At 66.7% G+C, this 110161-nt stretch carries 112 protein-coding genes and 5 tRNA genes (2 of these 117 running past the window's edge); 57 read left to right on the forward strand and 60 right to left on the reverse strand.

What is annotated here, in order from left to right; all coding sequences use genetic code 11:
* A protein-coding gene (locus NWF24_RS03560) for a sulfite exporter TauE/SafE family protein (protein WP_093057601.1) crosses the window boundary here: on the forward strand, positions 1-379 show its final stretch. Its footprint begins 380 nt before the window's first position; the window shows 379 of its 759 coding nt (coding positions 381-759); its start codon lies beyond the left edge, outside the window; the stop codon is at positions 377-379.
* Between the two features lie 19 nt (positions 380-398).
* On the opposite strand, the gene NWF24_RS03565 is transcribed toward NWF24_RS03560, so the two are convergent.
* The 5 genes from NWF24_RS03565 to NWF24_RS03585 form a co-directional block, all read right to left on the reverse strand.
* The gene (locus tag NWF24_RS03565) at positions 399-758 is read right to left on the reverse strand and encodes a DUF1428 domain-containing protein (RefSeq protein ID WP_093057602.1); all 360 of its coding nucleotides are present in this window, start codon (positions 756-758) and stop codon (positions 399-401) included.
* 70 nt (positions 759-828) lie between these two features.
* Positions 829-2301, reverse strand: a complete 1473-nt coding sequence (locus NWF24_RS03570) for a DHA2 family efflux MFS transporter permease subunit (RefSeq protein WP_258353020.1) — start codon at positions 2299-2301, stop codon at positions 829-831.
* Between the two features lie 37 nt (positions 2302-2338).
* Positions 2339-2758 carry a VOC family protein gene (locus tag NWF24_RS03575; protein ID WP_258353021.1) on the reverse strand — a complete coding sequence of 140 codons (420 nt, stop codon included), beginning with the start codon at positions 2756-2758 and terminating at the stop codon, positions 2339-2341.
* 17 nt (positions 2759-2775) lie between these two features.
* The gene (locus tag NWF24_RS03580) at positions 2776-3303 is read right to left on the reverse strand and encodes an SRPBCC family protein (protein ID WP_258353022.1); all 528 of its coding nucleotides are present in this window, start codon (positions 3301-3303) and stop codon (positions 2776-2778) included.
* Positions 3304-3343: 40 nt separating this feature from the next.
* On the reverse strand, positions 3344-3781 hold the full coding sequence (locus NWF24_RS03585; protein ID WP_258353023.1) for a VOC family protein: 438 nt from the start codon (positions 3779-3781) through the stop codon (positions 3344-3346).
* Between the two features lie 131 nt (positions 3782-3912).
* Here NWF24_RS03585 and NWF24_RS03590 point away from each other — a divergent pair, with 131 nt between their 5' ends.
* The gene (locus NWF24_RS03590) at positions 3913-4566 is read left to right on the forward strand and encodes a TetR/AcrR family transcriptional regulator (protein WP_258353024.1); all 654 of its coding nucleotides are present in this window, start codon (positions 3913-3915) and stop codon (positions 4564-4566) included.
* A gap of 15 nt (positions 4567-4581) precedes the next feature.
* Here the strand turns inward: NWF24_RS03590 and NWF24_RS03595 are convergent, their stop codons facing one another.
* Genes NWF24_RS03595 through NWF24_RS03640 form a run of 10 tightly spaced genes read right to left on the reverse strand, consistent with a single transcriptional unit; the run spans position 4582 to position 16905 of the window.
* Complete coding sequence (locus tag NWF24_RS03595; RefSeq protein ID WP_258353025.1) at positions 4582-5073, reverse strand: MarR family winged helix-turn-helix transcriptional regulator; 492 nt, start codon at positions 5071-5073, stop codon at positions 4582-4584.
* A gap of 46 nt (positions 5074-5119) precedes the next feature.
* Positions 5120-6877, reverse strand: a complete 1758-nt coding sequence (locus NWF24_RS03600) for an acyl-CoA dehydrogenase family protein (protein ID WP_258353026.1) — start codon at positions 6875-6877, stop codon at positions 5120-5122.
* 21 nt (positions 6878-6898) lie between these two features.
* Positions 6899-8644: a tannase/feruloyl esterase family alpha/beta hydrolase gene (locus tag NWF24_RS03605; RefSeq protein WP_258353027.1), complete on the reverse strand. Its 1746-nt coding sequence runs from the start codon at positions 8642-8644 to the stop codon at positions 6899-6901.
* Between the two features lie 41 nt (positions 8645-8685).
* Complete coding sequence (locus NWF24_RS03610) at positions 8686-9420, reverse strand: ABC transporter ATP-binding protein (RefSeq protein ID WP_093057611.1); 735 nt, start codon at positions 9418-9420, stop codon at positions 8686-8688.
* Position 9421: 1 nt separating this feature from the next.
* Positions 9422-11233, reverse strand: a complete 1812-nt coding sequence (locus NWF24_RS03615) for a branched-chain amino acid ABC transporter ATP-binding protein/permease (RefSeq protein WP_258353028.1) — start codon at positions 11231-11233, stop codon at positions 9422-9424.
* A gap of 1 nt (position 11234) precedes the next feature.
* Positions 11235-12275, reverse strand: a complete 1041-nt coding sequence (locus tag NWF24_RS03620) for a branched-chain amino acid ABC transporter permease (RefSeq protein WP_258353029.1) — start codon at positions 12273-12275, stop codon at positions 11235-11237.
* Positions 12276-12297: 22 nt separating this feature from the next.
* Positions 12298-13443, reverse strand: coding sequence for an ABC transporter substrate-binding protein (locus NWF24_RS03625; RefSeq protein WP_258353030.1), 1146 nt, complete (start codon positions 13441-13443; stop codon positions 12298-12300).
* 53 nt (positions 13444-13496) lie between these two features.
* Positions 13497-14261, reverse strand: coding sequence for an SDR family NAD(P)-dependent oxidoreductase (locus NWF24_RS03630; RefSeq protein ID WP_258353031.1), 765 nt, complete (start codon positions 14259-14261; stop codon positions 13497-13499).
* Between the two features lie 20 nt (positions 14262-14281).
* Entirely contained in the window at positions 14282-16135 is a 1854-nt protein-coding gene (locus tag NWF24_RS03635) for a feruloyl-CoA synthase (protein ID WP_258353032.1), read from the reverse strand.
* The gene (locus NWF24_RS03640) at positions 16132-16905 is read right to left on the reverse strand and encodes a crotonase/enoyl-CoA hydratase family protein (protein WP_258353033.1); all 774 of its coding nucleotides are present in this window, start codon (positions 16903-16905) and stop codon (positions 16132-16134) included. The genes NWF24_RS03635 and NWF24_RS03640 overlap by 4 nt, the downstream gene beginning before the upstream one ends.
* Positions 16906-17009: 104 nt before the next feature.
* On the opposite strand from NWF24_RS03640, the gene NWF24_RS03645 reads away from it, so the two are divergent.
* Positions 17010-17876 (forward strand): amidohydrolase family protein, encoded by an 867-nt coding sequence (locus NWF24_RS03645; protein WP_093177541.1) that lies wholly within the window; start codon positions 17010-17012, stop codon positions 17874-17876.
* A gap of 15 nt (positions 17877-17891) precedes the next feature.
* Here the strand turns inward: NWF24_RS03645 and kefC are convergent, their stop codons facing one another.
* Positions 17892-19757, reverse strand: a complete 1866-nt coding sequence (gene kefC, locus NWF24_RS03650; RefSeq protein ID WP_258353034.1) for a glutathione-regulated potassium-efflux system protein KefC — start codon at positions 19755-19757, stop codon at positions 17892-17894.
* A gap of 2 nt (positions 19758-19759) precedes the next feature.
* Positions 19760-20509, reverse strand: a complete 750-nt coding sequence (gene kefF, locus NWF24_RS03655) for a glutathione-regulated potassium-efflux system oxidoreductase KefF (RefSeq protein WP_258353035.1) — start codon at positions 20507-20509, stop codon at positions 19760-19762.
* A 92-nt stretch (positions 20510-20601) separates the two neighbouring features.
* On the opposite strand from kefF, the gene NWF24_RS03660 reads away from it, so the two are divergent.
* Together NWF24_RS03660 and NWF24_RS03665 are read left to right on the forward strand one after the other, a co-directional pair.
* Complete coding sequence (locus tag NWF24_RS03660) at positions 20602-21222, forward strand: ParA family protein (protein WP_258353036.1); 621 nt, start codon at positions 20602-20604, stop codon at positions 21220-21222.
* A gap of 82 nt (positions 21223-21304) precedes the next feature.
* Complete coding sequence (locus NWF24_RS03665; protein WP_093057622.1) at positions 21305-21775, forward strand: MaoC family dehydratase; 471 nt, start codon at positions 21305-21307, stop codon at positions 21773-21775.
* Between the two features lie 27 nt (positions 21776-21802).
* On the opposite strand, the gene NWF24_RS03670 is transcribed toward NWF24_RS03665, so the two are convergent.
* The 3 genes from NWF24_RS03670 to NWF24_RS03680 form a co-directional block, all read right to left on the reverse strand.
* Positions 21803-22099, reverse strand: coding sequence for a DUF4148 domain-containing protein (locus NWF24_RS03670; protein ID WP_258353037.1), 297 nt, complete (start codon positions 22097-22099; stop codon positions 21803-21805).
* A 139-nt stretch (positions 22100-22238) separates the two neighbouring features.
* On the reverse strand, positions 22239-22700 hold the full coding sequence (trmL, locus tag NWF24_RS03675; protein ID WP_258353038.1) for a tRNA (uridine(34)/cytosine(34)/5-carboxymethylaminomethyluridine(34)-2'-O)-methyltransferase TrmL: 462 nt from the start codon (positions 22698-22700) through the stop codon (positions 22239-22241).
* Between the two features lie 18 nt (positions 22701-22718).
* A complete protein-coding gene (locus tag NWF24_RS03680) occupies positions 22719-23462 on the reverse strand; it encodes a ComF family protein (protein WP_258353039.1) in 744 nt (247 codons plus the stop codon).
* A 23-nt stretch (positions 23463-23485) separates the two neighbouring features.
* On the opposite strand from NWF24_RS03680, the gene NWF24_RS03685 reads away from it, so the two are divergent.
* From NWF24_RS03685 to NWF24_RS03720, 8 genes are all read left to right on the forward strand, one after another.
* A complete protein-coding gene (locus tag NWF24_RS03685) occupies positions 23486-24400 on the forward strand; it encodes a class I SAM-dependent methyltransferase (protein WP_258353040.1) in 915 nt (304 codons plus the stop codon).
* Between the two features lie 236 nt (positions 24401-24636).
* The gene (locus tag NWF24_RS03690) at positions 24637-25113 is read left to right on the forward strand and encodes a DUF2244 domain-containing protein (protein ID WP_258355231.1); all 477 of its coding nucleotides are present in this window, start codon (positions 24637-24639) and stop codon (positions 25111-25113) included.
* A 61-nt stretch (positions 25114-25174) separates the two neighbouring features.
* The gene (gene coxB, locus NWF24_RS03695) at positions 25175-26353 is read left to right on the forward strand and encodes a cytochrome c oxidase subunit II (protein ID WP_093079525.1); all 1179 of its coding nucleotides are present in this window, start codon (positions 25175-25177) and stop codon (positions 26351-26353) included.
* A gap of 46 nt (positions 26354-26399) precedes the next feature.
* Positions 26400-28040 carry a cytochrome c oxidase subunit I gene (gene ctaD / locus NWF24_RS03700; protein WP_093057627.1) on the forward strand — a complete coding sequence of 547 codons (1641 nt, stop codon included), beginning with the start codon at positions 26400-26402 and terminating at the stop codon, positions 28038-28040.
* Between the two features lie 27 nt (positions 28041-28067).
* Positions 28068-28181 (forward strand): cytochrome oxidase small assembly protein, encoded by a 114-nt coding sequence (locus tag NWF24_RS03705; RefSeq protein ID WP_019656111.1) that lies wholly within the window; start codon positions 28068-28070, stop codon positions 28179-28181.
* A gap of 34 nt (positions 28182-28215) precedes the next feature.
* Complete coding sequence (locus tag NWF24_RS03710; RefSeq protein WP_093057628.1) at positions 28216-28842, forward strand: cytochrome c oxidase assembly protein; 627 nt, start codon at positions 28216-28218, stop codon at positions 28840-28842.
* Entirely contained in the window at positions 28839-29069 is a 231-nt protein-coding gene (locus tag NWF24_RS03715; protein ID WP_258353041.1) for a DUF2970 domain-containing protein, read from the forward strand. Before NWF24_RS03710 ends, NWF24_RS03715 begins: the two co-directional genes overlap by 4 nt.
* A 73-nt stretch (positions 29070-29142) precedes the next feature.
* Complete coding sequence (locus tag NWF24_RS03720) at positions 29143-30024, forward strand: cytochrome c oxidase subunit 3 (protein ID WP_258353042.1); 882 nt, start codon at positions 29143-29145, stop codon at positions 30022-30024.
* Positions 30025-30101: 77 nt separating this feature from the next.
* Here NWF24_RS03720 and NWF24_RS03725 read toward each other — a convergent pair whose 3' ends face one another.
* Positions 30102-30332, reverse strand: a complete 231-nt coding sequence (locus NWF24_RS03725) for a twin transmembrane helix small protein (RefSeq protein ID WP_093057631.1) — start codon at positions 30330-30332, stop codon at positions 30102-30104.
* Positions 30333-30359: 27 nt separating this feature from the next.
* Here NWF24_RS03725 and NWF24_RS03730 point away from each other — a divergent pair, with 27 nt between their 5' ends.
* The 6 genes from NWF24_RS03730 to NWF24_RS03755 are packed head-to-tail and all read left to right on the forward strand — an operon-like array spanning position 30360 to position 35494.
* On the forward strand, positions 30360-31211 hold the full coding sequence (locus NWF24_RS03730) for an SURF1 family protein (RefSeq protein WP_258353043.1): 852 nt from the start codon (positions 30360-30362) through the stop codon (positions 31209-31211).
* Entirely contained in the window at positions 31198-31878 is a 681-nt protein-coding gene (locus NWF24_RS03735; protein ID WP_258353044.1) for a hypothetical protein, read from the forward strand. The genes NWF24_RS03730 and NWF24_RS03735 overlap by 14 nt, the downstream gene beginning before the upstream one ends.
* Before the next feature lie 6 nt (positions 31879-31884).
* Positions 31885-33117 (forward strand): COX15/CtaA family protein, encoded by a 1233-nt coding sequence (locus tag NWF24_RS03740; RefSeq protein WP_258353045.1) that lies wholly within the window; start codon positions 31885-31887, stop codon positions 33115-33117.
* Positions 33114-34019: a heme o synthase gene (gene cyoE / locus NWF24_RS03745; RefSeq protein ID WP_258353046.1), complete on the forward strand. Its 906-nt coding sequence runs from the start codon at positions 33114-33116 to the stop codon at positions 34017-34019. Before NWF24_RS03740 ends, cyoE begins: the two co-directional genes overlap by 4 nt.
* A 10-nt stretch (positions 34020-34029) precedes the next feature.
* Positions 34030-34647, forward strand: a complete 618-nt coding sequence (locus NWF24_RS03750) for an SCO family protein (protein ID WP_258353047.1) — start codon at positions 34030-34032, stop codon at positions 34645-34647.
* A gap of 16 nt (positions 34648-34663) precedes the next feature.
* Positions 34664-35494, forward strand: a complete 831-nt coding sequence (locus NWF24_RS03755; protein ID WP_258353048.1) for a DNA alkylation repair protein — start codon at positions 34664-34666, stop codon at positions 35492-35494.
* A 45-nt stretch (positions 35495-35539) separates the two neighbouring features.
* Here NWF24_RS03755 and rpoH read toward each other — a convergent pair whose 3' ends face one another.
* Both rpoH and NWF24_RS03765 read right to left on the reverse strand, forming a co-directional pair.
* Complete coding sequence (gene rpoH, locus NWF24_RS03760) at positions 35540-36481, reverse strand: RNA polymerase sigma factor RpoH (RefSeq protein WP_093059932.1); 942 nt, start codon at positions 36479-36481, stop codon at positions 35540-35542.
* A 98-nt stretch (positions 36482-36579) separates the two neighbouring features.
* On the reverse strand, positions 36580-37044 hold the full coding sequence (locus NWF24_RS03765; protein ID WP_258353049.1) for an Mpo1 family 2-hydroxy fatty acid dioxygenase: 465 nt from the start codon (positions 37042-37044) through the stop codon (positions 36580-36582).
* Between the two features lie 185 nt (positions 37045-37229).
* On the opposite strand from NWF24_RS03765, the gene NWF24_RS03770 reads away from it, so the two are divergent.
* Positions 37230-37940, forward strand: coding sequence for a response regulator transcription factor (locus NWF24_RS03770; RefSeq protein ID WP_258353050.1), 711 nt, complete (start codon positions 37230-37232; stop codon positions 37938-37940).
* A gap of 2 nt (positions 37941-37942) precedes the next feature.
* Positions 37943-39745, forward strand: coding sequence for an ATP-binding response regulator (locus NWF24_RS03775; protein ID WP_258355232.1), 1803 nt, complete (start codon positions 37943-37945; stop codon positions 39743-39745).
* Between the two features lie 132 nt (positions 39746-39877).
* Here the strand turns inward: NWF24_RS03775 and ftsY are convergent, their stop codons facing one another.
* Complete coding sequence (ftsY, locus tag NWF24_RS03780) at positions 39878-41107, reverse strand: signal recognition particle-docking protein FtsY (RefSeq protein ID WP_258353051.1); 1230 nt, start codon at positions 41105-41107, stop codon at positions 39878-39880.
* A 77-nt stretch (positions 41108-41184) separates the two neighbouring features.
* Here ftsY and NWF24_RS03785 point away from each other — a divergent pair, with 77 nt between their 5' ends.
* Complete coding sequence (locus NWF24_RS03785) at positions 41185-42576, forward strand: M16 family metallopeptidase (protein WP_375338465.1); 1392 nt, start codon at positions 41185-41187, stop codon at positions 42574-42576.
* Positions 42577-42593: 17 nt separating this feature from the next.
* Positions 42594-43970, forward strand: coding sequence for a M16 family metallopeptidase (locus NWF24_RS03790; protein ID WP_258353053.1), 1377 nt, complete (start codon positions 42594-42596; stop codon positions 43968-43970).
* A gap of 7 nt (positions 43971-43977) precedes the next feature.
* On the opposite strand, the gene NWF24_RS03795 is transcribed toward NWF24_RS03790, so the two are convergent.
* Positions 43978-44895, reverse strand: coding sequence for a LysR family transcriptional regulator ArgP (locus NWF24_RS03795; protein WP_258353054.1), 918 nt, complete (start codon positions 44893-44895; stop codon positions 43978-43980).
* Between the two features lie 75 nt (positions 44896-44970).
* Between NWF24_RS03795 and NWF24_RS03800 the strand changes: the two genes are divergently transcribed.
* From NWF24_RS03800 to pcp, 7 genes are read left to right on the forward strand one after another with little or no spacing between them, the layout of a single operon-like run.
* Positions 44971-45606, forward strand: a complete 636-nt coding sequence (locus NWF24_RS03800; protein ID WP_258353055.1) for a LysE/ArgO family amino acid transporter — start codon at positions 44971-44973, stop codon at positions 45604-45606.
* A 32-nt stretch (positions 45607-45638) separates the two neighbouring features.
* Entirely contained in the window at positions 45639-46289 is a 651-nt protein-coding gene (locus tag NWF24_RS03805) for an RsmD family RNA methyltransferase (protein ID WP_258353056.1), read from the forward strand.
* 43 nt (positions 46290-46332) lie between these two features.
* On the forward strand, positions 46333-46836 hold the full coding sequence (gene coaD / locus NWF24_RS03810; protein ID WP_081269908.1) for a pantetheine-phosphate adenylyltransferase: 504 nt from the start codon (positions 46333-46335) through the stop codon (positions 46834-46836).
* A gap of 6 nt (positions 46837-46842) precedes the next feature.
* Positions 46843-47505: a 5-oxoprolinase subunit PxpB gene (pxpB, locus tag NWF24_RS03815; RefSeq protein WP_258353057.1), complete on the forward strand. Its 663-nt coding sequence runs from the start codon at positions 46843-46845 to the stop codon at positions 47503-47505.
* The gene (locus NWF24_RS03820; RefSeq protein WP_258353058.1) at positions 47502-48500 is read left to right on the forward strand and encodes a 5-oxoprolinase subunit C family protein; all 999 of its coding nucleotides are present in this window, start codon (positions 47502-47504) and stop codon (positions 48498-48500) included. Before pxpB ends, NWF24_RS03820 begins: the two co-directional genes overlap by 4 nt.
* A gap of 34 nt (positions 48501-48534) precedes the next feature.
* Positions 48535-49275 (forward strand): 5-oxoprolinase subunit PxpA, encoded by a 741-nt coding sequence (gene pxpA / locus NWF24_RS03825; protein WP_258353059.1) that lies wholly within the window; start codon positions 48535-48537, stop codon positions 49273-49275.
* Positions 49276-49306: 31 nt separating this feature from the next.
* On the forward strand, positions 49307-49969 hold the full coding sequence (gene pcp, locus NWF24_RS03830) for a pyroglutamyl-peptidase I (protein ID WP_258353060.1): 663 nt from the start codon (positions 49307-49309) through the stop codon (positions 49967-49969).
* 24 nt (positions 49970-49993) lie between these two features.
* Here pcp and NWF24_RS03835 read toward each other — a convergent pair whose 3' ends face one another.
* A complete protein-coding gene (locus NWF24_RS03835) occupies positions 49994-50707 on the reverse strand; it encodes an alpha/beta fold hydrolase (RefSeq protein WP_258353061.1) in 714 nt (237 codons plus the stop codon).
* Positions 50708-50832: 125 nt separating this feature from the next.
* Between NWF24_RS03835 and NWF24_RS03840 the strand changes: the two genes are divergently transcribed.
* Positions 50833-51414 carry a Yip1 family protein gene (locus tag NWF24_RS03840; RefSeq protein ID WP_258353062.1) on the forward strand — a complete coding sequence of 194 codons (582 nt, stop codon included), beginning with the start codon at positions 50833-50835 and terminating at the stop codon, positions 51412-51414.
* Between the two features lie 76 nt (positions 51415-51490).
* Positions 51491-52189 carry a histidine phosphatase family protein gene (locus tag NWF24_RS03845; protein WP_258353063.1) on the forward strand — a complete coding sequence of 233 codons (699 nt, stop codon included), beginning with the start codon at positions 51491-51493 and terminating at the stop codon, positions 52187-52189.
* Positions 52190-52205: 16 nt separating this feature from the next.
* Here NWF24_RS03845 and NWF24_RS03850 read toward each other — a convergent pair whose 3' ends face one another.
* From NWF24_RS03850 to NWF24_RS03860, 3 genes are all read right to left on the reverse strand, one after another.
* Entirely contained in the window at positions 52206-53801 is a 1596-nt protein-coding gene (locus NWF24_RS03850) for an N-acyl-D-amino-acid deacylase family protein (RefSeq protein ID WP_258353064.1), read from the reverse strand.
* Between the two features lie 138 nt (positions 53802-53939).
* Positions 53940-55298: a tetratricopeptide repeat protein gene (locus NWF24_RS03855; protein WP_258353065.1), complete on the reverse strand. Its 1359-nt coding sequence runs from the start codon at positions 55296-55298 to the stop codon at positions 53940-53942.
* 39 nt (positions 55299-55337) lie between these two features.
* Entirely contained in the window at positions 55338-55736 is a 399-nt protein-coding gene (locus NWF24_RS03860; protein WP_258353066.1) for a tautomerase family protein, read from the reverse strand.
* A 111-nt stretch (positions 55737-55847) separates the two neighbouring features.
* Here NWF24_RS03860 and NWF24_RS03865 point away from each other — a divergent pair, with 111 nt between their 5' ends.
* Positions 55848-56708: a LysR family transcriptional regulator gene (locus tag NWF24_RS03865; protein WP_258353067.1), complete on the forward strand. Its 861-nt coding sequence runs from the start codon at positions 55848-55850 to the stop codon at positions 56706-56708.
* Positions 56709-56749: 41 nt separating this feature from the next.
* Complete coding sequence (locus NWF24_RS03870) at positions 56750-57376, forward strand: YitT family protein (RefSeq protein WP_093059890.1); 627 nt, start codon at positions 56750-56752, stop codon at positions 57374-57376.
* A gap of 277 nt (positions 57377-57653) precedes the next feature.
* Here the strand turns inward: NWF24_RS03870 and NWF24_RS03875 are convergent, their stop codons facing one another.
* From NWF24_RS03875 to NWF24_RS03905, 7 genes are all read right to left on the reverse strand, one after another.
* Positions 57654-59048 (reverse strand): amidase, encoded by a 1395-nt coding sequence (locus NWF24_RS03875; RefSeq protein WP_258353068.1) that lies wholly within the window; start codon positions 59046-59048, stop codon positions 57654-57656.
* Positions 59039-60526 carry an ABC transporter substrate-binding protein gene (locus NWF24_RS03880; protein ID WP_258353069.1) on the reverse strand — a complete coding sequence of 496 codons (1488 nt, stop codon included), beginning with the start codon at positions 60524-60526 and terminating at the stop codon, positions 59039-59041. Before NWF24_RS03880 ends, NWF24_RS03875 begins: the two co-directional genes overlap by 10 nt.
* A gap of 228 nt (positions 60527-60754) precedes the next feature.
* Entirely contained in the window at positions 60755-62248 is a 1494-nt protein-coding gene (locus tag NWF24_RS03885; RefSeq protein ID WP_258353070.1) for an ABC transporter substrate-binding protein, read from the reverse strand.
* Between the two features lie 115 nt (positions 62249-62363).
* Complete coding sequence (locus tag NWF24_RS03890) at positions 62364-63191, reverse strand: ATP-binding cassette domain-containing protein (RefSeq protein ID WP_258353071.1); 828 nt, start codon at positions 63189-63191, stop codon at positions 62364-62366.
* On the reverse strand, positions 63188-64177 hold the full coding sequence (locus NWF24_RS03895) for an ABC transporter ATP-binding protein (RefSeq protein ID WP_258353072.1): 990 nt from the start codon (positions 64175-64177) through the stop codon (positions 63188-63190). Before NWF24_RS03895 ends, NWF24_RS03890 begins: the two co-directional genes overlap by 4 nt.
* Positions 64178-64182: 5 nt before the next feature.
* Positions 64183-65058 carry an ABC transporter permease gene (locus tag NWF24_RS03900; protein ID WP_258353073.1) on the reverse strand — a complete coding sequence of 292 codons (876 nt, stop codon included), beginning with the start codon at positions 65056-65058 and terminating at the stop codon, positions 64183-64185.
* The gene (locus tag NWF24_RS03905; RefSeq protein WP_258353074.1) at positions 65055-66005 is read right to left on the reverse strand and encodes an ABC transporter permease; all 951 of its coding nucleotides are present in this window, start codon (positions 66003-66005) and stop codon (positions 65055-65057) included. Before NWF24_RS03905 ends, NWF24_RS03900 begins: the two co-directional genes overlap by 4 nt.
* Positions 66006-66108: 103 nt before the next feature.
* On the opposite strand from NWF24_RS03905, the gene NWF24_RS03910 reads away from it, so the two are divergent.
* Positions 66109-66384: a YfhL family 4Fe-4S dicluster ferredoxin gene (locus NWF24_RS03910; protein WP_093059717.1), complete on the forward strand. Its 276-nt coding sequence runs from the start codon at positions 66109-66111 to the stop codon at positions 66382-66384.
* Here NWF24_RS03910 and NWF24_RS03915 read toward each other — a convergent pair.
* Positions 66381-66875: a hypothetical protein gene (locus tag NWF24_RS03915; protein WP_258353075.1), complete on the reverse strand. Its 495-nt coding sequence runs from the start codon at positions 66873-66875 to the stop codon at positions 66381-66383. The two genes, NWF24_RS03910 and NWF24_RS03915, sit on opposite strands and share 4 nt — an antisense overlap.
* A 36-nt stretch (positions 66876-66911) precedes the next feature.
* The gene (pth, locus tag NWF24_RS03920; protein WP_258353076.1) at positions 66912-67544 is read right to left on the reverse strand and encodes an aminoacyl-tRNA hydrolase; all 633 of its coding nucleotides are present in this window, start codon (positions 67542-67544) and stop codon (positions 66912-66914) included.
* A 35-nt stretch (positions 67545-67579) separates the two neighbouring features.
* Here pth and NWF24_RS03925 point away from each other — a divergent pair, with 35 nt between their 5' ends.
* Both NWF24_RS03925 and NWF24_RS03930 read left to right on the forward strand, forming a co-directional pair.
* Positions 67580-68320, forward strand: coding sequence for a YgdI/YgdR family lipoprotein (locus tag NWF24_RS03925; protein WP_258353077.1), 741 nt, complete (start codon positions 67580-67582; stop codon positions 68318-68320).
* Positions 68321-68325: 5 nt separating this feature from the next.
* Positions 68326-68925 carry a hypothetical protein gene (locus NWF24_RS03930; RefSeq protein WP_258353078.1) on the forward strand — a complete coding sequence of 200 codons (600 nt, stop codon included), beginning with the start codon at positions 68326-68328 and terminating at the stop codon, positions 68923-68925.
* A gap of 87 nt (positions 68926-69012) precedes the next feature.
* Here the strand turns inward: NWF24_RS03930 and NWF24_RS03935 are convergent, their stop codons facing one another.
* The 6 genes from NWF24_RS03935 to NWF24_RS03960 all read right to left on the reverse strand — a co-directional run bounded on the left by NWF24_RS03935 (position 69013) and on the right by NWF24_RS03960 (position 74328).
* Complete coding sequence (locus NWF24_RS03935) at positions 69013-69699, reverse strand: 50S ribosomal protein L25/general stress protein Ctc (protein ID WP_093059712.1); 687 nt, start codon at positions 69697-69699, stop codon at positions 69013-69015.
* A gap of 85 nt (positions 69700-69784) precedes the next feature.
* Positions 69785-70759: a ribose-phosphate pyrophosphokinase gene (locus NWF24_RS03940; protein ID WP_081269883.1), complete on the reverse strand. Its 975-nt coding sequence runs from the start codon at positions 70757-70759 to the stop codon at positions 69785-69787.
* A gap of 140 nt (positions 70760-70899) precedes the next feature.
* Positions 70900-70976 (reverse strand) — tRNA-Gln (locus NWF24_RS03945).
* 70 nt (positions 70977-71046) lie between these two features.
* Positions 71047-71928: a 4-(cytidine 5'-diphospho)-2-C-methyl-D-erythritol kinase gene (gene ispE / locus NWF24_RS03950; RefSeq protein ID WP_258353079.1), complete on the reverse strand. Its 882-nt coding sequence runs from the start codon at positions 71926-71928 to the stop codon at positions 71047-71049.
* Positions 71925-72461: a lipoprotein insertase outer membrane protein LolB gene (locus tag NWF24_RS03955; protein WP_258353080.1), complete on the reverse strand. Its 537-nt coding sequence runs from the start codon at positions 72459-72461 to the stop codon at positions 71925-71927. The genes ispE and NWF24_RS03955 overlap by 4 nt, the downstream gene beginning before the upstream one ends.
* A 1-nt stretch (position 72462) precedes the next feature.
* Positions 72463-74328: a tetratricopeptide repeat protein gene (locus NWF24_RS03960; protein WP_258353081.1), complete on the reverse strand. Its 1866-nt coding sequence runs from the start codon at positions 74326-74328 to the stop codon at positions 72463-72465.
* Positions 74329-74408: 80 nt separating this feature from the next.
* Between NWF24_RS03960 and mutM the strand changes: the two genes are divergently transcribed.
* The 3 genes from mutM (at position 74409) to mutY (ending at position 78364) form a co-directional block, all read left to right on the forward strand.
* Complete coding sequence (gene mutM, locus NWF24_RS03965) at positions 74409-75221, forward strand: bifunctional DNA-formamidopyrimidine glycosylase/DNA-(apurinic or apyrimidinic site) lyase (RefSeq protein WP_258353082.1); 813 nt, start codon at positions 74409-74411, stop codon at positions 75219-75221.
* 112 nt (positions 75222-75333) lie between these two features.
* On the forward strand, positions 75334-77295 hold the full coding sequence (locus NWF24_RS03970) for a dynamin family protein (RefSeq protein WP_258353083.1): 1962 nt from the start codon (positions 75334-75336) through the stop codon (positions 77293-77295).
* Between the two features lie 34 nt (positions 77296-77329).
* Positions 77330-78364 (forward strand): A/G-specific adenine glycosylase, encoded by a 1035-nt coding sequence (gene mutY / locus NWF24_RS03975; RefSeq protein ID WP_258355233.1) that lies wholly within the window; start codon positions 77330-77332, stop codon positions 78362-78364.
* Between the two features lie 7 nt (positions 78365-78371).
* Here mutY and rapZ read toward each other — a convergent pair whose 3' ends face one another.
* From rapZ to NWF24_RS03990, 3 genes are read right to left on the reverse strand one after another with little or no spacing between them, the layout of a single operon-like run.
* Positions 78372-79250, reverse strand: coding sequence for an RNase adapter RapZ (rapZ, locus tag NWF24_RS03980; protein ID WP_258353084.1), 879 nt, complete (start codon positions 79248-79250; stop codon positions 78372-78374).
* A complete protein-coding gene (gene recN, locus NWF24_RS03985) occupies positions 79247-80929 on the reverse strand; it encodes a DNA repair protein RecN (RefSeq protein ID WP_258353085.1) in 1683 nt (560 codons plus the stop codon). The genes rapZ and recN overlap by 4 nt, the downstream gene beginning before the upstream one ends.
* 1 nt (position 80930) lies before the next feature.
* Positions 80931-81842 carry an NAD kinase gene (locus NWF24_RS03990; protein ID WP_093059696.1) on the reverse strand — a complete coding sequence of 304 codons (912 nt, stop codon included), beginning with the start codon at positions 81840-81842 and terminating at the stop codon, positions 80931-80933.
* 31 nt (positions 81843-81873) lie between these two features.
* On the opposite strand from NWF24_RS03990, the gene hrcA reads away from it, so the two are divergent.
* The 5 genes from hrcA to greB all read left to right on the forward strand — a co-directional run bounded on the left by hrcA (position 81874) and on the right by greB (position 83955).
* Complete coding sequence (hrcA, locus tag NWF24_RS03995) at positions 81874-82881, forward strand: heat-inducible transcriptional repressor HrcA (protein WP_093059694.1); 1008 nt, start codon at positions 81874-81876, stop codon at positions 82879-82881.
* A gap of 31 nt (positions 82882-82912) precedes the next feature.
* Positions 82913-82989 (forward strand) — tRNA-Ile (locus tag NWF24_RS04000).
* A gap of 62 nt (positions 82990-83051) precedes the next feature.
* Positions 83052-83128: transfer RNA gene (locus NWF24_RS04005), tRNA-Arg, on the forward strand.
* Between the two features lie 117 nt (positions 83129-83245).
* A tRNA-Arg gene (locus NWF24_RS04010) sits at positions 83246-83322 on the forward strand.
* A 57-nt stretch (positions 83323-83379) separates the two neighbouring features.
* Entirely contained in the window at positions 83380-83955 is a 576-nt protein-coding gene (gene greB, locus NWF24_RS04015; RefSeq protein ID WP_258353086.1) for a transcription elongation factor GreB, read from the forward strand.
* A gap of 7 nt (positions 83956-83962) precedes the next feature.
* Here the strand turns inward: greB and NWF24_RS04020 are convergent, their stop codons facing one another.
* The 4 genes from NWF24_RS04020 to NWF24_RS04035 all read right to left on the reverse strand — a co-directional run bounded on the left by NWF24_RS04020 (position 83963) and on the right by NWF24_RS04035 (position 88114).
* Positions 83963-86218, reverse strand: coding sequence for a RelA/SpoT family protein (locus NWF24_RS04020; protein ID WP_093081838.1), 2256 nt, complete (start codon positions 86216-86218; stop codon positions 83963-83965).
* 93 nt (positions 86219-86311) lie between these two features.
* On the reverse strand, positions 86312-86515 hold the full coding sequence (gene rpoZ / locus NWF24_RS04025) for a DNA-directed RNA polymerase subunit omega (RefSeq protein ID WP_007835875.1): 204 nt from the start codon (positions 86513-86515) through the stop codon (positions 86312-86314).
* A gap of 40 nt (positions 86516-86555) precedes the next feature.
* Complete coding sequence (gene gmk / locus NWF24_RS04030; protein WP_093059689.1) at positions 86556-87176, reverse strand: guanylate kinase; 621 nt, start codon at positions 87174-87176, stop codon at positions 86556-86558.
* 14 nt (positions 87177-87190) lie between these two features.
* Entirely contained in the window at positions 87191-88114 is a 924-nt protein-coding gene (locus NWF24_RS04035) for a YicC/YloC family endoribonuclease (RefSeq protein ID WP_258353087.1), read from the reverse strand.
* A gap of 91 nt (positions 88115-88205) precedes the next feature.
* On the opposite strand from NWF24_RS04035, the gene NWF24_RS04040 reads away from it, so the two are divergent.
* The 12 genes from NWF24_RS04040 to NWF24_RS04095 all read left to right on the forward strand — a co-directional run bounded on the left by NWF24_RS04040 (position 88206) and on the right by NWF24_RS04095 (position 99872).
* Positions 88206-89213 (forward strand): serine/threonine protein kinase, encoded by a 1008-nt coding sequence (locus NWF24_RS04040; RefSeq protein ID WP_042673779.1) that lies wholly within the window; start codon positions 88206-88208, stop codon positions 89211-89213.
* 4 nt (positions 89214-89217) lie between these two features.
* Positions 89218-90126: a PP2C family protein-serine/threonine phosphatase gene (locus NWF24_RS04045; protein ID WP_093059685.1), complete on the forward strand. Its 909-nt coding sequence runs from the start codon at positions 89218-89220 to the stop codon at positions 90124-90126.
* 38 nt (positions 90127-90164) lie between these two features.
* Positions 90165-90899, forward strand: coding sequence for a ribonuclease PH (rph, locus tag NWF24_RS04050; protein ID WP_258353088.1), 735 nt, complete (start codon positions 90165-90167; stop codon positions 90897-90899).
* A 53-nt stretch (positions 90900-90952) separates the two neighbouring features.
* Positions 90953-91552, forward strand: coding sequence for a non-canonical purine NTP pyrophosphatase (locus NWF24_RS04055; protein WP_258353089.1), 600 nt, complete (start codon positions 90953-90955; stop codon positions 91550-91552).
* Positions 91552-92814 carry a radical SAM family heme chaperone HemW gene (gene hemW, locus NWF24_RS04060; protein WP_258353090.1) on the forward strand — a complete coding sequence of 421 codons (1263 nt, stop codon included), beginning with the start codon at positions 91552-91554 and terminating at the stop codon, positions 92812-92814. Before NWF24_RS04055 ends, hemW begins: the two co-directional genes overlap by 1 nt.
* Positions 92815-92846: 32 nt before the next feature.
* A tRNA-Ser gene (locus NWF24_RS04065) sits at positions 92847-92934 on the forward strand.
* A gap of 344 nt (positions 92935-93278) precedes the next feature.
* A complete protein-coding gene (locus NWF24_RS04070) occupies positions 93279-94778 on the forward strand; it encodes a diguanylate cyclase domain-containing protein (RefSeq protein ID WP_258353091.1) in 1500 nt (499 codons plus the stop codon).
* 133 nt (positions 94779-94911) lie between these two features.
* Positions 94912-95271 carry a hypothetical protein gene (locus NWF24_RS04075; RefSeq protein ID WP_258353092.1) on the forward strand — a complete coding sequence of 120 codons (360 nt, stop codon included), beginning with the start codon at positions 94912-94914 and terminating at the stop codon, positions 95269-95271.
* Positions 95272-95305: 34 nt separating this feature from the next.
* Positions 95306-95659 carry a LysR substrate-binding domain-containing protein gene (locus NWF24_RS04080; RefSeq protein WP_258353093.1) on the forward strand — a complete coding sequence of 118 codons (354 nt, stop codon included), beginning with the start codon at positions 95306-95308 and terminating at the stop codon, positions 95657-95659.
* On the forward strand, positions 95656-98028 hold the full coding sequence (locus NWF24_RS04085; RefSeq protein ID WP_258353094.1) for a DNA polymerase II: 2373 nt from the start codon (positions 95656-95658) through the stop codon (positions 98026-98028). The genes NWF24_RS04080 and NWF24_RS04085 overlap by 4 nt, the downstream gene beginning before the upstream one ends.
* 156 nt (positions 98029-98184) lie before the next feature.
* Complete coding sequence (locus NWF24_RS04090; RefSeq protein ID WP_258355234.1) at positions 98185-99114, forward strand: ABC transporter ATP-binding protein; 930 nt, start codon at positions 98185-98187, stop codon at positions 99112-99114.
* Positions 99111-99872 (forward strand): ABC transporter permease, encoded by a 762-nt coding sequence (locus NWF24_RS04095; protein WP_258353095.1) that lies wholly within the window; start codon positions 99111-99113, stop codon positions 99870-99872. The genes NWF24_RS04090 and NWF24_RS04095 overlap by 4 nt, the downstream gene beginning before the upstream one ends.
* Before the next feature lie 12 nt (positions 99873-99884).
* On the opposite strand, the gene NWF24_RS04100 is transcribed toward NWF24_RS04095, so the two are convergent.
* The 9 genes from NWF24_RS04100 to deoC form a co-directional block, all read right to left on the reverse strand.
* Positions 99885-100154 carry a hypothetical protein gene (locus NWF24_RS04100; RefSeq protein ID WP_258353096.1) on the reverse strand — a complete coding sequence of 90 codons (270 nt, stop codon included), beginning with the start codon at positions 100152-100154 and terminating at the stop codon, positions 99885-99887.
* 518 nt (positions 100155-100672) lie between these two features.
* Positions 100673-101716 (reverse strand): ABC transporter permease, encoded by a 1044-nt coding sequence (locus NWF24_RS04105; RefSeq protein WP_258353097.1) that lies wholly within the window; start codon positions 101714-101716, stop codon positions 100673-100675.
* On the reverse strand, positions 101713-103302 hold the full coding sequence (locus NWF24_RS04110; protein ID WP_375338438.1) for a sugar ABC transporter ATP-binding protein: 1590 nt from the start codon (positions 103300-103302) through the stop codon (positions 101713-101715). Before NWF24_RS04110 ends, NWF24_RS04105 begins: the two co-directional genes overlap by 4 nt.
* Positions 103303-103313: 11 nt before the next feature.
* The gene (locus NWF24_RS04115) at positions 103314-104318 is read right to left on the reverse strand and encodes a substrate-binding domain-containing protein (protein WP_258353098.1); all 1005 of its coding nucleotides are present in this window, start codon (positions 104316-104318) and stop codon (positions 103314-103316) included.
* An 8-nt stretch (positions 104319-104326) separates the two neighbouring features.
* A complete protein-coding gene (locus tag NWF24_RS04120) occupies positions 104327-105379 on the reverse strand; it encodes an ABC transporter permease (RefSeq protein WP_258353099.1) in 1053 nt (350 codons plus the stop codon).
* A 13-nt stretch (positions 105380-105392) separates the two neighbouring features.
* Positions 105393-106337, reverse strand: a complete 945-nt coding sequence (gene rbsK, locus NWF24_RS04125) for a ribokinase (protein WP_258353100.1) — start codon at positions 106335-106337, stop codon at positions 105393-105395.
* A 4-nt stretch (positions 106338-106341) separates the two neighbouring features.
* Positions 106342-106794, reverse strand: coding sequence for an RbsD/FucU family protein (locus tag NWF24_RS04130; RefSeq protein ID WP_258353101.1), 453 nt, complete (start codon positions 106792-106794; stop codon positions 106342-106344).
* Between the two features lie 123 nt (positions 106795-106917).
* Positions 106918-109326, reverse strand: coding sequence for an aldehyde dehydrogenase family protein (locus NWF24_RS04135; RefSeq protein ID WP_258353102.1), 2409 nt, complete (start codon positions 109324-109326; stop codon positions 106918-106920).
* Positions 109327-109330: 4 nt separating this feature from the next.
* Positions 109331-110161 carry the 3' portion of a deoxyribose-phosphate aldolase gene (gene deoC, locus NWF24_RS04140; RefSeq protein WP_258353103.1) on the reverse strand. It continues 240 nt past the right edge of the window, so only the last 831 of its 1071 coding nucleotides appear in the window; the start codon falls outside the window, past its right edge; the stop codon is at positions 109331-109333.

A 110161-nucleotide genomic window follows, 5' to 3' on the forward strand; every position in this document is an offset into this window, starting at 1 on the left:
TGACCCATTGCCTTCGCGCGGCGTGGGCGCAGTGTTGACCACGGTGTCGGGCTTCACCAGCTTCATCGCGCATGCGGGCGGGCCGCCGATCAATGCCTATGTGATTCCGTTGCGGCTCACGCCTGTGGTCTTCACGGCCACCATGGCCTACTTCTTCTTCGTGGTGAATCTCAGCAAGTGGATTCCCTACGCGTGGCTCGGCCTGCTCGACTTTCGCACGCTGGCCACGTCGCTGGTGCTGATGCCGCTCGCGCCTCTTGGCGTGTGGGTCGGCATCCGCATCGCGCGGCGCATCGATGCGACCTGGTTCTATCGCTTCGTGTATCTGGGCATGTTGCTCACGGGCCTGAAGCTCGTCTACGACGGCTTCCTGGCCTGAGCAGTCGTCCCGGGCGAGATCAGAGCTCGACGATGCTCTTGAACCCGCCGAAGATCATCCGCTTCGCATCGAACGGCATGGTCTTCGGGTCCATCGCCGCGATGCGCGGGTCGGCCATGACCTTCGCGTTCACCGTGTCGCGGTGCTTGCGCGACTTGTAGACGATCCACGAGAAGGCCACTGTCTCGTCGGTCTTCAGCTTCACGCTCTGCGGAAACGAGGTCAGCTTGCCGGGCTTGACGTCGTCGGCGATGCACTCCACGTATTCGATCGCGCCGTATTCCATCCAGACCTTGCCGGCCTTGCGCGCCAGCTTGCGGTAGGCCTCGACGTTGGCGGTGGGAATGGCGACGATGAATCCGTCTACATAACGAGCCATGGGTGTTCTCCTGAATAAGTTGTGGAAACGCTGAAGAAAGAAAACCGGCGGTTGCATGGCGTGTTGCCGCTCACGATGCCGCCGTCCCCCGGGGTGCTCCTTTTTCGTCAGCCTTTTCGTTGTTCTCCATTTGCCCAGGCATGACGGTGCGAAGCAGCAAGGCCCCGATCAAACCCGCCGCCGCCGCGAACACGGCGCCGACGAGAAACGCAAGGTTGTAGCCACCGGTGAGGGCCAACGGCATCTGTGCACCTGCCGCTTCCATCGATGCGCTGCGCGCGGCCGCGGCGCTGGCCAGCACGGCCAGGCCCAGCGCGCCGCCCATCATGAAAGAGGTGTTGACCACGCCCGAGGCCAGGCCCGAATCGGACGGGCTCACCTCGCTCATCGCAGCCAGCAGCACCGGGTTGAAGGCCATGCCCGCGCCGAGGCCGAGCAGCATCATTCCGGGCAGCACGTCGGTCACGAAGCTGCCGTTGACCGGCGCGCGCGCGAACAGCGCCAGCCCGATGGCCGCGAGCCAGAGCCCGACGGCCAGCGGCTTGCGAATGCCGAAGCGCATCACGATCTTTGCGGAGAGGCCGAGCGAGAACACCGCCATGATCACGTTGGCCGGCAGGAAGGCCAGGCCGATCTGCATGGGCGTGTAGTTCAGCACCAGCTGCATATACAGCGCCGAGATGAAGAACCACGCGAACATTGCCGCGGCCCACAGCACGCCGACCACGTTGGCGACCGACACGCTGCGCAGCTTGAACAGGCCCAGCGGCATCAGCGGATGCTGCACGCGCGACTCGATGCCGATGAAGACAGCCAGCAGCACCACCGCCGCGCCGAGCAGGCTCACCGTTTGCGTGGAGCCCCAGCCGGCTTCGTTGCCGTTGACCACGCCGTACACCGCGAGCATCAGCGACAGCGTGACGGTGATTGCGCCGGCCACGTCGAGCTTCTCGCCATGCGCATGGCCGCGCGCGCTGGGCAGCAGCGCCACGCACAGCGCGTACACAGCCACGCCGATCGGCAGGTTCACCAGAAAAATCCAGTGCCAGCTCAGCGTGCTCGTGAGCAGGCCGCCCAGCAGCACGCCGATGCTGCCGCCGCCTGCGCACACGAAGCCGTACACGCCCATCGCCTTCGCGCGGTCGGCCGGTTCGGTGAAGAGATTCATGATGAGCGAGAGCGACACGGCCGAGACCACCGCGCCGCCAAGGCCCTGCACCGCGCGCGCTGCCACCAGCAGGCCCTGCGAGGTCGAGACCCCGCAGGCCAGCGATGCCAGCGTGAACAGCACCAGGCCCGCGAGGAACACGCGGCGGTGGCCGTACAGGTCGCCGAGCCGGCCACCCAGCAGCAGGAAGCCGCCGAAGGTCAGCATGTAGGCGTTCACCACCCAGACCAGCGAGGTCTCGGTGAAGCCCAGGTCGGTACGGATCGAGGGCAGCGCCACATTCACGATGGTGGTGTCGAGCACGATCATCAGAACGCCGAGGCACAGCACCATCAATGCGAGCCAGCGCTTTCGGCTGTCGAGTTGGTTGGTCATGGGAAGTGCAATTCCTGTAGAGCGATGGGAGGAAGGGTCAGACCAGCGGCTTCCCGCCGTTGATCAGCCACGGCGTGCCGAAGCGGTCGGTCACCATGCCGAAGCCTTCGACCCAGAAGGTCTTCTCGAAGGGCATGGAAACCTTGCCGCCGTTGGCAAAGGCATCGAACACGCGGCGCGCTTCGGCGACGGTATCGAGGGTCAGCGCAACGCCGAAGCCCTTCATGCCTTCGTACGGCTGGCCGGGCATGGAGTCGGAGGCCATGAGCAGTCCGTCGCCGTAGGCCAAGGAGGCATGCATGATGCGCTTCTTCGCTTCGGGCGGAAACTGCTCGGTGTCGGGCGCTTCGCCGATGGTCATCATCATCTGCATGGTGCCGCCGAGCGTCTTCTCGTAGAAGCGCATGGCCTCTGCTGCGTTGCCGTCGAACGTGAGGTAGGCGTGGATGGGGGACATGAGGTTTCCTTGTGGGGTTACTTTTCGGTGGCCGTCTTGAGATTGGCAAGGCCTGCTTCGAAGTCCTTGCCGATCATCTGGTCCATGTTGAAGAAGATGCCCATGAGCTTTGCAACGTAAGGGCTGGGGCCATACATGGCCCAGGTGACCTGCGTTGCGTTGCCCTGGGGCTGCAGCGTGAATTCGGCCGTGTTGTGGCCTTCGAAGGGCTTGATGAAGTCGAGCTTGATCGCGACCTTCGATGAAGGCGTCGACTCCACGATCTCCATGCTCCCGGCGCCCGCCTTGTCGTTGCCCTCCCAGGCGTAGGTTGCGCCCTTGCCGCTTGCTGTGCCGCCGAAGGTGCGCTTCATGGCGGGGTCGAGCTTCTCGTAGGGCGACCATGCGCTCCAGCGGTGGAAGTCGTCGATCAGCGGAAAGATCTTGTCGGCGGGTGCTTCGATGCGCGCGGTGCGTTCGACGCGGAAGGTGTCGGGCCGGGTGGCGGCGAAGATCAGCAGTGCGGCGATCGCGAGCACGATGACGAGGGCGATTTTCTTGAGCATGTCGGGAGCTTTCTCGGGAGATGGATGGAGCGTGCGGGAATCAGGTGGGGTGCGCGACGACCAGCAGCCAGCCCACGCCGAAGCGGTCGGTCAGCATGCCGAAGTTCGAGGTGAAGAAGGTAGGCATCAGCGGCTGAATGACCTGGCCGCCTTCGGCCAGCGCGTTGAACCACTTGACGACTTCGGTGTCGGTGTCGGCGGTGAGCGCGAGCATGATGCCCTCGAACTTCGCCTGGCCCGAGCAGCGGCCGTCGGAGGCCATCAGCTCGGTGTCGCCGATGCGGAACACGGCGTGCATCACCTTGTTTGCATCTGGCGTGCCACCGGCGCAACCGGCTTCGGCATTCTCCGAAGGGGCTCCTGCAGGCGCTTCGCTGTAGCGCATGAGCTGCACGACCTCGGCGCCGAGCGCCTTCTTGTAGAAGCCGAGCGCTTCGTCGCAGCGGCCTTCGAACGAGAGGTAAGACTGGACTTTCATTGCGATTCCTTTGGATTGGAGAGGTGACTCGGAGGCCCCCGGTGTCATGGGCCGCAAACAATCGGATTACTTTGTGTACACCGTCCACAAAGAATAACAGGGATAATGGACAGTGTCCACATGGAATTGCAATGAAGCTCAACAACGTCCCCGACACCCTGCCGCCCGCCCGCAGCACTTATCGCCACGGCGACCTGCGCCGGGCGCTGCTGGACGCGGGCATTGAACTGGCGCGCGACGGCGGCCCCGGCGCGGTGGTGCTGCGCGAGGCCACGCGACGCGCGGGCGTGGTGCCCAATGCGGCGTACCGGCACTTCGGCAGCCGGCAGGAGCTTTTGTTGGCGGTGCGCGAGGCGGCCCTGGCCGCGGCGGCGACCGCGATGGAAAAAGAGCTGGCGGTCCTGCCCTGCGACCAGCCACCCGCAGACTTCGCGCGGGCGCAAGTGCGCGCCGTCGGCACCGCCTATCTACGCTTCGCGCAGGCCGAGCCCGGCTTGTTCCGAACGGCCTTCGTGATCTCCGACGAGGGCAGCGGCGAACTCGGCCCGGGCAAGGCGGGCGCCAGCGGGCTGGACCCGTTCCAGCTGCTGGGCAAGGCCATCGACCGGCTGGTGGACGCGGGCGTGCTCGACCCGGCGCGGCGCCCGAATGCCGAATATCTCGCGTGGAGCGCAGTGCACGGGCTGGCGCTGCTCATCATCGACGGGCCGCTGCGCGAGCTGCCGGCCGAGGCTGCGCACAGCCTAGGTCAGCAGCTGATCGACATGGTCGAGCGAGGTCTCTGAGGCCCCTTCAAAACGCTAGAAATAGATTTTTTGCAGCAGCCGGATCAGCGTCTCGCGCTCCCGCGCAGTCAGCTTGGCACTGGCATCGGCTTCGAGCTGGATCACGGTCTGCTCGGCCTCACGGACCAGCGTTTCACCAGCCGCCGTGAGATGCAGCCCGACGGCACGGCCATCGTGCGGGTGGGGGCGGCGTTCGATCAGGCCCCGGCTGTCCAGCGTGGCCACCAGGCTCACGAGGTTCGGCGGCAGGATGTCCAGCGCGTTGCACAGCTGCCGTGAGGTGGCCCCCGGGTTGTGCGCCAGCAGCGACAGCACTGAAAAGTCGATCTGCTTCAGCCCGTAGGGCGCCATGCGCTCCGCGAAGAAGGCGCTGACGATCAACCACGCTCGGCGCGCGTTGTAGCCGACCAGGGTTTCGAGCATGCGTGCGTCGAGCCGGTCCTGCTTGCCTTGCGGCACTGCGGCCTGCTCGCCTCTCGCGGGGGCGGGTTTCGGGGAGGGTGGCATGGTCCGAGCGTAACCGCGAGTGGAGGCATGCGAGCGCTTCGAGTGGCTAGTTGGCGACACCCGGGGGCGTCGCGGCATGATGGCTCAGGGCCACCGTCTCGCAAGCCCGCTTGACGATGCCCAGCCGCATTTCGAACTCGGGCAGCACCCAGCGGCGAAAGGCGGCCGCCGCCCGGGCCTTGTCAGCGTCTTGAGGCGCCACTGCCTCGATGCGTGCCCAGGCCCACGCCATCAGCGTGAGCATCGTCACGCGCAGGTAGTCGTCGGCCACCTCGTAGGGCAGCACCGGGTTGGCATGCGCCGCCATCGCGACGGTGGTGCCCAGGTAGCGCAGCTGCGCCAGCCGGCGCTGCACGTCGGCATCGGCTTCGCGCGAGGCGTCGAGCGTGTCGCGCAGCTCGAGCAGCACGGCCGACATGCCCACGCCGCCATCGGGCAGCACCTTGCGCACCAGCAGGTCGATGGCCTGGATCTCGTTGGTGCCCTCGTAGATCATGGTCACGCGCGCGTCGCGCACGATCTGCTCGATGCCCCATTCGCGCACGTAGCCGTGGCCGCCGAACACCTGCAGGCATTCGCTCGCGCCATGAAAGGCCTGGTGCGTGCACGCGGCCTTGAGCACCGGCGTGACGAACGAACACCAGCGCTGCGCGCGCTCGCGCGCCTTGGGGTCGGCGTCGTGCGCGGCGACGTCGAGCATCAGCGCGCTGCGGTAGGCGAGGGTGCGCGCGCCGTCGATCCACGCGCGCTGCGTGTCGAGAATGCGGCGCACGGCCGGGTGTTCGGCGATCAGGTCGGCCGGCTCGCTGCCGCGGCTGGCGGGCACGGCGCCGGGGGCGCGCATCTGGCGGCGCTCGGCGGCATAGGCGTCGGCCTTCTGCCAGGCGGCGTCGAGCAGGCCGATGCCTTGCAGCGCCACGTGCAGGCGCGCCGAATTCATCATCACGAACATCGCGGCCAGTCCGCGGCCGGGCTCGCCGACCAGCCAGCCGGTGGCATCGTCGAAGCGCATCGTGCAGGTGGGGCTGCCGTGCAGGCCCATCTTTTCCTCGATGCGCTCGCAGTGCACCGCGTTGCGTGTGCCGTCGGGCAGCAGCTTGGGCACGAGCACCAGCGACAGGCCCTTGGGACCAGCCGGCGAATCGGGCAGGCGGCACAGCACGAGGTGCACGATGTTCGGCGTCAGGTCATGTTCGCCGCCGGAAATGAAGATCTTGCCGCCGCTCACCCGCAAGCTGCCGTCGGCCTGCCCCATCTGCGGTGTGGCGCGCGTGCGCACCTGCCCCAGGTCGCTGCCCGCATGGGCTTCGGTGAGGCACATGGTGGCAAGCCACTCGCCGGTCGCGATCTTCGACAGGTAGCGCTGCTTCAGCTCCTCGCTGCCATGGTGCTTGAGGCAGGCATACGCGCCGTGCAGCAGGCCGGGCGCCATCGTGAGGCCATGGTTGGCTGCGGCCAGCCATTCGTAGAGCACCGTTTCGAGCACTGCGGGCAGGCCCTGGCCGCCGTCTTCCGTCGCGGCCGACAGCGCGGGCCAGCCACCGTCGACGAAGGCCTGGTACGCCTCGCGAAAGCCCGGTGGCGAGACGACTGCGCCATCGGCAAAGCGGCAGCCGATTTCGTCGCCGCCACGGTTGATGGGCGCCACCACCTCGCCGACGAAGCGGCCTGCCTCTTCGAGCACTTGCGATTGCAGGGCCTCGTCGACTTCGGCAAAAGGCGCGAGCGCAGCCAGGCGCGCGGGCGCGTCGAGCACGGCATTGAGCAGGAAGCTGACGTCTTCGGGGCGGGGCTGGTAATCCATCGGAGGTTCGGTAACTCGGTATCAGGGCGTCGGGAGCTTGCAGGCGAAGCTGCTCGCGCGTTCGGTGTCGCCGCCGGTGTAGGTTGCGACTTGCGGGTAGGGGCACAGCGGCCGCGTGCGTTGCGCCGACCAGTTGGCCGGCACCTCGGCGTTGGGCATCGGCGTGCCCGCGCCGCGCGCGGAAGCGGTGACCGATGCGGGCGCCTTGCCCTGCTCGACCCAGTCGACCAACGCGCTCAGCATGTCGAACTGGTCGGTGGCCGGGCCGCCCGCGCAGTGGTTCATGCCGGGCACCGGGAAGTAGCGTGCGAACGACGAGGCATCGCCGCCATTCGCGGCCTGCACACGGTCGTACCAGGCCTGCGTGTCGTCGGACGAGAACACCGGGTCGCTGGTGCCGTGATAGACGATCATCCGGCCTCCGCGGTCGCGCAACGCGCCCAGGTTGGCCGCGTCGGGCGGCGTCATGAACGACAGGGCCGATTCGCGGAACACGCCATCGGTGGCCGCGATGCGCGGTGCGTCGCGGTCCATGTCGAAGCCCAGCGCAAAGGGCAGGCCCTGCGGCCGGTCGGCCAGTGGCGGCGTGCTGAAGATGAAGCCCACGGCACCCGCGTCGCGCGTCGGCGGGCTCGCGAACTTCCACTCACGCCAGTTGGCGCCGCTGACGCCCGCGTCGAACGGGAAGCTGCTGTAGATCGGCTGGCCCGCGTTGTTGCGCGCGCCCTTGAACACGTCGGCGAGCGCCTTCTTCTGCGGCGCGCTGAGGCACATGCCGTCACGCGTACCCGCCGCGCAGGTGGGCACCGCCGTCTGGATGTCGAAGCGCGTCTTGCAGGCATTGACGTTCGACACGATGCCGTCGGCCAGGCCGTCGAGCGCGTCGCAGCGCTGCAGCACCTTGTCGGCCACCAGCTTCAGCTCGGCTGGCGTGAACGCGCTCTGCAGGTCCGGTTGGCCGACGGGTGTCTTCGCGCTGGCCACCGCCGCGTACTGCTGCGCGCCGTAGAGCTGCGCGACTGCCGCCTTCGGCAGGTTGAAACCGGGGTCGCCCGCGAGGATGCCGTCGTACTGGTCGGCCGAGCGCACGGCGGCCACCATTGCATGCCGCCCGCCGTTGGAGCAGCCACCGAAGTAAGAGCGGTCGGGCCCGCGGCCGTAGGCCTTGGCGATCAGGTTCTTGGCCATCGGCGTGAGCTGCGCGACGGCGTTGTAGCCGTAGTCGAGCCGCGCCTGCGGGTCAAGCCCGAAGCGCGGGCCCATCGAGCCCGCATGGCCGGCGTCGGAGCTGATGACGGCAAAGCCCATCTGCAGCGCGCTGCTGCGCGGCCCGCCACCGCCGATGCCGCCGAGCGCAGGCACCACGACGCCGTCGAGCCCGCCGTTGGCCTGGTAGAAGAAGCGGCCGTTCCATGCAACAGGCAGCCGCATCTCGAAGCCGATGGCATAGCGCTGGTTGTCGACGGGGCTCGTGCGTTCGTTCATGCGGCCCTGCACGAGGCAGTGCGCGGGCGCGCTCATGGCCACGCCGCCGACCGTGACGCTGCCGGCCGGTACGTCGGTGACCGAGGTGTAGACCGTGCCCGGCAGAGCGGCGCGGGCGGCAAGGTCGGTGCAGGCCTGGAGCGTGCCGGGCCGCGCGGCGGCCAGCGGCGCATGCGGTGCCGTATTCGGTGCCGCGGGCCGGCCCGCGCAGGCCGCGAGCAAGGCGGCAACGCCGAGCGCGGTTGCGCACAGGCCGAGGTGGATGTGGCTCTGTCGGGTCATCAAGTTGTCTCCTTGCCGCGCATGCCGCGGCGTTCTTCTCGTCAGGCGGCTTTTCTTGCCGCGCCCAGGTAGGTGTCGATCACGCGCGAATCGACCGCGAGTTCTTGCGCCTTGCCTTCCAGGCTCACGCTGCCCATTTCGAGCACGTAGCCGTGGTCCGCCACTTCAAGCGCGGCGCGTGCGTTCTGCTCCACCAGCAGGATCGTCACGCCCGTGGCGCGCAGCGCATCGACCGTGCGGAAGATCTCCTGCACCACCAGCGGCGCCAGGCCCAGGCTGGGCTCGTCGAGCATCAGCAGCGTGGGGCGCGACATCAGCGCGCGGCCCACTGCCAGCATCTGCCGCTCGCCGCCCGACAGCGTGCCAGCCAGCTGAGCGCGGCGCTCCTTCAGGCGCGGGAACAGCGTGTAGACCTCGTCGATGCGGTCGCGCCACTGCCTGTTGCGCAGCCGCACCTGGCGGAACGCGCCGAGCACGAGGTTGTCTTCCACCGGCATGGTGCCGAACAGCTCGCGCTTCTCGGGCACCAGCGCGATGCCGAGCATCACGCGTTCCTCGAGCGACAGCGCCGAGATCGGCTGGCCCTTGAACTCGATGACGCCCTTGGCGGGCAGCACGCCCATCAGTGCATTGAGAAGCGTGGACTTGCCGGCCCCGTTCGGGCCGATCACGGTGACGACGCTGCCCTGGTCGGCCTGCAGGTCGATGCCGTGCAGCACTTCGGCGCGGCCGTAGCCGGCGTGCAGGTCGCGGATGCGGAGCAAGGGTGTCGTCATGTCAATGCTCCGTGCCCAGGTACGCGGCGCGCACCTTGTCGCTGTTCTGCACCTCGGCGGGCGTGCCCTCCATCAGGTGTGTGCCGAATTCCATCACCACGATGTGGTCGCAGATGTCCATCACCAGTCCCATGTCGTGCTCGACCAGCAGGATGCTCATGCCCTCGCCGCGCAGTTGCCGCAGCACCTTGCCCAGCGCTTCCTTTTCTTTGTGGCGCAGGCCGGCCGCCGGCTCGTCGAGCAGCAGCAGGGCCGGGTCGGCGCACAGTGCGCGTGCAATCTCCAGCAAGCGCTGCTGGCCCATCGCGAGGTTGCCCGCGAGTTCGTGCAGCAAGGCGCCCATGCCCACGCGCTGCAGCTGGCGCTCGGCCTCGCGGAACAGCGCGCGCTCTTCGGCGCGGTCGATGCGCAGCATGGCTGCAATGGCGCCCTTGCGCCCGCGCAGGTGCGCGCCCAGCGCCACGTTTTCCAGCACCGTCATGTCTGCCACCATCTTCACGTGCTGGAAGGTGCGCGACACGCCGCGCTGCGCGATCTGTCGTGCGCCGAGCCCGCCGATGGCCTCACCACGGAAGCGCACCGCGCCGCCCGAGAGACCGAGCACGCCGGTCACCAGGTTGAAGGTGGTCGACTTGCCCGCGCCGTTCGGCCCGATGAGGCCGACGATCTGGCCGGCGCGCGTCTGGAAGCTGATGTCGTTCACCGCCACCAGCCCGCCGAAGGTCTTGCGGATGGCCTGCACGTCGAGCACCACCTCGCCAGAAGCAGGCTTGGTGCGCGCGGGCAGGTCTTTCGCGCCCTGCCAGTCGACGCTGCGGCGCGGACGCGGCAGGCGGCGGTCGACAAAAGCCCAGAGCCCCTCGGGCAGGTACTTGAGCACCAGCACGATCATGATGCCGAACACGATCAGCTCGTAGCTGCCGGCCGTTCCGATCAGCTTGGGCAGCAACACCTGCAGCTGGTCTTCGAGCAGCTTGACCACGCCCGAGCCCGCGATGGCGCCCCACACATGGGCCGCGCCGCCGAGCACCGCCATGAACAGGTACTCGATGCCCATCTTCAGCCCGAAGGGCGAGGGGTTCACCGTGCGCTGGAAGTGAGCGAACAGCCAGCCCGAGATCGACGCGAGCATGGCCGCCAGCACGAAGATGCCGATCTTGAAGCGCAGCGTGTTCACGCCCATGGCCTCGGCCATCTGCGAGCCGCCCGCCAGCGAACGGATGGCGCGACCGCTGCGCGAGTCGAGCAGGCGGATCACCGCGAACGCCGCGAGGATCGCAAAGGCCCAGACCACGCCGTAGAACAGCCGCTGCTGGCCGAACTCGAAGCCGAACAACGACAAACCCTTCACGCCCAGGATGCCGTCGTACTTGCCGAGCGCGTCGAGGTTGCCCATGAGGTAGTACAGCGACAGCGCCCACGCGATGGTGGCCAGCGGCAGGTAGTGGCCCGACATGCGCAGCGTGATGGCGCCGATGATCGCGGCGCTGAGGCCAGTGAGCGCCAGCCCGATGAACAGCGTGACCCACGGCGAGAGGCCGGTGTTCACCGTGAGATAGGCGGTGGTGTACGCCCCGATGCCCACGAAGGCAGCCTGCCCGAAGGAGGTGAGGCCGCCCACGCCGGTGAGCAGCACCAGGCCGAGCACGGGCAGCGTGTAAATGCCGATGTAATTGAGCTGGATGATCCAGAAGTCGGGCAGCGGCAACAGTGGCAGCGCGATCAGCACCAGGATCAGCGCGAGCGGGCCCCAGGTGCGCAGCGCGCTCTTGTCGGGCACGCGGGTCGAAGAAGGGTTCAGGAGCGCGTCCATCTCAATGCTCCTCGTCCGAATGGCCGCTGGTCAGCGAGCGCCACAGCAATACCGGCAGGATGATGGTGAACACGATCACTTCCTTGAACGAGCTGGCCCAGAACGAGCCGAAGGCCTCGATTACGCCTACAGCCAGTGCACCAAGCAACGCCCCTGGGTAGCTGGCGAGACCGCCGATCACACCAGCCACGAAGCCCTTCAGCCCGATGAGAAAACCCGAGTCGTAGAACACCGTGGTGGTCGGCCCGATCAGCAGGCCCGAGAGCGCACCGATCAGCGCCGCCATCGCGAAGGTGAGCTGCCCGGCCGCCTGCGTCGAGATGCCCATCAGCCGAGCGCCCAGCCGGTTCACCGCTGTGGCCCGCAGCGCCTTGCCGTACAGGCTGCGCTCGAAGAACAGCCACAGCAGCACGATCAACGCGCCCGACATGCCGAAGATGATCAGCGCCTGTCCGCTCACGTTGAGCGGCCCGAGCGCCATGCGCTCGTCCCAGAACGGCGGGTTGCGAAAGCCCTCCGCGCCGAAGAACAGCAGGCCCAGCCCGGTCATCGCAAAGTGCACGCCCACTGAGACGATCAGCAGCACCAGCGAACTCGCGCCTGCTAGCGACTGATACGCCACGCGATACACCAGTGGCCCGAAGGCCGTGACGATGAACACCGTGAGTAGCGCCTGCACGCCGATCGGCAGGTTGCGCGGCCCGGCCCAGGCCGACACCGCGCAGATGATGGCCGGCGCTGCGAATGTGCGCAGCGCTGCCTTCAGACCGCTCGCCGCGCTGCCGCTGTGGCGCCAGGTGGTGACCAGGTCCATCAGCGCGGCGACACCGGCCAATATGAGCAGCAGCCACACCGTGCCCGGCGTCTTGCCGGTCTGGAAGATCGCCAGCGTCAGCGCGCCGTACGCCACGAATTCGCCCTGCGGGATGAAGATGACGCGGGTCACCGTGAAGACGAGCACGATGCCCATGCCCAGCAGGGCATAGATCGCGCCATTGGTGAGGCCGTCCAGCGTCAGGATGCTGGCGATTGAAAGGTCCATGGCGTGCGGTCGTGGCGAAGAATTACTGTTCGACCTTGAAGGCGCCGTTCACCACCTTGAGCATCACGCCGGTCTCGGTCGTGTAGCCCCAGTGGTCCTGCGCCGTCCAGTTGAGCACGCCGTGCGCGAGCACCGTGCGGCCCATGCTTTCGAGCGCGTCGCGCAGCGCGGCGCGGAATTCGGGCGTGCCGGGCTTGGCCTTCTTGAGCGCGACGGGCACGGCCTTCTCGAGCACTGTGAGCGCGTCGGCCGAGTGGCCGGCGAACTGGTTGCGCGAGCCGGGGCCATAAACCTTTTCGTAGCCCTGCACGAAAGCGACCGCGGCGGCCTTCGACGGGTGGCTGTCGGGCAGTTGCTCGGCCACGGTGGCGGGGCCCGACACCACGAAGGTGCCTTCGGCGTCCTTGCCGGCGGTGCGCATCAGGTCTTGCGTGGCGGCGGCATGCGTCTGGTAGACCTTGCCCTTGAAGCCGCGCTCCATCACCGCTTTTTGCGGCATGCCGGCGCCGCTGCCCGAGGCCACGATCAGGATCGCATCCGGGTTGGCGGACGTGAGCTTCAGCACCTGGCCGGTCACGCTGGTGTCGGCGCGTGCGAAGCGCTCGGTGGCGACGATCTTGATGCCGTTCTTCGCGGCTTCTGCGGTCAGCGCCTTCAGCCACAGCTCGCCGTACGCGTCGGTGTAGCCGAGGAAGCCGACCGTCTTCACGTTCTGCTTCTTCATGTGCGCGACCACCGCGAAGGCCATCACGTCGTTCGACTGCGGCAGGCGGAAGAACCACTTGTCCTTGCCCGGCGGCAGGCCGGCGGGTGCGGTGGAGATCTGCGGCGTGCCCGCTTCGGCCGTCACGTCGGCCATCGGGATGGCGACCGGCGTGGCGCTGGAGCCGACGATGACGTCGGCCTTGTCTTCGGTGACCAGGCGCTGTGCGTCCTTCACGCCTGTGGTCGGGTCGGTGGCATCGTCGAGCACCACTACCTTGAGTGTTTCGCCCGCGATGGTCTTGGGCCAGATCATGATGCCGTTCTTCACCGGAATGCCCAGGCCTGAGGCGGGGCCCGTGAGCGGCTGCACCACGCCGATGGTGATGTCGGCATGGGCCATGCCGACCATGCCGGTGGCCATGAGCGCCAGCACGGCGGCGAGGGTGGTCTTCCTGAAGGTCATTGGTGTCTCCTGATACGTTGTAAGGGCGGGAACTTGGGAACGCAGAAAGGGGCTCAGCGCGGCGCCATGCGCAGGGCGCCGTCGAGGCGGATTACCTCGCCGTTGAGGTGGCCGTTGGTGACGACGTGGCAGGCCAGCTCGGCGAATTCCGATGGCTTGCCCAGGCGCGGCGGAAAGGGAATGGACGCGGCCAGCGAGTGCTGCACCGCCTCGGGCAGCTCCAGCAGCAGCGGCGTGGCGAACAGGCCCGGCGCCACGGTGCACACGCGGATGGCGTGTTGCGCAAGGTCGCGCGCCATCGGCAGCGTCATGCCGACCAGGCCGCCCTTGGAGGCGCTGTAGGCCTGCTGGCCCACCTGGCCGTCGAAGGCGGCGACCGAGGCGGTGAAGAGCATCACGCCTTTTTCGCCGTTGTCGAGCGCGTCGAGCTTGGCGCAGCGAGCGGCGAACAGGCGCGCCATGTTGTAGCCACCGATCAGGTTGATGTTGACCACGCGCACGAAGTCTTCGAGCGGTGCGGGGTTGCCGTCCTTGCCGACGATGCGCTTGGCGCTGCCGATGCCGGCCACGTTCATCAGGATGCGGGCGGTGCCGTGTGCGGCCTCGGCCTTGTCGAGCGCAGCGTTCACGCTGTCGGTGTCGGTGATGTCGCAGACGCAGGCGACGCCGCCAATCTCCGCTGCCACCTTTTCAGCGAGCGCGGCATTGCGGTCGAGCACTGCGACCTTGGCGCCCAGGCGTGCGAGTTCGCGCGCGGTGGCTTCGCCGAGGCCCGATGCGCCGCCGGTGACGAGGGCGGCTTGTCCTTCGATCTTCATTCTTGTGTCTCCTGGATGGGTTAGCGGGGCTTGACGGTGAAGGGCAGGGTGCCGTCGTGCATTGCATCGGCCAGCGCGGCGCGGTGCTTGAGCACGGAGCGCTGGTTGATGGAGCCCTTGTCGGTCACTTCGCCCTTGTCGATGGATGGCGGATCGGCCATCAGGTGCAGCCGCGCGATGCGGTTGGCGCTGCCTGTGGCATTCGCGGCCAGTGTGTCTGCGACCTGCTGGAAGTGCGCCTGCACCGGTGCGCTTTCGAGCACCTGCTGCATGGTGGCGTCGGGGGCCAGGCCGGCGAGCTGCCGCACCTTCTGCGTCGGGAAGATCAGCGCGCCGACTTCCTTCAGGTTGATGCCGGTCAGCACCGCGTCCTGCACGTAGGGCGCGCCGGCCGCGATGATCTTCGCGCGCATCGGGCCCACGCTCACGAAGGTGCCGGTGGCGAGCTTGAAGTCTTCTGCGATGCGGCCGTCGAAGCGCAGGCCGCGGTGGATGTTGTCGTCGTCTATCCACTTGACGGCATCGCCGGTGGAGAAGAAGCCTTCGTCGTCGAAGGCCTCGGCCGTGGCATCGGGTGCGCGCCAGTAGCCGGGCGTGATGTTGGGGCCGCGGTAGCGCACCTCGGTCTTGCCGTCGACGTCGATCAGCTTGAGCTCGATGCCGGGAGCGGGCAGGCCCACGTCGCCTGACTTCACGTCGGGGCCGGTCACGTAGAGCGCGAAGGGGCCCGATTCGGTCATGCCGAGGCCGGTGCCCATGACGATGCGCTCGCCGACTTCAGACTCCTGCGTCTTGTGCAGGCTGTCCCACACGGGCTGCGACAGTGCGGCGCCCGAGTAGAAAAACATCTTCACGCGCGACAGCAGGTTGCGGCGCAGCACCGCGTCGGTTTCCATGGCGTGCGCGATGGCCTCGAAGCCGGTGGGCACGTTGAAGTAGATGGTGGGCGCGATCTCGCGCAGGTTGCGCAGCGTCTCGGCCATGCCGCCGGGCGTGGGCTTGCCGTCGTCGACGTAGAGCGTGCCGCCGTTGTCCAGCACGATGCCCACGTTGTGGTTGCCGCCGAAGGTGTGGTTCCAGGGCAGCCAGTCGACCAGCACGGGCGGCTCTTCGCCCAGCGCGGGAATCGACTGGCGCAGCTGCTGCTGGTTGGCGCACCACATGCGATGCGTGTTGATCACCGCCTTGGGCATCTTGGTGGAGCCCGAGGTGAAGAGGAACTTGGTGATGGTGTCGGGGCCGGTCGACTGCATGGCCGCGTCGATGGCCGGCGTGGCGGGTGTCGAGGCCAGTGCGTCGAGCGAGGTGGTGGCGCGGCCTTCGAGCTGGCCTTCTGCAATGACGACTTCGGTCTCGGCCGGAACGACCGCCGCAATGGCGCGGCCGTAGCGTGCGGCATCGGTGGCGAACACGAGGCCAGGGGTCAGCGTGTCGAACACGTGGCGCAGCTTCTCGAAGTCCTGGCTCACGAGCGAGTAGGGCGGCGACACGGGGCAGTAGGGCACGCCGGCGTAGAGGCAGCCCAGCGCGAGCAGCGCGTGATCGATGCCGTTCTCGCTGAGGATGGCCACGGGGCGCTCGGCGCTCAGGCCGCGGTTCAACAGGGCTTGTCCGATACCGCGGGCCTTCTGCAGCGCCTCGGCGTAGCTCACGCGGATCCAGTCGCCGGTGCTGCCGTCGGCCAGCCGTTCGCGGCGGGCGATGAAGGTGCGATCGGGTGTGGTCTCGGCCCAGTGCGCGAGGCGGTCGGTCATGCGCTCGCGGTAGGTTTCGAGCTGCGTCTCGGCGGTGAGGTACTGCGTGCCCGGTGCGCCGTCGCGCAGCACGGCGCGGGTGACGCCGAAGGCCAGGGGACGGTATCGGATGGCAGTCATGTCTTGCTCACCTTGGCGCCGCGGCCTTCGAGGAAATCGCGCACGCGTTCCTTGGCTTCCGGGGCGGCCTGTGCGATGCCGGCCATCAGCGCTTCGGTGAAGAAGCCGTGGTCGGCCGACTGCTCGGCGATGCGCGGCAGTGCGTGCATCAGCGCGTAGTTGGTCAGCGGCGCGTTGGTGGCGATGCGCTTGGCGAGTTCGACGGCCTTGTCGAAGGCCGTGCCTTCGTCGACCAGGTACTGCGCGAAGTTGGCGCGCTCGCCGTCCTCGGCGTTGTAGACGCGGCCGGTCATCATCATGTCGGTCATGCGGGCCACGCCGATCAGCTTGGGAATGCGCACCGAGCCGCCGCCGCCCACGAAGATGCCACGCGAGCCTTCAGGCAGCGCGTAGAAGGTGGAGCGATCGGCCACACGGATGTGGCAGGCGCTGGCCAGCTCGAGCCCGCCGCCGACCACCGCGCCGTGCAGCGCCGCTACCACCGGCACCGGGCCGTGCTGGATGAGGTCGAGCGCCGCGTGCCACATGCGCGAGTGCTGCAGGCCCTGGCCGGCGTCGCGCTCTTTCAGCTCGCTCAGGTCGAGGCCGGCGCAGAAATGCGGGCCTTCGCCGTCGATCACCGCGGCGCGCACGGTGGAGGGCAGTTTCTCGAAGGTGTCGCGCAGCGCGAGGATCAGGCCGTCGGACAACGCGTTGCGCTTGGTGCCGCGCGTCAGGCGGACGATGGCGACTTCGTCGCGGAGCTCGATGTGAAGGTCTGGATTGGTCATGATGGTGTTCGGGGTTGCGTTGGATTATGGTTATGAGAAATAATCAATTCAAGGCATTTGGACCTGCCCGGGCCTAGGGACTTACCCGTACTGGAGACAAACACATGGACCACCAGAACCTGATTGCGATCGACATCCACACCCACGCCGAAGTGAGCTGCTGGAACCCCTTCGACAACTACGGCGAGGAATACGACCGCGCCGCCGACAAGTACTTCGGCTCCAGCGGCCGGCCCACCATTGCGGAGAGCGTGGCGTACTACCGTGAAAGAAAGATCGGCCTGGTGATGTTCATGGTCGACGCCGAATCGAACATGGGCCGCCGCCGTATCCCGAACGAGGAAATTGCCGAGGCCGCGCAGAAGAACAGCGACATCATGATCGCCTTCGGCAGCATCGATCCGCACAAGGGAAAGATGGGCGCACGCGAGGCGCGCCGGCTCATCGAGGAGCACGGCGTGAAGGGCTTCAAGTTTCACCCGACGGTGCAGGGCTACCACCCCTACGACAAGATGGCCTGGCCCATCTACGAAGTGATTGCCGAATACGGCCTGCCAGCCATCTTCCACACCGGCCACAGCGGTATCGGCTCTGGCATGCGTTGCGGCGGCGGGCTGCGGCTGGAGTACAGCAACCCGATGCACCTGGACGACGTGGCCATCGACTTCCCCGACATGCAGATCGTGATGGCACACCCCAGCTTCCCCTGGCAGGACGAGGCGCTGAGCGTGGCCACGCACAAGCCCAACGTGTGGATCGACCTGTCGGGCTGGAGCCCCAAGTACTTTCCGAAGCAGCTGGTGCAGTACGCCAACACACTGCTGAAGGACCGCATCCTGTTCGGCAGCGACTACCCGCTGATCACGCCCGACCGCTGGATGCGCGACTTCGAGGCGGCAGGGTTCAAGCCCGAGGTGATGCCGGGCATCCTGAAGGGCAATGCGGTCAGGCTGCTGAAGCTGGCGGCCTGACCGGTGGCGCGGGCGCTACGCGTCCGCTTCTTCCTTCGGCGCGGTTTCCTCGCCGTCCAGCCGCTCCCAGTCGCGCCCCGAGCGCCGCTGCCGCTCCTCGCGCTCGCGGGCCATCTGTTCCTCGAACTGCTGCCGGCCCGCCTTGTTGGCGGCGATCAGCTTGGCGCGGTCTTTGTAGTGCGGATAGATCTCGTCGCTGAGCTTGATGTTCCGGCGTCGAAAGCGCATGGTCGATTCGCGCGCCTCATGCGCCGGCCAGCCCAGCGCCTCCAGCGTCGCGCGGGCGCTGCGTAGCGACGATTCGAACACCTCGCGCTCGACCTCTGTCACGCCGCGATCACGCAGCTGGAACAGGTGCGTCACGTTGCGTGCCCGCGCGATGATGCGTGCCTGCGGAAAGTTCTCCTTCACGAGGTCGACGATTTCGAGCGACTGCTCGATGTCGTCCACCGCCACCACGATGGCCTTGGCCGTGCCCGCGCCCGCGGTGCGCAGCAGGTCGAGCCGGGTAGCGTCGCCGTAGAACACGCGAAAGCCGAACTGCCGCAGGCCTTCGACGGTGTCGGCGTCGTGGTCGAGCACCGTCACGCGCAGGCCCTGCGACATCAGCATGCGCCCGACGATCTGGCCGTAGCGGCCGAAGCCGCAGATCAGCACCTTGGCGTCCTGCTGCTCCGAGATTTCTTCGAGCTGCGGGCCCTGATTGCGGCTGTAGCGCGGCAGCACGAACTTGTCGAGCAGCACCAGCAGCAGCGGCGACAGCAGCATCGACAGCGCCACCGCGCCGATCAGCAGCGAGGTGATCTCGGGCGGCAGCACGTCGGGCCCCGCGGCCTGGAACACCACGAAGGCGAACTCGCCGCCCTGCGCGAGCAGCAGCGTGAACACGGGCCGCTCCTGGTAGGCGATGCCCATTGCCTTGGCGAGCGAATAGATCACCACCAGCTTGATGACCATGAAGCCGACCACCAGCATCGCCATGACCCACGGGCTCGCGATCAACACGCCGAAGTTGATCGACATGCCCACGGCGATGAAGAACAGGCCCAGCAGCAGGCCCTTGAAGGGCTCGATGTCGGTTTCGAGCTCGCGCCGGTATTCGCTTTCTGCCAGCAGCACGCCGGCAAGGAATGCGCCGAGCGCCATCGACAGGCCCACCAGCTGCATCAGCGCCGCGATGGCCACCACCAGCAAGAGAGCGGCGGCGGTGAAGATCTCGGGCGTGTCGCTGCGCGCGATCCAGCGCAGGATGGGGCGCAGCAGCAGCCGGCCGCCGAGGATGATGCCGCCGATCACGCCGAGGATTTTTGCGGCTTCGAGCGCGCGCTCCAGCCCGGTAATGGATTGCTCGGCCGCGGTGGCGCCCGCAAGCAGCGGCAGCAGCGCGAGGATGGGGATGGCCGCCACGTCCTGGAACAGCAGGATCGAGAAGCCGGCCTGCCCGCTGGGCGTCTTCAGCAGGTTGCGTTCGCCGAACACCTGCAGCGCGATGGCGGTGGACGACAGCGCCAGGCCCAGCGCGGCCACCAGCGCCACGCGCCATTCGGCGCCCACGGCCCAGCCCACGGCGAACAGCACCACGGCGCAGCTCAGCACCTGCGCGGCGCCCCAGCCGAAGATGGGTCGGCGCAGGCTCCACAGGCGCTTGGGTTCGAGTTCGAGGCCCACGAGAAACAGCATCAGCACCACGCCGAACTCGGCGAAATGCAGCACGTCCTCGACGCTGGACACGAGCCCCAGCCCCCAGGGGCCGATGGCGATGCCGGCCACGAGGTAGCCGATGATCGAGCCGAGGCCCAGGGCCTTCGAAAGCGGCACCACCAGCACGGCGGCGCCAAGATAGATAAGGCTGTTGGTCAGCCAGGCGGGTGCGTGTTCCATGCTCAGGCCGCCTTCTTGGCGTGGTTGTCTGCGGAGGCGTTCGCAAGGCCGTGGGTCACGGCGGCATGGAAGGCGCTGGCGGCCGCCTTGTCGAGCTCATCGACCTCGGCCGGCCGATCGCTCTCGGGTACCGGACAGGCCACGCAGGCGTCGATCTCCTCGATCTCTGGCCAATCGGGGTAGCTGCCCAGTCGCTGGGCGAAGGTTTCGACATGCGACTTCACATCCGCCTCGCTGGCGCTGCGCGCGCCGTAGAAGATCAGCGGCGGCAGAAAGCGCATGCCGCACAGCGCGGCGGTCTGCTCGTAGGGCGGCAGGAAGGCGTCGAAGAAATAGCGGTGGTAGTTCTGCGGGTGGTAGCTCGCCTCGGGGCTGCCCGTGGTGGCGACCAGCCACAAGTCCTTGCCCTGCAGGGCCGTGCCGCCGGGACCATAGGCCCAGCCGTAGCTGAGCACGTCGTCGACCCAGAGCTTCTGCAGCGCGGGCATCGAGTACCACTGGATCGGGTGCACCAGCACCACGAGGCTGGCCTGGGCGAGCCGGGCCTGCTCGGCCTCGATGTCGATGGCGAAGTCGGGGTAGCTGCCGTAGAGGTCGTTCACGTCGACGCCGGGCACGGCGCGCGCGGCGGCGAGCATGCGGCGGTTGACGCGGGAGTCGCGCCAGTGCGGGTGCGCCGCCAGCACGTAGATGCCGCCGGAATTGCCGCCGGAGCTGTCGGCGGAAGTTCCCATGGATGTTGTTGTCGTCATCCCGCGAACATATCTCAGTCAGGGCCGGTGCGTCGGGCAAAAGCGCGCCAGCGACTACCATTCCGGCTGTCCCAGTTCTGGAGGAGAGCTTTATGCCGGTGGTTCTGGTCGCCAATCCCAAGGGTGGGGTCGGCAAGTCGACGATCGCGACGAATGTCGCGGGTTACTTCGCAAGCCGTGGTCATGCCGTGATGCTGGGCGACGTGGATCGCCAGCAGTCTTCGCGGCTCTGGCTGGGCCTGCGCCCGCCGCTGGCCCGGCCCATCGCCACCTGGGAGGCCACGGGCGAGAGCACGGTGGTGCGGCCGCCGCGCGGCACCACGCACGCGGTGCTCGACACGCCGGCCGGCCTGCACGGCTGGCGCTTCAAGGAGGTGCTGGCGTTGGCCGACCGGGTGATCGTGCCGCTGCAGCCGAGCATCTTCGACATCTACGCGACGCGCGATTTCCTCGACCGGCTGATGGAGCAGCGCCGCGCCGAGAAAACGAAGATCGGCCTCGTCGGCATGCGCGTGAACGCCCGCACGCTGGCGGCCGACCGGCTCCACGAGTTCATCGCCGGACTCGGCGTGCCGGTGATCGGCGAGCTGCGCGACACGCAGAACTACGTGCAACTCGCGGCGCGCGGGCTCACGCTGTTCGACATCGCGCCCGGCCGCGTGCAGCGAGACCTGGAGCAGTGGCAGCCGATCTGCGAATGGCTCGACGCCTGAGCTGCTTGGCCGTCTTCTCCCGGTTTTCCCTGAGCCCGGTTGTCGCAAGCCCGACAGCCGCGCGAGCGCCCCGGACGCCAGAATGCCCCGCATGACCAAAAAGACATTCCAGACCCTTCAGGATCTCGCCGCCTGCGTCGGCCAGGAAGTCGCCGTGAGCGACTGGATCACCATCACGCAGGAGCAGGTCAACCAGTTCGCCGAGGCGACGGGCGACCACCAATGGATCCATGTCGATATCGAACGGGCCAAGGCCGGCCCCTTCGGCGGGCCGATTGCCCACGGCTTTCTGACGCTGTCGCTGCTGCCGCGCTTCTACGAGACGGCGCTTGACGTGGTCGAGTCGCGCATGGGCGTGAACTACGGCCTGAACAAGGTGCGCTTCATGTCGCCGGTGCCGGTGGGCAAGCGCCTGCGGGCCCGCATGAAGCTGCTCACCTCGGAGGCGATTGCCAACGATGGCTTCCAGATGACCTGGGAAACCACCATCGAGCTCGAAGGCGCCGCCAAGCCGGCTTGCGTGGCCGAGTCGGTAGTGCGCCGCTACCGCTGAGGAAGCGGCAGCCCTTCCTCTTTCTTCTTACATCCGGCGATCGGTCACTTCGCCGTAGGTGGCTGCACCTTGGCGGGTAATGCTCAGTGCACTGGCGCGCACCGCGTTGCGGTCGACGTTGCCGCTCCTGGCCTGCTGCACGCCGGTGCCACCGTTATTGATCTGCAGCGGCTGGCGCGCTTCGGCCTGCACTTGCGTGCGCGACAGCGTCGACTGGAAGGGCGCGGGCGGCAGCGGGTTCTGTTCACCCTGGAAAGCCTGGGCGCCGCTGGCGAGGGCGAGCGTGGCGAAGGCGGCAAAGGCAATCGACTTGATGGCATTCATGGCAAGACTCCTTGGGGCAAAGCGGTGGATGGACCAGATGCCGGGTCGCTTTTGCGGCCGGCATGTCTTCCATACGGCCCGCTTCGCCGATCGGATGCGTCCCTGATGCCCGAAGGGGCGGCGGCTTTGTTTCTTTCTGTCAGCCGAAGCCGTTCTGCCGCCAGGCCTCGAACACTGTCACGGCCACTGCATTCGAGAGGTTCAGGCTGCGCTGCCCTTCGCGCATTGGCAGCCGCAAGCGCTGTGGCTCGGCGAAGCCGTCGCGCACGGCGGGCGGCAGGCCGCTGGTCTCCGAGCCGAACACCAGCCAGTCGCCGGGCTGGAAGCGCACGTCATGCACGGCCCGCGTGCCGCGTGTGGTGAGGGCGAACATGCGGTCGGCGGCGGGTTGCTCGGCGGCGAGCAGGGCCTGCCAGTCGGCATGGCGCTTTACTTCGGCGTACTCGTGGTAGTCGAGCCCGGCGCGGCGCAGCAGGCGGTCGTCCATCGAAAAGCCCAGCGGCTCGACCAGGTGCAGCGTGCAGCCGGTGTTGGCTGCGAGCCGGATCACGTTGCCGGTGTTCGGCGGAATTTCGGGGTGGACCAGGACGATATGGAACATGCGCCGATTGTCGGCGGCTCAGCGTGGCGGATCGGTCCGGGCCAGCACGACGGCGGTGATGTGGGCTGCGCCGGCCAGCCGCAGCACTTCGGCGGCGGCGAACAGCGAGGCGCCGCTGGTCATCACGTCGTCGACCAGCACGAGGCGCCGGCCGCGCAGCTCCTCTGCACGCTGCGGCTCCACCGCGAAGGCGCCGCGCAGGTTGCGCAGCCGGTCGGCGCGCGAAAGGCCGCTCTGGGCGGGCGTCTCGCGGGTGCGCAGGAGCAGGGTGGCGTCGGTCTTGGAAGGTGTCAGCCGCCGCGCCAACTCGTGCGCCTGGTTGAAGCCGCGTTCGCGTAGCCGACCGGGCGCCAGCGGCATCGGCAGCACGACGTCGCAGGCTTCCAGCGCCGGTTCCACCCAGGGCGCGCTGCGCAGCAGCGTGGCGAACGGCCCGGCCCAGCCTGCCTCGCCACGGAACTTGAAGGCTGCGATGGCGTCTGGCCACGGCCACGCGTAGGTGCAGGCCGCGAGGCAGGCGTCCAGCGGCGGCGGGTGCTTCACGCATTCGCCGCAGCGGCTCACGCCCTCGGGCACGGGCAGCGCGCAACTGCCGCATCGCGCGGTGGGCGGCGCGAAGCGGGCCACGCAGGCATCGCACACCGGGCGCGAGGGCCAGGCGCGGCAGACCGCGCACTGGCTGGGCAGCCGTGCAAGCAGCGAAGTGAGGGGCCTGAACGGCGCGAAAGGCAGGAAAGGCCACAGGGCCCGATGGCTGAGCATTGCCTCAATATACTCACGGCCCCATGGCCACCGACCCCTCACGACGACCGCCGACCATCGATGCCACGGCGGCGGCCCGCTGGCGCCGGCTCGCGCCTGCCGACGGCTCCCCCTGGCTGCACGAGGAAATCGGCCGCCGCATGGAAGACCGGCTGCAATGGATCAAGGCCCAGCCCCGCACCTGGGCCGACTGGGCGCCGCTGCGCAGCGGCCTCGAGGCGCATGAATTGGTCGCTCGCCGCTACAAGGACGCCGCTTCCTTCGTGATCGAACCAGAGCCCGCGCTGGCCGCCGCAACCGGCCAGGCGCTGAGCGCGCCATGGTGGAGCGCGCGCCGCTGGCAGGCCGGCAAGGCGCGCTTCGACGCACCGCCCGAAGACGGCGTCGACCTGCTCTGGGCCAACATGTCGCTGCACATGGCGGCCGACCCCGAAGCGTTGATCTCGCACTGGCACAAGCTGGTGGCGACCGACGGCTTCCTGATGTTCTCCTGCCTCGGGCCCGACACGGTGCGCGAGCTGCGCGCGCTGCATGCCCGCCTAGGCTGGCCGGCCGCGGGCCACGAGTTCACCGACATGCACGATTGGGGCGACATGCTGGTGCACGCCGGCTTTGCCGAACCCGTGATGGACATGGAGCGCATCGTGCTGACCTGGGCCACGCCCGAGGCGGCACTGGCCGAGTTGCGCACGCTGGGCCGCAACCTGCACCCGTCGCGCTTTGCGGCGCTGCGCGGCAAGGCCTGGCACCAGTCGTTGAAGAAGGCGCTGCCCGAACTCGCGCCGGCCGAAGAAGGAGGCGGGCGCATCGCGCTGACCTTTGAGGTCATCTACGGCCATGCATTCAAGCCGGCGCCGCGCGTGTCGTTGTCGGCCGAAAGCGCGGTGTCGTTGCGCGAGATGCGCTCGATGCTGCAGCGGGGTCGGCCGGGCGCTTGATCGCTTGTTCTATCGCCTGTTGATTGCGCGGCAAAAACGCTTGGCGCACGAGCCGTTTTTTGCCTACTAGTAGTGACCCGTAGGCGTCCCACAGGGCACTCGGGCACAGATATCTACCCGCTACAATCCGCCGTTGCGTGAAACTCGCGGGTATTGTCCCGCGATCGAGGGGTGTCGAATCCTGTTTGTACGAGGGGTTTGGCGACCGTCGACGCACCGATTTGCTGAACTCGCCCGTGTCGAATTCCGTGTTTCGATTTGCCACCGTTTCAGGCCAGAGCATCCACTGGTTCCTGAAGCGGAATTGCTCGGTGACGCCGAGCCAGCTGGGCTGGCTCTACGCCTCGCTGTGCGTGGTATCGCTCGGCATCGGCACCCTGTTCTGGCTGCACGGTGCGCCGCTGGTACTGCCTTTTGCCTGGCTCGAACTGGCCGCTGTCGGATTTGCGTTCATGGTCTATGCACGGCATGCGACCGACGGCGAAAAGATCGCGCTGCAGGAAGGGCGGCTCGTCGTGGAGCTCGAGAACGGCGGGCACTACGAACGCACGGAATTTCTTCCGCACCAGGTGCGGATCGAACCCGAGACCGGCGATCGCTCGCTGATCGAGGTCTCGGGGCAGGGTCGATCGGTCAGGGTGGGGCGCTATGTACGCCCGGAGTTGCGTGCGGCTTTGGCCCGCGAGATTCGCATGGCGTTGCGTGGCGCCTGAGGGGGCTCGCGCAGTGCTGCACGGTTGGGTTTGTCGAAAAAATTGAAGAAACGTGAACACGATGAAGAGCATTTGGCGCAATAAGTACAGGCCGGCGAATCTGTTGCTGGCGGCCGGCGCGGCTTTCAGCAGCGCGGCGCACGCAGTCAACGATCTGCCCGGCGGCCCTTCGGTGCGCCAGTTGAATCTTCCGGTCGGCGTGACCAAGATCGCGCAGGAGCAGCATCTGCTCCACACGATCATGATGATCCTGTGCACGGTCATCTTCGTCGCCGTGTTCGCGGTCATGTTCTATTCGATCTGGAAGCACCGCAAGTCGGTCGGCCACAAGGCGGCCAACTTCCATGAATCGGTGGTGGTCGAGGTCATCTGGACCATCGTGCCCTTCCTCATCGTGATCGTGATGGCGCTGCCCGCCACCAAGGTGCTGGTGGCCCAGAAGGACACCACCAACGCCGACCTCACGATCAAGACCACGGGCTACCAGTGGAAGTGGGGCTACGACTACCTGAACGGCGAAGGCGAGGGCCTGGCCTTCATCTCCACGCTCGACAGCTCGCAGCGCGCCATGTCCGACGCAGGCGCCAAGGGCGCGATGCCCGACGACTACCTGCTCAAGGTCGACAACCCGCTGGTGGTGCCGGTCAACAAGAAGATCCGCATCATCACCACCGCGAACGACGTGATCCACGCCTTCGCCGTGCCGCAGCTGGGCCTCAAGCAGGACGCGATCCCCGGCTTCGTGCGCGACACCTGGTTCCGCGCCGAGACCGTGGGCGACTACTACGGCCAGTGCCAGGAACTGTGCGGCAAGGAACACGCCTACATGCCCATCCACGTGAAGGTGGTCTCGTCGGCCGACTACACGACCTGGGTGGCCGCCAAGCGCAAGGAAGCCGCAGCCAAGCTCGACGACCCGACCAAGGTGTGGGCGCTGCCCGACATGCTGGTGCGCGGCGAGAAGGTCTATGCCGCCAACTGCGCCGCCTGCCACCAGGCCAACGGCAAGGGCGCTGGCCCGATCAAGCCGCTCGACGGCTCCCCGAAGGTGACCGACGCCGATCACAAGATCCAGCTGACGGTGCTGCTCACCGGCCAGAACAACGGCGCGATGCCCTCCTGGAAGCAGCTGAGCGATACCGACCTCGCGGCCGTGGCCACGTACACCAAGAACAGCTGGTCGAACAAGACGGGCCAGCTGGTGCAGCCGGCCGAAGTGCTGGCCCTGCGCGCCAAGTGATGCGGCAGCAGCGCCCCGCGACGAAGAAATTGCAAGGAACAACGAAATGAGTGCAGTCCTCGACCCCCACGGTCACGCAGTCCCCGGCGACCACGCACACGACGAGCATCACGACCACCACGCGCCCACCGGCTGGCGCCGCTGGGTGTTCGCGACCAACCACAAGGACATCGGCACGCTCTACCTGCTGTTCAGCTTCACGATGCTGATGGTGGGCGGCGTGCTCGCGCTGCTGATCCGCGCCGAGCTGTTCCAGCCCGGCCTGCAACTGGTGAACCCCGAGCTGTTCAACCAGTTCACCACCATGCACGGCCTGATCATGGTGTTCGGCGCCATCATGCCGGCCTTCGTGGGCTTCGCGAACTGGATGATCCCGCTGCAGGTGGGCGCCTCCGACATGGCGTTCGCGCGCATGAACAACTTCAGCTTCTGGCTGCTGATCCCGGCGGCGCTGATGCTGGTGGGCTCGTTCTTCATGCCCGGCGGCGCACCCGCTGCCGGCTGGACGCTGTACGCGCCGCTCACGCTGCAGATGGGCCCCTCGATGGACGCCGGCATCTTCGCGATGCACATCATGGGCGCCTCGTCGATCATGGGTTCGATCAACATCATCGTCACCATCCTCAACATGCGCGCCCCCGGCATGACGCTGATGAAGATGCCGATGTTCTGCTGGACCTGGCTCATCACCGCCTACCTGCTGATCGCCGTGATGCCCGTGCTCGCAGGCGCCATCACGATGACGCTGACCGACCGCCACTTCGGCACCAGCTTCTTCAACCCCGCCGGCGGCGGCGATCCGGTGATGTACCAGCATATCTTCTGGTTCTTCGGCCACCCCGAGGTGTACATCATGATCTTGCCGGCCTTCGGCATCATCAGCCAGGTGGTGCCGGCCTTTGCCCGCAAGCGCCTGTTCGGCTATGCCTCGATGGTGTATGCCACCTCGTCGATTGCCATCCTGTCGTTCATCGTGTGGGCGCACCACATGTTCACGACCGGCATGCCGCTCACCGGCCAGCTGTTCTTCATGTACGCGACCATGCTGATCGCGGTGCCCACGGCCGTGAAGATCTTCAACTGGATCGCAACGATGTGGCAGGGCTCGATGACCTTCGAGACGCCCATGCTGTTCGCGGTCGGCTTCATCTTCGTGTTCACGATGGGCGGCTTCACCGGCCTGATCCTGGCCGTCGCGCCGATCGACACGCAGCTGCAGGACACCTACTACGTGGTGGCCCACTTCCACTACGTGCTGGTGGCCGGCTCGCTGTTCGCCATGTTCTCGGGCTTCTACTACTGGGTGCCCAAGTGGACCGGCGTGATGTACAACGAAACACGCGGCAAGGTGCACTTCTGGTGGTCGCTGATCTCGTTCAACGTGACCTTCTTCCCGATGCACTTCCTGGGCCTGGCTGGCATGCCGCGACGCTATGCCGACTACCCGATGCAGTTCGCCGACTTCAACGCGGTGGCGTCAGTCGGTGCGTTCTTCTTCGGCTTCGCTCAGGTGTACTTCTTCCTCTTCATCGTGCTGCCCACCATGCGTGGCAAGGGCGAGAAGGCCACGCAGAAGCCGTGGGAAGGCGCCGAGGGCCTTGAATGGGAAGTGCCTTCGCCGGCACCGTTCCACACCTTCGAGAACCCGCCCAAGCTCGACGCGACCGCCACCAAGGTGATCGGCTGATCGCCCAGTGACTGATTCGAAAGCACGATGACACCCGAACAGAAAAGGAACAACCGTCGCATGGGGCTCACGCTGGCTTCCATCGCGGTGGTGTTCTTCATCGGCTTCATCGTTCGCATGGTCTGGTTCAGCGGCCGCTGAACCCGCCACCCACGCAACGAACGGGAGCACACGCATGAGCCTCGGTCCACGCATCCGCCGCGCCAATGTCCGCATGGTCGGCAAGCTGGCCGTCGTGGCCTGCGGCATGTTCGCGTTCGGCTATGCGCTGGTGCCGATGTACCGCGCCATTTGCGAGATGACCGGCATCAACATCCTCGCGCTCTCCGAGCTCGAGGTGCCGGGCGGTGCCAGCGGCGGCAAGAACGTGCGCGTGCCCGACAACACGCAGGTCGACATGACTCGCACCATCACGGTCGAGTTCGACTCCAACGTGCGCGGCGGCCTCTGGGACTTCAAGCCCGCGGAGCGGACCATCCAAGTGCATCCGGGCCAGCTCAACACGGTGATGTACGAGTTCCAGAACGTGCAGAACCGCCGCATGGCCGCGCAGGCCATTCCGAGCTACGCGCCGCAGCAGGCCGCGCCGTACTTCAACAAGCTCGAGTGCTTCTGCTTCAACCAGTACACGCTCGATCCGGGCGAGAAGAAGCAGTGGCCGGTCGCGTTCGTGATCGACCCCAAGATTTCGAAAGACGTGAAGACCATCACGCTGTCGTACACCTTCTTCGAGGTGGGCGGCAAGACCCCTGCGGCACCGGTGGCGGCCGTTTCGAACACTGCCAATGAGCCACGCTCGTGACCGATCCGCTGAACCAGCCAGGGCCCCGGCCGAAGGCTTCGCTGTGGGACACGGTGAAGGCGGTGGGCTGGTCGTTCTTCGGCGTGCGCAAGAACAGCGCCTACCAGGAAGACCTGGGCAAGCTGAACCCGCTGCACATCATTGCGGTGGCGTTTGTGGCCGTGATCGTCTTCGTGGTCGCGCTGGTGCTGCTGGTGCGCCATGTGGTCGCATCGGCCGCAGCCTGATTGACGAAAAAGCATTCCGCGACAGCAAGCAGAATCCATTGAATCGAGAGAAGAAAGAAAGCCAGGAGCTGATATGAGTTCAACCACCCACGGCACCACGCCCTACTACTTCGTGCCCGGACCGTCGGCCTATCCGGTCTCGGCCGCGATCGGCCTGTTCTTCGTGATCCTGGGCGCCGCGCAATGGATCAACGGCCACGAGTGGGGCGCGTGGTCGCTGCTGGCCGGCATGGTGATCTGGCTCGGTACGCTGTTCGTGTGGTTCCGCACCGCCATTGGCGAAAGCGAGAGCGGCCAGTACGGCCACAAGGTCGACCTGTCGTTCCGCTGGAGCATGAGCTGGTTCATCTTCTCGGAAGTGATGTTCTTCGGCGCGTTCTTCACCGCGCTGTGGTGGGCCCGCACCCATTCGCTGCCCGCGCTCGGCAGCCTGGACAACGCGATCCTCTGGCCCGATTTCAAGGCCGTGTGGCCCAGCGTCGCCGCAGGCGCCACAGCCTCGCCGGCCGGCATCGTCGAGCCCTTCCAGACCGTCGGCCCGTTCTGGCTGCCCACGATCAACACCGCGCTGCTGCTGAGCTCGGGCGTGACGCTCACCATTGCCCACCACGCGCTGCGTGCCGGCCACCGCGCACAAACGATCCGCTTCATGTGGCTCACCGTGCTGCTCGGCGTGATCTTCCTGGGCGTGCAGGGCTACGAGTACCACCACCTGTACACCGAACTGAACCTCAAGCTCAGCTCCGGCACCTATGGTTCGACTTTCTTCATGCTGACCGGCTTCCACGGCCTGCACGTGTTCATCGGCATGCTGATGCTGCTGTTCATCACGCTGCGCCTGCGCAAGGGCCACTTCACGCCGGAGCGCCACTTCGGCTTCGAAGGTGCGGCCTGGTATTGGCACTTCGTGGACGTGGTCTGGCTCGGCCTCTACATGCTGGTCTATTGGCTTTGAGCGAAAAACCTCGCGGCATTCCAGAAAAAAGGCGCCGTAAGGCGCCTTTTTCATGGTTCTCGTGGAACGAGCACCATCTACTTGCCGAGCGGGAGTCCGGTGGGCTGGATGTAGCCGAGTTTCCAGGCGAGCAGCATGCAGAGGAACAAAAACACCGACAGGCCGATCCGAAAGGTGAGCGCTCGCGCCATGCCGCCGCTCTTGGCGCGCCCGTTGCGCCCGTCCTTCAGCATGAAGTACAGGGCGAACGCGAGGCTCGCGAAGATGCCCAGGAACACCAGGGCGACGAAATATTTCATGACCCGCATTATCGGCCGCACGCCCCGTTCTCTCCAGTGACCCCTGAACCCCTGTATTCCGAAGACCGGCGCCGCCCGGGCCGTTTCTGGCTGATCACCATCGCCGCCGTGCTGACCGTGGCGGCCACCGTTTCGCTGGGCCGCTGGCAGCTCTCGCGCGCCGCGCAGAAAGAAGCGCTGCAGGCCGACATCGACGCCCAGAAGCTAAAGCCGGCGCTGACCCAGGCCGAATTCCTGGCGCTGGAAAAAGCCTCCGACTCGCTGCACCGCCCGGTGCGCCTGCGCGGGCTCTGGCTGCCAACGCAGACCGTGTACCTCGACAACCGCCAGATGCACGGCACGCCCGGCTTCTATGTGCTGACGCCCTTCGCGCTCGAAGGTACCGAGCAAGCGGTGATGGTGCAGCGCGGCTGGATCCAGCGCAATTTCGTCGATCGCACGCACTTGGGTGCAGTCGAGACACCGGCTGGCATCGTCGAGGTCACGGGCCTGATCGAGCCGCCGCCGAGCCATCTGCTGGAGCTGGGTACGTCCGCACCGACACCCGCGCCTGCCGCCTCTGCGCCCGCCTCGGCAGCCTCCGCGCCGGCCGCCCCGGCACCGGCCGGCGAAGGGTATTCGCCCATCCGGCAAAATCTCGACCTGGAGGCCTTCCGTGCCGAGACCAAACTGCCGCTGCGCACCGACGTGTCGCTGCAGCAGAGCGGACCGGCTTCCGAGGGCCTGCAGCGCGACTGGCCGGCCCCGGCGCTGGGCCTGGAGAGGCACTACGGTTACGCATTCCAGTGGTTCGGCCTGTCGGCCCTCGTCGTCATCCTCTATGTCTGGTTCCAATTCATCACACCCTTCCGCCGCTCAAGGCGCCGCGCACGCGATGGCCGCTTCTGACGAGCCGCTGGGCCTGACGGTGCATTCGATGCCGTCGCCCAACCAGGCGCTCGACGGCGCGGAGGGCCGGCGCACAGTCGTCGGGCGCTGGAAGATGATCGCCGTGATGCTGATGTGCGCGGCGCCGGTCATTGCCTCGTACTTCACCTATTACGTGATCCGGCCCGAAGGCCGCAGCGTCTACGGCGAACTGATCGATCCGCAGCACGAGCTGCCGAAGCTGATCGCCACCGACCGCAACGGCGCGCCGGTCGACTTCGCCACGCTCAAGGGCCAATGGCTGCTGGTGGCGGTGGCCAATGCGGCCTGCGACGCACTGTGCGAGCAGCAGCTCTATCTGCAGCGCCAGTTGCGCGAGAGCCTGGGCCGCGAGAAAGACCGCATGGACCGCGTCTGGCTCGTGAGCGACGCTGCTCCCGTGCCCGAGCGCCTGAACAATGGCCTGCATGGCGCCACCGTGCTGCGCGTGCCGGCCGACCAGTTGGCCAAGTGGCTCGCGCCTGTGTCGGGCCACTCGCTGGCCGAGCACCTGTACGTGGTCGATCCGATGGGCAACTGGATGATGCGTTTCCCCGCCCGCATGGACGCCGCCGGCGCCGGCCGCGCCAAGCGCGACCTCGATCGCCTGCTGCGCGCTTCGGCGTCGTGGGACGAACCCGGCCGCTGAGACCGCATGGACACGAGCTCGCTCTACGATCTGACGCCCATCGCCTGGCTCATGGCCGCTGGCGTGCTTATCGCGCTCGGCCCGCTGGTGTGGGTGTGGCGCCGCAACGCGGGCGCAGGCCCGGCGCGGCGGTTGCATGCACTGACCGTGCTCACGCTGTTCCTCACTTTTGACCTGACGCTGTTCGGCGCCTTCACGCGGCTCACCGATTCGGGCCTGGGTTGTCCCGACTGGCCCGGCTGCTACGGCAATGCCAGCCCTGCCGGCGCGCGCCACGAGATCGCGATGGCGCAAGCCGCACAGCCGACCGGCCCGGTAACGCACAGCAAGGCCTGGGTCGAGATGGTTCACCGCTACCTGGCAACGGGTGTCGGCGTGCTGATCCTCGTGCTGGCCTTGGCGACCTGGCTGGTGCGCTGGTGGCCTTCCATTGGGCCCAAGGCCGGCAACGCGCCGCAGCCTCCGCCTGCCATCGCGCAAGTTGTGCTGAATCCTTGGTGGCCGACGGCGACGCTCGTTAGCGTGAGCTTGCAAGGCGCATTCGGCGCGCTCACCGTCACCTGGAAACTGTTCCCGGCCATCGTCACCACGCATTTGATGGGTGCCATCGTGCTGCTGGCGCTACTGTGCATCCAAGCGGTGCGCTACCAGCAGAGCGCGGCACAGCGGCTGCCCACGCCCGTGTCGCCCGCACTGCGCAATGGCCTCATCGCGACTACTGTGCTGCTGGTGTTGCAGATTGCGCTCGGCGGCTGGGTCAGCACCAACTATGCGGTGCTGGCCTGTACGCAGTTCCCGACCTGCCAGGACAGCTGGTGGCCGGCCATGAACTTCGCGCAGGGCTTCGAGATCTGGCGCCATCTGGGCGTGACCGGCGAAGGCCAGCCGCTAGATTTTTCCGCGCTCACCGCGATCCACTACGCGCACCGGCTGATGGCCTATGCGGTGTTCGTCGCGCTCGGCGTGCTGGCATGGCGCCTGCGCCGCATCGAGACACTGCGCCCGCAGGCGCGATGGCTCGCGGGCCTGGCGTTGCTGCAGCTGGCCACAGGTCTGGGCAACGTACTGCTGGGCTGGCCGCTGGCCGCGGCCGTGCTTCATACCGGCGGCGCAGCAGCGCTGGCCGTTGTGCTCACCTGGGCCCTGTGCGAGAGCCGGCGCGACCTGGCGGCACAGACCGCACGCGCCAGTGACAATGCAACCGGTCACAACAACAATCAAAGGAAGGCCGCAGCGTGAGCACCCCGATCCCCGTTCAGCAAACCAGCACCGCGAACGTGCTGCGCCAGTTCTACGCGCTGACCAAGCCGCGCGTGGTGCAGCTGATCGTGTTCTGCGCGCTGATCGGCATGGTGCTGGCCGTGCCCGGCCTGCCTTCGTGGGCGGACGTGCAACACGCCGTGCTGGCCTGCATCGGCATCTGGCTGGTGGCGGGTGCGGCAGCGGCGTTCAACTGCCTGGTCGAGAAGGGCATTGACGCGAAGATGAAGCGCACCGCCTGGCGCCCCACGGCGCGCGGGCAGCTCAGCGATTTGCAGGCGCTGATTTTCTCGGCACTGCTGTGCGCAGCCGGCTCGGCGCTGCTGTGGTTCACGGTCAATCCGCTCACCATGTGGCTGACCTTCGCCACCTTCGTTGGCTACGCGGTGATCTACACCGTGATCCTCAAGCCGCTGACGCCGCAGAACATCGTGATCGGCGGCGCGTCGGGCGCGATGCCGCCGGTGCTGGGCTGGGCCGCGATGACGGGCGACGTGGGGCCCGAGGCGCTGATTCTTTTCCTCATCATCTTCCTGTGGACGCCGCCGCACTTCTGGGCGCTGGCGCTCTACCGCGTCGAGGACTACCGCAAGGCCGGCCTTCCGATGCTGCCCGTCACGCACGGCAACGAGTTCACGCGGCTGCAGGTGCTGCTCTACACCTTCATTTTGTTCGCAGCCTGTCTGATGCCTTTCATCTACGGCATGAGCGGCTGGCTGTACCTGGCGGTGGCGGTTGCCGTGAGCGTCGGCTTCACCGGCTATGCGTTCGCACTGTGGCGCAACTACTCCGACACGCTGGCGCGCAAGACCTTCCGCTTTTCGCTGATCCACCTGAGCGTGCTGTTCCTGGCGCTGCTCGTCGATCACTACATTCACTGACCACGTTTCCATGAACAAGCGCAACGCTCTTCGACTGATTGCTGCGGGCGCCGGCTGGGTGGGTGTGACCGCCACCCTCGGCCTGGGCCTCTCGGCATGCAGCGAGACCAAGCAAAGCTTCACTGCGGTCGACATCACCGGCGCCGACTACGCCAAGGACTTCTCGCTGAAGGACGCGGACGGCAAGGTCCGCACCATGGCCGACTTCAAGGGCAAGGTGGTCGTGATGTTCTTCGGCTACGCGCAATGCCCCGACGTCTGCCCGACCACCATGACCGAGATGGCGCAGGTCAAGCAGCAGCTCGGCAAGGACGGCGACAAGCTGCAGGTGCTGTTCGTCACGGTCGACCCCGCGCGGGACACGGCCGAGGTGCTCAAGGCCTACATGGGCGCGTTCGACCCGAGCTTTGTCGCGCTGATCCCGACAGCCGACGAGCTGGTCGCGCTCGCGAAGGACTACAAGGTCTACTACAAGAAGGTCGACGGCAAGACGCCGACCAGCTATTCGATGGACCACTCGGCCGCCAGCTATGTCTACGACACGCAGGGCCGGCTGCGGCTCTACGCGCGCTACGGCGCCGGCGTGCCGTCGATGGTGTCCGACCTGAAGACGCTGCTGGCTTCCTGAGAAAGGCTCTGGGCACATGGACGCCGGCTCGGTCGAGCACCTGAAAGGGCGCAAGGGCGCCTTCCGTATTGCACTGATTCCGCCCGAGGTGCTGGGCGCACTCAACGACGGGCTGCTCGAAACCGTCAACCTCAACGAATTCATGGCGCTGGAACTGCCCCGGCTGGCGCGCAGCGTGGCGGGGCACATCGGCCTCGATGCGCAGAGCGAACGGCTGGCCGACACGATCGCGATGCTGAGCGCCTTCAAGCCGATGCAGCGGCACGGGCACATCGCGCGTGCGCTCTACGACCTGACGGCGCTGCATGACGAGCGCGATGCCGTCGCCCACCGGCTGGCCACGCACGCAAGCGACGTGGCCCGCTGCTGGGCCGCTCAGTGGGTCACGCTCTCGGGCCTGTCGCTGCCGGTGCAACTGGAGGCGGTGCGCCGCTTTGCCGCCGATCCGCATTTCGGTGTGCGGGAAATCGCATGGATGGCGGTGCGCGACGCAGTCATCGAATCGCTCGACGAGGCGTTCGCGCTGCTGCAGCCGTGGGTGTTTGACGCCGACCCCAACATCCGTCGCTTTGCCAGCGAACTCACGCGGCCGCGCGGCGTGTGGTGCGCGCAGATCGATGAGCTCAAGACTGAGCCGTGGCGCGCGCTGCCGCTGATCGAGCCGCTGCGCGCCGACCCCAGCCGCTATGTGCAGAACTCGGTGGCGAACTGGCTCAACGACGCGAGCAAGAGCCAGGGCGAGTGGGTAGACAAGCTCTGCGAGCGATGGGTGGCGGAGTCGGATACGGCCGAGACCCGCTACATCGCGAAGCGGGCGCTGCGGACGCTGCGGACGCTTTCCAAATGAAAAAAGCCCGGGGATACCGGGCTTTCTTCTTGGCGGGCGATTGGCTTACGCGTAGTCCGCGAGAGCCTTCTTCATCTTCTTCATCGCCGCGACCTCGATCTGGCGAATGCGCTCGGCGCTCACGCCGTACACAGCGGCCAGGTCGTGCAGCGTCATGCCGCCCGAGCCGTCGTCGTTCACCTTGAGCCAGCGCTCTTCCACGATGCGGCGGCTGCGGTCGTCCAGCGCTTCGAGCGCCGTGGCGATGCCGTCGCTCGACAGGCGGTCGCGTTGCTGCGATTCGAGCAGGGCGGTCGGTTCCTGCGTGGCGTCGGCCAGGTAGGCGATCGGGCCGAAGGTTTCGTCGCCGTCGTCGGACGGGCCCGGGTCGAGCATGACGTCGCCGCCCGACAGGCGGGTTTCCATCTCGAGCACTTCTTCAGGCTTGACGTTCAGCCGGGTCGCCATCTGCGACACCTCGTCGGGGCTCAGCGTTTCGCGGTGCGTGCCGTTGTCGGCCGCGGCCGAGTCGGCCTTGAAGCCTTGCTTCATCGAGCGCAGGTTGAAGAACAGCTTGCGCTGGGCCTTGGTCGTCGCGACCTTGACCATGCGCCAGTTCTTCAGGATGTACTCGTGGATCTCGGCCTTGATCCAGTGCATGGCGTAGCTCACGAGCCGCACGCCCTGGTCGGGGTCGAAACGCTTCACGGCCTTCATCAGGCCGACGTTGCCTTCCTGGATCAGGTCGCCGTGCGGCAGCCCGTAGCCCAGGTATTGGCGGGAAATGGAAACGACGAGGCGCAGGTGCGACAGCACGAGCGCGCCAGCGGATTCGAGATCGTTGTGGTCGCGCAGCTTGCGTGCGAAGCCCTGCTCTTCTTCGAGCGTGAGCATCGGCAGGCGGTTGGCGGCCGAAATGTAGGCATCCAGGTTGCCCAGCGGCGGAACCATCGACCATGGATTGGCGACGGCCAGCTGGTTGGCAGAGACTCCAGACAGCGTTGTCATCAGGGGAAACTCCTTTGTGTGGGCCATATTAGCACTCGGTTAGAGGGAGTGCTAAACCAAGGGTTCCCTTGAATTTCTATCGCTGGAATAGCCGATGGCTACCAGCGTACGCCCAGCTTTAGGAAAAGCTTGGACAGCACGAACAGCGGGCCAACCCACAGATATTGGATGTCTTCGAAGAATGAAGGCTTCTTGCCCTCGATCTTGTGGCCCACGAACTGAAAGATCCAGGCCACAACAAAGATAGCGGCTGAAATCGGCAATACAAGTCCGCCCATCGCATGCACCAGCGCCAGGGCCAGGGCGGTCAGCGCGAGCATGGTCAGCAGGAAGGCCGGGGCGCGCAGCAGGGCGTAGTAGACGAGGCTGGCGGCCACGAAAACATAGGCTACCCAGTGATGGAGCGCGAACAGCAGCCCGACGATGCTCAGCATGATGGCCGGGATGGCCACGAAATGGATCAGCTCGTTGGTCGGGTTGCGGTGGCTCTCTTCATAGTGAGCGAGCAGGCGGTCGACCTTGCGATCGCTCGATTCCAGGGGGGCGGCGGCGGTATGCGTCATGACAAGTCTCCGTGAGCGCCGTTCGGTGCGGCGAGACTTTCGATGGTGCCCACAGAGAAGCCCGATGGCAAGCGCGCACGCGATGTGAAATTGCTATCAAAAAAGTAGCATAAAGCACTACAGCCACGGCGGCTGCCATGACTTTATGCACTGTCACAAGAAGGTTACATCGCTAAGATCGGCGCGTGGCATCCTTCGACTCCCCACCCGCACCTCTGTCACCGGCCGCGGAGACTGGCGCGCCCGCCCGCGCGCCCAGGGCGATCCTGGTTGTGGACGACCACGACCTGCTGCGCCTGGGTGTCTGCGCGCTGGTTCAGGCCCAGGCCACCCCGTCCGGCGCGAACATTGAAGTCTTCGAGGCTGCCAACGTTGCCGACGCACTCGCGCTGTACGAAACCCACCAGGCTTCCATCGGCCTCGTGCTGCTCGACCTGGCCCTGCCCGACACCCACGGCCTGAGCGGCGTGGCCGAGTTCCGGCTGCGCTTTCCGGCCGCGCGGATCGTGGTGCTCTCGGGCACCGGCAACAGCACGCTGGCGCAGGGCGTGCTCGCGCTGGGCGCCGCCGCCTTCCTGCCGAAGTCGGCTGACCTGAAGGAAGTGGTGAGCTTCATCCGCGCCTGCGGCCTGCTCGATCCCGGCGCGGCGGAGGTGCCGCCACTGGCCGTGCCCAAATCGCTCACCGGCTATGCCGAATTCGCCCACGCCAGCGCCTGGCAGGAGCTCACGCCGCGGCAGATGCAGGTGCTGCAATGGGTGCTCGAAGGCAAGGCGAACAAGGAAATCGCGCAGCTCGCGAACCTGAGCGAAGGCACGGTGAAGAACCATGTCTCGACCATCCTGCTGCTGTTCGGCATGCGCTCGCGCGCCCAGTTGATCAGCACCCTGCATTGAGCGTGCAGCCCGCCGCGTCGAACGACCCCTCCGCCGACCACGCACTCGGCCAGCGGGTGCTGCGGGAGCATGTTGCCTCGGTCTACAGCACCTACGGCGTCTCGACGCTGACGCACATGGCCTTCGTGGTGGTGTTCGGCAGCATCATCTATTCGCAGCTGAAAGACCCGAGCCTGCTGTTCTGGCTGGCCGGGCTGCTGATGGCCGACGTCTACGTGTTCTTCACGCCGCGCTGGAATCCGTCCCGGCCCGTGCGTGAAAGCGCGTACTGGGCGCGCAAGATATCGCGCATGGTCACGCTGGTGAGCATGGTCACGGCGGTGGTGCCCTGGCTCATCGTGCCGCACGACAACCTGCCCATGACCTCGCTGCTGATGGCCGTGATCGTCGGCAGCTGCGCGCGGGCGGCGCAGTCGCTCTGGCCGCTGAAGCCGGCGCTCTTCGGCTACACGATGCCGATGTCGCTGGGCATGATCACCGCGCTGGCCTGGCAGGGCGACGGGCTGCATCTGTTCCTGGCGGCAGCCGGTGCAGCCTACCTGCTGCTGACGCTGCACGCGGGCGTCGGCCAGCACAAGCTGCTGACCGCGTCGCTCATGCTGCGCTTCGAGAACGAGGCGCTGGCCGCGCGGCTCGGCGAGCAGATTGCCGCCACCGAGCGTGCGAGCGAAGAAAAAACCCGCTTCCTCGGCACCGCCAGCCACGACCTGCGCCAGCCGCTGCATGCCATCGCCCTTTTCGGCGCTGCGCTGGAGAACGAACTTCGCGGCCGCCCCGAGGGCCGCAACGCCGAGCGCCTGATGCGCGCGGTGAACGCACTGGGCGCCTCGCTCGACACCATGCTCGACGTGTCGCGCCTCGACGCCGGCGTGATCACGCCCGCGCCGCAGCCAGTGCAGCTCGACGCGCTGTTCCTGCCGCTCAATCACACCTTCGCGGCGCGCGCCGAGCAGAAGCAGCTGCAGCTGCGCGTGCGCGCCAGCGGCCTGTGGGTGCACAGCGACCCGCAACTGCTGCACCGCATGCTGTCCAACCTGATCGACAACGCCCTCAAGTACACGGCCCGCGGCGGAGTGACGGTGATGGCGCGCGAACGCGGCGACTCGGTGTGGATCGAGGTGCGCGACAGCGGCATCGGCATTGCGCCCGAGCAGTCGGGCCGGATCTTCGAGGAGTTCTATCAGATCAACAATCCGGGCCGCGACCGCTCGCGGGGGCTCGGCATCGGGCTGTCGATCGTGCAGCGGCTGTCGCGGCTGCTTGGGCATCCGGTGCAGATGCATTCGCGGCTGGGGCGGGGTACGCACTTTCGCGTGGTGGTGCCGGCCGTCAGTGCGGCGGCGCGCGAGCTGGTCGGGGTGCTGGCATCTGCCGCCACGGCCGAGGAGGCGGCCGAGCAGCGCCGCGGTCCGGCGCCAGTGTTGCCCGGGCGCGTGCTGCTGCTCGACGATGAACTGGAAATCCGCGAAGCCATGATGGGCCTGCTGCGCTCCCACGCAATCGACGCCCATGCGGTGGCGGACGAGGCCGGCGCCGCCGCCGCCTTGCAACAGGCGAGTGGCGAGGGTCGCCCCTTCGACCTGTTGCTGTGCGACTATCGACTGGCCGACGGCGCCGACGGACTCGATGCGGGCCTGCGGCTCAGCCAGGGCCAGGGCATGACGACGCCGCTGCTGCTCATCACCGGCGAGACCTCGCCCGACAGGCTGCAGCGGGTTCGCGAGTCGCAGGTGCCGGTGCTGTTCAAGCCGGTCGTGGCCGATTCGCTGCTGCAGGCGATGGCCGAAGTCGCCGTTGCCAGATAAGCCCATGACTTTCGGCACTGGCGAGCATTCGCTGCGCGCACTACCTTCACTGCATTGCGTTCCCGCAAGAGAAGGAAAAAGGGGAGAGGGAGAAAAAGCGAAGCGGTCCCGGCGCAAGCCGGGGCCGTTTTTTTATCCGAGCAGCGCTTGTGCGAACTCGCGGGCGTTGAAGGTCTCGAGGTCTTCGAGCTTCTCGCCCACGCCGATGAAATAGACCGGAATCGGCCGTTCGCGCGCAATGGCGCACAGCACGCCGCCCTTGGCCGTGCCGTCGAGCTTGGTCACGATCAGGCCGGTGAGGCCCAGCGTTTCGTCGAAAGCCTTGACCTGCGCGAGCGCGTTCTGGCCGGTGTTGCCGTCGATCACCAGCAGCACCTCGTGCGGCGCCGTGGCATCGGCCTTGGTGACGACGCGCTTGATCTTCTTCAGCTCGTCCATCAGGTGCAGCTGCGTCGGCAGGCGGCCGGCCGTGTCGACCAGCACCACGTCCTTGCCGCGGGCCTTGCCGGCGTTCACCGCATCGAAACTCACGGCCGACGGATCGCCGCCCTCGTTGCTCACGATCTCGACCGTGTTGCGGTCGGCCCAGACCAGCAGCTGCTCGCGAGCCGCGGCGCGGAAGGTGTCGGCCGCGGCCAGCAGCACCGAGGCGCCTTCGGTGGCCAGGTGCTTGGTGAGCTTGCCGATGGAGGTGGTCTTGCCCGCGCCGTTGACGCCGGCCACCATGATGACGGTGGGCGTGAACTGGCCGATGACCAGCGGCTTCTCGAGCGGCTTGAGCAGGTCGGCCACGGCCTCGGCCAGCAAGACCTTGACCTGCGTGGCGTCGGTGGCCATCTGGCGCTTGACGCGGCCCCGCAGGTCGTCGAGCAGGTATTCGGTCGCCTTGACGCCGGTGTCGGCCATCAGCAGGGCGGATTCGAGTTCTTCGTAAAGCGCGTCGTCGATCTGCGCGTTGACGAACACGGCCTGGATGCCAGTGCCGGTCTTGCGCAGGCCGGTCTTGAGCTTGTCGAACCAGCCCTTGCGCTCGGTGGCGACGGCGATTTCGGCGGCGGGTGCAGGAACCGGCGCGGGAGCTGGGGTCGGAACAGGCGATGGAACGAATGCGGGGGCTGGTGCGGGTGCCGCTACTGGAGTTGCGACAGGCGCTGGCGCCGGGGAGGGCGCTGGTGCTGGTGCTGGTGGCGCAGCAGGAGCCGGCGTTTCTTCGGCCGCCGGCTTCGAGCCAAACCAGCTCGAAGGCGAGAACACCGAGCGCGCCGGCGCAGCATCGGGGGCGGGCGCCGGTGCGGCTGGCGGGGTAGGCGCCGGCGTATCGGGGGTTTCGGCAGGCGGTTTTTTCTTGAAGAAACTGAACATCAGGAGCTTTTTACAATCCGACCCATTCTATGAAACACCTCCCGCCACGCCGTGCTGCGTCTGGTGCGGTGCTGGCGATGGCGCTTCTGGCGCCATGGGCCATGCCTGCGCAGGCCCAGACTACCCAACCTTCCGCCGCCGCAGCCGCGGCGCCCGGCCCTCAGCAATTCACGCTTGCCAACGGCATGACGCTGATCGTCCAGCCCGACCGGCGCTCGCCCACGGCGGTGCAGATGGTCTGGGTCCGCGTCGGCTCCATCGACGAAGTCGACGGCACCTCCGGTGTGGCACATGCGCTCGAACACATGATGTTCAAGGGCACCAAGGACATCAAGCCCGGCGAGTTCTCGCGCCGCGTGGCGGCCCTCGGCGGCCAGGAAAACGCCTTCACCACCCGCGACTACACCGGCTACTACCAGCAGATTCCGGTCGGCAGCCTCGAACAGGTGATGAAGCTCGAATCGGACCGCTTCGCCAACAACCAGTGGCCCGACGACGAGTTCAAGCGCGAGATCGAGGTGGTCAAGGAAGAGCGCCGCCTGCGCACCGAAGACCAGCCCCGTGCGCTGCTTGGCGAACAGCAGAACGCCGCCGTCTTCACCGCCTCTCCCTACCACCGCCCCGTAGTCGGCTGGATGAGCGACCTCGACGCGATGACGCCCGAGGACGCACGCGCCTTCTTCAAGCGCTGGTACGTGCCCGCCAACGCCGTGCTCGTGGTGGCCGGCGATGTCGACGTGGCCCAGGTGCGCGCCATGGCCGAGAAGTACTACGGCCGCATCCCTTCGAGCGCCGTGCCTGCGCGCAAGCCGCGCACCGAGCCGGCGCAGCGCGGCATCCGCCGAATCGAACTGAAGGCTCCGGCCGAGCAGGCGTATGTGTCGCTGGCCTTCCGCGTGCCGCAGCTCGCCAGCATCGACGACGCGAGCAGCGACGCCTGGGCGCTGGTGGTGCTGTCCGCCGTGCTCGACGGCTACGCCGGCGCGCGGCTCGACCGCGCGCTTACCCAGGGGCCCGATCGCGTCGCCGATTCGGCCGGCGCCTATTCGGGCTTCATGGGCCGCGGCCCGCAGCTCTTCGTGCTCGACGGCGTACCAGCCGCCGGCAAGAGCGCCGAGGTGGTCGAGGCCGCGCTGCGCGCCCAGCTGGCGCGCGTCGCCAAGGACGGCGTGGGCGAAGCCGAATTGGCCCGCGTCAAGACCCAGTGGGTGGCAAGCGAGACCTACAAGCGCGACTCGGTGATGGCGCAGGCGCGCGAACTCGGCAGCAACTGGGTCCAGGGCCTGCCGCTCGATGCCAGCGAGCGCATCGTCGCCCGGCTGCAATCCGTCACGGCCGCCCAGGTGCAGGCCGTGGCCGCCAAATACTTCGGTGACGACCAGCTCACGGTCGCCACGCTGCGCCCCCTGCCGCCCGAAGCCAAGCCCCGTGGCCGTGGCTTCGCGGCGCCCGCAGGCGAAATGCGCTGAAAGACAGGTCCCGTTCCATGAAAACTCTCAAGAAGATCGCCCAGTGCGCCCTGCTCGCAGGCGTCACCGCCATCGTGGGCATCACCAGCGCGCAGGCCGCGCTGCCCATCCAGCAGTGGACGCTGGCCAACGGCGCAAAAATCTACCTCGTAGCGACCAACGCGCTGCCGATCGTCGACGTGCAGATCGACTTCGACGCCGGCAGCCGCCGCGACCCCGCACCACAGGCTGGCCTGGCCAGCACCACCGCGACCATGGTCGAGAAGGGCGTGCGCGCCGGCAAGAGCGGCGAACCGGCACTCGACCAGAACGCCCTGGGCGAAGCCTGGGCCGATCTGGGCGCCAGCTTCGACGTGAGCGCCGGCACCGACCGCACCAGCTACTCGCTGCGCACACTGTCCGACCCTGCGTTGCTGAACAAGGCGGTGGCGCTGGCGTCGCGCGAGATCGGCGAGCCGGCTTTCCCCGACGACGTGTGGCTGCGCGAGCGCGAACGCATCAACGCGGCCATCAAGGAAGCCAACACCAAGCCCGCGACTGTTGCAGGCCGCGCGTTCGCACAAGCCGTGTACGGCGTGCACCCCTACGGCCAGGAGGTGACGGAGGAGACGCTGGCGCGCATCGACACCGCTGCCATGCGCCAGCGCTACCAGCAGCTCATCGTGCCGTGCCGCGCCAAGCTCAGCATCGTGGGCGCCGTGACGCGCGCCGAGGCCGAGACGATCGCGACCACGCTGCTGTCGCGCCTGCCCGGCCCCGAGGCGTGCACGCCGCTGCCGGCCGTTGCAGCTGTAGCCGCGCTCACCGCGCCCAAGGACGAGCGCATTTCCTTCGACTCGGCGCAGGCCCACGTCTTCATCGGGCAGCCCGGCTATCCGCGCAAGGACCCGGACCACTTCGCGCTCACGCTCGGCAACTACGTGCTCGGCGGCGGCGGGTTCGTCTCGCGCCTGATGAACGAGGTGCGCGAGAAGCGCGGCCTGACCTACAGCATCTACAGCGGCTTCGCGCCGGGGCTCGAGGCGGGCGCCTTCCGCGTCGGCTTCCAGACCCGGCCCGACCAGGCCGAAGAGGCCGTGAAGATGTCGCGCGAAGTGCTCGCAAAGTTCGTGGCCGAAGGCCCGACCGCCAGCGAACTGAAGGCCGCGAAGGACAACCTGATCGGCGGCTTTCCGCTGCTGCTGGACAGCAACCGCAAGCTGATCGGCAACGTCGCCAACATCGCCTGGCACGACCTGCCGCTGGACTACCTCGACACCTGGACCGCGCGCATGAACGCGGTCACGGCAGCCGACGTCAAGGCCGCCTTCCAGCGCAAGCTGCAGCCCGAGCGCATGGTGACGGTGGTGGTGGGCGGCAAGGACGCCAGCAAGACAGCCAAGGCGCAGCCCTGACCGGCGGTCACACCACCAGGGCGTGCGGGCCGCCGCTGGCGGCAGCCCGCACCGCCGCCCCCAGCCGTTCGAGCAGCCGCGGCGCAGCGCGCGCCTGCTGCCAGTAGAGCGGCACCGGCAGCGTGGAGCCGGGCACCAGCTCCACCAGCCTGCCTTCGCTGATCGCACCGGCCACCATGCTGGCCGGATGCATGCCCCAGCCCATGCCCGCGCACGCTGCCTCGACAAAAGCGTTGGGCGAAGGGATCCAGTGCCGCGGCGTCTCGACGTTGCGGTGGCAGATGCGCCGCACCCAGCGCGTCTGCAGCCGGTCCTTGCGGTCGAACACCAGGCTCGGCGCTTCCGCCAATGTGCGCGCGCCCACGCCCTTGGAGAAATGTTCGCGCACGAACCCGGGGCTCGCGGCTGCCACGTAATGCATCGTGCCCAGCGCCTCGCTGTTGCACCCCGCCACCGGTTGCGCCAGCGCTGTGACCGCCGCGAACACCGCGCCGCTGCGCAGCCGTTCGGCCGTGTGGTCCTGGTCGTCCACCGTGAGATCGAGCAGCGCGGCCTGTTCCTGTGTGGCGAAGGCCGCGGCGGCGGCCACGAACCAGGTCGCAAGGCTGTCTGCGTTGACGGCCACGCGCACCGTGACGCGCTCGCCGCCCGCTTCGTCGCCGCCCATGCCGAGGGCGGGCAGGGCCTCGCGCAGCTCGTGCTCCAGCATGCCCACGCGCTCGACGTGCCGGCACAGCTGCAGCCCCGCTTCGGTCGCGACGCAGGGCTGGCCGCGCACCAGCAGCGCGCCGCCGGTGCGCTCTTCGAGCTGCCTGATGCGCTGCGACACCGCCGAGGGCGTGACATGCAGCGCGCGGGCGGCGCGCTCGAAGCTGCCCTCACGCACGACGGCGGCGAGGGCGTTCAGGGCGGCATAGTCGAGCATGGTGATGAAGTAAAACTGAATTGGATTAAGAAAGTTTAGTTTGAATTAATACTGTGCGGGCGGCATCCTCGAAGCATGCAAGCCGTACACGTCACCACCGCCTTCGCCAACGGGCTCTTCATGAGCCTGGTCCTCATCGTCGCCATCGGCGCGCAGAACGCCTATGTGCTGCGCCAGGGATTGCGCCGTGAACACGTGGGCGCGGTGGTGCTGTTCTGCGCGGCCAGCGACGCGGTGCTGATTGGTGCCGGCGTTGCAGGCATGGCGCAGGCGCTGCAAGGACGGCCGATGCTGGCCACCGTGCTCGCGGGGCTCGGCGCGGCCTTTCTCTGCGGCTACGGGCTCAAGGCGCTGTGGCGCTCGCGGCAGCCCGCCGCTCTGCAGACCACGGCGCAGGGCGCTTCGCTGTCGCGCGTGGCCGTGGTGGCGCAGGCAGCCGGCTTTACGCTGCTGAATCCGCACGTCTACCTCGACACGGTGCTGCTCGTGGGCAGCGCGGGCGCGCAGTACGCGGGGCTGCTCAAAGTCTGGTTCGTGGCGGGTGCCGCCACGGCGAGCGCGCTGTGGTTCACCTCGCTGGGCTTCGGCGCGCGGCTGCTCGCACCGGTGTTCGCGCGTCCGCGCGCCTGGCAGATGCTCGACGCGCTCATTGGGGGCACCATGCTTCTGTTGGCCGCCATGCTGGCACAGCGAGCGCTTGCAGGGCTCTGAAAGCGGGCACGCGGCGGCGTTAAGCTCGCCGCATGCCCCAGAAAGCCGCCCCCGCCTCCCGTCCCGCCGCACCCAAGCCCAAGCGCCCGTCGAAGCCCAGCGAGGTGCGCATCGTCGGCGGCGAATGGAAGCGCACCCGCCTCGCCGTGGCCGACAAGCCCGGCCTGCGCCCCACACCCGATCGCGTGCGCGAAACCCTGTTCAACTGGCTCGCGAGCCTGGCCGGCGCTGGTGGCGGCGAACTGCCGGGATGGCAGTGCGTCGACGCCTTCGCGGGCACCGGCGCACTCGGCTTCGAGGCCGCATCGCGCGGCGCGGCGAACGTGCTGCTTTGCGAGCAGGACGCCGCGCTGGTCGCGCAGCTCCAGGCCGCCAAGACCAAGCTGAGTGCCGAGGCTGTGCGCATCGAGCGCGGCAACGGCGTCACCGCGCTCGAACGCGCGCCGGCCGGCAGCCTCGATGCCGTGTTCCTCGATCCGCCCTTCGACAGCACAGCCCTCTACGAACCGGCCCTGCGCGCCGCCGCCCGCGCGCTGCGTGCCGGCGGCTCGGTGTACCTCGAAGCGCCGCGCCGCTGGAGCGACGAAGAACTGGCCGCCTTCGGCCTCGTCGGATTCCGTTACCTGAAGGCCGGCGCCGTGCACGCCCATCTGTTGCGGCTGGCTGCCGAGGGGACTGCATAATCCGCCGAACAAGCCGCACCGGCAGCATGAGGAAGAAGCAACCATGGCCAGCAACGTCATCGCGGTTTACCCCGGCACATTCGACCCCATCACCCTCGGCCACGAGGACGTGGTGCGCCGTGCCACCCAGCTCTTCTCCAAGGTGATCGTCGCCGTCGCGGCGGGCCACCACAAGAAGGCGCTGTTCACGCTGTCAGAGCGCATGGACATGGCCCGCGAGGCCGTCAAACCCTACAGCGACCAGGTCACCGTCGAGAGCTTCTCGGGCCTGCTGCGCGACTTCGTCGTCGCGCGCGGCGGCAAGGCCATGGTGCGCGGCCTGCGCGCCGTGACCGACTTCGACTACGAGTTCCAGCTCGCGGGCATGAACCGCTCGCTGATGCCCGATGTCGAGACCGTGTTCCTGACACCCAGCGACAAGTACCAGTTCATCTCCAGCACCTTCGTGCGCGAGATCGCCATGCTCGGCGGCGAGGTCCACAAGTTCGTTTCTCCCAATGTGGAGCAGCAGCTGGCGGCAAAAGTCCGCAGCCTCGGCCGTGAATAAGCCGCGATGAGCGGCACCCCGCCGCCCCGGCTGCATCTTCTGGGCGATGCAGCGCTGCTCTGCGAGCTGCCCGCGCCGGCCACTCTGGCGCAGCAGCAGCGCATCTGGGCCCTTGCGGAGCGCGCCCGCCAGTGGCCCGGCGTCGGCGAAACGCTTCCGGGCATGAACAACCTCACGCTCACCTTCGACCCGACCGCGATCGATCTCGACGCGCTCACTGCGTACGTTCTCGAGGCATGGCCGAAGCTGCCGACTGGTGGCGTTGCGGGCCGGTTGGTCGAGATTCCGGTGTCCTATGGCGGCGAGCACGGGCCCGACCTGGCCGATGTCGCGGCCCACACCGGCCTCACGCCGGCCGAGGTGGTGCGGCGCCACAGCGCCGGTGAGTACATCGTCTACCTGCTGGGCTTCCTGCCGGGCTTCGCCTTCATGGGCGGCCTGGCGCCCGAACTCGCCACGCCCCGCCGCGCCGAGCCGCGCACCGCGGTGCCTGCGCGCTCGGTCGGCATCGGCGGCGAGCAGACCGGCATCTATCCGCTGGTGTCGCCGGGCGGCTGGCAACTGATCGGCCGCACCTCGCTCGAGCTGTTCGACCCCGCAGCCGAATCGCCTACGCTGCTGCGCCCAGGTGATCGCGTGCGTTTCGTCGCAGAGAGCGTGCAGACATGATCGTCATCCGCAAACCCGGCGTGCTCGCGTCGGTGCAGGACCTGGGCCGGCACGGCCATCGCCAGCTCGGCATCTGCCCGGGCGGCGCGCTCGACGTGCTGGCGCTCACGCTGGCCAACCGGCTCGTGGGCAACGCCGATGGCGCGGCGGGCCTGGAGCTCACAATGGGCGGCTGCGAGCTGCAGTTCGAAGCCGACACGCGCATCGCCCTCACCGGCGACGACTTCAGTGCCAGCCTCGACGGCGTGCCGCTGTGGCCCTGCTGGAGCGTGCCGGTCGCGGCCGGCCAGACGCTCAGGCTCGCGGGCGCCAATGCGCCCGGCGTGAAGAAGGTCGGCCTGCGCAGTTGGCTGGCAGTGGCGGGTGGCATCGACGCGCCGCAGATCCTCGGCTCGCGCAGCACCGACCTCAAGGCCGGCTTCGGCGGTCACGAAGGCCGTGCGCTACGCAAGGGCGACCGACTGCCGACGGGCGCATCGCCGCTCAATGATGCGCAGCGCGAACGCCGAGTCTTCGGCCTGCGCGGTCCCGACTGGGGCCCGGACGAAGGCGACGCAGCCATTGCCCTGCGCGTGCTGCCCGGCCCCGAATTCGAGCTGTTCACGCTGGCCGCGCGCGAGCAGCTGTGGGGCGAGCGCTGGCGCATCACGCCGCAGAGCAACCGCATGGGCAGCCGGCTCGCGGGCGCCGAGCTCAAGCGCAAGCGCAGCGGCGACATGCTCTCGTCGGGCGTGATCCCCGGCACGATCCAGGTGCCGCCCTCGGGCCAGCCGATCATCCTGATGGGCGACGCGCAGACCACCGGCGGCTATCCGCGCATCGGCGTGGTCATTCGCGCGGATCTCTGGAAGCTCGCGCAGGCGCCGCTCAATGGCAAGCTGCGCCTCGTGCAGGTCGACCAGCCGCAGGCGCTGGCCGCATGGGCCGACCAGCAGCGCTACCTGTCGCAGGTGGCACAGGGGCTGGCTGCTGCAGGCTGGCCGAGCCCGGCATAGACTCCGCGGAACTCGCGGAAAAGGAAGCCCCACCATGCAAATCGACCTCAATGCCGACCTCGGCGAAGGTGCAGGCAGCGACGAAGCCCTGCTCGCACTCGTCAGCTCCGCCAACATCGCCTGCGGCTGGCATGCGGGCGACGCGAAGACCATGCAGCAGTGCGTGCGCTGGGCGATGCAAAACGGCGTGGCCATCGGCGCGCACCCCAGCTTTCCCGACCGCGAGAACTTCGGCCGCAGCACCATGCACCTGCCGCCCGACGAGATCGTGGCCAACGTGCTCTACCAGGTGGGCGCGCTGGCGGCCATCGTGAAGGCCGAGGGCGGCAAGCTCTCGCACGTGAAGGCGCACGGCCAGCTCTACAACCAGGCCGTGAAGGAGCCCGAGCTGGCGGACGCGCTGTGCGAGGCGGTGCGCCGCTTCGACCCCTCGCTCAAGTTCTTCGGCCTCGCGGGCAGCAACATGATCGACGCGGCCCGTCGCGCTGGCCTCTCGCCGGTCGAAGAAGTGTTCGCCGACCGTGGCTACATGCCCGACGGCAGCCTCGTGCCGCGCAGCCAGCCCGGCGCGCTGATCGAGAGCGAGGAACAGTCGATCGCGCAGACGCTCTCGCTGGTGCGCGACCACCGCGTGACCGCCATCGACGGCAGCGTCGTGCCCGTCAACGCGCAGACCGTGTGCCTGCATGGCGACGGCGCCCATGCGCTGGCCTTTGCGCGGCGCATCCGCGAACGGCTGCAGCAGGAAGGCATTGCCGTCCAGGCGATGGCCTGACGGACAACCTGAACACGCAACGGGCCGCGCCGTGGCAGCAAAGCCCATCAACGTCCTGCTGACCGGCTTCGATCCTTTCGAGCAGGAGGCGGTCAATCCCTCGTGGGACGCCGTTCGCGCACTCGACGGCTGGAAGGTCGGTCGCGCGACGGTGCATGCACGCCAGGTGCCCTGTGTCTTCGGTGAGGCCATCGATGTGCTTGCCCGCGCGATGGACGAGCTTCAGCCGCAGCTGGTGCTGTGCATCGGCCAGGCCGGCGGGCGCGCGGAGTTCACGCCGGAGCGCATCGCCATCAACATCGACGACGCCCGCACGGCCGACAACAAGGGCCGCGAGCCCATCGACGTGCCCGTGGTGCCGGGGGCTCCCGCCGCGTATTTCTCGACGCTGCCGATCAAGGCCATGGTGCGTGAGCTACGCGCGGCCGGCGTGCCGGCCTCGGTGTCGAACAGCGCGGGCACCTTCGTCTGCAACCACATCTTCTACGGCCTGATGCACCGCATCGCGACGCATCCGGTGCCGGGGCTGCGCGGCGGCTTCATCCACATTCCGTACCTGCCGGAGCAGGCGGCGCGGTTTCCGGGTGCGCCGAGCATGTCGCTGGAAACGATGGTCAAGGCCCTGCGCATTGCCGTGACGACCGCACTCGCGGTGAAGCACGACGTTGCCGAAACCGGCGGCCAACTGCACTGAGGCGGCCAGCCGGCGCCGGTACGTTCAGATGGCGGCCGGAAAGTGCTTGGCCAGCCAGCCGTTGAGTGCCGCGTTGACGAGCTCGGGCTTTTCCATCGTCAGCATGTGGCCGCAATCGGGCACCCACACGACTTGCGCCTGCGGCAGCAGCGCAGCCATCTCGCTCGTGCATTCGGGCGGCGCGAGCCGGTCTTCGTCGCCGCACACCAGCAGCACCGGCGCGCGCAGCGACGCCAGGTGCAGGCGTGCATCGGGCCGCCGCATCACCGCGCGGTTCTGGCGGATGAGCTGCTCGGCGCCCGCGCCCAGCACGATGTCGAGGTAGCGCTGCACCATCACCGGGTCGGCCGCCTGCGTGGGATGGAAGGCGAAGTAGACGTTCGGCTCGATCACGTCGCGCACTTCGCCGCGCTCGAAGTATTCGATGGCGCCTTCGCGCAGCGTGAACATGTCGGGCGTCTCGGGCCGTGCGCTGGTGCCGAGCAGCGCGAGCCCGGCAATGCGCCCGGGCGCCTGGCGGGCCGCCTCCATGGCAACCATGCCGCCCATCGAGGCGCCGCACAGAATCAGCGGCCCCTCGTTGTCGCGCAGCACGGCTGCGGCCATGCCCTCGATGGTGTCGTTGTGCCGCTGGACGTCGCTCACGCGGGCGTCGAAGGCGGGGGGAAGGGCGGGCAATTGGGCTTCCCAGATGCGCTCGTCGCAAGCGAGGCCGGGCAGCAGGATGAGATTGGGCATGGAGACGGATTTTGCGCGAATGCGGCAACCAGCGTCGCGGCATGGCGCATGGCATAGGCTTCCTGGCCAGCAGTCATCCGCAAGCGGCCTCGGCATACTTTTGAGACCCATGCCGAGGACTCTCAATGAACCTGGTTGAACGCGTGCAGTCCATCCTGCTCAAGCCCAAGGCCACCTGGCCCGAGATCGACTCGGAGCAGGCTGATGCTGCCTCGCTTTACAAGAACTACGTGATGATCCTCGCGCTGATCCCGGCGGTGGCGAGCTTCATCGGCCTGTCGCTGATCGGCATCGGCGCCTTCGGCGTGAGCTTTCGCGTGCCGATCGTCTCGGGGCTCGCGAACATGGTCGTGGGCTACGTGCTGTCGCTGGTGATGGTGTTCGTGCTTGCACTCATCATCGACGCAATGGCGCCGACCTTCGAGGGCACCAGGAGCCAGATCGGCGCGCTCAAGTTGTCGGCCTATGCGAGCACCGCGGCCTTTGTCGGCGGCATCTTCAGCCTGCTGCCCTCGCTGTCGGTCCTTGGCGCGATGGCGGCGCTGTACGGCGTGTACCTGCTCTACACCGGCCTGCCAGTCCTCATGAAGTGCCCACCCGACAAGGCCATTGCGTACACCGCCGTGGTGGTGGTCTGCGCCATCGTCGGCGGCTTCATCATCGCGTGGGTGCTGGCGCTGCTCACGCCGTCGCCCGTGAGACTCTAGGCGCGGTGGCGGTCGAGCAACAGCTTGCGGGGTGCAAAAGCCCGAGCGTCACGCGCACGGTGGAAAATGGGTGGCAATGCCAACGCCCAAGCCCGACACCACCACCGACCTGATCCTCATCCGCCACGGCGAAACCGCCTGGAACCGCGAATTGCGCTTTCAGGGGCATGCGGATGTTCCGCTCAACGACATCGGCCACGAGCAGGCCCGCCGCCTCGGCCTGCGGCTGGCTGGAGAGACGGTGGTGCAGCACATCATCAGCAGCGACCTCATGCGCGCGCAGCAGACCGCGGCGCCCGCGGCGTCGCAGCTGTCGCTGCCGGTGGTCACATCGGCGGGGCTGCGCGAGCAGTTCTTCGGCGTGGTCGAAGGCATGCGCTCCGACGAAATCCAGAGCCTGCATCCGCGCGCCTGGGAAGAGTGGCTGGAGTTCCGCGAGGACCACGCCATGCCCGAAGGCGAGACGGCGCGCGAGTTCCACACGCGCATCATCGCGGCGCTGGGCAGCATCGCCGCCGCACACAAGGGGCAGCATCTCATCGTCGTCACGCATGGCGGCGTGCTCGACATGGTGTGGCGCACCGCTCAGGGACTGAGCCTGAGCGGGCCGCGCCGCAGCGACATTCCCAATGCGGGCTTCAACCGCATCCGCATCGCCGACGCGGCCCGGCCCGACGACATCGAGATCGTCGAATGGGCCGACACGCGGCACCTGGCCGACCTGCCGCCGCAGCCTACCTACGACCAGACGCGGCACCTGAAGAACAAGGATTGAGGAAGGGCCCTCGGCCTCAGCCGCAGCTGCCTGCCTTCGGCGTGCGCAGCAGCGGCTGGCCGGCGCCAACGCCCGTGGGCTTGCCGCCGTCGACGGCGAGCCGCCCATTCACCAGCACCGTGCTCACGCCTTCCGACAGCAGCGCTGGCTGCGTGTAGGTGGCTTTCGCCGCATAGCGTGCCGGATCGAACACCACCACGTCGGCGTAGTAGCCCGGGCGCAGGTGCCCGCGCTGCTTCAGCCCCAGCGTGTCGGCCGTGAGCGACGAACTGCTGCGGATGAACTGCGCCAGCGAGATCGTGTGCTCCTTCACCACGTACTGGTCGTACTTGCGCGCGAAGGTGCCGTAGGCGCGCGGATGGCCCAGCGACGAGTCGGACGAGGTCATGACCCACGGCCGCTTCATGAAGGCGCGCACGTCGTCGTCGCTCTGGTTGAACGAGGCGATCATCAGGTCGCCGTCGCGCAGCACCGCGATGGCGGCTTCCACCGGATCGGCGTTCGATGCCTTGGCCACGTCGGCCAGCGTCTTGCCCACGTACTTCGTGCTGCCCGCCGAGAACAGGATGGCCTCGGGGCCGCCGCGCAGCCGCAGGTTCTCGCGCATGTCCTTGCGCAGGCGCTCCTGCTGCGAGGCGTCGTCGAAGCGCTGCAGCGTCGCCGCACGGCCACCCTCGTTGGCCCAGGGCGGCAGCAGCGCGGCCGAGAAGCGCGTGCTCGACGCGGTCCACGGATAGTGGTCGGCCGTGATGTCCAGCCCGCCCGCGCGTTCCTTCTCGATGCGCTTGATGATGTCGCCGCTCTGGCCCTGCACGTCGACGCCCAGCGCCTTGATGTGCGCCACGTGCACCGGCAGCTTCGCCTCGTGGCCGATGCGGATCGCCTCGTCGATGGAGCCCTTGAGGCCGATGTTGTACATGGACTCGTCGCGGATGTGGCTGTCGTACAGGCCGCCGTGCCGCGCCGCCACCTTCGCGAGCTCGATGACCTCCTCGGTTTTCGAGAAGTTCTGCGGCGTGTAGAAGAGCCCGGTCGAAAGGCCAAGGGCGCCTTCGCACATGCCCTGGCTCACGCGCTTCTTCATCGCCTCGAGCTGCTCGGGCGTCGGTGCCCGGTTGGCTTCGCCCAGCTCGCTCATGCGCACCGGGCCGAAGCCCACGTACATGGCCACGTTGGTGCCCACCGGCGCGGCACGCAGCTTCTGCGCCTGCGCCGCGATGTCGAAGCCGCCGAAGCCGTCGTTGCCGATTACCGCGGTGGTCACGCCCTGCGTGATGAACGGGATGTTCAGCCGCTTCTTCGGATCGTTCGAGTGCAGGTCGGCATCCGCATGCGTGTGGGCGTCGATGAAGCCCGGGGCCACCACCATGCCCGTGGCGTCGATGACGCGCCTTGCCGTGAACTGCGCTGGCGCCGCCTTGCCCGCGAACACGATGCGGTCGCCCGCGATGCCGACATCGCCCACCACCGGCGTGTCGGAGTCGCCCGTGTAGACGGTGCCGCCGCGCAGCAGCAGGTCGAGCGCGACGGGCGTTCCGTCGGCGGCATGCAGGGTGGGTGCGAAGGGTGCGAGGGCCGAGAGAACGGTCAGCGTGACGAGAGACTTGCGCATGGGCGATGGGGCCTTGAAGGCTTCTTGTCGATAGGGAGCGGCCAGTTTAGGAGCCGCCTCCGGGTCATCGCCAATTCCTTTTGCACCATGCCCCATGACCTGAAGGCATGGGCTGCCGGGCAGTGCTCGCAGATGCGCTCAGGCGTGCGTCGCAAGCTGCCCGAGGCCGAGGCGCTCGTACACCGCTGCCGTCTGCCGGCGCAGGCGCAGCGACTCGGGCTGGCCATTGAGCTGTTGCTGGAGGATGCCCTGGGCAGCGGACAGCGAAGCCTCCGTGCCGCTGCGCACCAGCGCATCGAGATACACCTGCTCGAACAGGTCGCGCTGCGCGTGGCTGCCGCCGATCTCGATCATGCGCGGCAGGGCAGTGCCGAGCCCTTCGATGGCTGCCGCGAGATCGCCGTGCGCATGCGCCACCAGTCCATGCGCGGCCGGCACGCACACGCGCTGCCATGCCGCGCGCGTCGATGCCGGCGCGTTCGGCGCGAAGGCCACTATGTTGCGCAGCAGAACCTCCGCCTCGGGGCGCCCGGCGCGCGCCAGGCCGTAGAGGTATTGCAGGTCGAGAAAGGGCAGCACGTGGTCGGCCTGGCGCTGCAGCAGGTAGCCCGCCACGTCGTCCCAGCGCCCTCCCACGTCGATGCCCGCGAGCTCCAGCCGCGCGAGCAGCGAGACTGCGCCGATCTGGTCCTGCGAGTAGTCCTTCACCACACCCCATGCATGCTCGTCGTACACCGCAAGCGCCTCGACGTCGCGGCCCAGGTCGATCAGGAACAGGGCCACGTGCCACCAGTTGTGCGTGACCATGAACGAATTGAGCCCGGTCCACGTGTCGCTCACGCCCTGCATGAACGCCAACCCCTCGGCGAGCCGACCTTCGGTGAGCATCACATGCGCCAGCGCGTGGTGCGCCCAAGGCTCCTTACGGCACATCGAGATGGCGCGGCGGGCGCTAGCCTCGGCTTCGCGCATCAGGTGGCATTGCTCGTAGCCGAAGGCCGCCATGCCGTGCACATAGGGCACGTCGGCAGCATGCGGCAGCACCGCGAGCACCAGCCGCAGCATGCCGGGGCAGTCGCCGGTGTTGAAGCAGTGGTACTGGCCGAGCTTGACCGACACCAGATCGCGCGGATGCTCGCGCGCCTGCTCCGCGTGCAGCGAGATGGCGCGGGCGATGTCGCCGTCGGCCCAGGCCTCGGTGGCCGCGATGTAGCGCTGCTCGCGCGGTGTGGCGCGTGCGGCGCCGGCGCGGGCTTTGTCGAGAAAGGGCCGGGCGTTGGCGACGGCCTCGCGCGATTCGGCGAACAGGTGCAGCGTGGCGCAGTAGGCCTGCACGATAGGGCTCGCATCGGTGTCGGCCACGGCGATCAGATTGACCGCGCGGGCCTCGGTCGAGATGAAGCCCATGACGAAGTCGTCGACCAACGGCAGGCTGGCGGGGTCGTCGAGGGTGAGCGGGTTGCCGAGGCTGTCGGCGAGTTGTTTTCCGAGGGGCATGGCGGCATGGTGCCATGCCCCCGGAGATGCTTCAACGACTCAGACGCCGGCCTGCTGGTGGCGGTACTCCTGCGTCTTGCCGCCGTAGCCGTAGGCCGCGCCGCGCGCGTCGATCACGTGGATGTACGACACCTCGTGCAGGTCCGGCCGGATCTTCGCCATGGCCGCGTGCACCTCGCGCAGGTAGCGCGCCTTCTCGGCCTTGGTGTTGGTCTCATCGGTGATGCTGATGTCGAGGTGGAACGCCGACTTGCCGAGAGAGGCCAGCGTCTGGCCGCCGATGAACCAGGTGTCGGCGGCGATGTACTGCACGGTGATGGCGATCACCGGCAATTGCTTGCCGAGCACGCTCTGGGTGAGCTCGGCGACCGTGTCGACTGTCTTGCGGGTGAGGGCGGCGTCGGGTTGGCCGGAGAGGTGGACGACGATGTGGGGCATGGTGGACTCCTGGGTGAATGAGTGGTCGATGGGGTGATTGTGGGAACTCACTATCAATCGGAAAAGCGGGAAGATATGATGGATTCCATCGAATTAACGGATGGATAAATCATGCAAGGCTTTGACCTGGAGCAGTTGCGCACGCTGGCGGCAGTCGTCGACGCAGGCAGCCTGACGGCCGCCGCGCCGCGCGTCTTTCTTTCGCAGTCGTCGGTCAGCGAGCAGATCCGCAAGCTGGAAGAGCGGGCCGGGCAGTCGCTGCTCACGCGCAGCAAGGCGGGCGTTTCACCCACTGAGGCGGGTGTGCGGCTGCTGGGCTATGCGCGGCGCATCCTGGCGCTGAGCGACGAGGCGTTTCGCGACCTGCATGGCGAGACGCTGCAGGGCGAACTGCGCCTTGCCGTCACCGACTACTTCCGGCCTGGCGACCTGACGCGGCTGCTGGGGCGGCTCGGCGAGAGTTATCCGCAGGTGCGGCTGCACGTCAGCATCATGAAGAGCGACGACCTGCGCGCTGCATATGCGCGGGGAGATTTCGATGTGGGGGTGGCGATGAACATCGCCGGGGTTTCCGCCGCACAGCCCCGGGCGTCGGTGATCCGGCGCGAATCGCTGGTGTGGCTGGGCGCTGCGGGCATGCGGCTCGTGCGCGGCGAGCCGGTGCGGCTGCTGGCATTGCCGGACACCTGCTCGCTGCATCAGTTCACCGTGGCGCTGTTGCGGCGCCGGCGGGTGCCCTATGCGTTGGCGCACGTGGCTTCGGGCGTGGCGGGGCTGCAATCAGCGCTGGCTGCGGGGCTGGGCGTGGCCTGTCTCAACGAATCGGCCATCAGCGACGGCGTGGCGCGGCTGGCCACTCCCCACGGGTTGCCGGCGCTGCCACGTGTGGCCTTCGAGTTCTTGCCCGGTCGCAGGGGAGAAACGGCGTTCGTGACCCGGGCCCGGGAGCTGCTGGCGACCCATCTGGTGTGAGCCCGGCCCTGGGGTGGCGCGGGATTTGCGTCACGTCTGCCATGGATGCGCCACCCCCTACCACCCCACCGGAATGGCTGCGCCATTCCCGTTTCGACGACGCGCAGGCGATCTTTTCGGGCACCTTGTTCGTCGCCATCGCCATGATGCTGTTCGGCCAGGCGGGCCTGCTCACGGGCGGCACGGCCGGCGTCGCGTTTCTGTTGCACTACGCCACCGGCGTGAGCTTCGGCAAGCTGTTCTTCCTGGTCAACCTGCCGTTCTACTGGTTCGCATGGCGCCACATGGGCCGGGCGTTCACGATCAAGACTTTCTCTGCGATTGCCTTGCTCTCGCTGATGACCGATTGGGCGCCGCGCTACCTGTCGATCGACTCCTTGCACCCGGCCTTTGCGGCCGTGCTCGGTGGCTTGCTGCTGGGCACTGGCTGTCTGTTCCTTGCCCGCCATCGCGCAAGTCTGGGCGGTGCGACCGTGTTGACGCTGTATCTGCAGGAAAAGCGCGGCTGGCCTGCTGGCAAGGTGCAGATCGGTATCGACTGCACGGTGGTGTTGCTTGCCCTGTTCGTGATTCCGCCGCAGCGTGTGGGGTGGTCGGTGCTGGCGGCTGTGGTTATGGGGCTGTTTCTCTGGATCAACCACAAGCCTGGAAGGTATGCGGCGACTTGAGCTTGCTGTTCCGGGGTGCGTGCGAATGACACCGGGTGCTCCCCTCCGCGAATGTCCCCCGCCTTCGGCCTCCTCCTTTATTTCGCTGCGGGGAGCACCCGATGCCATTCGCACATGGACGCAGCGCTTATGCCGGCCGATCGACCGCTGCGTCCATCGATCACGTCGATGGTGTGCTCTGCGCAGCGAAATAAAGGAGGAGGCCGCAGGCCGGGGGACATTCGCGGAGCAGAGTACGCCGTCGGCGTGATCGCTCCCCGAACAGCACCAAACAGCGTCAAGGCGCAACAGGCCAGGGCCGCTGCGGCTCCCGAATCTGCTCAAACGCACGCGAAACGCGCAGCACTCCGAGATCGTCGAAGCGCTGCCCCGCAATCTGAAGACCGATCGGCAATCCACTCGCCGAGTACCCGCAGTTGACCGAAGCCGCCGGCTGCTCCGACATGTTGAATGGCACCGTGAACCCGATGTGCTCCAGTGGCCGCAACGGGTCATTCGTGGGCGAGGGCGCCTCGGCCGCCGCCGGCATGTTCGGCGACACCGGCGAGATGACGTAGTCGAACCGCGCGCAGGCGCTCACCGCCGCCACGCGCGTCGCATGGAACTGGCTGAAGCTGCGGAACACGTGTTCGCCGCTGAATTCCGCCGCACTCTCAGCCCATTCGCGGATGTAGGGCAGCACCTTCGAGCGCTGGTCGGCGCGCAGGCCCTTCATGTCCACCAGCGAGCGCATGCGCCACAGGTGGTCCATGCCGTCGAGCAACGCCTGCGACATGAAAGGCTGCATCGGTTCGATGATGGCGCCTGCCTTTTCCAGCAGGCGTGCTGCGTGTTCGACCGCTGTCTGGATTTCAGGTTCTACCGCCAGTCCGCAGCCCGCGTCGAGCAGCAGGCCGATGCGCAGGCCGCGCAGATGGTCGGGGGACACGTCGAAGCCGGCCCAATCGATGTCCTGCGGCGGCAGGTTCATGCTGTCGCGCGCATCGGGCTTCGACAGCGCCTGCATCGCCAACGCGGCGTCGCCCACGGAGCGCGTCATCGGTCCTGCAGCGCGGCCCATGTACGGTGGATCGATCGGAATGCGCCCCAGGCTCGGCTTGAGCGTGAAGATGCCGCACCAGCTCGCGGGCAAGCGCAGCGAGCCGCCGATGTCCGTGCCCAGGTGCAGCGGGCCGTAGCCCGCGGCCGTTGCGGCGCCCGCACCCGCGCTGGAGCCGCCCGGCGTCAGGCGCAGATCCCACGGATTGCGTGCCAGCGTGTGAAAGCTCGACAAGCCCGAAGACAACATGCCGTAGTCCGGCATCGTCGTCTTGCTCACGATCACCGCGCCGGCTTCTTTCAAGCGTGCGGCTGGCGGCGCATCGGCAGCCGCGGGCTTCAGGTCGACAGCGGCAGTGCCGGCTGGCATCGGATCGCCGCGCGTTGCGATGTTTTCCTTGATGGTGGCCGGCACGCCGTCGAGCGGGCCGAGCGCATCGCCGCGCTGCCAGCGCACTTCCGAAGCGCGCGCCTGTTCGAGCGCGGCCTCGGGCCTGAAGAGCCAGGTGGCCTGCAGGTGCGGCTCCCAGCGCTCGATCTGAGCGATCACGGCCTGCGTGACCTCGACCGGCGAGAGCTTGCGGTCGCGGTAGGCCGCGGCAAGCTCCTGTGCGGACAGGTCGTTCAACCCCACGACAGCGCCGACAGGTCGTTCACGAAGATCGGGTTCTCTTTCCAGATGCCCTTGACGTTCTTCTTTGCGACGGTCGGGAACTGCGGCTGGTACAGGAAGCCGTTGGCCGCGTCGGTGGCCAGCAGCTTCTGCGCGTCGCCCAGCAGCTTGTTGCGCTCGGTGGCGTTGGCCGTGGACTTGATCTTGTCGAACAGCGTGTTGAAGGCCTTCGACTGGTAGCCCCAGTAGTAGTCCGACTTGGCGTAGTTGCCGAGATCGAAGGGCTCCACGTGCGAGACGATCGACAGGTCGTAGTCCTTGTTGCCGTAGGTGCCGCTGAGCCATTGGGCCCACTCCACGTTCTGCACCTTCACCGTGATGCCGATCTTTGCGAGCTCGGCCACGATCACCTCGCCGCCCTGGCGTGCATATGGAGGCGGCGGCAGCGTCATGGTGAGTTCGAGCGGCGTCTTCACGCCGGCTTCGGCCAGCAGCTTCTTGGCCTTCTCGATGTCGAAGGGGTTGATGCCCGTGGTGTCGACATAGCCCGCAGCACCCGGCACGTAGTGGCTGCCGATGGGCACGCCGAAGCCGTCGGCCGCGCCTTCGATCACGGCCTTGCGGTCGATGGCGGCAAGAATCGCGCGGCGCACGCGCACGTCGTCCAGCGGCTTCTTCTTGTTGTTGATCGAAAGAATCGTCTTGGCGCGCGAACCGGCCAGGATCACCTGGAACTGCGGGTTCGCCTTGAACTGCGGCACCACGCGCGTGCCGATGCGCGCGAACACGTCGACGTCGCCCGACAGCATGGCGGCGGCCTGCGCGGCGGTGTCGGAGATGAAGCGGAACGTGACCTTGTTGATCTTCGCGGTGGCGGGGCTGCGAAAGCCTTCCCACTTGCTCAGCGTGATCGACGAGCCCTTGGCCCAGCTGTCGAGCTTGTAGGGGCCGGTGCCGACCGGCTTGGTGGCGTTGCCCTCGGCGCTCTTGGGCTCGACGATCACGGCCGTGGCCTGGCCCAGCACGAAGGGCAGGTCGGGGTCGATCTCCTTGTTGATGATGACGACGGTGTAGTCGTCCACCACCTGCGTTGCGAGGTTGGCGAAGGTGCGCTTGTCCTTGTTGGTGCTCTTCTCGCCGCCAGCGCGGTCGAACGAGAACTTCACGGTGGCCGCATTGAAGGGCTCGCCGTTCTGGTACTTCACGCCGCGGCGGAGCTTGAAGGTGTAGGTCTTCAGGTCGGGCGAGATTTCCCAGCTCTCGGCCAGCAGCGGCGTGACGCTGCCGTCGGCGTTGATCTTGGTGAGCGTCTCGAGGATGTTGTAGTGCACCACCTCGGCGATGGCGGCGGCGGCGCCGGTGGTCGGGTCGAGCCCCGGCGGCTCGAGCGCCATGCCGATCACGATGGCGTCCTTCCGGCCCTGCGCCATGCCGGCAAGCGGGGTGGCCAGCGCAACGGTGGCGCCAGCGGTGGTGAGAAGGGTGCGGCGGTTCAACATACGTGTGATCTCCGGATAGACAACAAGCCAGGTTCGAATGACGACTGCTCCGGCGTGCGCCATGCCCCGAAGGGAGGCGCGACGCCGCGAAAGACACGACACGCAGCACGAAAGATGCCACGTGCGCAGCCGGTCATTCTCTCGCAGCGGGCGAGCCGGCGCGCGGCCCGCGGGGCGGTTTTTCCTCGGGACGTTCCCGTAGAGTCCCGCAACGAGGGGGTGCCCGGATCAGCCCCAGGACAGGGCCGCGATGTCGTTCACGAAGATCGGCGCGTCCTTCCACAGCCCGCGCAGGTTGCGCGCCGCCACGGTAATGAACTGCGGCTGGAACAGGAAGACGTTGGCCGCGTCTTCCGCCAGCAGCCGCTGCGCGTCGCCCAGGTAGCGCAGGCGGTCGGCGGCGCGCGCGGCGTTGCGCGCCTTGTCGAAGACCTCGTTGAACTTCGCCGACTGGTAGCCCCAGTAGTACTCGGGCTTGGTGTAGTTCACCAGGTCGAAGGGCTCGACGTGCAGGATCAGCGAGAGGTCGTAGTTCTTGTTGCCGTAGGTGCCGCTGATCCATTGCGCCCACTCGACGTTCTGGATCTTCGCGACGATGCCCACCTTGGCGAGCTGCGCAGCGATCAGCTCGCCGCCCTGGCGTGCATAGGGAGGGGGCGGAAGCACGAGTTCGAGTTCGAGCGGCGTCTTCACGCCGGCCTCGGCCAGCAGCTGCTTGGCCTTTTCGACGTTGTAGGGGTTGATGCCGGTGGTGTCGACATAGCCCGGCGCGCCCGGCACGTAGTGACTGCCAATGGGCACGCCCCGGCCGTCGACGGCGGCTTCGACCACCGCCTTGCGGTCGATGGCTGCGGAAATCGCGCGGCGCACGCGCACGTCGTCCAGCGGCTTGCGCTTGTTGTTGATGGCCAGGATGGTCTTGCCGCGCGAGGCGTTGAACACCACCTGGAAGCGCTTGTCGTTCTGGAACTGCGGCAGGCTGCGCGACACCGAAGCGTGCGGAAACAGATCGATGTCGCCCGAGAGCAGCGCTGTGGTCTGCGCGGCCGGCTCGGAGATGAAGCGGAAGCTGGCCTTGCGGATCTGCACCGTGTCGGCATTGCGCCAGCCGTCCCACTTGGCGAGCACGATGCCCGAGCCCTTGGACCAGCTGTCGAGCCTGTAGGGCCCGGTGCCGACCGGCTTGGTGGCGTTGGTCTCTACGGTCTTGGGCTCGACCTGGATTGCCGAGGCCTGGCCCAGCAGGAACAGCAGGTCGGGCTCGATCTCCTTCGTGATGAGCACCACCGTGTGCTCGTCGACCGCCTGCGTCGCGATGTTGGTGAAGGTGCGCTTATCCTTGTTGGTGCTGTTGGCCGCGGCCGCGCGGTCGAACGAGAACTTGACGCTCTGCGCATTGAAGGGCTCGCCGTTCTGGAACTTCACGCCGCGCCTGAGCTTGAAGGTGACGGTCTTCAGGTCGGGCGACACCTCCCAGCTGTCGGCCAGCAGCGGCGTGACATTGCCGTCGGAGTTGATTTTGGTGAGGGTTTCGAAGACGGTGTAGAGCACCACCTCGGCGATCTCGGCGCCGGCCTTGGCCGTGGGGTCGAGGCCCGTGGGCTCCAGCGTGAGGCCGATGACCAGCGCATCTTTTTTTCTCTGCGCCAGCGCGATGGTCGGCAGGGCCAGCGGTGTCAGGGCTGCGGCGCCGGTGGCGAGCAGGGTGCGTCGTTTGAGCATGAAGCGGTGTCCTCGGAACAGGGGGCAAGCATCATCCGCGAGAGCAGGGCGCCAGCGCAACCAGATGCTTATGACCCACTCATCCTAGAGACGGTGGGCGACGCTTCGGTGTCAGTCAGGCCGGCAGCAGCGTGCCGCCCGTGGGTGTGCGCGGCACCGCATCGAGCAGCGTGCGCGTGTACTCGTGCTGCGCGTGATGGAAGAGCTCGGCGGGCGGACCCTGCTCGACGATCTTGCCTTTCCACACCACGCAGACTTCGTCGCACAGGTGGTTGACCACCGCAAGGTCGTGGCTGATGAGCAGGTAGCTGATGCCGAACTGCTGCTGCAGGTCTTGCATGAGGTTGAGCACCTGGGCCTGCACGGATACGTCGAGCGCACTCACCGGCTCGTCGGCGACGATGAGCTTGGGGCGCGTGATGAGCGCGCGCGCAATCGCAATGCGCTGACGCTGTCCGCCCGAGAACTCGTGCGGGTACTTGTCCATGTCGGTGGTGCGCAGGCCAACCGCTGCCAATGCTTCGGAAGCGCGTTCGCGCTGCACGGCGCGGCTGGTCTCGGCCAGCGCTTCGAGCGGCTCGGCGACGATGCGCGCGACGGTCTGGCGCGGGTCGAGCGAACCGTAGGGGTCCTGGAACACCATCTGGAAATCGCGCCGCGCGGTGCGCAGTTCGGCCTTCGGCAGCGCATGCAGGTTGCGGCCTTCGAGCGAGACAGTGCCGGAGGTAGGCGTGTCGAGCGCCATCACGAGGCGCGCGATGGTCGACTTGCCCGAACCCGATTCACCGACGATGCCCACGCTCTTGCCGGCCTGCACCTCGAAGCTCACGCCGTTGAGCGCCTTCACGGTCGGCGGCGGGCCGAAGAGCTTTTCGCGCGGCAGTGCGTAGTGGCGTACGAGATCGGTGACCTGCAGCAGCGGTGAAGTGGTGGTCGCGCTCATGGTGCGATGGCCCCTTCCGTGGCGATCTCTTCGAGCCGGATGCAACGCACCGCGTGGTCCTGCGGCAGCATCGTCGCTGGCGGCCGGGTGGTCTTGCAGGCATCGACGGTGTAGCTGCATCGGCCCGCGAACGGGCAGCCCTTCGGCAGGTCGACCAGTTCGGGCACGCTGCCCTTGATGGTGGCCAGCCGCAGGCCGCGCGGTGCACCGATGGCGGGGCGTGCGGCGAACAGGCCCTGCGTGTAGGGATGGGCGCGGCGTGCGAACACCGCCTCGGTCGGGCCGCTCTCGACCACGCTGCCGCCGTACATCACGAGCATCTTCGAGACCGTCTGCGCGATCACGCCGAGGTCATGCGAGATCAGGATCAGCGCCATGCCGCGCTCGGCCACGAGGCTCTGGATCAGTTCGAGGATCTGCTTCTGGATGGTGACGTCGAGTGCGGTCGTCGGCTCGTCTGCAATCAGCAGGTCGGGGCCGCAGGCGAGCGCCATCGCGATGCCGATGCGCTGGCGTTGGCCACCCGAGAACTGGTGCGGGTAGGCATCGAGGCGCGAGGCGGCGTCGGGAATGCCCACGCGGTCGAGTAGCGCGAGCACTTCCTTGCGCGCATCGGCCTTCGAGAGGCCGCGGTGCAGCCGAAGCGGTTCGCCGACCTGGCGCGCGATGGTGTGCACCGGGTTCAGTGCCGTCATCGGCTCCTGGAAGATCATGCCGATGCGGTTGCCGCGGATCTGGCACATGGCTTTCTCGTCGCGGCCGATGAGCTCGGTGTCGTCGAAGCGGATGCTGCCCGTGACCTTCGCGGTCGAGGGCAGGAGGCCCATCAGCGACATCACGGTGATCGACTTGCCACAGCCCGATTCGCCGACGATACCCAGCGTTTCGCCGCGCTCGAGCGTGAAGCCGATGCCGCGCACGGCCTCGGCGGGGCCGCGCTGCGTCTGCAGTTCGATGTGCAGGTCTTTGACTTGGAGCAGGGGCATCTTGCTTACCTTGCCCGCGCCAGACGCGGATCGAGCAGGTCACGCAGCCCGTCGCCGAGCAGGTTCAGGCCGAGCACCGCGAGTGCGATGGCCATGCCGGGGAACACCGCGAGCAGGGGCGACTGGAACATCATCGTCTGCGCTTCGCTGAGCATGCGGCCCCACGAAGGTTGCGGCGGCTGTGTGCCCAGGCCCAGGTAGGAGAGGGCAGCCTCGGCGAGGATCGCGATGGCGAAGCGGATCGTGATCTGCACGATCAGCACGGCCGAGATGTTGGGCAGCACGTGCTGCATCGTGATCGCGAAGGGCCCCTTGCCGCAGGCACGCGCTGCGGCCACGTATTCGCGCGACCAGATCGCGTTAGCCGAGGCGCGCGTGATGCGCGCGAAGGTCGGGATGTTGTAGATGCCGATCGCGATGATCGCGTTGACGATGCCCGCGCCGAATACGGCGGTCATCATGATGGCCGAGAGGATCGCAGGGAAGGCGAGCGAGAAGTCGGTGAGCCGCATGATGGCTTCCTCGACCCAGCCGCGTTTTGCCGCCGCCAGCAGGCCCAGTGCGGTGCCGACCACGAGGCCGATGCCGACCGCGATCACGCCCACGAGGATCGACGCGCGCGCGCCGACCAGCAGCAGAGAAGCCACGTCGCGCCCGTAGGTGTCGGTGCCCAGCCAGTGCGCGCCTGTCGGCGGCTTCAGCTTGTTGGCCATGTCCATGTCGTAGGGCGACCAGGGCGTCCAGACCAGCGAAACGCCGGCGGCGAGCAGCAGGAGCAGCGTCAGCGCGCCGCCCAGCACGAAGCTGCGGTGATGCAATGCGCGGCGCCAGAAGCCGGGGACCTTGAGCGCAGCAGCGCTCGGAGCTGTGATCGCGTTCATATGTCGCTGGCCTTGATGCGCGGATCGATCACGGCATACAGCACGTCGACCACGAAGTTCACGATGACCACCATGGCCGCCAGCAGCATCACGCAGTTGCGCACCACGATCAGGTCGCGGTTGCTGATGGCCTGGAAGATCAGCCGGCCCAGGCCCGGCAGGTAGAAGACGTTCTCCACCACGATGGTGCCGGCCAGCAGCTCGGAGAACTGCATGCCCATCACGGTAATGACGGGGATCATGGCGTTGCGCAGCACGTGGGTCCACAGCACCGCACGTTGCGACACGCCCTTGGCGCGGGCGGTGCGCACGAAGTCTTCGCGCATCACTTCGAGTACGGCCGAGCGCGTGATGCGCGCGAGGATTGCTGCTTGAACAACGGCAAGAGACAGCGCCGGCAGCAGCAGCGACTTGATGCCCGAGAAGATGCCTTCGCTCCAGCCCTCGAAGCCGCCAGCGGAGAACCACTGCAGCTGCACCGAGAACACGAGGATCAGCAGGATGGCGAACCAGAAATTCGGAATGGCGATGCCGACCTGGGCCATGCCCATCAGGCCGACGTCGCCAAGCTTGTTGTGGCGGGCAGCGGCTGTGACGCCCACCAGCAATGCAATCACGACGGTGAGGGCCATCGCCAACATGGCCAGAGGCACGGTGAGCGCGAGGCGCTCCAGGATCAGGTCGAGCACCGGCGAGCTGTAGGCGTAGCTGTCGCCGAGGTTGCCGGTGAGCAGGCCGCCGATCCAGTGCCAGTAGCGGGTCCATGCGGGCTGGTCTAGGCCAAGCTTGGTGGCAAGCGCCGCGACGGCTTCGGGCGATGCGTCCGGCCCCATCAACATCTGCGCGGCGTTGCCTGGCAGGATCTCGAGGACGAGGAAAACGATGATCGAGGCGCCGATCAACGTGCCGATCAGCGTGGCGAGGCGCTTGAATAGAAACAGACTCATGGGGCGGGGCGCAGCATAACTGACTCCTGCAACAAGTGTGCCCTGAATGTGGCCTTTGTCATTCACGGGCGGCCCGCTTGGCCGAGCCCGCGATAATCGGGGGATGGCCCTCATGATCACCGACGAATGCATCAACTGCGATGTCTGCGAGCCCGAGTGCCCGAACGATGCGATCTACATGGGCGCGGAGTTCTACGAGATCGATCCGCACAAGTGCACCGAGTGCGTCGGCCATTTCGATGAGCCGCAGTGCGTGCAGATCTGCCCGGTGGCCTGTATTCCCCTGAACCCCGAGCACGTGGAAAGCCGCGAGACGCTGATGCAGAAGTACCAGCGTCTCACGGCGATCAAGGTGACGGCTGCTTCGACCGGCGCTTAGTCAGCCGATTTCCGCTTCTTTTTCTTGCGCTCAGGCGCGTCGCCGGCTGCCTTCGCGCTCTGGCCGCCGCTGAAGCTCATGCTGGACTTGCGCGGCTCGCTGGCCGCCTTGCGTGCGCGCTCCCGCTCCCTTTGCTCGGACATGGCAAGCCGTCTTTCCGCCAGGGCGGCGCTTCTTGCTTCGCGGGCGGCCCGCTGATCGCGGTCATTGGCCGCTTTCTCCTGCGACAGCCGGGTGCGTTCCAGGCGGTCGGCATGGGTCTGCGCGCTGCGGGTGCCGGCGTCGGCGGCCCGGCGGTCTTCGTCACTGCGGTGGTCGTTCACCTTCACCGTCTTGCCGCCTTCACAGGGCTGGTCGGAATAGGTGCTTCCGCAACGCCAGGTTTGAGCAGCGTTCTGGGCTGAGGCGCCCATGGATGTGGCGCAGGTTGCTATTGAAAATATAGCAATCACCGTCGCTCCGATTCTTTTTCTTCTCTTCTTCTCGCTCATTTTTTATTTCTCTCCCTCCTGCACTGCGATGGCCGGCTAGGTGGCGGCAGGCGCGCCTCCGTCGCCGGGCTCCCGCCGCGGCGGTTTGGGCCGGGGCGGTTTGCTCGTGTGAATGACCAGGGTCGCCTTCTCCATCTCGCCCGCTACCAGCGCGGGGATCGCGTGCAGGGTGCGAGTGATGGCGTCCTCGATCGCTTCGCGTTGTTCCTTGAGCGGCTTCTTGAGCACCCAGTTGACGACCTCCGACTTCACACCGGGGTGCCCAATGCCCAGGCGCAGCCGCCAGTAGTCGCCGGTGCCCAACTGCGCGTGGATGTCGCGCAGTCCGTTGTGGCCGGCATGGCTGCCGCCGAACTTGAGCTTGACCTGGCCCGGGACCACGTCGAGCTCGTCGTGCGCCACGAGGATTTCCTCGGGCGCGATCTTGAAGAAGCGGGCGAGGGCGGCCACCGACTTGCCCGACAGGTTCATGAAGGTCTGCGGCTCCAGCAGCCAGATGCTCTGGCCGCCGATGTTGGCGCGCGCGGCCAGGCCGTGGTAGCTGCGCTCGGGCACCAGATTGAGTTTCCAGTCGCGCGCGAGGGCGTCGATCCACCAGAAGCCCGCGTTGTGCCGCGTGGCTTCGTACTCAGGGCCCGGGTTTCCGAGGCCGACGAACAGCTTGATCATGGGCGGGATTATCCGTGTCGAGGCAGGCGCTCGTCGTGGACGTTTTGAATCATTCTGATACGATTTTCGGTGCCCGCCGCAACGCAATGTTCGACGGGGAAAACAGCAATTACAGCAACAGCACACCCCGTCTGGGGAGGAGAGAAATCATGACAGTTCAGTTCATGGCGCAGCCGCGTCATCGTTGGACGCGCCTGCTTGGTGCGCTAGCAACCGGCCTGATGGCCCTGGCAATGGTCGGCTGTGCCAGCCACTACGTAGATGGCAGCACGAAGGAAGTGGACGCAGCAACCTTCAGGAAGCCTGCGGCGCCTGCGCCAGTGCAGGTTCTTTTCGAGTTCGAGACAAAGGGTGTTTCCAACACACGCGCAACGGACGCGCTGAAGAAGCAGGTGGTCGAGCAGGTGCGTGGCAGTGGGTTGTTCTCGGCCGCGGATGAAAAGCCCGTGCCGAACGGCGCGTTGCTAGGGGTCAAGCTCAACAACGTGCCGATGCAGGACGACGCGTTCAGCAAGGGCTTCGCGACGGGCCTGACCTTCGGACTCGCGGGCTCGCAAGTCTCCGATGGCTACATCTGCACGGTGCAGTACATGGCGCCTGGCAAGGAGCCGGTGGTCAAGGTTGTGCGTCATGCGATTCACACGACGATTGGGGCCGCGGCGACACCAGGCAATTCCCGGAAGGCGAAAGACATCACCGATGCGGTGAACACCATGGTTCGGCAGATCGTCGGCAATGCGCTGAACGATCTATCGCGTGATCCCGCATTCAACTGAGCACGATGAAAGACGGCACCATGTCCTCGAGCCTCATTCGAAAATTTGCGCTCGCCGTTGCTGGCGCCACCCTTGTGCTGCTCACCGGTTGTGCGCAGGTCAAGCTGGCGGAGCCGTCAGCCAGCATCGACAACATCCAACTGGCAAAGTCTTCAGGTCTCGCGCCTGTGGCCGTAGGGGCCTTTGTGCCTGCGGCAGGCTTGCCGAAGAGCGTTGACCAAAGCGTGAGCATCCGCAGCAACACTTTCTTCTCGCCCTATGACAGTTCGTTTTCCAAGTACCTCCAGCAAACGCTGAGCGTCGAGTTGAAAGGGGCCGGCTTGCTCGAGTCGACGAGCAAGACGGTCATTGGCGGGCAGCTGACAAAGAGCACGGTCGAAGCGGGCGCATCGCAGGGCGCGGCCAGCCTGGGCGCGCGCTTCAATGTCAGTCGCGATGGCAATACCGTGTACGAGAAGGAACTGGTCGAGAACGACAACTGGCCGTCTTCTTTCGTCGGGGCTGTCGCGATTCCTGATGCAGTCAATCACTACACGGCGCTCTATCGCCGACTGGTGGCTCGTCTGTTCAAGGACGAGGCCTTCAGGGCAGCCGTCAAACCCTGAACATCAGCCCAAAAACAAAAACGCCCACTCGACGAGTGGGCGTTTTTAAGGTTGCAACGAGCGCGGTGCTCGTTCTTCGCAAGAGGGTTACTTCTTGGCAGGCGTCTTGGCAGCGGGGGTCTTGGCTGCAGGAGCAGCCTTGCCACCCTTGCCGGCCGGCGCTGCTGCGGCGGCTGCATCGGCAGCGCCTTCAGCGGGTGCGTCGACTTCTTCAGCCGCCGGCGACACGGCCGAAGCCAGCACCGGGTTGACCTTGCCGTGGCTGACCCACTTCACGCCCTTGGGCAGCTTGATGTCCTTCAGCGTGACGGTGCCGTTCTTCTTCAGGCCCGACAGGTCGACTTCGATGAACTCCGGCAGGTCGGTCGGCAGGCAGTTCAGTTCGAGTTCGGTCGTCACGTGATTGACCAGGTTCAGGTCGATCTTGACGGCTTCGGATTCTTCTTCACCCTTGAAGTGCAGCGGCACCTTCAGGGTCATGCGGGTCTTGGCATCGACGCGCTGGAAGTCGATGTGTTGCACCAGCTGGCGGAACGGGTGGTATTGCACGTCGCGCAGCAGAACCTTGCTGACGTTGCCGCCCAGTTCCATTTCGAGCACGCTCGAATGGAAGGCTTCCTTCTTCAGGGCGTGCCACAGCGCGTTGTGATCGATCTCGATCAGTTGCGGCTGGGTGTCGCCACCGTAGACGATGCCGGGGGTCTTGCCCGAGATGCGGAGACGGCGGCTCGCACCCGTGCCCTGCTTTGCGCGCTCAAAAGCGACGAATTTCATAACTAGCTCCTGTGAGAGTCCCACCGCGACCAGTGCGACTCCGGTTCAAAAAGGCTTCAGTAAGAAGCCCGCTCTTTGTCTCGGATCAGAACAGGTTGTCCTGGTCCGAGAACAGACTCATCACCGACTCGCCCTTGGCAATGCGCTGGATCGTTTCGGCGATCAGCGGTGCCACGGAGAGTTGGCGGATCTTTCCGCAGGCATTGGCGCCGTCGGAAAGGGGAATGGTGTTGGTCACGACCACTTCGTCGAGGGCCGAGCCCTGCGTGATGCGCTCGATGGCCGGGCCCGAGAAGATAGGGTGCGTGCAGTAGGCGTAGACGCTCTTGGCGCCGCGCTCTTTCAGCACTTCGGCTGCTTTGACCAGCGTGCCGGCCGTGTCGATCATGTCGTCCATGATCACGCAGTTGCGGCCGTCGATCTCGCCGATGACGTTCATGACTTCGCTGACGTTGGCCTTCGGACGGCGCTTGTCGATGATGGCGAGGTCGCAGTTCAATTGCTTGGCCAGCGCACGGGCGCGAACCACGCCGCCGACGTCGGGCGAGACCACGATCAGGTCTTCGTAGTTCTTCGCGCGCAGGTCACCGAGCAGCACCGGCGAGGCGTAGATGTTGTCGACGGGGATGTCGAAGAAGCCCTGGATCTGGTCGGCGTGCAGGTCCATCGTGAGCACGCGCTCGACACCGACGGTTTCCAGCAGGTTGGCCACGACCTTGGCCGAGATCGGCACGCGGCTCGAACGCGGGCGGCGGTCCTGGCGGGCATAGCCGAAATAGGGAATCACGGCGCTGATGCGTTCGGCCGAAGCGCGCTTGAGCGCGTCGACCATGATCAGCAGTTCCATCAGGTTTTCGTTGGTCGGTGCGCAGGTCGACTGCACCACGAACACATCGCGCGCCCGGACGTTTTGGTTGATCTCGACGGTGACTTCACCGTCGGAGAAGCGACCGACGCGTGCGGCGCCCAGCGAGGTGCCGAGGTTGTGCGCGATTTCTGCAGCAAGGCCCGGATTGGCGTTGCCGGTGAAAACCATGAAATCAGGGTGATTAGCCTGCATGAGCGCGTCCCGGCAGTGCAAATTGGCTTAGGAAGCCGCCAAAAGGTTTGTGATGCGTGGCGGCCGGTGAGCCGCCGATTATTGCAGCGGGTGGGCTGCAAAAGAAGACTGCGGCCGTTGGGCCGCAGTCGTTGAAGATTTGGCAGGGGAGAAAGGATTCGAACCTTTGCATGCTGGAATCAAAATCCAGTGCCTTAACCAGCTTGGCGACTCCCCTACACGGGTCGATGGTTTTCACCATCAACCGATATATGTCGCATCGAACCGAATGAACGGTCCGATCATCTTCAGGTTGCCCATCCCAAGAGCGGATGGACTTCCAGGTTGCTGCATTGACGAACCTGCCAGCCTTCGGGGGCTTCGAGCAGTTCCGCTTCCTGCGGCGCTTGCGGCATCTTCGCGAACACCGAACTTCCGGAGCCGGTCATCCGGGCCTTCAACCCCTGGGCGCCGAGCCATTCGATGGCGTCGGTGACGGCGGGGCAAAGTCGCTGGGCAACCGGCTGCAGGTCGTTGTGGCCGAAGTCGAAAACCGGGTTTCCCAGGTTCGTCGCTTCCAGCGATTCGCTATCTGCAGCAAAGCCCGAGATTATAGCAACAGGTGTGGCGCGTTGAAGATCGGAAGCCGAAAAAATTAATCGGGTATCGAGTCCCTCGGGTGGTTTGGCCACCGCGAAACGCGCCGACGGCAGTGTAACCGGTGTGATTTCCTCGCCGATGCCCTCGACCCACGCGTTGCGGCCGCCGAGGAAGAAGGGCACGTCGGCACCCAGCTTCAGGCCGATGTGGGCCAGCCGCGACAGGGGCAGGTTGAGCCCCCACAGGCGGTTCAGCGCGAGCAGGCAAGTGGCGGCATCCGAAGAGCCGCCGCCCATGCCCGCCTGGGCCGGCACATGCTTGGCCACGCCGATGTGAGCGCCCTGGCCAGGCGCGGCGAATGGCTGCAGGGCGCGTGCCGCGCGCAGGATCAGGTCGTCCGCGGGCAGTTCGGTCGTCAGGTCTTCGCGGCTTAGCTGCCCATCGCGCCGGAGTTCGACGTGCAGCGTGTCGCACCAGTCGATCAGCATAAAGACCGACTGCAGCAGGTGGTAACCGTCGTCGCGCCGGCCGGTGATGTGAAGGAAGAGATTGAGCTTGGCCGGCGCGGGAAGGTCGTAGATCGCCTTCATGACCGCTCGAACACGATGCGCAGGTCGGCCCGGGGGCTCGGCGATTCGCGCACGGCCTGCAGCCGTCCGTTGCCGAGTTGCGCAAGATCGGGCTTCCAGCCGGGGACGGGGTCGTTGCGGCCTGCGAGCCAGCCGAACAGCGCGCCGACCGGAATGGCAGCGCCGGTGGCGGCCTCGATCAGTTCGTCGACGGAGTCGAAGCGACGTGTCTTGCTGCCGTCCTTCAGCAGGGCCTCGCCCGGCGTCCAGTGCAGTTGCGCCAGCGTGCTGCCGATGGGCGTCGTGAGCGTCAAGTCGCCCGCGTCGGCGGAGCCGCGCAACTCGAACAGCGCAGCGAAGGTCTGCACCGGTTCGCTCTCGATGCGCAGCGACATCCGGCCGCTCCAGCTGTCCGAGGATTTCGGTGCGGAAGAGCCGCCCGACAGCTGCGCGCAGCCTGCCATCAGGAGAAAGGCCGCTCCACCCGCTGCCAGAAGGGTGCGGCGGCCGTGACCGGCCTGTGCTGGCGCGAATGCCCCTGCTGCCTGCGCCATGCTATGGCTTCACCCGCAGGCGTTTCAGCGTTTCCTGCAGCGTCTCGTTTTCGGCATCGCTCAGCAGGGCTTCTTTCCAGATCGTGACCGCGCGGTCTTTCTGGCCGGTGCTCCACAGGACTTCGCCGAAATGCGCGCCGATCTCGGGATCGGGCCGCGTCTTGTAGGCTGCTTCGAGGATGCGGATCGCCTCGGCCGTGTTGCCGAGCCGGAACTCGACCCAGCCCAGGCTGTCGGCGATGAACGGGTCTTCCGGCGCCAACTGCACCGCCTTCTGGATCAGCGTGCGTGCCTCGTCGAGCCGGATCTTGCGATCGGCGAACGAATAGCCCAGCGCGTTGTATGCGTTCTGGCTCTCGGGCTTGAGCTGGATGAGCCGGCGCAGCAGGCGCTCCATGTCGTCGAGGCGGTTGAGCTTCTCGGCGACCATGGCCTGGTCATAGACGAGGTCGCCGTCGTCCGGCGCCGCCACCGAGGCCTGGGCGAGCATGTCGTAGGCCGCCTGGAATTGCTTTGCATCGCGCAGCAGTTGCACTTCGGCGAGGAATTTCTGCTTCTTGTCGTCGGGCGTGCGCTCGGGCAGGCCGCGGATGATTTCGCGCGCCTGGGGCAGCTTGCCCTGGCGGGCCAGCAGGGCTGCGCGGCGGGTTTGCGCGGCTACCAGTTCGTCGGGGCCGTCGACGCGCGCGAGCCAGCGCTCGGCTGCCGTGAAGTCCTTGCGCCGTTCCGCCAGTTGCGACAGCGCAAAGTACGCCTGCGATACGCCGCGCTTGCGGTCGGCGGCGTCATTGACATCGCCGTCGGCGTCCTTGTTGGCGCTGCGGCTGCCCGACAGTTCGATGAAGCGCTTGATCGAAGTCTCGGCCGCGGCGTCCTGTTTGGCCTGCATCTGGAGGCTGCCGAGCAGCAGCCATGGCTCAGCAAGTTCGGGCCGCGACGTGGTCACTGCCTGGAGTTGCGTGGTGGCATCGTTGAAGCGCCGGTCCTCGACGAGCGCGCGGGCGTAGGCAATGCGCAGGTCGGGCGTGGCCTTCGGGTTGTTGTTCAGGTAGCGCGTGACGATTGGCTCGGCGAGCGGCTGGCCGGGGTCGATCATTTCGAGCGCCAGTGCAGCGGGTGCATCGGAGCTTGGGTCGATCTCCTGGCCCTTGCGCGCGGCTTCCAGTGCGCCGGAAGCATCGCCTGCATTGAGGCGCAGCCGGCCGACGGTGGCCCAGGCCAGTCCGCCGGTGGTCGGGTTCTTCAGCTCGTCGACCAGGGCCTGTTCGACCACCGAGGCGGCCAGCTTCTTGTCGGCGGCGCGCGAGTAATTGCGCGCGATCACGGCCATCAGCAGCGGGCGTTCGATCTGCGACGTGGCCGCCACTTCGGCGCGCAGCGGCTCGACGGTTTCGCTGATGCGGTTCAGCGCAATAAGGATCTGCAGTTCGATGCGGCGTGCATCACGCGAAGTCGGCAGGGCTTCCTGCCAGGCGCGTGCCGCGGCGAGTGCCGCATCGCCGGAGCGCGATTGCAGGGCGATCTCGACCGCGCGCTGGAACAGCTTGCCGTCGCGCAGCCGGCGGGCGGCATCGAGCACCAGCGCGTAGCCGGAGCCGGGGTCGCCGGAGCGGGCGGTCATTTCGCCCATAAGGATTTCGTAGAACAGGTCGGCCGTCAGCGCGGAGGGCTGCGGTGCGGGTTCGCTGGCGGCCTTGGCCGTGATGGGCTTGGGCCTTGTCGAGGGCTTCGGCTGTGCCGATTGTTCGATGGTCAGCGCGGGGCCGTTGGGGGTTGCAGGAGCGGGAGATTGTGCGTGGGCGGCACAAGCCAGCAAGGCGAGAGACGCGGCCGCCGCAAGGCGGTGTCGGCGGGGCGAAAGATTCATCTGACCATAATAATCCAGGCTTTTGAACGAACCTTGCGTGGGGCTTAGTCAACGCCGCATTTGCCGGAGATTTACTTTTCATGCCTGAGCTTCCCGAAGTCGAAGTCACCCGTCGCGGCTTTGCCGACCGCATTGCGGGCGCGCGCATCGACGCAGTGCGCATCGGCAAGCCTCTGCGCTGGGCCCTGATGGTGCTGCCCGAGGCGCTGGTCGGGCGGCAGGTGCACGAGGTGCGGCGGCGCGGCAAGTACCTGCTGATCGATCTCGATCGCGGCATCCTGCTGCTGCACCTGGGCATGTCGGGCAGCCTGCGTTTCGACACGGCATTGCCGCCGCCTGGGCCGCACGATCATTTCGACCTGGTCACGGACCGAGGCACGCTACGGCTCAACGACCCGCGCCGCTTTGGCGCCGTGGTCTACGTGGAGGACGAGGCCGCCCCGTGGGCCATCAAGTTGCTCGGCGGCCTTGGCATGGAGCCGCTGGGCGATGCCTTCGATCTCGACGCCTTCCACGCCGGCCTGAAGAAGCGAAAGAGCGCCGTCAAGCAGGTGCTGCTGGCGGGCGACGTGGTGGTGGGCGTGGGCAACATCTACGCGTCGGAGGCGCTGTTCCAGGCTGGCATCCGGCCGACGCTGTCGGCGGCGCGCATCAGTCGTCCGCGGGCGGCCAGGCTTCACGCAGCCGTGCGCGAAATCCTGGCCCGGGCGGTGGAGAAGGGCGGCAGCACGCTACGAGATTTCTCCAATGTGGACGGACAGAATGGCTATTTCCAGCTTGAAGCGACCGTTTATGGCCGTGCCGGCGAGCCCTGTCGGGTTTGTGCAACGCCGATCCGGCAGCTGCGCCAGGGGCAGCGCTCCACCTACTATTGCCCCAATTGTCAGAAGTAGGCGCCGGGTCCAGATGCCGGATTCAGACGTGGATCTCAGGAGAAACAATTTGGAGACGTTGGTTGGTCGCCTCCCGATGCTATATTTGTAAATTGTTTCTTACATATTTCCCTTGAGCCGCTCCTTCAACCAACAACTCGATCAGCACGGTGCGTGGCGGAGCAATTTCGCCCACCGGCTGCAGTGGCTGTCCCGCTGGCTGACCGAGAACGAGCTGCTCGACCAGGCAGTGGCGGAGCGCCTGCGCGGGCTCGAAACGCAGATCCGCACCAGCAAGGTCATGGTCGCCTTCGTGGCCGAGTTCTCGCGCGGCAAGTCGGAGCTGATCAACGCGATCTTCTTCGCCGGCTACGGGCGGCGCATCATGCCCGCGAGCGCCGGCCGCACGACGATGTGTCCGACCGAGCTGGGCTACGACGCCGCGCTCGCGCCCAAGCTGCGCCTGCTGCCAATCGAAACCCGCTTGGAGCCACACTCGCTGGCCCATTGGCGCGAAAAGCCAATGCGTTGGACCGAGATCGCCATCGACGTCGGCAACGCCGAGCATCTGGCGCAGGCCATGAGCAAGGTGGCCGAGGTGCGCTGGGTCGCCAAGGATGAAGCGCGCACGCTGGGCTTCTGGAACGAGGACACCCCCGACGACAACCCGGTGCAGGACGCTGAAGGCCGCGTCGAAATCCCGCGCTGGCGCCATGCGGTGCTGAACATGCCGCACCCGCTGCTGGAGCAGGGGCTGGTGATTCTCGACACCCCGGGCCTGAACGCGATCGGCGCCGAGCCCGAACTCACGGTGAGCCTGATTCCGCAGGCGCACGCCGTGGTCTTCATCCTGGGCGCCGAAACCGGCGTGACGCGCTCCGACCTTTCCATCTGGCGCGAGCACCTGATCACCGAGGACGAAGGCAACGACACGCGCTTCGTGGTGCTCAACAAGATCGACACGATGTGGGACACGCTGAGCACGCCCTCGCACATCGAGCAGCAGATCGAACGCCAGCGCGAAGGCGCGGCCCGTTTGCTCGAAGTGCCGCTGGCGCAGGTGCTGCCGGTGTCCGCGCAAAAAGGGCTGCAGGCCAAGATCCAGCACGACGGCCAGCTGCTGCAGGCCAGCCGCCTGCCGGCGCTCGAATCGTTGCTGGCTGAAGGCGTGCTTGGCAAGCGCGAAACCATGCTGCGGCTCGCGGTCGACGCGGGCATGACGGCGCTGCGCGCCGAGGCCGAACGCATCCTGAAAGTGCGCCAGCGCGACCTGGCCGAGCAGGCGCTCGAACTGCAGGGGCTGCGCGGCAAGAACGTCTCGGTGATTCGCCACATGCGTGCGCGCATCGACCAGGAACATGCCGAGTTCGAAGGCAGCAACACGCGCATCCTGGCGCTGCGCTCGGTGCAGGGCAAGCTGCTGCGCGAGGTGTATGCCGTGCTCGGCCGCACCGCGCTGAAAGCCGACATGGTGCGGCTGTCGGCCGCGCTCAAGCGGCCCGGCGTCAAGTTCAACGTCCGCAAGGTGTACGGCGAGACTTTCGATTCGCTGCGCAACAACCTGCGCGAGGTGCAGGCGACCACGGCCGAAATCCAGTCGATGCTGCACGCCACCTTCCGCCAGTTGAATGCCGAGCAGGGCTTCACCCTGCAGGCGCCGGCCGAGCCCGATCTGACGGGCTTCGAGCAGGAGCTTGGGCAGATCGAGCGCAGCCACATCCACTACCTGGGCGTGGGCAACCTGCTGAAGCTTGCGCAGGCCGACTTCTGCGACAAGCTGGTTCGCGCGCTGGCCAGCCGGCTGCGGCTCGTCAACGAAGCAGCCATGACCGAGGTCGAGCGCTGGAGCAAGGGCGCGAGCGCGCAGATCGACGCGCAGCTCAAGGAGCGCCGCCGCAACTTCAGCAAGCGCATCGAGGCCATTGAGCGCATCCAGAGCGCGGCGGGCAACCTCGACGAACGGCTGATCGAACTGGCTGCGCAAGAGAGCAATCTCGCCGAGCTTCATGTGCAGCTGCGCGAGTTCACTTCGCTGATAGCGCAGCACGGAAAGCCGCAGGTCGCGGCCACTGTCGGCGAACTGCGTGCGGCCTGAAGCTTCCGCCTCCACGGCGGTTGCTGGCTTGCAATTGCCCCCGGATTTCGCTGCGCAGATCGTGAGCTGGCAGCGCAGCCACGGGCGCAGCCAGTTGCCTTGGCAGAACACCCGCGACCCGTACCGCGTTTGGCTGTCGGAGGTGATGCTCCAGCAGACGCAGGTGTCGACGGTGCTCGGTTACTTCGCGCGCTTTCTCGAACGCTTTCCCGACGTGAAGGCGCTGGCCGCCGGCACCGAGGACGAGGTATTCGGGCTCTGGAGCGGGCTGGGCTACTACAGCCGCGCGCGCAACATGCACCGCTGCGCGCAGGAAGTCGTCGCGCGCTTCGGCGGCGAGCTTCCGCGCACTGCCGCCGAGCTCGTCACCTTGTCCGGCATCGGCCGCTCGACCTCGGCCGCCATTGCCGCCTTCTGCTTCGGCGAGCGCGTGGCGATCCTCGACGGCAACGTGAAGCGCGTGCTGACGCGCGTTCTCGGCTTTGCGGGCGACATGTCTTCGACGGCGCAGGAGCGTGCGCTGTGGGATCTGGCAACGCAATTGCTGCCGCCGGCAGAGCAGAAGGAAGCCATCGCGAGCTACACGCAAGGCGTGATGGACCTGGGCGCCACGGTGTGCCTGCCGCGCAAGCCGAGCTGCATGATCTGCCCGGTCAACAAGACCTGCGCGGCCCTGCGGGAAGGCGCGCCGGAGCGCTACCCCGTCAAGACCCGCAAGCTCAAGCGCAGTGCCCAGTCGCTCTGGCTGCTGCTGGCGCGCGACGCGCAAGGCCGTGTGTGGCTGGAGAAGCGGCCGTCGAAGGGCATCTGGGCCGGGCTCTATTGCCTGCCCGTGTTCGACAGCCGCGAAGATCTTCTGGCTGCACTGCCGATGGCCGCGCGACGCGGCGTGCAGGACCTGCCGGCCTTCGTGCATGTGCTGACCCACAAGGACCTTCACCTGCATCCGGTGCAGCTTCAGGGCAGCCAGCCGCAAGGCGATGGCGCGCGCTGGGTCGAGGCCGAGGAGTGGGGCCGGCTGGGCCTGCCGGCGCCGATGCGCAAGCTGCTGGAGAGCAGCGAGGCCTAGTTGTCGGTCAGCTCGCGTCGAGCTCGCGGTGTCGCTTGAGTGCACCCCAGCGTGCACCGAACGACCGTGCCAGCTGCTCGACCAGGAACACCGAACGGTGCTGCCCGCCCGTGCACCCGATGGCCACCGTCACATAGCTGCGATGGTCGCGCGCCAGTGCATCGAGCCAATGCGTGAGGAACTGTTCGATGTCGTTGTACATGCGGGCCACGTCGTCGTGCTCGCGCAGCCATTCGATCACCGGCTCGTCGCGGCCCGTGAGCGGGCGCAGCGCGGGCACGTAGTGCGGGTTTGGCAGCATGCGCACGTCGAACACGTAGTCCGCATCGAGCGGCACGCCGCGCTTGAAGGCGAACGATTCGAACACCAGCGTCAACGCACTCTGCGGCGCGGAGATCAGCGACTTGATGTAGCTCTGCAGCTGCGCCGGCCGGATCAGGCTGGTGTCGATCACGTCGGCGCCGTCGCGCAGGTCGGCCAGCAATTCGCGTTCGAGCTCGATGGCCTGCATCAGCACGCGGTGCTGCTCGGGCACGTCGGCGCGGCCTTCCTGGCGCGAGAGTGGGTGGCGGCGGCGGGTTTCTGAGTAGCGGCGCAGCAGGGCGTCGGTGGTCGCGTCGAGGAACAGCGAACGCAGCGAGATCCCGCCGTCACGCCGCAGCGCTTCGAGCTGCTGCGGAACGATGGGCAGCGAGACGCCGCTGCGCACGTCCATGGCAATGGCCACGCGCGGCGTCTGCTGTTCGTGCTGCAACGCGATGAAGGACGTCAGCAGTTCGGGCGGCAGGTTGTCGACGCAGTAGTAGCCCGCGTCTTCCAGCGCATGCAGGGCCACCGACTTGCCTGAGCCCGACATGCCCGTGATGAGCACGAGGTCGAGGTTCATGGCGCGGTCACCGAGGTCTTGTGGCCGAGCATTTCGCGTGCGTGCGCGAGCGAAGTCTGCGAGACCTTCTCGCCGCCCAGCATGCGGGCGATTTCCTTGGCGCGGTTGTCGTCGTCGAGGCGCGACACGCCGCTCTCGGTGCGCGGGCCGTCCTTGCCGGCTGCTGCCGTCTGGCGCTTGGCCACCACGAGGTGATGGTCGGCGCAGGCGGCCACCTGGGGCAGATGCGTCACGGCGAGCACCTGGCGGTCGCGGCCGAGCTGCTTCATGAGGCGGCCGACGGTATCTGCGACCGCGCCGCCGACGCCGGCATCGACCTCATCGAAGATCAGGGTCTGTGCGGCGCCGAGCTGGCTGGTGGTGACGGCAATGGCCAGCGCAATGCGCGACAGTTCGCCGCCCGAAGCCACCTTGCCGATGGCGCGCGGCGTACTGCCGGTATGGCCGGCCACGAGAAAGGCCACGTCTTCGAGGCCGGCGCGGCTGGGCTGCGCCAGCGGCTGCAGTTCGACATCGAAGCGCCCGCCCTGCATGCCTAGGCCTTGCATCGCATCGGTGACAGCCTGGGCGAGGCGCGGCGCAGCCTGCTTGCGGACCTTGCCGAGCGCCTTGGCTTCCTTCATGTAGGCCTGTTGTGCGTTTTGCTCGGCGCGCTCAAGGCCTTCGAGATCGCTTTGTGCATCCAGCGCCTGCAGCTCGGCCTGCCAGCCGGCCAGCAGCGCCGGCAGTTCGGCGGGCGGGCGCTTGTAGCGGCGCGCGAGCGACATCCAAAGGCCCATGCGCTCGTCCAGCTCGGCCAGGGTTTGCGGATCGGTGTCGGCGTCGCGCAGGTAGCCGTGCAGCGTGTGGGCAGCGTCGGAGGCCTGGGCCACGCACGAGGCGAGCACCTCGCCCAGCGCGCGGAACTCGGGCTCGATGTGCTCGCAGTTCTGCAGCAGCGTGAGCGCGCGCGTAAGCGCGGGGAGGGCGCCGTTGTCGTCGTCTTCCAGTGCCTGGCTGGCGCCCTGGGCCGCGTCGATCAGGGCCTGCGCGTTGGAGATGCGCGAGTGGTTGGTCGACAGCTCTTCCCACTCGTCGACGCCCGGTGCGAGCTTGGCGACTTCGGAGATCTGCCATTGCAGCCGCTCGCGTTCGCGCTGCAGCGAGTCTTGCGCCGAGCGCGCGTGTTCGAGCGCGGAAAGCGCCTGCCGCCAGCTTTGCCACGCGGCGTCGAGCGCATCGGTGCGCACGCCTGCATAGGCGTCGAGCAGGCCGCGCACGGCCTCGGGCCGCGTCAGGCTTTGCCAGGCGTGCTGGCCGTGGATGTCGAGCAGGCGGTCGCCAAGCTCGCGCAGCTGCGTGGCCGTGGCCGGGCTGCCATTGATCCAGCCGCGGCTGCGGCCCTGCAGATCGACGGTGCGGCGCAGCAGCAGCGCGTCGCCGGCTTCGAAGCCGCCTTCGTCGAGCCATGTGTCCAGGGCCGGGTCGGCGTCGAATTCGGCGCTCACGTCGAGCCGCTCGGCGCCTTCGCGCACCGCACCGGCGTCGGCGCGATTGCCCAGCGCCAGTTGCAGCGCGTCGATCAGGATGGATTTGCCCGCGCCGGTTTCGCCGGTCAATACCGTGAAGCCGCCGGACAGGTCGAGTTCGAGTGATCGCACGATCACGAAGTCGCGCAGTGCGATGCGTCGCAGCGCCATTTCAGGAGCCCCCTTCGTTCCAATGAAGTTTCTTGCGCAAGGTGTCGAAATAGCTCCAGCCGCGCGGGTGCAGGAAGCGCACTCGAAAGTCGGAGCGGCGCACCACCACGCGGTCGCCGATGGCGAGCGAGGCCAGCGACTGCATGTCGAAATTGGCGCTGGCGTCGCGTCCGCCCACCAGCTCGATCACGATCTCGTCGGCATCGGGCAGCAACACCGGGCGATTCGAGAGCGTGTGCGGCGCGATCGGCACCAGCACCCAGCCCGGCACGGCCGGATGCAGGAGCGGCCCGCCGGCCGAGAGAGCGTAGGCCGTCGAGCCTGTGGGCGTGGCGATGATCAGGCCGTCGGCGCGCTGATTGGCCACGAAATGGCGGCCCACCGATACGCGCAACTCGACCATGCCGGAGGTGGCGCCGCGATTGACGACCACGTCGTTCATGGCGAGCGCGTCGAACACCGAGGCGCCATCGCGCACGACCTGCGCATGCATCAGGCTGCGGTGGTCTTCCTCGTACTCGCCGGCCAGCATCGGGATCAGCGTGGCCTGGTAGTTGTCGAGCGGGATGTCGGTGATGAAGCCGAGCCGGCCGCGGTTGATGCCGATCAGCGGGATGCCATAGCTGGCGAGCTGCCGGCCGATGCCGAGCATGGTGCCGTCGCCGCCGACTACCAGGCCGAGGTCGCAGCGCTGGCCGATTTCCTCGACGCTCAGGGCTTCGTAGCGTGGATGGGCAGGGGCGCCGTCATCGTCTTCCTCGCAGGTCGAGCGCTCGACGAACACCGTGCAGCCTTGCGATTCGAGGAAGGCGCCAATGCCTTCCATGACGCCGTCGCGCGAGTCCGCCTGCGCCCGGGCGCCGGAAGCCTGGTATTTGCCGATCAGGGCGACGTGACGAAAGCGAGAGGTCATATCTCACAAATTACAACACTAAAATCTTGCAATGCTGGACGACCGTGCCAAGTTGCTGCTCAAGACGCTCGTCGAGCGCTACATCGCCGACGGGCAACCCGTCGGCTCGCGCACGCTGTCGCGTTCCTCGGGGCTCGATCTGTCGCCGGCGACCATCCGCAACGTCATGTCCGACCTCGAGGCGCTGGGGCTGATTGCCAGCCCGCACACCTCGGCCGGCCGCATTCCGACGCACCGTGGCTACCGCCTCTTCGTCGACACCATGCTGACCGCGCAGCGCGAACAGATGAGCACGCCGAGCCTCGCGCCCGACCAGCCGCAGAAAGTGATCGCCAATGCGGCGCATCTGCTGTCGAACCTGTCGCAGTTCGTTGGCGTGGTGATGGCGCCGCGGCGCGCTTCGGTGTTCAAGCAGATCGAGTTCCTGAAGCTCTCCGACCGGCGCCTGCTGGTGATCATCGTCTCGCCCGATGGCGACGTGCAGAACAGGGTGATCTTTCCGGAGGCCGACTATTCGCAGTCGCAGCTGGTCGAGGCCTCGAACTACATCAACGCGCACTATGCGGGCCTGACCATCGAGCAGGTGCGCGATCGCCTCCAGTCCGAGGTCGAAAAGCTGCGTGGCGAGATCGCCGCGTTGATGCAGGCGGCGGTGCAGGTCAGTTCCGAAGTGCTGAACGAGGCGCAGGAAGACGACGTCGTGATCTCGGGCGAGCGCAACCTGCTGGCGGTGAGTGATTTCTCCAGCGACATGGGGCAACTGCGCCGGGCCTTCGAGCTCTTCGAGCAGAAGGCCCAATTGATGCGCCTGCTCGACGTGTCGAGCAAGGCCGAAGGGGTGCGCATCTTCATCGGCGGGGAGAGCCAGGTGGTGCCCTTCGAAGAGCTCTCCATCGTCAGTGCCAACTACGAGGTCGATGGACAGGTCGTGGGCACGCTGGGCGTGATCGGGCCGACGCGCATGCCCTACGAACGCATGATCCAGATCGTCGACATCACATCGCGCCTGGTGAGCAATGCGCTGAGCCATCGCAAGTAGGCGCCGCGGCGCGAATAGAATCGGGCCGCGTGGGCCGTTAGCTCAGTTGGTTAGAGCAGCGGACTCATAATCCGTTGGTCGATGGTTCAAGCCCATCACGGCCTACCACCGCTTCTTGTTTTTGCCCGTTTTCGGAACGAGCCTCAGAACAGGCTATAATCGAAGGCTCAGCGGCTGTAGCTCAGTTGGATAGAGTACTTGGCTACGAACCAAGGGGTCGTGGGTTCAATTCCTGCCAGCCGCACCATCTCCAGAAATGCCCGGAAGATTCATCTTCCGGGCATTTTTCTTTTGCGCCTTCGCATGGATTCGGCCGGGCAAATGCAGAAAGGGTCGAAGAAAGCGGGCTATAATTGCAAGCTGTGCGGCTGTAGCTCAGTTGGATAGAGTACTTGGCTACGAACCAAGGGGTCGTGGGTTCAATTCCTGCCAGCCGCACCATTACAAGAAAAGCTCGCAACGAAAGTTGCGGGCTTTTTTCATTTGGAGGATTCTGCTTTGAGCAAGGCATTCACCAAGGAAACAGACTCTGACGGGGATGACGACGGCGCCGATGGCGCGTTGCCTCCGTTGCCCGCAGGCAGCAAGAACTACATCACCCCCGAAGGCTACGCGCGCCTGCGCGACGAGCTGCTGCAGCTGATGGACGAGGAGCGGCCGAAGATCGTCGAAACCGTGCATTGGGCAGCCAAGAATGGTGACCGCTCCGAGAATGGCGACTATCTCTACGGCAAGAAGCGCCTGCGCGAGATCGATCGCCGTATCCGTTTTCTCACCAAGCGCCTCGAAATCGCGGAGGTCACCGATCCCTCGGTGCACCACGGTCGTGATCAGATCTTCTTCGGTGCCACCGTTCGCTATGCCGACGAGACGGGCGACGAGCGCAGCGTCACGATCCTCGGCATTGACGAAGCGGAGAGCGCGAAGTCGCAGGTCAGCTGGATTTCGCCGATTGCCCGGGCATTGCTCAAGTCGCGCGAAGGCGACGTGGTGAAGCTCGTCACGCCGGGTGGGGCGCACGAGGTCGAGATTCTGTCGGTGAGCTATCCGGAGCCGCGCCCAGTCGCGACGTAACGGAACTTCAGGGGGCGGGAACCGTCCTCGATGCGGTCAGCACCGACGCGGTACGTCGGGCCGCGCGCAACACCGCATCCAGGTGCGTGCGGTCGCGCACGGCGATCACGAAGCGCAGGTCGGTCGAATCCTGCGGGGTTTCGTCGGCCATTTCCACATGCGTGATGTCTGCTTCCGCATCGGCCAGCGTGGCCGCGACCCGCGCCAGCACGCCCTTGTCGTTGCGTACGGTGATGACCACTCCGGTCTCGAAGGCTCGTGTGGGTTCATCTGCCCATTCGACGGCGAAGAAGCGTTCGCTGTCTTTGTGGCGCAACCGCTGGCCGACGCCGCAGTCTTCCGTGTGCACCACCAGGCCTTCGCCATGGCCGAGGTAGCCGACGATCTGGTCGCCAGGAATCGGCCGGCAGCACAGTGCAAAGCGCACTGACGAGTTCTCGCTGCCGTCCAGTGTGACCGCGCCCTGCGACACAGTTTCGTGCGAGATGAAGCGCTCGCGGCTCAACAGCAGCGCGTCGGGCCGTTCGCCCAGCTCGGAGAGCATTGCGACCAGTCGTTTCGCGACGATGCTGGCAATGCGCTTGCCCAGGCCGATGTCGGTCAGCAGTTCGGAGCGGGTGCGGTTGCCGGTGAAGCGCAGCAGCTTCTCCCACAGCGCCTGATGTTCCTCGTCTTCCTCGGGCAGCTTGCTCAGGCCTTCGGCGCGCAGCGCCTGCGCGAGCAGCTTTTCGCCCAGGCCTTCGGACTCGGCGTGCGCCAGGGTCTTCAGATAGTGGCGGATCTTGGAACGCGCCCGGCCGGTTCGCACGAAGCCCAGCCAGGCCGGGTTGGGCGTCGACACCGGCGCGGTGATCACCTCGACCACATCGCCGTTCTTGAGCTCGGTGCGCAGCGGCACCTGGTCGCCGTTGATGCGCGCGGCCGAGGTGTGGTCGCCGATGTTGCTGTGAATGGCGTAGGCAAAGTCGACCACCGTGGCGCCGCGGGGCAGCGCCATGATCTGGCTCTTGGGCGTGAACACATAGACCGCGTCCGGAAACAGGTCGACCTTGACGTGGTCCCAGAACTCGGCGGCGTCGCGTGTTTCGTCCTGGATGTCGAGCAGCGATTGCAGCCACTTGGTGCCCAGTCGATCGTTGCTGGCCGCGTTCGGCTCGGCCGCCTTGTACAGCCAGTGTGCAGCCACGCCCGACTCGGCCACCACATGCATCGCCTCGGTCCGAAGCTGGAACTCGACGCTCACGCCGGCCGGGCCGACGAGCGTGGTGTGCAGCGACTGGTAGCCGTTGAGCTTGGCGATCGCGATGTGGTCCTTGAACTTGCCCGGCAGGGGCTTGTACATCTGGTGCAGGATGCCCAGGCCGGTGTAGCAGGCGATCACGTTCGGCACGATCAGGCGGAAGCCGTAGATGTCGGTCACCTGGGCGAAGCTCAGGTGCTTTTCTTCCATCTTGCGGTAGATCGAATAGAGCGTTTTCTCGCGCCCCGCAATGCGCAGCGTCATGTTGGCTGCGGCAAAGGCGGTTTCGACCTCGCGCTGCACCTTCTGGATCAGGTCGCGACGTCGGCCGCGCGCCTTGGCCACGGCCTTCGACAGCGTGGCATAGCGCCACGGTTTCAGATGCCGGAAGGACAGCTCCTGCAACTCGCGGTAGGTCTGGTTCAGCCCGAGGCGATGCGCGATGGGCGCGTAGATCTCCAGCGTTTCGCGCGAGATGCGGCCCCACTTTTCACGCGGCGCATCGGCCAGCGTACGCATGTTGTGCGTGCGGTCCGCCAGCTTGACCAGGATCACGCGCACGTCGCGCGCCATGGCCAGCAGCATCTTGCGGAACGACTCGGCCTGGTTTTCTTCGCGGGTGTTGAACTGCAGCTTGTCGAGCTTGGTCAGCCCGTCGACCAGTTCGGCCACTGGGGCGCCAAAGCGCTCGATGAGTTCGGGCTTTGTGACGCCGCAGTCTTCGATGGCGTCGTGGAGCAGGGCCGCCATCAGCGCCTGCGCATCGAGCTTCCACTCGGCGCATTGCGCCGCCACGGCGATGGGGTGGGTGATGTACGGCTCGCCGCTGTTGCGCAGCTGTCCGAGGTGGGCCTCGTCGGCGAAGCGGTAGGCGCGGCGGACCAGCTCGGTGTCTTCAGGGCTCAGGTAGTCGAGACGCGCGGTCAGTGCGGCAAAGCTTGCGGCGGCCGCGTTCAGCGCAGCCGGACTCGGCTTCGGCGTGCCCTTGGGGGCATGGGACTGAGATTTGGCTACCGCGCTCATGGCTACCACTTTAGCGTGACCGCTGTATGGACGCGTTCAGGCATAAAAAAAGCACCGCTTTGCGGTGCCTTTTCGTTGCAGGGCTGCGTCAGATCAGCCCGGCACCTTCTTGAGCATTTCGAGGCCGATCTTGCCTTCGGCGATTTCGCGCAGGGCGGTCACGGCGGGCTTGTTCTTGCTCTCGATCTTCGGGGCATGGCCCTGGCTCAGCATGCGCGCACGGTACGTGGCGGCCAGGACGAGCTGGAAACGGTTCGGGATATTGACGAGACAGTCTTCGACGGTGATGCGGGCCATGATGAGAATCTTTCTGTCTGTGAGCGGATGAACTCGGATATCAGGGGATGTTCAGTGCGGCGAATGTGTCGGCACGTGCACGGCGCTGTGCGGAATACCGGAGCCGCTGAGCGTGGACGATCGCCTTGAGATCGAAAAGCGCGCGCTCAAATAACTCGTTGATTATAACGAAGTCGAATTCCCCCGCCCTGGCCATCTCTTCGGCGGCGTTCTTCAGGCGCAATTCGATGACCGAGGCGCTGTCTTCGCCGCGCCGTTCGAGGCGGGAGCGCAGTTCTTCCCAGCTGGGCGGCAGGATGAAGATCATGACCGCGTTGGCAAAGGTCTTGCGGATCTGCAGCGCGCCCTGGAAGTCGATTTCGAGGATGACGTCGGCCCCCTGGGCGATCCGCTCCTCGATGGCCCTCTTGGAGGTGCCGTACCGGTGCCCGTGCACATGGGCCCATTCCACGAAGCCGTCCGCCGCGATCAGGGCGTCGAACTCCGTGGGCGAGGCAAAAAAGTACTCGCGGCCGTGCTTTTCCTGCCCGCGCGGCGACCGGGTCGTGTGCGAAACCGAGGGCTGCACGGCCGAATCGAGTTCCATGAGCGCCTTGACCAGGCTCGATTTGCCGGCCCCGCTGGGCGCGGCCACCACGAAGATATTGCCGGGGTAATCCATTCTTTCGCTCGTCGTCATTCGATGTTCTGCACCTGCTCGCGCATCTGCTCGATCAGGACCTTCATGTCCACGCCGATGCGCGTGAGCTCCAGCGCCGCCGACTTCGAGCCCAGGGTGTTGGCCTCGCGGTGCAGCTCCTGGATCAGGAAGTCGAGGCGCTTGCCGATTTCTCCGCCCTTCTTGAGCAGTCGCTCGATCTCGTCGAGGTGCGAGTTCAGCCGGGTGAGCTCCTCGGCCACGTCGATGCGGATCGCAAAGGCGGTGGCTTCGGTCAGCGCGCGGTCCTGGGCGGCTTCGGGCAGCGTACCGCCCGTGCCGGCGGTCAGGCCCATGGCCTCCTGCCAGCGCTCCAGGAAGCGGGTGCGCTGCTGTTCGACCAGCTGCGGCACCAGCGGACCGGCCTGCAGCACCAGGGTGCGCAGCTGGCCCAGGTGGGCTTCGAGCATCTTGGCCAGCCGCGCGCCTTCGCGCTGGCGGGCCGACATCAGGCCTTCGAGCGCCTTGCCGGCGACATCGAGCAGGTCGGGGGCCCAGTCGCCGCGGGCGGCGCTGTCGCCGCCGGCCAGACGCAGCACGTCGGCCACGCTCAGGTCGCGGGCACTTGGCAGCCAGGCCTTGATGCTGTCCTGCACCCCGTTGAGCCGCTGGAGCAGCTTGACGGAGGGCTCGACCACACCGGCCTGGGCCGTATTCTCGATGGCGGCCCGCACTTCGACCTTGCCGCGCTTGAGCTTGCCCGTGAGCAGCTCGCGCAGCGCGGTTTCATGCTGGCGCAGCTCCTCCGGCAATTTGAAGGTGAGATCGAGGAAGCGGCTGTTGACCGAGCGGATTTCTACCCCGAGCCGACCCGCGGCGGCAGGCCGTGCCTCGGCTTCGGAGTGGCTGCCTGCGGACCCGTTCTGGCCGCTGGCGTAGCCGGTCATGCTGTAAACTGGCATTGCGCCTCACTGTGGTTTTGCTTGCATGCACCGAGGCGTCGGCACGGCGTTCGCTTGCCGCACCATCGCCTTCGGGCGAAACTCCCGGATTATGTCAAAGGTCAAGCCTACGCCCCTGTTGCCCGATACGGTCATTGGTGGTTACCGCGTTGTACGCCGGCTTTCCGCAGGTGGGTTCGGTGTCGTCTATCTCGCCATCGACCCCAGCGGACAGCAGGTGGCCATCAAGGAATATCTGCCGTCCTCGCTTGCCACGCGGGGGCCTGGCGAGCTCGCGCCGCAGGTGCCGCCGGAGAAGCTGTCCCTCTACCGGCTGGGGCTCAAGAGCTTCTTCGAAGAGGGCCGCTCGCTCGCGCAGATCTCGCACGCCTCGGTGGTCAGCGTGCTCAATTTCTTCCGCGAGAACGAAACCGTCTACATGGTCATGAACTACCTGGAGGGCGCGACCCTGCAGGATTTCGTGGTCACGGCGCGCGACCTGAAGAAGCAAAAAGTGTTTCGCGAGTCGACCATCCGTTCGCTGTTCGACGAGATCCTGCGCGGCCTGCGCATCGTCCACCAGTACAAGATGCTGCACCTGGACATCAAGCCGGCCAACATCTTCGTCACCGACGACGACCGCGCCGTGCTGATCGACTTCGGCGCCGCGCGCGAAGTGCTCAGCAAGGAAGGCATCTTCATCCGCCCGATGTACACCCCCGGCTTTGCGGCCCCCGAGATGTACCGGCGCGACTCGTCGATGGGCCCGTGGACCGACATCTACGCCATCGGCGCATGCATCTACGCCTGCATGCAGGGTTATCCGCCCAATGACGCGCCGCGGCGCATCGAGAAAGACCGGCTCAGCCTGTCGCTGTCGCGCCTGCGGGGCGTGTACTCCGACAACCTGATCGAGGTGGTCGAGTGGTGCATGTCGCTCGACCCGCTGTCGCGCCCGCAATCGGTCTTCGCGCTGCAGAAGGAGCTCAGCCGCGAAGGCGAGCGCCGCTACACCAAGCTCACGGTGGGCGAGAAAGTGCGCCTGTCAATCGACAACATCCGCTCTTTCGACAAGAAGAGTCTGCCCAAGGCTGCTGCGCCCACCACGCGCCCTGCATGACATCATGAAATTCTCCGTCTTCCAGGTCAGCCGCAAGGGCGGACGTCTCAAGAACGAAGACCGCATGGGCTATTGCTACACGCGGGAATCGAGCCTGTTCGTGCTGGCCGACGGCATGGGCGGCCACCCGGAAGGCGAGGTTGCGGCGCAGCTGGCGCTGCAGACCATTGCCGCGCTCTACCAGCGCGAGGCGCGCCCCGTCGTGAAGGACGCCAAGGCCTTCCTGGCCGAGTCGGCCATGGCCGCGCATCAGCAGATCATGCGTTACGCGAGCCACAAGGCCATGCTCGACACGCCGCGCACCACCGTCGTCGCGGCCGTGCTCCAGGGCACAACCGCGACGTGGATGCACTGCGGCGATTCGCGCCTGTACGTCGTGCGCGACGGCCGCCTGCTGGTGCGCACGCGCGACCACTCGCACGCCGAACGCCCCAAGCCGCACGGCTCCGACATGCCCGTCAACCGCAATCTGCTGCTGACCTGCCTCGGCTCGCCGACCACGCCGCTGTTCGACGTCTCGGCGCCGCTGCAGCTGCAGCGCGGCGACCGCATCATGCTGTGCTCCGACGGCGTCTGGGGCGTGCTCGACGACGAACTGATCGTGCACACCCTCTCGTCCGACAAGCCCGTGTCCGACGCCGCCCCCGATCTCGCCGAGATGGCCCTGCGCAAGGGCGGTGCCCACAGCGACAACGTCACGCTGATCGCGCTCGAATGGGAAATGCCCGACAGCACGGGCGACGATCGCAGCGGCGTGTCTACCGAAACCATCGAAGACGGCGTGTTCGCCTCGACCATCCAGGCCGGCATGCCGTCGGACAACGAAATCGACGACCTCGACGAAGACGCCATCGAGCGCTCCATCGCCGAAATCAACGAAGCCATTCGCCGTTCCGCTGCACGCAAGACCTGAGCGCGCGGCTTTTCTCTTTCTTTTCTGTTCTCCAACAAATGACTGCTTTCACACGAAGCGGCGGCCGCGCCGCCGACCAGCTGCGCCCGGTGCGCATCACCCGCGGCTTCACCATCCACGCCGAAGGCTCGGTGCTGATCGAGTTCGGCCAGACGCGCGTGCTGTGCACCGCCTCGGTCGAAGAGAAGGTGCCGCCGCACAAGAAGGGCAGCGGCGAAGGCTGGGTCACCGCCGAATACGGCATGCTGCCGCGCGCCACGCACACCCGCAGCAGCCGAGAGGCGGCCAAGGGCAAGCAGACCGGCCGCACGCAGGAAATCCAGCGCCTCATCGGCCGCTCGATGCGCGCCGTGTTCGACCTCGCCGCCCTCGGCGAACGCACCATCCACCTCGACTGCGACGTGCTGCAGGCAGACGGCGGCACGCGCACCGCGGCCATCACCGGCGCCTTCGTCGCCGCGCAGGACGCCGTCAACAAGTTGCTGGCCGCCGGCACCCTCAAGGCCTCGCCCATCAAGGGTCACGTGGCTGCCATTTCGGTGGGCATCGTCGAAGGCACGCCGCTGCTCGACCTCGAATACACCGAAGACTCCGCCTGCGACACCGACATGAACGTCGTCATGACCGGCGCCGGCCATTTCGTCGAAGTGCAGGGCACGGCCGAAGGCGTGGCCTTCACGCGCGAAGAAATGAACATCCTGCTCGGCCTGGCCGAGAAGGGCATCGGCGAGCTCGTGACCCTGCAACAGCAGGCGCTGCTGCCATCGAACTGACCAACAGCTACTGGCGCTCGCCGAACGGGCGCCACAGCCACTTTTGACTTTTTATGAAACTGGTTCTGGCTTCTAACAACGCAGGCAAGCTCGCCGAACTCCAGCAGCTGTTTGCCGAGCTGTCCGTCACCCTGGTGCCGCAGTCGGCACTGGGCGTGGGCGAGGCTGAAGAACCCTTCCGCACCTTCGTCGAGAACGCACTGACCAAGGCGCGCCACGCCAGCGCCGCCACCGGCCTGCCGGCCATGGCCGACGACGCGGGCCTGTGCGTCGATGCCTTCGGCGGCCTGCCGGGCGTCGACACCGCCTTCTACGCCACGCAGTTCGGCTACACCAAGGGCGACGCCAACAACGTGAAGGCGCTGCTCGAACAGCTCGACGGCGTGGCCAACCGCCGCGCCGCGCTCGTGAGCACGCTGGTCGCGCTGCGCAGCCACGACGACCCCGAGCCGCTCATCGCCGTCGGCCGCGTGGTCGGCGAGATCGCGCCCGCACCCGTTGGCGACAACGGCTTCGGCTTCGACCCCGTCATGTACCTGCCGGCCTTCGGCAAGACCTTTGCCCAGTTGCCGCCCGAAGTGAAGAACGCCAACAGCCACCGCGGCCGCGCGGCGCAGGCCATGCTGGCGTTGATGCGCGAGCGCTGGCTGTAATGGCCACCACCTTCCCGATCCTGCCGGCGCAGCCCACGGGCGCGCCGCAGGCCAACGACGTGCTGCACTGGATGCGGTCCGGTCCGCTGCAACTCAGCGCGCTGCCGCCGCTGTCGCTCTACATCCACCTGCCGTGGTGCCTGCGCAAATGCCCATACTGCGACTTCAACTCGCACGAATGGCGCGCGGCGAGCGAGGCCGAGATCGACGGCATTCCCGAGGCGGCGTACATCGACGCGCTGGTGGCCGACCTCGACGCTGCATTGCCACTCATCTGGGGCCGCACCGTCCACACCATCTTCATCGGCGGCGGCACGCCCAGCCTGTTCTCGCCGCAAGCCATCGACCGCTTGCTGGGCGACGTGCGTGCGCGCCTCAAGCTCACGCCCGACTGCGAGATCACGCTCGAAGCCAACCCCGGCACCTTCGAGCGCAACCGCTTCCGCGCGTACCGCTCGGCTGGCGTCACGCGCCTTTCGGTGGGCGTGCAGAGCTTCAACGACGAGCACCTGAAGGCGCTGGGCCGCGTGCACGACCGTGCGCAGGCCATCGCAGCCCTGGAAGAGGCCGCGAGCACCTTCGACACCTTCAACCTCGACCTGATGTACGCGCTGCCGGGCCAGACCCTGGAAGGCCTCGACGCCGACCTGTCGCAGGCACTGGCGCTCGCGCCGCCGCACATCTCGGTGTACCACCTGACCATCGAACCCAACACCTGGTTCGCCAAGTTCCCGCCCACGCTGCCCGAAGACGACATTGCCTACGCCATGCTCGACCGCATCACCGAGCGCACCAGCGCCAGTGGCATGTCGCGCTACGAGGTGTCGGCCTATGCGCGCGAGGGGCACCAGTGCGCGCACAACCTCAACTACTGGCAGTTCGGCGACTACCTTGGCATTGGCGCCGGCGCGCACAGCAAGCTGAGCTTTGCGCACCGCATCGTCCGGCAGGTGCGCTTTCGCGAGCCGCGCCTGTACATGGAGAACGCGCGCGCGGGGGCCGCGGTGTCGCAGAGCGACGAAGTGGCGCTGGCCGATCTGCCGTTCGAGTTCATGCTCAATGCGCTGAGGCTGAAGACGGGCTTCACGCTGCCGCAATTCAGCGAACGCACGGGGCTGGCGATGACGTCGATCCAGCGTGGTCTTGAAGAAGCAGAGCGCAAGGGGCTCGTGGCACGCGACCTGTTTCGCGTGTGGCCGACCGAGCGCGGACTGGATTTTCTGAGCGATCTGCAGGCGATGTTCCTGCCCGATGAAGAGTAGGGCAGCGCCGTCGGCATAAAATCCACGGTTCCGGAGAGTTGGGTGAGTGGTTTAAACCAGCAGTCTTGAAAACTGCCGACGTGAAAGCGTCCGTGAGTTCGAATCTCACACTCTCCGCCAAGACGAGTATTTTCAACACACCAGAACGCGCCGCAAGGCGCGTTTTTCATTGGGCAATGCCTATACTCTGCCGCCTCAAGCAGCCTTAACATGCCGTGAAAGCGCTTTTGGGATGGCCGGTGGTATGGCCGGCAGGAAGCGATGCCGAAGCGATCTCGTGAACTGTCTGCAATGGAGGTAGGGCGCCTGCGCGAAGAGGGCGATCACAACGTGGGCGGCATCCCTGGCCTGTATCTCCAAATCATCGACGGGTCACGCTCGTGGATATTGCGTTACACGATTGAAGAGCCGCGGGGGGCGCTGAGAGTCAGTGATGAGAACAGTCTTGATCGAGGGAGCCGTAGGTGAAGCGTGACGTTGGTCTTGCGAGATTCCTACTGCTTGCCGTTGTGCTTTCCGTGTCAGCGGCAACCGCTTGGCAGATCTGGTCGACTCGAAAGCATGCGCTGGCCGAGATCGACGTCGGCAACCTCAACCTGGCCAAGGCGCTGAACATCTATGCTGACGGTGTCTTCACCCAAAGCGCAGTCCTGTTGCTCGGCCTGTCCGAGCGGCTCGAGGCGGAAGGTCGCGAGCCGGAGAGCCTGCGACGCATACAGTCGTTGGTCAGAGGTCAAGAACAGTTGCTGGACCAACTCAGTGGCATCTCCATCCTTGATGCTCAGGGCGATTCGATCCTGCAATCCAGGACGGGTGGACCCTCCGGCAACAGCAGTGCCGAGCGCGCTTATTTTCTGCACCATCGGAACAGTCCTTCGCGGGATTTTTTCATCGGCCCGCCCATAAAGAGCCGGTCTTCCGGAGAATGGGTGATTACTATCAGTCGGCGCCTTGAAGATCCCGATGGGAAATTCACCGGCGTGGTGGCCGTCACGCTTGCCGTCGAGAGTTTCCTGCAACCCTTTGGATCGATCGACATCGGTAGTAGCGGCGCGATTAGCTTGGCGACCACCAGCGGGCAGTTGTTGGTGCGTTATCCATACCGTGAACAGGACGTGGGCCGAGACTTCTCCAAGTCGCCGAACTTCCTTCGTCACTATGCCGATGTTGCATCGGGCACTGCGTCCTTCCGCTCGAGCCTCGACGGAATTCCGCGAATCTATGCCTTCCGCAAAAGCGATCGCTACCCGGTGGTAACTACTGTTGCACTCGGCCAGAGCGAGGCGTTGCGAGCGTGGCGGCGCCAGTCACTTCTGACGCTCAGCGTGGTTGGCGTTTTGCTCGCGACCATGGCAATGGTGGGCCGGCGTTTGATCATCAACATTCAGCATCGCGTCAGTGCAGAGGCTTCATTGATGGCTGCGCGTGAAGAGCTTTTGAAAGCCAACGGCCAACTCGAACTGCTTGCGACCCAGGATCAGCTCACCGGGGTGGCCAATCGTCGTGGCTTCGATGAGACCTTGAGCTTGGAATGCCGGCGAGCCGCACGAGAAGGAGCCTCTCTTGCCTTGGTTCTCATTGATCTGGATTATTTCAAGCACTTCAATGATACCTACGGCCACTTGGCGGGCGATAAGTGTCTACAGACCGTTGCCGCGGAACTGCAGCATTGCGCTCGCCGTCCGGGAGACCTGGTCGCGCGCTATGGAGGGGAGGAACTGGTTGTGATTCTGCCTCGCACTGATCTGCAGGGCGCCAAAGACGTCGCTGACCTGCTGGTAGCGCGCATCCATGCCTTGAATATTCCGCACCGCGCGAGTCCTCACGGACGTGTCACATGTAGCGCCGGGGCCTCGAGCTTTCAAGGAATCCATGCGGACGGCGTCGAGCGTCGGCTTATCGAAGCTGCCGATCGCGCGCTCTACGAAGCCAAAGAGTCTGGGCGCAACAGGTCGGCGAGTTGAGTGCTGAGTATTTGTAAGCCACCGGCTGGCGCGCCGGTGCATTGGTCAGAGCGACTATTCGTCTGAGATGTAATAGTCCGCTCGAGGCCGTTGCTGACGGCTGGACCGTTTAGGGCGTGATGTCTGTGACGTGTTGAAGCAGAGCGAACGCCACGCGCCATGCGCTTCCGTCAAAGTAGTTTTTGAAGCCGAAGCGATTGGGGGAAGCGGACGAAAATTCGAACACCCGAAAGATGTGGCCATGAAGTTTCTTGATCTGATCGCGTTCTCCAGGCCTTCGATGCACGCCATACGCATCGAACTGAAGCGAGGCAACTCCAATGCAGTCGCGCACTGGCCAGTAGAGTTGGTGTCGTTATGCGCAGCTTGGCAGCAGCGATGTGCAGCCCCCGGATACCTGATGCAGCGAGGGCGACCGAAGCGCTGGGCGGACCTGCAGGCGCACAACTGCTTGAGCTTCTCCTTGTCGAACCTGTCGCGCCCGGACGAATAAAGGTGCGCAGAAGCGCGTTGCCGTCAAGGGAACCTTGCGGGCCAACAACGGGGATGCGTTGGTCACGGCCGCGGTTGCCGGGCTTGGTGTTCTCTACGAGCCCGAATTCATCGTGGCCGACGCCATTCGGCAGGGCGCACTGGAGCGCATTGCACTGGATGCCGATACGGCGGATCTCGGAGGGATCCATCTGGTCCGTGCGCCTGAGCGGGCGCCCCCAGCGAAGGTGCGCGTCGTGAGCGAATTCCTTGTCGCGGCATTCAACCCCAGTCCCCTGGACAATTTCATGATGTGCTACCTGCGCAGACGGCAATTGGACATGGCCGGGCGAGAATCGGCCACGCCAAGCCCGCTCTCTTGTCCTATCCGCCTCGCCAAGCTCTCGTGACGTCCACCGAACTCAAGGGCTTCATCCTCACTCGCCACTGGCGGGATGCTCCCGCCGGCACGGAGATCGAGTACTGGCTGGCAACGGATGCGGGGCCGGTGAAAGTGGTCCTGACCTCCCAAAGCTCCGTCGCATTCGTCGCAACCCAGCACAGGGCAGCGGTAGAAGCGCACCTCGTGGCCATGCCAGGCTTGCAGATACGTGAGCTCGAGCTGAAGACTTTTCATCAGGAACCCGTCACCGGTATCTATGCGAAGCACTTCCGCCAACTCGGCCGGTTGATGCGTGCCCTCCAGGCACAGGGCATTCCCCTGCTCGAAGCCGATGTGCGCCCGCACGATCGCTACCTGATGGAACGGTTCATCACCGCTGGCGTGCTGGTGGAAGGAGGGCGGGCAGACCGCTCCACCATCGTCGACTGCAAGCTCAAGCCAGCGCCCGAGTTCCGGCCGGTGCTGAAGGTGGCGTCGCTGGACATCGAGACCAGCCAGCATGAGGCGCTCTATTCCATTGCGCTGGACGGTATGGCGGACCGCGTCGTCTTCATGCTGGGTGAGCCGCCATCCGGGTCGGGTGGGGCCATGGGCTTTTCGCTCATCTATTGCCCGACCCGCAAGGCCATGATCGAGAAGCTCAACGACTGGTTCGAGCGAAACGACCCGGACGTCATCATCGGCTGGAACGTCATCCAGTTCGACCTGCGAGTGCTTCAGAAGACAGCCAACGAGTGTGGGACGCAGCTCCTTCTGGGGCGGGAGCGGCGGCCCATCGAATGGCGTACTCATCCGGGCAAGCAGGGCTACCTGTTCGCGCCCATGCCCGGCCGGGTGATCATCGACGGCATCGACGCCCTCAAGGCCGCCGTGTGGAGCTCTCCCTCCTTCAGCCTGGAGACCGTCTCGCAAACGTTGCTGGGCGAGGGCAAGGCCATCGGCGACGAGTACGACAAGATGGCGGAGATCGAGCGGCGGTACCAGGAAGACAAGCCCGCGCTCGCGCTCTACAACATCCGGGACTGCGAGCTGGTCCTGCGCATCTTCGACAAGGCGAAGCTGCTGCAGTTCGTGATGGAGCGGGCCCAGACCACAGGCCTGCAGGCCGACCACTTCGGTGGCTCCATCGCCGCGTTCAGCCACCACTACCTGCCGCGGATGCATCGCCAGGGCTACGTGGCGCCGAACGTGGGCGAGATTGCGAGCAAGGCCTACCCCGGCGGCTACGTGATGGACTCGAAGCCGGGGTTCTACGACTCCGTCGTGGTGCTGGACTACAAGAGCCTCTACCCCTCGATCATCCGGACCTTCCTTGTCGATCCGGTCGGCTTCATCGAGGGCTCGAACGCTGGCGACGCGACCATGCTCGTCAAGGGCCCGCAGGGAACTGTCTTCTCGCGCGAGAAGCACTGCCTGCCGGAAATCGTGACCACGCTCTGGCGCGCCCGGGACGAGGCCAAGCGGACGAAGAACGAGCCGCTGTCCCAGGCCCTGAAGCTGCTCATGAACTCCTTCGCCGGCGTGCTGGGTGCGGCCGACTGCCGTTTCTTCAATCCCAAGCTGGTGTCCGCCATCACCCTTCGTGGCCACGAGATGATGAAGCTCACGCGCGAATTCGTGGAAGCCCGGGACTACGAGGTCATCTACGGCGACACCGACTCCATCTTCATCTGGCTCAGGCGTACCCACACCAACGAGAACGCGCACGCCGTCGCGACCACCTTGGTGAGAGACATCAACGCGTGGTGGACGAACTCCCTTCGCGAGGAGCACGGCCTGCAGAACTTTCTCGAGATCGAGTTCGACACCCACTACAAGAAGTTCTTCATGCCGACCATTCGCGGCTCGGACGTGGGCAGCAAGAAGCGGTATGCGGGCCTGAGCGTCGACGCCAACGGCAAGGAGGAGATGGTCTATCGCGGTCTCGAGATGGCCCGAAGCGACTGGACCCCGTTGGCGCGCCAGTTCCAGGAGGGCCTGCTTTCGCGCATCTTCCACGACGAGCCTTACAAGGAGTTCGTGACCGACTATGCAGAGGCGCTGCTGGCGGGCAAGATGGACGATCTGCTCATCTACAGGAAGCGCCTGCGCCACCGCCTCGATGCCTACCTGGTCAACGTACCGCCGCAGGTACGTGCGGCAAGGATTGCCGACGATCACAACAGTCGGGTCAACCGACCCAGGCAGTATCAGAACGGCGGCTGGATCCGGTATGTCATGACTCGCAGCGGCCCTGAACCCATGGAGATTCGTCAGTCCCGAATCGACTACGAACACTACCTGACCAGGCAGCTTCAGCCGATTGCCGATGCCATTCTTCAGCCCATTGGAGAAAGCTTCATGGCTTTGACGACGTCACAGCGCGGGCTCTTCTAGCGAGATCGAATGGAAGTGCTCAAGACCTCTTCAGCTTTTGAGACGGCCGGTTGCCACTTCGACCGCGCGCTCCAGGAGGCAGCGAGTGCAGCCTCAGCCCCAGCGCGACCCAAGCGTAAGATTCCAGCCTCCCCCTACAGACTCAAAAGAGGTCTCGTGCCTTCAATCGTCTCGGTCAATCAGCTTTCCAAGACTTACGCGTCGGGATTCCAGGCACTCAAGCGTGTCGATCTGGATATCCACCAAGGAGAGATATTCGCGCTGCTCGGCCCCAACGGGGCGGGCAAGACAACGCTGATCAACATCATCTGCGGCATCGTCAACCCGAGCGAAGGCACGGTGCTGGCCGATGGGCACGACATCGTCACCGACTTCCGGGCCGCACGCACGAAGATCGGCCTGGTGCCGCAAGAGCTGGCCACCGACGCCTTCGAAACCGTATGGGGCACGGTGAGCTTCAGCCGCGGCTTGTTCGGCTATCCGCCGAATCCGGCCCATATCGAGAAGGTGCTTCGCGATCTTTCCCTCTGGGACAAGAAGGACACCAAGATCATGGCGCTTTCGGGCGGCATGAAGCGTCGCGTGATGATCGCCAAGGCGCTGTCGCATGAACCCCGGATTCTTTTTCTCGACGAACCCACCGCTGGCGTCGACGTGGAGTTGCGACGCGGCATGTGGGAGATGGTGCGCAAGCTGCGGGAAAGCGGCGTCACCATCATCCTGACCACGCACTACATCGAAGAGGCCGAGGAGATGGCCGACCGCATCGGTGTGATCCGCAAGGGCGAGCTCATCCTGGTGGAGGACAAGGCCGCACTGATGAAAAAGCTCGGCAAGAAGCAATTGACGCTGAGCCTTCGGAACGCGCTGACTGCCATTCCCGAAGCACTCGTCGACCGCTACCAGCTCGATCTGGCCGACGACGGCCACTCGCTGATCTATACCTTCGACAAGCAGGGCGACGACAACCAGATCGCCGGCCTTTTGCGCCAGCTCGGCGAGCTCGGCATCGACTTCAAGGACCTGCATTCCTCCGAAAGCTCGCTGGAGGAAATCTTCGTCAGCCTCGTGAGGGGGCAAGCATGAACATGTACGCAATCCGCGCCATCTACCTGTTCGAGATGGCGCGCACGTGGCGCACCCTGATGCAGAGCGTGGCCTCGCCCGTGCTCTCCACGTCGCTCTATTTCGTCGTGTTCGGTTCGGCCATTGGCTCGCGCATGGTGGATGTCGACGGCATCGCCTACGGCGCCTACATCATCCCAGGCCTTGTGATGCTGTCGCTGCTGACGCAGAGCATCGCCAATGCCTCGTTCGGCATCTACTTTCCCAAGTTCTCGGGCACGATCTACGAGGTGCTGTCCGCGCCCGTCTCGTATGTCGAGGTCGTGTGCGGCTACGTCGGTGCGGCGGCGAGCAAGTCGATCATCCTCGGGATCATCATCTTGATCACCGCCCGGTTGTTCGTGTCGTACGAGATCGCGCACCCGCTGTGGATGGTGGCGTTCCTCGTGCTCACCGCGGTGACGTTCAGCCTGTTCGGTTTCATCATCGGCGTCTGGGCCGACGGCTTCGAAAAGCTGCAGATCATTCCCTTGATGATCGTCACGCCGCTGACCTTCCTGGGCGGGAGTTTCTATTCGATCAACATGCTGCCGCCGTTCTGGCAGAAGGTCTCGCTGTTCAATCCGGTGGTCTACCTGATCAGCGGGTTCCGGTGGAGCTTCTACGGCGTCTCCGACGTGAGCCTGCCGATCAGCATGAGCGTGACGCTGGTTTTCCTGGCGCTGTGCCTGGTCGCCGTGCGCTGGATCTTCAAGACCGGGTACAGGCTCAAGGTTTGATTGGGCGTGTAACTACTCGGCGGTTTCATCTTCCTCTTCGTCTTCGGCTTCTTCAGCGCGGCGAACCGTCACGAAGTTTGTAGCGTCTTCCACGAATGCCATGAGCTTTTCGTCGGGCGCCATTCCGCGTACTTCGGTCTGGATGCCGTCGCCATTCTTGTAGTCGACCTGCACGAGCGCAAAGCAGGCCAGCGGCTCTTCCATTTCTCCTTCATCGCCGCCGTCGTACACGGCGACCCACCCTTCGGCGGGCATGATCTGAAGGATCTTCACGTCTTCCATCGAGTTACTCCAAGTTCAAATAAAGATTGCGCGGCGCAGCATATCCCATGGAAAGGGCCCCGAAGGGCCCAGGATCGGCACGCAGGATCAATCGCCATGCATGCAGACAAGAGAAATGCCACCCCCCCATTTCTAGAATTGCTGCAAAGGGGCATCCATGTCACCGCCGCTCGTTCTTGCCCACGCAAGATTGTTCGACGGCGATCGCTACTTCGGTGACGACCACCCCACCATCGGGATTTCGGACGGGAAGATTTCTTCCGTCGAACGAGATGACGGCGAGGGGGCTGCAGGCCCAGACATCCGTCGCGTGAACCTTGGGGGGCGGCTGGTGATGCCGGGCCTCATCGACGCGCACACGCATGCCACCGATCGGTGCTGTCCACGGCCAGTGCCACTTTTCCTGGAGCTCATGGCAAACGAGGACGGCTCCAGTCGAGCCGGGCGCGGCGACATGGCCGCCGGGCCTTCACCTCCCGAAGGCCGTCATCCTGCTCGCGCATAGCGGCGTGAAGCCCTCAGCCCTGCTTGCGCATCGCGAAGCACGCCCCGGCCACGAGGATGAAGGCCCCGATGATGACCTTCTGCCAGGTGCTGGGTACCCCCGCCAGGATCAACACGTTATTGATCAGCGTGACCAGCACCACGCCCAGCAGCGTGCCGCCCACGGTGCCGCTGCCACCGGTGATGCGGGCGCCGCCGAGGATCACGGCGGCGATCACGTCCAGTTCGTTGCCCACCAGGTCGAAAGGATTGGCCAGCCGCGTGCTCGACACATGCACGATGCCTGCGAGGCCCGACAGGAAGCCCGCGTACGCGAACACGAAGACGTGAACGGTGCGCAGGTTGTAGCCCAGCCGCTCCGCGATCGCCAGGCTGCCGCCGATGGCGTACACCGCGCGGCCGATCAGCGTGCGGTTCAGCAGCCACCAGGTCAGCACCGCCGCGCCGGCCAGCACCAGCACGGTGGCCGGCAACACCGCGTGCAGGCCCTGCGGCGTGTCGAAGCGCCAGAGCGCGAGCTTGCCGAAGGCATCCATCGGCAGCGGCACGTTCATGAAGAACACGGTGCCGACAAAGGTCAGCAGGATGCCGCGGTACAGGTACTGCGTGCCGATGGTCACGATCAGCGAGGGCGCCTTGAGCCAGTGCACCAGCAGGCCGTTGAGCACGCCGAGCACCGCGCCGCTGGCCGCACCCGCCACCAGCAGCAGCGCGATCGGCGCTTCCGGAAAGTAGTTCAGCACGAGCTTGGTGATGCTGTACATCGTGAGCGCGGCAATCGCCGCGAACGACACGTCGATGCCGCCCGCGGCCAGCACGATCAGCACGCCGAGCGCGAACAGGCCCAGCACCGTGCAGGCGCGCACGATGTCGAACAGCACCGGCAACTGGAAGAAGCTCGGGTTGATCGCGCCCACCACCAGGCTCACCAGCACGATCAGCGCCAGTGTGAAGACCGAGGGGCGCAGCGCGAGCCAGTGGCGCCAGGACGTGCGGGCCCGGGGCTCGGGCGCTGCGGGCACAGCGGTGGTGTGCGCTTGCATGGTGGAAGCCGTCATGAGAATGCGGGAGAGGGGGTGTCGGAAACCAGCGCGCGGTACAGCTCGCTTTCGGCCAGCCCTTGCGCCTCGAAGTCGTGGGCGATGCGGCCCTTGCGCATCAGCAGGATGCGGTCGCAGTTCTGCAGCAGTTCCTGCAGGTCGTCGCTGACCAGGATCACGCCCAGCCCCTGCTCGGCCAGCCGCTGCACGATGCGGTAGATGGTGTCTTTCGAGCCGACGTCCACGCCCACGGTCGGGCCGTGCAGGATCAGCACCCGCGGATCGATGGCGAGCCAGCGGCCGATGAGCACGCGCTGCTGGTTGCCGCCCGAGAGCGACTGCACCGGGCGGTCCACGTCGGGCGTGGCGATCTGCAGGTCGGCCACGGTGCGTTCGGCCAGCGCCTGGCACTGGCGCGCATCGAGCGCGCCGAAGCGCCCGCGCAGGCGGCCGAGCACGGCCGTGACGATGTTGTCGCGGATCGGCTTGTCGAGAAAGAGGCCTTCGCTGAGCCGGTCTTCGGGCACATAGCCGATGCCCTGGCGGATGCCGTCGGCCGGTGTCTTCAGCGTGATTTCCTTCGCTGCGAGCGAGATGCGGCCGCGGTCTGCGGCTTGCACGCCCGCGAGCGCCATCGCCAGCTCGTTGCGCCCCGAGTCGAGCAGCCCGGTGATGCCCAGGATCTCGCCCTTGTGCAGCGTGAAGCCCACGTCGCTGAACTGCGTGCCGCGGCCCAGCGCTTCGACCTTCAGCAGCGCGTCGCCGTCATGCGAGCGGTGGCGATAGCGGGCGCCGTCGAGCTGCTTGCCGGTCATCCAGTGCGCGAGCTCGGCCTTGGTGAAACCCTTGATCGGCCCCTGCGCGACCTTGGTGCCGTCGCGGAACACGATGGCCTGGCCGCCCATGGCCATGCACTCGTCGAGCTTGTGGCTCACGAACAGCACCGCCACGCCCTGCGCGCGCAGCGCCTCGACCACGTGCACGAGGTTGTCCACTTCCTTCTGCGTGAGCGAGGTGGTGGGCTCGTCCATGATGACCATGCGCGCGCGCGTGGCCACGGCGCGCGCGATCGCCACCAACTGGCGCGTGGCAATGGGCAGTTCGTCGACGCGGCGCGCCAGGAAGGCGGCGTCGGTCGGCAGCTTCACCGTCTCCAGCGCACGTACGGCCGTGGCCGCGACCGCCTTGCCGTCGAAACGCCGCGCCAGCTTGCCGCCGGTGCTCACCAGCTGCTCGCTGAGCGCGACGTTTTCGGCCACGCTCATGTTCGGCAGCAGGGACAGGTCCTGGTAGACCGTCTCGATGCCGAGCGTAAGCGCCTGAAGCGGCGACAGCGCATCGTGCGGCCTGCCGTCGATCACGATGCGGCCCTGGCTCGGCGGCTGCGCGCCCGAGATGATCTTGATCAGCGTGCTCTTGCCGCAGCCGTTCTCGCCGAGCAGGTGGTAGATCTCGCCGGCCTCGATCGTCAGGTCGATGCCGCGCAGAGCGTGCACGCCCGCGAAGCGCTTGTGCACGTCCTGCACCTCAAGAAAGACGCGGCGCCCCGCCGGCGTGGCCGGGGCGTGCGTGGCCTGCATGGAGGGCGCTGCTGCAAGGGTCATGGTTCGCAGGCTCAGAAGGCGTACTTCTTGTAGTTCTGCTTGTCGACCTCGACCCAGGCCTGGCCCGTGACGACGATGCCGACGCCCGGCCCCTTCTTGACCGAGACCTTGTTGTAGCCCGGCACGCCCATGTCGGTGCCGTCGGTGATGGTCTTGCCGTCGATCAGCATCTTGGCTGCCTTGTTCATGACGAGGCCGGCGTCCTTCGGGTCCCAGAAGGCAATGCCGCCGACCGCGCCCGACTCGAGGAACTTGGCCGCTTCGCTGGGCAGGCCCGTGCCGAACACGCAGACCTTGCCCTGCAGGCCGGCTTCTTCCACCGCGCGGCCGATGCCCAGCACGTCGAGCGACGACGAGCCCTGGAAGCCCTTCAGGTCGGGGTGCTTGCGCAGCATTTCCTTGGCCTTGCCGTAGGCCTTCTCGGCGTCGTTGAGCGATTCGTTCTTGGCATCGACCAGCGTCATCTTGGGGTACTTCTTCGCGTTCGAGGCGCCGCCGTCGGCCCACTGCACCTGCGACTGGCTGCCCAGCGAACCCACCAGCGAGGTCCACTTGCCCTGCTGGCCCATGCAGGCCGCCAGGCGCTCGTTGATGCGCGCGCCGTAGGCCGTGTTGTCGAAGGCCTCGATGTCGACCATGGTGTTCTTCTGGTTGTCGGCCTCGTGCGTCACGACCTTGATGCCGCGCTCCATTGCGCGCTTGAGCACCGGCTCCAGCGTGGGCGGGTCCATCGAGACCACGGCGATGGCGTCGACCTTCTTGGCCACCAGGTCTTCAACCAGGCGCTGCTGCTGCGCGGCGTCCGACTGGGCCGGGCCGATCTGGCGCGTGGTCACGCCCGGCGTGCTCGCGCCGAATTCCTTCACCCCCACTTCCATGCGGTTGAACCAGCTGATGCCGGTGATCTTGACCACGGTGACGATGTCTTGCGGCTTGCCCTGCGCGTGCAGCGCCGAGGCAAAGGCCACGGTGGTGAGGGCGAGTGCGGTGCAGGCGATCTTTGTTTTCTTCAGCATGTTGTCTCCTAGCCCTCGGGGTTTCTTTGCGTCGCGCCAGGAGGGAGCTGGTGCGGCGGTGCGCTGGTGCGCGAAGTGGAAAGAAAGACGCGCAGGTCCTGCAGGCCGAAGCGCCCGTAGGCCAGGAAGAACAGCAGCAGCAGGCCCCAGGCGCAGTCGCGGAAGAAGTTGGAAATGCCCAGCAGGTTGAAGGTGCTCGACAGCAGCTGCAGCGCCACTGCCGAGAAGAACAGGCACACCATGCGCCCGTAGCCGCCCTGCGGACGCACGCCCGCCATCACCGTGATGAGGATGGCGATCAGCAGGTAGGAGTTGCCGTAGTCCGACTTCACGCTCGCGGTGCGCGCGGCGATGATCACGCCGGCCACGGCCGCGAGGAATCCGCACAGCGCGTAGGTCGCGATCAGCATGCGGGCCTGCGAGATGCCGGCGTAGCGCGCCGCCTTGGCATTGGTGCCGAGCAGGAACAGGCGGATGCCGAAGGGGCTTTGCCGCAGCAGCCAGCCGACGGCCAGCAGCATCACGAGGAAGATCACGAACGGAATCGGCACGCCCAGCACCATCTCGTTGCCGATGGCCGAGAGCGCCTCGGCATCGCCCACGCGCAGGCTGGAGCCACCCGTGAGCACCACGGCCAGGCCGGTGTAGAGCAGCTGCGTGCCCAACGTGCAGAGGATGGGCGTGAGGCCCGCCTTCGCGATCAGCACGCCGTTGAGGAGGCCGCCGGCCAGGCCCACCGCCAGTGCGATGGCGGCGAACCAGCCGGTGTAGAGCCAGGGCGACACATCGGGCGCGGCCAGCTGCGGCGCGAGGGTGGCAGCCACCACGCCCGCCAGGTTGGCCAGCGCCACGCCCGACAGGTCGATGCCGCCGTTGCCCGAGATCATCGACAGCGCCACGCCCATGGCCAACAGGCCGAGCTCGGGCAGTTGGCCACCCATGGACTGGAAGTTGTAGACGTCGAGAAAGTCCCCTTTGGACAGCACCGTCGCCACCACGAGGATGAGGACGTTGATGCCGACCAGGAAGTTGAGTTCGCGGTCTGAAAACTTGAGTTTCATGGGCGGGGTCCTGTCAGGCGACGCGGGCCAGTAGCGCATCGACTTCGGCACGCGTTGGCATCGAGGGCGCCGTGCCGGCACGCGTCACCGAGATGGCGGCCACGGCCGCGCCGAAGCGCGCCGCCTCGCGGGCGGTGGCGCCCTCAGCCAGCGCGGCCGCAAAGCCGCCGTTGAAGGCGTCGCCCGCGCCGGTGGTTTCCTTCACTGTGCCGGCGCGGAACACCGGGATGTGCTCGGAGCCGCTGGCGCTGTGCAGCAGGGCACCCTTGTCGCCGAGCGTGATGAGCGCGCAGCCCACGCCCTTGGCGAGGAAGAAGTCGCCCGCGCGGCGCGCGTCCTCGATGGTTTCGACGGGCATGCCGCTCAGGGCTGCGGCTTCGTGCTCGTTGGGCGTGATGTAGTCGCACAGCGCGTAGAGCGCGTCGTCGAAGGGCAGGGCGGGCGCGGGGTTGAACACGGTGAGCGTGCCGGCTTCACGCGCAATCTCCAGCCCGCGGCGCGCGGCGGCGGCCGGCTGCTCGAGCTGGGTGACGAACACGCGTGCGCCGCGGATCGCATCGGCTGCCGCATCGACATCGGCGGCATCGATCAGCATCGCGGCGCCTGGCACCACGATGATGGCGTTGTCGCCGGTGACTTCGTGCACGTAGATGAATGCCGCGCCGGTCGGCTGCGCCGTCACTTGCGGCGCACGCGGCGTGATGCCTTCGCGCGACCACAGGGCGAGCGCGTCGTTGCCGAAGGCGTCCTGCCCCAGCTTGGAGATGAACGTGACCCCGGCGCCTGCGCGTGCGGCCGCCACGGCCTGGTTCGATCCCTTGCCGCCCGGGCCCATTGCGAAGCCAGAGCCGGCGATGGTCTGGCCCACGCCCGGAAGGCTGGACGCGCGAAACGCGAGGTCGGCAACGAAGATGCCGAGCACGGCCACGCCGTGCTGCCTGGAAGTGATGACGGTCATGGGGTCAGGCCTGCGGCGCGAGCACGCCTTTTTTGAAGATGAAGCAGCCGTAGAAGCGGCGCTCGCCGGTGGCGACAACGCAGTAGGCGCGGCGCGCGGCTTCGTAGAAGGCGAAGCGTTCGATGGAGCCCAGCGGACGCGAACGCCCCTCGGCCGCATCGATCTCGCGCTGCATTTCTTGCTGCACCGGCGGGATCTCGTGTGGCTGACCCATGATTTCCATGCGGCGCGCCGGATCGTCCACGGCCTCGTCGAGCGGCAGCACCGACAGGATGGCGCGCGCCGCCTCGGTGGTGCCCACGCCGTCGATGCGCAGCAGCCGGCCCAGCGTGGTCTGGCGCGCCACCGAGTCGGCCGGAAAGTTGGCATCGCACAGCACCAGTTCGTCGCCGTGGCCCATGGCGCGCAGGGCGTATAGCACGTCGGCATTGAGCAGCGGATGGATGGACTTCAGCATGCGGACTCCTGGCGATGGAACGGTTCGGTTGGCTGCGATCTTAGAGAAAGAAAACGTTTGCGCAAACGTTTGCTATTGAGGGATTTCCCTTGGTTTTTGACGCTTTGGCGGCACTGCCGACGCTCATTCGCCATAGGGAATCCAGATGTTCTTGACCTGCGTGGCATGGCGCAGGAACAGCGGGCCTTCGGCCGCCGCGCCGTCGTGCCAGTCGGTGGCCAGGCCGTGGTCGACCAGCGTGCGCTTGAGGTTGCCGATCGACAGCCGCTCGGCGGCGCGCGACAGCTCCTTCGCACCGAAGACCCACAGCGCATCGACGTCGTCGTGCTCGGCCAGCGTCTGCGCAAGGCCGGCGGCAGGGCCGGTCACGAGGTTGACCACGCCGGCCGGCAGGTCGGAGGTCTCGAGCACCTGGTAGAAGTCGGTCGCGATCAGCGGATGCTTCTCGCTCGGCACGATCACCGTGCGGTTGCCCATGGCCAGCAGCGGCGCGAGCAGGCTCACGAAGGACAAGAGCGGCGCTTCGTCGGGGCACACCACGCCGACCACGCCGATGGCCTCGACGGTGGCCAGTGCCACACCGCGCAGCGGCGGCACGTGCACCGTGCCCTCGTACTTGTCGGCCCATGCACCGTAGGCGAAGAGGCGGCTTACGGCGGCGTCGACTTCGGCCTGTGCGGCGCGTGCGGCCACGCCGGTCAGGCTTGTGAGGCGCGCAGCGAATTCGCCGGCGCGCGCTGAGAGGTTTTCGGCCAGGTAGTAGAGCGCCTGGGCACGGCGATGCGGCGTGGCGCTCGACCAGGCCGTGGCGGCGCGCGCGGCGGCCACGGCGTTGCGGATGTCCTTGCGGTTGCCGGTGCCCACCTCGCCGAGCCGCTGGCCGGTGGCGGAGAACACGGGGTGCGAGAGCTCGCCATCCGGGCGCACCTGCTTGCCGCCGATGAACAGCTTTGCAGTGCGGTCGATGGCCGGAAGCCCTGCGGCGACCGGTGCCTTGTCTGCCTCGTTCGCAGCTTGGGCAAATGCAGTTGCCGAACGCGGCTTGCGCTCGGCCCATGCGCGCGGCTTCAGGTATTCGTAGCAGCCCTCGCGTCCGCCTTCGCGGCCGTAGCCCGATTCGCGGTAGCCGCCGAAGCCCACGCCCGCGTCGAACAGATTGGTTGCGTTGACCCACACCACGCCGGCCTGCAGCTGCGGCGCGATACCCAGCGCAAGGCCGATGGTCTCGCTCCACACGCTGGCCGCGAGACCGTAGCGCGTGTTGTTGGCCAGTGCCACGGCCTCGTCGGGCGTGCGGAAGGTCATGGTCACCAGCACCGGGCCGAAGATCTCTTCGGTCGCAACGGTGGAAGCAGGGTGCACACCCGTCAGCAACGTGGGCGGAAAGAAGCTGCCGCCCGCGGGCAGCACGCCCGGCGGCTGGTAGCAGACTGCGCCTTCGCGCACGCCGGTGGCCACCAGCGAACGCACGCGTTCGAGCTGCGAGGAGTCGATCAGGCTGCCGATGTCGATCGCCTTGTCCAGCGGCAGGCCCACGCGAAGGCTCTGCATGCGGCGCTTGAGGCGTTCGATGAAGTCGGCCGCAATGCCTTCCTGCAGCAGCAGCCGCGAGCCGGCGCAGCACACCTGGCCCTGGTTGAACCAGATGGCGTCAACCACGCCTTCCACGGCGGCATCGATGTCGGCGTCGTCGAACACGATGAAGGGCGACTTGCCGCCCAGCTCCAGCGTGAGCGACTTGCCCGAGCCGGCGGTGGCTTCGCGGATCAGGCGGCCCACGTCGGTCGAGCCGGTGAAGGCGATCTTGTCGACGCCTTCGTGCGCCACTAGCGCCGCGCCCGTGGCACCGTCGCCGGTCACCACGTTCAGCACACCGGCGGGCAGGCCGGCCTGCGCCGCGAGTTCGGCGAACAGCAGGGCGCTCAGCGGCGTGAACTCCGCGGGCTTGAGCACCACCGTGTTGCCCAGCGCCAGCGCGGGCGCGATCTTCCAGGCCAGCATCAGCAGCGGGAAGTTCCAGGGAATGATCTGGCCGATCACGCCCAGCGGCACCTGGTCGGCGAACTCGCGCTCCTGCAGCTGGGCCCAGCCGGCGTGGTGATAGAAGTGGCGCGCCACCAGCGGCACGTCGAGATCGCGGGTCTCGCGGATCGGCTTGCCGTTGTCCAGCGCCTCGACCACCGCGAGCAGGCGCGCATGGCGCTGCACCATGCGCGCCAGGGCGTACAGATGCCGTGCACGGCCGTGGCCGCCGAGTGCCAGCCAGCCGGGCTGCGCGGCGCGCGCCGCGGCGACAGCGGCGTCCACGTCCTGCGCGGACCCCTGTGCGATGCCAGCGAGCCGCTGGCCGGTGGCTGGTTCGGCCGTGTCGAAATGCGGGCCGGCCGATGCGGGGGTGAAGTGCCCGCCGATGAAATGGCCGAAGCCCTCTGCATGGCGCGAGAGCCATTGGCGGGCGTCGGTGTCGCTCTCTGGCGCGGGGCCGTAGTCCATGGTGTCGAAATAGCGTGCGACGCTGCTGTTGCTGCTCATCGGGTCATCCGATCGGGTGGCGGTGGAAGGCCGAGTAGCGGCCCGTGACGTGGTGTTCCAGCTGGCGCTCGATGTCGGCCAGCAGGGTGGAGGCGCCGATGCGGAACAGGTCGGGCTCGAGCCAGGCGCGGCCCAGCTCTTCCTTCATGAGCACCTGGTAGTCGAGCGCGGTCTTGGCGGTGGAGACACCGCCGGCGGGCTTGTAGCCCACGCGAAAACCCGTGCGGGCTTCGTACTCGCGGATCATGCGCAGCATCACCAGCGTGACCAGCGGCGTGGCGTTCACGCCTTCCTTGCCGGTGGAGGTCTTGATGAAATCGGCGCCGGCCATCATGCAGACCATCGAGGCCTTGGCGACGTTGCGCAGCGTCTTGAGTTCGCCGGTCGCGAGGATGGCCTTCACGTGCGCATCGCCCGCTGCCAGGCGAAAGTCGCGCATCTCGTCGTAGAGCTTTTGCCACTGCCCGGTGAGCACGTGTTCGCGCGTGATGACGATGTCGATCTCGGCCGCGCCGTCGCGCACCGAAGCTTCGATCTCCTTGAGCTTGAGCTCGTGCGGAATCAGCCCCGCCGGAAAGCCCGTGGACACCGCCGCCACCGGAATGCCGGTGCCCGCGAGCGCATCCACGGCCGTGGCCACGAAGCGGTGATAGACGCAGACCGCGCCGGTGTGCAGCGTGCGATCTGCAAAGCCCAGCGCGGCCAGCAGGTCGGGGCGCACGGGGGCCACGGCCTTGGCGCACAGCCTGCGCACGCGCTCGGCCGTGTCGTCGCCGTTGAGCGTGGTCAGGTCGATGCAGGTGATGGCCTTGAGCAGCCAGCCGGCCTGTGCATC

The sequence above is a fragment of the Variovorax paradoxus genome, assembly GCF_024734665.1.
Classification (GTDB): Bacteria; Pseudomonadota; Gammaproteobacteria; order Burkholderiales; family Burkholderiaceae_C; genus Variovorax.

Excerpts from the sequence above, each read along its gene's own strand:
- NWF24_RS03565 (WP_093057602.1), bottom strand. The coding sequence starts at position 758 with ATGGCTCGTTATGTAGACGGATTCATCGTCGCCATTCCCACCGCCAAC.
- NWF24_RS03570 (WP_258353020.1), bottom strand. The coding sequence starts at position 2,301 with ATGACCAACCAACTCGACAGCCGAAAGCGCTGGCTCGCATTGATGGTG.
- NWF24_RS03575 (WP_258353021.1), bottom strand. The coding sequence starts at position 2,758 with ATGTCCCCCATCCACGCCTACCTCACGTTCGACGGCAACGCAGCAGAG.
- NWF24_RS03580 (WP_258353022.1), bottom strand. The coding sequence starts at position 3,303 with ATGCTCAAGAAAATCGCCCTCGTCATCGTGCTCGCGATCGCCGCACTG.
- NWF24_RS03585 (WP_258353023.1), bottom strand. The coding sequence starts at position 3,781 with ATGAAAGTCCAGTCTTACCTCTCGTTCGAAGGCCGCTGCGACGAAGCG.
- NWF24_RS03590 (WP_258353024.1), top strand. The coding sequence starts at position 3,913 with ATGAAGCTCAACAACGTCCCCGACACCCTGCCGCCCGCCCGCAGCACT.
- NWF24_RS03595 (WP_258353025.1), bottom strand. The coding sequence starts at position 5,073 with ATGCCACCCTCCCCGAAACCCGCCCCCGCGAGAGGCGAGCAGGCCGCA.
- NWF24_RS03600 (WP_258353026.1), bottom strand. The coding sequence starts at position 6,877 with ATGGATTACCAGCCCCGCCCCGAAGACGTCAGCTTCCTGCTCAATGCC.
- NWF24_RS03605 (WP_258353027.1), bottom strand. The coding sequence starts at position 8,644 with ATGACCCGACAGAGCCACATCCACCTCGGCCTGTGCGCAACCGCGCTC.
- NWF24_RS03610 (WP_093057611.1), bottom strand. The coding sequence starts at position 9,420 with ATGACGACACCCTTGCTCCGCATCCGCGACCTGCACGCCGGCTACGGC.
- NWF24_RS03615 (WP_258353028.1), bottom strand. The coding sequence starts at position 11,233 with ATGGACGCGCTCCTGAACCCTTCTTCGACCCGCGTGCCCGACAAGAGC.
- NWF24_RS03620 (WP_258353029.1), bottom strand. The coding sequence starts at position 12,275 with ATGGACCTTTCAATCGCCAGCATCCTGACGCTGGACGGCCTCACCAAT.
- NWF24_RS03625 (WP_258353030.1), bottom strand. The coding sequence starts at position 13,443 with ATGACCTTCAGGAAGACCACCCTCGCCGCCGTGCTGGCGCTCATGGCC.
- NWF24_RS03630 (WP_258353031.1), bottom strand. The coding sequence starts at position 14,261 with ATGAAGATCGAAGGACAAGCCGCCCTCGTCACCGGCGGCGCATCGGGC.
- NWF24_RS03635 (WP_258353032.1), bottom strand. The coding sequence starts at position 16,135 with ATGACTGCCATCCGATACCGTCCCCTGGCCTTCGGCGTCACCCGCGCC.
- NWF24_RS03640 (WP_258353033.1), bottom strand. The coding sequence starts at position 16,905 with ATGACCAATCCAGACCTTCACATCGAGCTCCGCGACGAAGTCGCCATC.
- NWF24_RS03645 (WP_093177541.1), top strand. The coding sequence starts at position 17,010 with ATGGACCACCAGAACCTGATTGCGATCGACATCCACACCCACGCCGAA.
- kefC (WP_258353034.1), bottom strand. The coding sequence starts at position 19,757 with ATGGAACACGCACCCGCCTGGCTGACCAACAGCCTTATCTATCTTGGC.
- kefF (WP_258353035.1), bottom strand. The coding sequence starts at position 20,509 with ATGACGACAACAACATCCATGGGAACTTCCGCCGACAGCTCCGGCGGC.
- NWF24_RS03660 (WP_258353036.1), top strand. The coding sequence starts at position 20,602 with ATGCCGGTGGTTCTGGTCGCCAATCCCAAGGGTGGGGTCGGCAAGTCG.
- NWF24_RS03665 (WP_093057622.1), top strand. The coding sequence starts at position 21,305 with ATGCCCCGCATGACCAAAAAGACATTCCAGACCCTTCAGGATCTCGCC.
- NWF24_RS03670 (WP_258353037.1), bottom strand. The coding sequence starts at position 22,099 with ATGAATGCCATCAAGTCGATTGCCTTTGCCGCCTTCGCCACGCTCGCC.
- trmL (WP_258353038.1), bottom strand. The coding sequence starts at position 22,700 with ATGTTCCATATCGTCCTGGTCCACCCCGAAATTCCGCCGAACACCGGC.
- NWF24_RS03680 (WP_258353039.1), bottom strand. The coding sequence starts at position 23,462 with ATGCTCAGCCATCGGGCCCTGTGGCCTTTCCTGCCTTTCGCGCCGTTC.
- NWF24_RS03685 (WP_258353040.1), top strand. The coding sequence starts at position 23,486 with ATGGCCACCGACCCCTCACGACGACCGCCGACCATCGATGCCACGGCG.
- coxB (WP_093079525.1), top strand. The coding sequence starts at position 25,175 with ATGAAGAGCATTTGGCGCAATAAGTACAGGCCGGCGAATCTGTTGCTG.
- ctaD (WP_093057627.1), top strand. The coding sequence starts at position 26,400 with ATGAGTGCAGTCCTCGACCCCCACGGTCACGCAGTCCCCGGCGACCAC.
- NWF24_RS03705 (WP_019656111.1), top strand. The coding sequence starts at position 28,068 with ATGACACCCGAACAGAAAAGGAACAACCGTCGCATGGGGCTCACGCTG.
- NWF24_RS03710 (WP_093057628.1), top strand. The coding sequence starts at position 28,216 with ATGAGCCTCGGTCCACGCATCCGCCGCGCCAATGTCCGCATGGTCGGC.
- NWF24_RS03720 (WP_258353042.1), top strand. The coding sequence starts at position 29,143 with ATGAGTTCAACCACCCACGGCACCACGCCCTACTACTTCGTGCCCGGA.
- NWF24_RS03725 (WP_093057631.1), bottom strand. The coding sequence starts at position 30,332 with ATGCGGGTCATGAAATATTTCGTCGCCCTGGTGTTCCTGGGCATCTTC.
- NWF24_RS03735 (WP_258353044.1), top strand. The coding sequence starts at position 31,198 with ATGGCCGCTTCTGACGAGCCGCTGGGCCTGACGGTGCATTCGATGCCG.
- NWF24_RS03740 (WP_258353045.1), top strand. The coding sequence starts at position 31,885 with ATGGACACGAGCTCGCTCTACGATCTGACGCCCATCGCCTGGCTCATG.
- NWF24_RS03750 (WP_258353047.1), top strand. The coding sequence starts at position 34,030 with ATGAACAAGCGCAACGCTCTTCGACTGATTGCTGCGGGCGCCGGCTGG.
- NWF24_RS03755 (WP_258353048.1), top strand. The coding sequence starts at position 34,664 with ATGGACGCCGGCTCGGTCGAGCACCTGAAAGGGCGCAAGGGCGCCTTC.
- rpoH (WP_093059932.1), bottom strand. The coding sequence starts at position 36,481 with ATGACAACGCTGTCTGGAGTCTCTGCCAACCAGCTGGCCGTCGCCAAT.
- NWF24_RS03765 (WP_258353049.1), bottom strand. The coding sequence starts at position 37,044 with ATGACGCATACCGCCGCCGCCCCCCTGGAATCGAGCGATCGCAAGGTC.
- ftsY (WP_258353051.1), bottom strand. The coding sequence starts at position 41,107 with ATGTTCAGTTTCTTCAAGAAAAAACCGCCTGCCGAAACCCCCGATACG.
- NWF24_RS03785 (WP_375338465.1), top strand. The coding sequence starts at position 41,185 with ATGGCGCTTCTGGCGCCATGGGCCATGCCTGCGCAGGCCCAGACTACC.
- NWF24_RS03790 (WP_258353053.1), top strand. The coding sequence starts at position 42,594 with ATGAAAACTCTCAAGAAGATCGCCCAGTGCGCCCTGCTCGCAGGCGTC.
- NWF24_RS03795 (WP_258353054.1), bottom strand. The coding sequence starts at position 44,895 with ATGCTCGACTATGCCGCCCTGAACGCCCTCGCCGCCGTCGTGCGTGAG.
- NWF24_RS03800 (WP_258353055.1), top strand. The coding sequence starts at position 44,971 with ATGCAAGCCGTACACGTCACCACCGCCTTCGCCAACGGGCTCTTCATG.
- NWF24_RS03805 (WP_258353056.1), top strand. The coding sequence starts at position 45,639 with ATGCCCCAGAAAGCCGCCCCCGCCTCCCGTCCCGCCGCACCCAAGCCC.
- coaD (WP_081269908.1), top strand. The coding sequence starts at position 46,333 with ATGGCCAGCAACGTCATCGCGGTTTACCCCGGCACATTCGACCCCATC.
- pxpB (WP_258353057.1), top strand. The coding sequence starts at position 46,843 with ATGAGCGGCACCCCGCCGCCCCGGCTGCATCTTCTGGGCGATGCAGCG.
- NWF24_RS03820 (WP_258353058.1), top strand. The coding sequence starts at position 47,502 with ATGATCGTCATCCGCAAACCCGGCGTGCTCGCGTCGGTGCAGGACCTG.
- pxpA (WP_258353059.1), top strand. The coding sequence starts at position 48,535 with ATGCAAATCGACCTCAATGCCGACCTCGGCGAAGGTGCAGGCAGCGAC.
- NWF24_RS03835 (WP_258353061.1), bottom strand. The coding sequence starts at position 50,707 with ATGCCCAATCTCATCCTGCTGCCCGGCCTCGCTTGCGACGAGCGCATC.
- NWF24_RS03840 (WP_258353062.1), top strand. The coding sequence starts at position 50,833 with ATGAACCTGGTTGAACGCGTGCAGTCCATCCTGCTCAAGCCCAAGGCC.
- NWF24_RS03845 (WP_258353063.1), top strand. The coding sequence starts at position 51,491 with ATGCCAACGCCCAAGCCCGACACCACCACCGACCTGATCCTCATCCGC.
- NWF24_RS03850 (WP_258353064.1), bottom strand. The coding sequence starts at position 53,801 with ATGCGCAAGTCTCTCGTCACGCTGACCGTTCTCTCGGCCCTCGCACCC.
- NWF24_RS03855 (WP_258353065.1), bottom strand. The coding sequence starts at position 55,298 with ATGCCCCTCGGAAAACAACTCGCCGACAGCCTCGGCAACCCGCTCACC.
- NWF24_RS03860 (WP_258353066.1), bottom strand. The coding sequence starts at position 55,736 with ATGCCCCACATCGTCGTCCACCTCTCCGGCCAACCCGACGCCGCCCTC.
- NWF24_RS03865 (WP_258353067.1), top strand. The coding sequence starts at position 55,848 with ATGCAAGGCTTTGACCTGGAGCAGTTGCGCACGCTGGCGGCAGTCGTC.
- NWF24_RS03870 (WP_093059890.1), top strand. The coding sequence starts at position 56,750 with ATGGATGCGCCACCCCCTACCACCCCACCGGAATGGCTGCGCCATTCC.
- NWF24_RS03880 (WP_258353069.1), bottom strand. The coding sequence starts at position 60,526 with ATGTTGAACCGCCGCACCCTTCTCACCACCGCTGGCGCCACCGTTGCG.
- NWF24_RS03885 (WP_258353070.1), bottom strand. The coding sequence starts at position 62,248 with ATGCTCAAACGACGCACCCTGCTCGCCACCGGCGCCGCAGCCCTGACA.
- NWF24_RS03890 (WP_258353071.1), bottom strand. The coding sequence starts at position 63,191 with ATGAGCGCGACCACCACTTCACCGCTGCTGCAGGTCACCGATCTCGTA.
- NWF24_RS03895 (WP_258353072.1), bottom strand. The coding sequence starts at position 64,177 with ATGCCCCTGCTCCAAGTCAAAGACCTGCACATCGAACTGCAGACGCAG.
- NWF24_RS03900 (WP_258353073.1), bottom strand. The coding sequence starts at position 65,058 with ATGAACGCGATCACAGCTCCGAGCGCTGCTGCGCTCAAGGTCCCCGGC.
- NWF24_RS03905 (WP_258353074.1), bottom strand. The coding sequence starts at position 66,005 with ATGAGTCTGTTTCTATTCAAGCGCCTCGCCACGCTGATCGGCACGTTG.
- NWF24_RS03910 (WP_093059717.1), top strand. The coding sequence starts at position 66,109 with ATGGCCCTCATGATCACCGACGAATGCATCAACTGCGATGTCTGCGAG.
- NWF24_RS03915 (WP_258353075.1), bottom strand. The coding sequence starts at position 66,875 with ATGAGCGAGAAGAAGAGAAGAAAAAGAATCGGAGCGACGGTGATTGCT.
- pth (WP_258353076.1), bottom strand. The coding sequence starts at position 67,544 with ATGATCAAGCTGTTCGTCGGCCTCGGAAACCCGGGCCCTGAGTACGAA.
- NWF24_RS03930 (WP_258353078.1), top strand. The coding sequence starts at position 68,326 with ATGAAAGACGGCACCATGTCCTCGAGCCTCATTCGAAAATTTGCGCTC.
- NWF24_RS03935 (WP_093059712.1), bottom strand. The coding sequence starts at position 69,699 with ATGAAATTCGTCGCTTTTGAGCGCGCAAAGCAGGGCACGGGTGCGAGC.
- NWF24_RS03940 (WP_081269883.1), bottom strand. The coding sequence starts at position 70,759 with ATGCAGGCTAATCACCCTGATTTCATGGTTTTCACCGGCAACGCCAAT.
- ispE (WP_258353079.1), bottom strand. The coding sequence starts at position 71,928 with ATGAAGGCGATCTACGACCTTCCCGCGCCGGCCAAGCTCAATCTCTTC.
- NWF24_RS03955 (WP_258353080.1), bottom strand. The coding sequence starts at position 72,461 with ATGGCGCAGGCAGCAGGGGCATTCGCGCCAGCACAGGCCGGTCACGGC.
- NWF24_RS03960 (WP_258353081.1), bottom strand. The coding sequence starts at position 74,328 with ATGAATCTTTCGCCCCGCCGACACCGCCTTGCGGCGGCCGCGTCTCTC.
- mutM (WP_258353082.1), top strand. The coding sequence starts at position 74,409 with ATGCCTGAGCTTCCCGAAGTCGAAGTCACCCGTCGCGGCTTTGCCGAC.
- rapZ (WP_258353084.1), bottom strand. The coding sequence starts at position 79,250 with ATGAACCTCGACCTCGTGCTCATCACGGGCATGTCGGGCTCAGGCAAG.
- recN (WP_258353085.1), bottom strand. The coding sequence starts at position 80,929 with ATGGCGCTGCGACGCATCGCACTGCGCGACTTCGTGATCGTGCGATCA.
- NWF24_RS03990 (WP_093059696.1), bottom strand. The coding sequence starts at position 81,842 with ATGACCTCTCGCTTTCGTCACGTCGCCCTGATCGGCAAATACCAGGCT.
- hrcA (WP_093059694.1), top strand. The coding sequence starts at position 81,874 with ATGCTGGACGACCGTGCCAAGTTGCTGCTCAAGACGCTCGTCGAGCGC.
- NWF24_RS04020 (WP_093081838.1), bottom strand. The coding sequence starts at position 86,218 with ATGAGCGCGGTAGCCAAATCTCAGTCCCATGCCCCCAAGGGCACGCCG.
- rpoZ (WP_007835875.1), bottom strand. The coding sequence starts at position 86,515 with ATGGCCCGCATCACCGTCGAAGACTGTCTCGTCAATATCCCGAACCGT.
- gmk (WP_093059689.1), bottom strand. The coding sequence starts at position 87,176 with ATGGATTACCCCGGCAATATCTTCGTGGTGGCCGCGCCCAGCGGGGCC.
- NWF24_RS04035 (WP_258353087.1), bottom strand. The coding sequence starts at position 88,114 with ATGCCAGTTTACAGCATGACCGGCTACGCCAGCGGCCAGAACGGGTCC.
- NWF24_RS04040 (WP_042673779.1), top strand. The coding sequence starts at position 88,206 with ATGTCAAAGGTCAAGCCTACGCCCCTGTTGCCCGATACGGTCATTGGT.
- NWF24_RS04045 (WP_093059685.1), top strand. The coding sequence starts at position 89,218 with ATGAAATTCTCCGTCTTCCAGGTCAGCCGCAAGGGCGGACGTCTCAAG.
- rph (WP_258353088.1), top strand. The coding sequence starts at position 90,165 with ATGACTGCTTTCACACGAAGCGGCGGCCGCGCCGCCGACCAGCTGCGC.
- NWF24_RS04055 (WP_258353089.1), top strand. The coding sequence starts at position 90,953 with ATGAAACTGGTTCTGGCTTCTAACAACGCAGGCAAGCTCGCCGAACTC.
- hemW (WP_258353090.1), top strand. The coding sequence starts at position 91,552 with ATGGCCACCACCTTCCCGATCCTGCCGGCGCAGCCCACGGGCGCGCCG.
- NWF24_RS04095 (WP_258353095.1), top strand. The coding sequence starts at position 99,111 with ATGAACATGTACGCAATCCGCGCCATCTACCTGTTCGAGATGGCGCGC.
- NWF24_RS04100 (WP_258353096.1), bottom strand. The coding sequence starts at position 100,154 with ATGGAAGACGTGAAGATCCTTCAGATCATGCCCGCCGAAGGGTGGGTC.
- NWF24_RS04105 (WP_258353097.1), bottom strand. The coding sequence starts at position 101,716 with ATGACGGCTTCCACCATGCAAGCGCACACCACCGCTGTGCCCGCAGCG.
- NWF24_RS04110 (WP_375338438.1), bottom strand. The coding sequence starts at position 103,302 with ATGACCCTTGCAGCAGCGCCCTCCATGCAGGCCACGCACGCCCCGGCC.
- NWF24_RS04115 (WP_258353098.1), bottom strand. The coding sequence starts at position 104,318 with ATGCTGAAGAAAACAAAGATCGCCTGCACCGCACTCGCCCTCACCACC.
- NWF24_RS04120 (WP_258353099.1), bottom strand. The coding sequence starts at position 105,379 with ATGAAACTCAAGTTTTCAGACCGCGAACTCAACTTCCTGGTCGGCATC.
- rbsK (WP_258353100.1), bottom strand. The coding sequence starts at position 106,337 with ATGACCGTCATCACTTCCAGGCAGCACGGCGTGGCCGTGCTCGGCATC.
- NWF24_RS04130 (WP_258353101.1), bottom strand. The coding sequence starts at position 106,794 with ATGCTGAAGTCCATCCATCCGCTGCTCAATGCCGACGTGCTATACGCC.
- NWF24_RS04135 (WP_258353102.1), bottom strand. The coding sequence starts at position 109,326 with ATGAGCAGCAACAGCAGCGTCGCACGCTATTTCGACACCATGGACTAC.